This window comes from Pseudomonas sp. D1-1 (genome assembly GCF_051132225.1).
Taxonomy (GTDB): domain Bacteria; phylum Pseudomonadota; class Gammaproteobacteria; order Pseudomonadales; family Pseudomonadaceae; genus Aquipseudomonas.
This window is the reverse complement of the sequence record NZ_CP071676.1, coordinates 3527388-3642181: the sequence shown is the minus strand read 5'-3', so window position 1 is coordinate 3642181 and position 114794 is coordinate 3527388. Positions and strand designations below refer to the sequence as shown.

100 protein-coding genes and 1 pseudogene (2 of these 101 cut by a window edge) are annotated in these 114794 nt (G+C 62.0%); 48 read left to right on the top strand and 53 right to left on the bottom strand.

Annotated features, from left to right (window positions below; all coding sequences use genetic code 11):
* Positions 1-833, bottom strand: partial view of a M4 family metallopeptidase gene (locus J3P86_RS16275; RefSeq protein WP_434630158.1) — the 5' portion only. The gene continues 232 nt to the left of window position 1, outside the view; only the first 833 of its 1065 coding nucleotides appear in the window; the start codon lies at positions 831-833; its stop codon lies beyond the left edge, outside the window.
* A 141-nt stretch (positions 834-974) separates the two neighbouring features.
* Here J3P86_RS16275 and J3P86_RS16270 point away from each other — a divergent pair, with 141 nt between their 5' ends.
* On the top strand, positions 975-1316 hold the full coding sequence (locus tag J3P86_RS16270; protein WP_434698433.1) for an FKBP-type peptidyl-prolyl cis-trans isomerase: 342 nt from the start codon (positions 975-977) through the stop codon (positions 1314-1316).
* Positions 1317-1327: 11 nt separating this feature from the next.
* On the opposite strand, the gene J3P86_RS16265 is transcribed toward J3P86_RS16270, so the two are convergent.
* On the bottom strand, positions 1328-2446 hold the full coding sequence (locus tag J3P86_RS16265) for a cytochrome P450 (RefSeq protein WP_434698432.1): 1119 nt from the start codon (positions 2444-2446) through the stop codon (positions 1328-1330).
* 82 nt (positions 2447-2528) lie between these two features.
* Between J3P86_RS16265 and J3P86_RS16260 the strand changes: the two genes are divergently transcribed.
* Positions 2529-3284, top strand: a complete 756-nt coding sequence (locus tag J3P86_RS16260) for an ArsR/SmtB family transcription factor (protein ID WP_434698431.1) — start codon at positions 2529-2531, stop codon at positions 3282-3284.
* Positions 3285-3740: 456 nt separating this feature from the next.
* On the opposite strand, the gene J3P86_RS16255 is transcribed toward J3P86_RS16260, so the two are convergent.
* The 5 genes from J3P86_RS16255 to J3P86_RS16235 all read right to left on the bottom strand — a co-directional run bounded on the left by J3P86_RS16255 (position 3741) and on the right by J3P86_RS16235 (position 9968).
* Entirely contained in the window at positions 3741-4760 is a 1020-nt protein-coding gene (locus J3P86_RS16255; protein WP_305500317.1) for a branched-chain amino acid aminotransferase, read from the bottom strand.
* 230 nt (positions 4761-4990) lie between these two features.
* Positions 4991-6373 carry a dihydrolipoyl dehydrogenase gene (gene lpdA, locus J3P86_RS16250; protein WP_434630165.1) on the bottom strand — a complete coding sequence of 461 codons (1383 nt, stop codon included), beginning with the start codon at positions 6371-6373 and terminating at the stop codon, positions 4991-4993.
* A gap of 18 nt (positions 6374-6391) precedes the next feature.
* Positions 6392-7672, bottom strand: a complete 1281-nt coding sequence (locus J3P86_RS16245; RefSeq protein ID WP_434698429.1) for a dihydrolipoamide acetyltransferase family protein — start codon at positions 7670-7672, stop codon at positions 6392-6394.
* Positions 7673-8731 carry an alpha-ketoacid dehydrogenase subunit beta gene (locus tag J3P86_RS16240; RefSeq protein ID WP_305500321.1) on the bottom strand — a complete coding sequence of 353 codons (1059 nt, stop codon included), beginning with the start codon at positions 8729-8731 and terminating at the stop codon, positions 7673-7675.
* 1 nt (position 8732) lies between these two features.
* Positions 8733-9968, bottom strand: a complete 1236-nt coding sequence (locus J3P86_RS16235; protein WP_305500323.1) for a 3-methyl-2-oxobutanoate dehydrogenase (2-methylpropanoyl-transferring) subunit alpha — start codon at positions 9966-9968, stop codon at positions 8733-8735.
* A 194-nt stretch (positions 9969-10162) separates the two neighbouring features.
* Between J3P86_RS16235 and bkdR the strand changes: the two genes are divergently transcribed.
* Complete coding sequence (gene bkdR, locus J3P86_RS16230; protein ID WP_003202929.1) at positions 10163-10651, top strand: Bkd operon transcriptional regulator BkdR; 489 nt, start codon at positions 10163-10165, stop codon at positions 10649-10651.
* Between the two features lie 182 nt (positions 10652-10833).
* Here bkdR and J3P86_RS16225 read toward each other — a convergent pair whose 3' ends face one another.
* Positions 10834-11697 (bottom strand): MBL fold metallo-hydrolase, encoded by an 864-nt coding sequence (locus tag J3P86_RS16225; RefSeq protein ID WP_434630169.1) that lies wholly within the window; start codon positions 11695-11697, stop codon positions 10834-10836.
* Between the two features lie 207 nt (positions 11698-11904).
* On the opposite strand from J3P86_RS16225, the gene J3P86_RS16220 reads away from it, so the two are divergent.
* Positions 11905-12705, top strand: coding sequence for a sulfite exporter TauE/SafE family protein (locus J3P86_RS16220; protein ID WP_434630171.1), 801 nt, complete (start codon positions 11905-11907; stop codon positions 12703-12705).
* A 133-nt stretch (positions 12706-12838) separates the two neighbouring features.
* On the opposite strand, the gene J3P86_RS16215 is transcribed toward J3P86_RS16220, so the two are convergent.
* The 7 genes from J3P86_RS16215 to J3P86_RS16185 all read right to left on the bottom strand — a co-directional run bounded on the left by J3P86_RS16215 (position 12839) and on the right by J3P86_RS16185 (position 20042).
* Positions 12839-13708: an aldose 1-epimerase gene (locus J3P86_RS16215; protein WP_434698427.1), complete on the bottom strand. Its 870-nt coding sequence runs from the start codon at positions 13706-13708 to the stop codon at positions 12839-12841.
* 183 nt (positions 13709-13891) lie between these two features.
* Positions 13892-15172 carry a TRAP transporter large permease gene (locus J3P86_RS16210; protein ID WP_434573451.1) on the bottom strand — a complete coding sequence of 427 codons (1281 nt, stop codon included), beginning with the start codon at positions 15170-15172 and terminating at the stop codon, positions 13892-13894.
* On the bottom strand, positions 15172-15699 hold the full coding sequence (locus tag J3P86_RS16205; protein WP_434698425.1) for a TRAP transporter small permease: 528 nt from the start codon (positions 15697-15699) through the stop codon (positions 15172-15174). Before J3P86_RS16205 ends, J3P86_RS16210 begins: the two co-directional genes overlap by 1 nt.
* Positions 15700-15776: 77 nt before the next feature.
* Positions 15777-16748, bottom strand: a complete 972-nt coding sequence (locus tag J3P86_RS16200; protein WP_434698423.1) for a TRAP transporter substrate-binding protein — start codon at positions 16746-16748, stop codon at positions 15777-15779.
* Between the two features lie 56 nt (positions 16749-16804).
* On the bottom strand, positions 16805-17710 hold the full coding sequence (locus tag J3P86_RS16195; RefSeq protein ID WP_434698421.1) for an SMP-30/gluconolactonase/LRE family protein: 906 nt from the start codon (positions 17708-17710) through the stop codon (positions 16805-16807).
* A 41-nt stretch (positions 17711-17751) separates the two neighbouring features.
* On the bottom strand, positions 17752-18573 hold the full coding sequence (locus J3P86_RS16190; RefSeq protein WP_434657055.1) for an NAD-dependent epimerase/dehydratase family protein: 822 nt from the start codon (positions 18571-18573) through the stop codon (positions 17752-17754).
* 170 nt (positions 18574-18743) lie between these two features.
* Positions 18744-20042 carry an OprD family porin gene (locus J3P86_RS16185; protein WP_434630184.1) on the bottom strand — a complete coding sequence of 433 codons (1299 nt, stop codon included), beginning with the start codon at positions 20040-20042 and terminating at the stop codon, positions 18744-18746.
* A 421-nt stretch (positions 20043-20463) separates the two neighbouring features.
* Between J3P86_RS16185 and J3P86_RS16180 the strand changes: the two genes are divergently transcribed.
* The 5 genes from J3P86_RS16180 to J3P86_RS16160 all read left to right on the top strand — a co-directional run bounded on the left by J3P86_RS16180 (position 20464) and on the right by J3P86_RS16160 (position 25828).
* Positions 20464-20742: a hypothetical protein gene (locus J3P86_RS16180; protein WP_305500342.1), complete on the top strand. Its 279-nt coding sequence runs from the start codon at positions 20464-20466 to the stop codon at positions 20740-20742.
* Between the two features lie 236 nt (positions 20743-20978).
* Positions 20979-22640: an MFS transporter gene (locus tag J3P86_RS16175; protein ID WP_434698419.1), complete on the top strand. Its 1662-nt coding sequence runs from the start codon at positions 20979-20981 to the stop codon at positions 22638-22640.
* Positions 22637-23770: an HlyD family secretion protein gene (locus J3P86_RS16170; RefSeq protein ID WP_434630188.1), complete on the top strand. Its 1134-nt coding sequence runs from the start codon at positions 22637-22639 to the stop codon at positions 23768-23770. The genes J3P86_RS16175 and J3P86_RS16170 overlap by 4 nt, the downstream gene beginning before the upstream one ends.
* A gap of 91 nt (positions 23771-23861) precedes the next feature.
* A complete protein-coding gene (locus J3P86_RS16165; protein WP_434698417.1) occupies positions 23862-25346 on the top strand; it encodes a PAS domain S-box protein in 1485 nt (494 codons plus the stop codon).
* Positions 25347-25579: 233 nt separating this feature from the next.
* Positions 25580-25828, top strand: a complete 249-nt coding sequence (locus J3P86_RS16160) for a DUF1652 domain-containing protein (RefSeq protein ID WP_305500349.1) — start codon at positions 25580-25582, stop codon at positions 25826-25828.
* Positions 25829-26013: 185 nt separating this feature from the next.
* On the opposite strand, the gene J3P86_RS16155 is transcribed toward J3P86_RS16160, so the two are convergent.
* Together J3P86_RS16155 and J3P86_RS16150 are read right to left on the bottom strand one after the other, a co-directional pair.
* Positions 26014-27399, bottom strand: a complete 1386-nt coding sequence (locus J3P86_RS16155; protein ID WP_434698415.1) for a sensor histidine kinase — start codon at positions 27397-27399, stop codon at positions 26014-26016.
* Positions 27377-28060: a response regulator transcription factor gene (locus J3P86_RS16150; protein ID WP_305500352.1), complete on the bottom strand. Its 684-nt coding sequence runs from the start codon at positions 28058-28060 to the stop codon at positions 27377-27379. The genes J3P86_RS16155 and J3P86_RS16150 overlap by 23 nt, the downstream gene beginning before the upstream one ends.
* Before the next feature lie 273 nt (positions 28061-28333).
* On the opposite strand from J3P86_RS16150, the gene hcnA reads away from it, so the two are divergent.
* The 3 genes from hcnA to hcnC are packed head-to-tail and all read left to right on the top strand — an operon-like array spanning position 28334 to position 31318.
* Entirely contained in the window at positions 28334-28660 is a 327-nt protein-coding gene (hcnA, locus tag J3P86_RS16145; protein ID WP_434630195.1) for a cyanide-forming glycine dehydrogenase subunit HcnA, read from the top strand.
* Positions 28657-30075 (top strand): cyanide-forming glycine dehydrogenase subunit HcnB, encoded by a 1419-nt coding sequence (gene hcnB / locus J3P86_RS16140; RefSeq protein ID WP_434698413.1) that lies wholly within the window; start codon positions 28657-28659, stop codon positions 30073-30075. Before hcnA ends, hcnB begins: the two co-directional genes overlap by 4 nt.
* Positions 30059-31318, top strand: a complete 1260-nt coding sequence (gene hcnC, locus J3P86_RS16135) for a cyanide-forming glycine dehydrogenase subunit HcnC (protein WP_434698411.1) — start codon at positions 30059-30061, stop codon at positions 31316-31318. Before hcnB ends, hcnC begins: the two co-directional genes overlap by 17 nt.
* 440 nt (positions 31319-31758) lie before the next feature.
* Here the strand turns inward: hcnC and J3P86_RS16130 are convergent, their stop codons facing one another.
* Together J3P86_RS16130 and J3P86_RS16125 are read right to left on the bottom strand one after the other, a co-directional pair.
* On the bottom strand, positions 31759-32370 hold the full coding sequence (locus tag J3P86_RS16130) for a glutathione S-transferase N-terminal domain-containing protein (protein WP_434698409.1): 612 nt from the start codon (positions 32368-32370) through the stop codon (positions 31759-31761).
* Between the two features lie 34 nt (positions 32371-32404).
* Positions 32405-33325, bottom strand: a complete 921-nt coding sequence (locus J3P86_RS16125) for a MurR/RpiR family transcriptional regulator (protein WP_305500359.1) — start codon at positions 33323-33325, stop codon at positions 32405-32407.
* A gap of 312 nt (positions 33326-33637) precedes the next feature.
* Here J3P86_RS16125 and J3P86_RS16120 point away from each other — a divergent pair, with 312 nt between their 5' ends.
* The 14 genes from J3P86_RS16120 to J3P86_RS16055 all read left to right on the top strand — a co-directional run bounded on the left by J3P86_RS16120 (position 33638) and on the right by J3P86_RS16055 (position 50780).
* Positions 33638-35575: a bifunctional 5-dehydro-2-deoxygluconokinase/5-dehydro-2-deoxyphosphogluconate aldolase gene (locus J3P86_RS16120; protein WP_434698408.1), complete on the top strand. Its 1938-nt coding sequence runs from the start codon at positions 33638-33640 to the stop codon at positions 35573-35575.
* A gap of 161 nt (positions 35576-35736) precedes the next feature.
* Positions 35737-36630 (top strand): myo-inosose-2 dehydratase, encoded by an 894-nt coding sequence (iolE, locus tag J3P86_RS16115; RefSeq protein ID WP_434601148.1) that lies wholly within the window; start codon positions 35737-35739, stop codon positions 36628-36630.
* Positions 36627-37436, top strand: coding sequence for a 5-deoxy-glucuronate isomerase (iolB, locus tag J3P86_RS16110; RefSeq protein WP_434630206.1), 810 nt, complete (start codon positions 36627-36629; stop codon positions 37434-37436). The genes iolE and iolB overlap by 4 nt, the downstream gene beginning before the upstream one ends.
* Positions 37437-37465: 29 nt before the next feature.
* On the top strand, positions 37466-38968 hold the full coding sequence (locus J3P86_RS16105) for a CoA-acylating methylmalonate-semialdehyde dehydrogenase (RefSeq protein ID WP_434698407.1): 1503 nt from the start codon (positions 37466-37468) through the stop codon (positions 38966-38968).
* A gap of 33 nt (positions 38969-39001) precedes the next feature.
* Positions 39002-39823: a TIM barrel protein gene (locus tag J3P86_RS16100; protein WP_434630210.1), complete on the top strand. Its 822-nt coding sequence runs from the start codon at positions 39002-39004 to the stop codon at positions 39821-39823.
* A gap of 150 nt (positions 39824-39973) precedes the next feature.
* Positions 39974-41905, top strand: coding sequence for a 3D-(3,5/4)-trihydroxycyclohexane-1,2-dione acylhydrolase (decyclizing) (iolD, locus tag J3P86_RS16095; RefSeq protein WP_434698406.1), 1932 nt, complete (start codon positions 39974-39976; stop codon positions 41903-41905).
* 29 nt (positions 41906-41934) lie between these two features.
* Entirely contained in the window at positions 41935-42945 is a 1011-nt protein-coding gene (locus J3P86_RS16090; RefSeq protein ID WP_434698405.1) for a Gfo/Idh/MocA family protein, read from the top strand.
* A 260-nt stretch (positions 42946-43205) separates the two neighbouring features.
* On the top strand, positions 43206-44258 hold the full coding sequence (locus J3P86_RS16085) for a Gfo/Idh/MocA family protein (protein WP_434698404.1): 1053 nt from the start codon (positions 43206-43208) through the stop codon (positions 44256-44258).
* Between the two features lie 94 nt (positions 44259-44352).
* Positions 44353-44553: a hypothetical protein gene (locus J3P86_RS16080; protein WP_434631590.1), complete on the top strand. Its 201-nt coding sequence runs from the start codon at positions 44353-44355 to the stop codon at positions 44551-44553.
* A gap of 53 nt (positions 44554-44606) precedes the next feature.
* Complete coding sequence (locus J3P86_RS16075) at positions 44607-45530, top strand: sugar ABC transporter substrate-binding protein (protein WP_434698403.1); 924 nt, start codon at positions 44607-44609, stop codon at positions 45528-45530.
* Positions 45531-45603: 73 nt separating this feature from the next.
* A complete protein-coding gene (locus J3P86_RS16070; protein ID WP_434630219.1) occupies positions 45604-47157 on the top strand; it encodes a sugar ABC transporter ATP-binding protein in 1554 nt (517 codons plus the stop codon).
* Positions 47158-47192: 35 nt separating this feature from the next.
* Positions 47193-48215 carry an ABC transporter permease gene (locus J3P86_RS16065; protein ID WP_003180516.1) on the top strand — a complete coding sequence of 341 codons (1023 nt, stop codon included), beginning with the start codon at positions 47193-47195 and terminating at the stop codon, positions 48213-48215.
* Between the two features lie 370 nt (positions 48216-48585).
* On the top strand, positions 48586-48990 hold the full coding sequence (locus tag J3P86_RS16060) for a TraR/DksA family transcriptional regulator (protein ID WP_434557518.1): 405 nt from the start codon (positions 48586-48588) through the stop codon (positions 48988-48990).
* A gap of 173 nt (positions 48991-49163) precedes the next feature.
* Entirely contained in the window at positions 49164-50780 is a 1617-nt protein-coding gene (locus tag J3P86_RS16055) for a methyl-accepting chemotaxis protein (RefSeq protein ID WP_434698402.1), read from the top strand.
* 78 nt (positions 50781-50858) lie between these two features.
* Here J3P86_RS16055 and J3P86_RS16050 read toward each other — a convergent pair whose 3' ends face one another.
* A complete protein-coding gene (locus J3P86_RS16050; RefSeq protein WP_434630223.1) occupies positions 50859-51095 on the bottom strand; it encodes a DUF2789 family protein in 237 nt (78 codons plus the stop codon).
* Positions 51096-51185: 90 nt separating this feature from the next.
* Positions 51186-51416, bottom strand: coding sequence for a hypothetical protein (locus J3P86_RS16045; RefSeq protein WP_434630225.1), 231 nt, complete (start codon positions 51414-51416; stop codon positions 51186-51188).
* A 778-nt stretch (positions 51417-52194) separates the two neighbouring features.
* Between J3P86_RS16045 and J3P86_RS16040 the strand changes: the two genes are divergently transcribed.
* The 3 genes from J3P86_RS16040 (at position 52195) to J3P86_RS16030 (ending at position 54425) form a co-directional block, all read left to right on the top strand.
* A complete protein-coding gene (locus J3P86_RS16040) occupies positions 52195-52644 on the top strand; it encodes a hypothetical protein (RefSeq protein WP_305500385.1) in 450 nt (149 codons plus the stop codon).
* Positions 52645-52832: 188 nt separating this feature from the next.
* Positions 52833-53849 carry an ABC transporter substrate-binding protein gene (locus tag J3P86_RS16035; protein WP_434630227.1) on the top strand — a complete coding sequence of 339 codons (1017 nt, stop codon included), beginning with the start codon at positions 52833-52835 and terminating at the stop codon, positions 53847-53849.
* A 138-nt stretch (positions 53850-53987) separates the two neighbouring features.
* Positions 53988-54425 (top strand): DUF3995 domain-containing protein, encoded by a 438-nt coding sequence (locus tag J3P86_RS16030; RefSeq protein ID WP_305500389.1) that lies wholly within the window; start codon positions 53988-53990, stop codon positions 54423-54425.
* Positions 54426-54601: 176 nt separating this feature from the next.
* Here the strand turns inward: J3P86_RS16030 and J3P86_RS16025 are convergent, their stop codons facing one another.
* From J3P86_RS16025 to J3P86_RS16000, 6 genes are read right to left on the bottom strand one after another with little or no spacing between them, the layout of a single operon-like run.
* Positions 54602-54961, bottom strand: coding sequence for a Na+/H+ antiporter subunit G (locus J3P86_RS16025; RefSeq protein WP_434698400.1), 360 nt, complete (start codon positions 54959-54961; stop codon positions 54602-54604).
* Positions 54958-55236, bottom strand: coding sequence for a K+/H+ antiporter subunit F (locus tag J3P86_RS16020; RefSeq protein ID WP_434698399.1), 279 nt, complete (start codon positions 55234-55236; stop codon positions 54958-54960). The genes J3P86_RS16025 and J3P86_RS16020 overlap by 4 nt, the downstream gene beginning before the upstream one ends.
* Positions 55233-55721, bottom strand: coding sequence for a Na+/H+ antiporter subunit E (locus J3P86_RS16015; RefSeq protein WP_434601137.1), 489 nt, complete (start codon positions 55719-55721; stop codon positions 55233-55235). The genes J3P86_RS16020 and J3P86_RS16015 overlap by 4 nt, the downstream gene beginning before the upstream one ends.
* On the bottom strand, positions 55718-57403 hold the full coding sequence (locus tag J3P86_RS16010; protein ID WP_434630232.1) for a monovalent cation/H+ antiporter subunit D: 1686 nt from the start codon (positions 57401-57403) through the stop codon (positions 55718-55720). The genes J3P86_RS16015 and J3P86_RS16010 overlap by 4 nt, the downstream gene beginning before the upstream one ends.
* Positions 57400-57744, bottom strand: coding sequence for a Na+/H+ antiporter subunit C (locus J3P86_RS16005; protein ID WP_003202835.1), 345 nt, complete (start codon positions 57742-57744; stop codon positions 57400-57402). The genes J3P86_RS16010 and J3P86_RS16005 overlap by 4 nt, the downstream gene beginning before the upstream one ends.
* Positions 57744-60668, bottom strand: a complete 2925-nt coding sequence (locus J3P86_RS16000) for a monovalent cation/H+ antiporter subunit A (RefSeq protein WP_434698398.1) — start codon at positions 60666-60668, stop codon at positions 57744-57746. Before J3P86_RS16000 ends, J3P86_RS16005 begins: the two co-directional genes overlap by 1 nt.
* 255 nt (positions 60669-60923) lie before the next feature.
* Here J3P86_RS16000 and J3P86_RS15995 point away from each other — a divergent pair, with 255 nt between their 5' ends.
* The 3 genes from J3P86_RS15995 to J3P86_RS15985 all read left to right on the top strand — a co-directional run bounded on the left by J3P86_RS15995 (position 60924) and on the right by J3P86_RS15985 (position 65362).
* The gene (locus tag J3P86_RS15995; protein ID WP_434698397.1) at positions 60924-63500 is read left to right on the top strand and encodes an S-type pyocin domain-containing protein; all 2577 of its coding nucleotides are present in this window, start codon (positions 60924-60926) and stop codon (positions 63498-63500) included.
* 5 nt (positions 63501-63505) lie between these two features.
* A complete protein-coding gene (locus J3P86_RS15990) occupies positions 63506-63781 on the top strand; it encodes a bacteriocin immunity protein (protein ID WP_434630238.1) in 276 nt (91 codons plus the stop codon).
* Positions 63782-63862: 81 nt separating this feature from the next.
* Complete coding sequence (locus J3P86_RS15985; RefSeq protein WP_434698396.1) at positions 63863-65362, top strand: bacteriocin immunity protein; 1500 nt, start codon at positions 63863-63865, stop codon at positions 65360-65362.
* 249 nt (positions 65363-65611) lie between these two features.
* Here J3P86_RS15985 and J3P86_RS15980 read toward each other — a convergent pair whose 3' ends face one another.
* Positions 65612-66544, bottom strand: a complete 933-nt coding sequence (locus J3P86_RS15980; protein WP_434630242.1) for a DMT family transporter — start codon at positions 66542-66544, stop codon at positions 65612-65614.
* Positions 66545-66635: 91 nt separating this feature from the next.
* On the opposite strand from J3P86_RS15980, the gene J3P86_RS15975 reads away from it, so the two are divergent.
* Together J3P86_RS15975 and J3P86_RS15970 are read left to right on the top strand one after the other, a co-directional pair.
* Positions 66636-67199 (top strand): helix-turn-helix domain-containing protein, encoded by a 564-nt coding sequence (locus J3P86_RS15975; RefSeq protein WP_434630244.1) that lies wholly within the window; start codon positions 66636-66638, stop codon positions 67197-67199.
* Between the two features lie 151 nt (positions 67200-67350).
* Positions 67351-68790, top strand: coding sequence for an FAD/NAD(P)-binding protein (locus J3P86_RS15970; protein ID WP_434630246.1), 1440 nt, complete (start codon positions 67351-67353; stop codon positions 68788-68790).
* 159 nt (positions 68791-68949) lie between these two features.
* Here the strand turns inward: J3P86_RS15970 and J3P86_RS15965 are convergent, their stop codons facing one another.
* The 3 genes from J3P86_RS15965 to J3P86_RS15955 all read right to left on the bottom strand — a co-directional run bounded on the left by J3P86_RS15965 (position 68950) and on the right by J3P86_RS15955 (position 72136).
* On the bottom strand, positions 68950-70065 hold the full coding sequence (locus J3P86_RS15965; protein WP_434630248.1) for a Gfo/Idh/MocA family protein: 1116 nt from the start codon (positions 70063-70065) through the stop codon (positions 68950-68952).
* Positions 70066-70276: 211 nt separating this feature from the next.
* A complete protein-coding gene (locus J3P86_RS15960) occupies positions 70277-71044 on the bottom strand; it encodes an SDR family oxidoreductase (RefSeq protein WP_003180553.1) in 768 nt (255 codons plus the stop codon).
* Positions 71045-71068: 24 nt separating this feature from the next.
* Positions 71069-72136 (bottom strand): phosphotransferase family protein, encoded by a 1068-nt coding sequence (locus J3P86_RS15955; protein WP_434630250.1) that lies wholly within the window; start codon positions 72134-72136, stop codon positions 71069-71071.
* A 197-nt stretch (positions 72137-72333) separates the two neighbouring features.
* Here J3P86_RS15955 and J3P86_RS15950 point away from each other — a divergent pair, with 197 nt between their 5' ends.
* Positions 72334-72729: a DUF4280 domain-containing protein gene (locus tag J3P86_RS15950; RefSeq protein WP_434698394.1), complete on the top strand. Its 396-nt coding sequence runs from the start codon at positions 72334-72336 to the stop codon at positions 72727-72729.
* 143 nt (positions 72730-72872) lie between these two features.
* On the opposite strand, the gene J3P86_RS15945 is transcribed toward J3P86_RS15950, so the two are convergent.
* The 10 genes from J3P86_RS15945 to tssB all read right to left on the bottom strand — a co-directional run bounded on the left by J3P86_RS15945 (position 72873) and on the right by tssB (position 85130).
* Positions 72873-73415, bottom strand: a complete 543-nt coding sequence (locus J3P86_RS15945) for a toxin-antitoxin system YwqK family antitoxin (protein ID WP_434630252.1) — start codon at positions 73413-73415, stop codon at positions 72873-72875.
* Between the two features lie 10 nt (positions 73416-73425).
* The gene (gene tssI / locus J3P86_RS15940; protein ID WP_434698393.1) at positions 73426-75435 is read right to left on the bottom strand and encodes a type VI secretion system tip protein TssI/VgrG; all 2010 of its coding nucleotides are present in this window, start codon (positions 75433-75435) and stop codon (positions 73426-73428) included.
* A 43-nt stretch (positions 75436-75478) separates the two neighbouring features.
* Positions 75479-76525, bottom strand: coding sequence for a hypothetical protein (locus tag J3P86_RS15935; protein ID WP_434630256.1), 1047 nt, complete (start codon positions 76523-76525; stop codon positions 75479-75481).
* A 51-nt stretch (positions 76526-76576) separates the two neighbouring features.
* Positions 76577-79120: a type VI secretion system ATPase TssH gene (tssH, locus tag J3P86_RS15930; protein WP_434630258.1), complete on the bottom strand. Its 2544-nt coding sequence runs from the start codon at positions 79118-79120 to the stop codon at positions 76577-76579.
* 1 nt (position 79121) lies between these two features.
* Positions 79122-80147: a type VI secretion system baseplate subunit TssG gene (tssG, locus tag J3P86_RS15925; protein ID WP_434630260.1), complete on the bottom strand. Its 1026-nt coding sequence runs from the start codon at positions 80145-80147 to the stop codon at positions 79122-79124.
* Positions 80111-81901 (bottom strand): type VI secretion system baseplate subunit TssF, encoded by a 1791-nt coding sequence (tssF, locus tag J3P86_RS15920; RefSeq protein ID WP_434630262.1) that lies wholly within the window; start codon positions 81899-81901, stop codon positions 80111-80113. The genes tssG and tssF overlap by 37 nt, the downstream gene beginning before the upstream one ends.
* The gene (tssE, locus tag J3P86_RS15915) at positions 81885-82328 is read right to left on the bottom strand and encodes a type VI secretion system baseplate subunit TssE (protein ID WP_434601125.1); all 444 of its coding nucleotides are present in this window, start codon (positions 82326-82328) and stop codon (positions 81885-81887) included. The genes tssF and tssE overlap by 17 nt, the downstream gene beginning before the upstream one ends.
* Positions 82329-82340: 12 nt before the next feature.
* Positions 82341-82838: an Hcp family type VI secretion system effector gene (locus tag J3P86_RS15910; RefSeq protein ID WP_186704839.1), complete on the bottom strand. Its 498-nt coding sequence runs from the start codon at positions 82836-82838 to the stop codon at positions 82341-82343.
* Between the two features lie 219 nt (positions 82839-83057).
* A complete protein-coding gene (tssC, locus tag J3P86_RS15905) occupies positions 83058-84539 on the bottom strand; it encodes a type VI secretion system contractile sheath large subunit (protein WP_434573555.1) in 1482 nt (493 codons plus the stop codon).
* Between the two features lie 30 nt (positions 84540-84569).
* Positions 84570-85130, bottom strand: a complete 561-nt coding sequence (gene tssB / locus J3P86_RS15900) for a type VI secretion system contractile sheath small subunit (protein ID WP_030142659.1) — start codon at positions 85128-85130, stop codon at positions 84570-84572.
* Positions 85131-85354: 224 nt separating this feature from the next.
* Between tssB and J3P86_RS15895 the strand changes: the two genes are divergently transcribed.
* The 5 genes from J3P86_RS15895 to tssA are packed head-to-tail and all read left to right on the top strand — an operon-like array spanning position 85355 to position 92875.
* A complete protein-coding gene (locus J3P86_RS15895; RefSeq protein WP_434630267.1) occupies positions 85355-85813 on the top strand; it encodes a type VI secretion protein in 459 nt (152 codons plus the stop codon).
* 50 nt (positions 85814-85863) lie between these two features.
* On the top strand, positions 85864-87195 hold the full coding sequence (tssK, locus tag J3P86_RS15890) for a type VI secretion system baseplate subunit TssK (protein ID WP_434698392.1): 1332 nt from the start codon (positions 85864-85866) through the stop codon (positions 87193-87195).
* 18 nt (positions 87196-87213) lie between these two features.
* Positions 87214-87975, top strand: coding sequence for a DotU family type IV/VI secretion system protein (locus tag J3P86_RS15885; protein ID WP_434630271.1), 762 nt, complete (start codon positions 87214-87216; stop codon positions 87973-87975).
* On the top strand, positions 87972-91796 hold the full coding sequence (locus tag J3P86_RS15880) for a type VI secretion system protein (protein WP_434698391.1): 3825 nt from the start codon (positions 87972-87974) through the stop codon (positions 91794-91796). The genes J3P86_RS15885 and J3P86_RS15880 overlap by 4 nt, the downstream gene beginning before the upstream one ends.
* Positions 91793-92875, top strand: coding sequence for a type VI secretion system protein TssA (gene tssA / locus J3P86_RS15875; protein WP_434698390.1), 1083 nt, complete (start codon positions 91793-91795; stop codon positions 92873-92875). Before J3P86_RS15880 ends, tssA begins: the two co-directional genes overlap by 4 nt.
* Here the strand turns inward: tssA and J3P86_RS15870 are convergent.
* Positions 92872-93826, bottom strand: a pseudogene (locus J3P86_RS15870) (2-hydroxyacid dehydrogenase). The gene tssA and the pseudogene J3P86_RS15870 overlap by 4 nt on opposite strands.
* 374 nt (positions 93827-94200) lie before the next feature.
* Between J3P86_RS15870 and J3P86_RS15865 the strand changes: the two are divergent.
* Positions 94201-95481, top strand: coding sequence for a serine/threonine transporter (locus tag J3P86_RS15865; RefSeq protein ID WP_434698389.1), 1281 nt, complete (start codon positions 94201-94203; stop codon positions 95479-95481).
* 262 nt (positions 95482-95743) lie between these two features.
* Here J3P86_RS15865 and acnB read toward each other — a convergent pair whose 3' ends face one another.
* Positions 95744-98344, bottom strand: coding sequence for a bifunctional aconitate hydratase 2/2-methylisocitrate dehydratase (gene acnB, locus J3P86_RS15860; RefSeq protein WP_305501222.1), 2601 nt, complete (start codon positions 98342-98344; stop codon positions 95744-95746).
* A gap of 407 nt (positions 98345-98751) precedes the next feature.
* Between acnB and J3P86_RS15855 the strand changes: the two genes are divergently transcribed.
* The gene (locus J3P86_RS15855) at positions 98752-99222 is read left to right on the top strand and encodes a DUF1289 domain-containing protein (protein ID WP_434573568.1); all 471 of its coding nucleotides are present in this window, start codon (positions 98752-98754) and stop codon (positions 99220-99222) included.
* A gap of 73 nt (positions 99223-99295) precedes the next feature.
* Here the strand turns inward: J3P86_RS15855 and J3P86_RS15850 are convergent, their stop codons facing one another.
* Positions 99296-100159, bottom strand: a complete 864-nt coding sequence (locus J3P86_RS15850; RefSeq protein WP_434573569.1) for a universal stress protein — start codon at positions 100157-100159, stop codon at positions 99296-99298.
* Between the two features lie 159 nt (positions 100160-100318).
* On the opposite strand from J3P86_RS15850, the gene J3P86_RS15845 reads away from it, so the two are divergent.
* Positions 100319-100924, top strand: coding sequence for a tRNA-(ms[2]io[6]A)-hydroxylase (locus tag J3P86_RS15845; RefSeq protein WP_434630281.1), 606 nt, complete (start codon positions 100319-100321; stop codon positions 100922-100924).
* A gap of 139 nt (positions 100925-101063) precedes the next feature.
* Here the strand turns inward: J3P86_RS15845 and J3P86_RS15840 are convergent, their stop codons facing one another.
* From J3P86_RS15840 to J3P86_RS15830, 3 genes are all read right to left on the bottom strand, one after another.
* Positions 101064-101552: a GFA family protein gene (locus tag J3P86_RS15840; protein WP_434698388.1), complete on the bottom strand. Its 489-nt coding sequence runs from the start codon at positions 101550-101552 to the stop codon at positions 101064-101066.
* A gap of 184 nt (positions 101553-101736) precedes the next feature.
* Positions 101737-102351 (bottom strand): DNA-3-methyladenine glycosylase family protein, encoded by a 615-nt coding sequence (locus J3P86_RS15835; protein WP_434698386.1) that lies wholly within the window; start codon positions 102349-102351, stop codon positions 101737-101739.
* Between the two features lie 3 nt (positions 102352-102354).
* A complete protein-coding gene (locus J3P86_RS15830) occupies positions 102355-103437 on the bottom strand; it encodes a bifunctional transcriptional activator/DNA repair enzyme AdaA (RefSeq protein WP_434698385.1) in 1083 nt (360 codons plus the stop codon).
* Between the two features lie 144 nt (positions 103438-103581).
* Here J3P86_RS15830 and J3P86_RS15825 point away from each other — a divergent pair, with 144 nt between their 5' ends.
* On the top strand, positions 103582-104073 hold the full coding sequence (locus J3P86_RS15825) for a hypothetical protein (protein WP_434698384.1): 492 nt from the start codon (positions 103582-103584) through the stop codon (positions 104071-104073).
* Positions 104074-104151: 78 nt separating this feature from the next.
* On the opposite strand, the gene J3P86_RS15820 is transcribed toward J3P86_RS15825, so the two are convergent.
* Positions 104152-105606: a TrkH family potassium uptake protein gene (locus J3P86_RS15820; protein ID WP_434630291.1), complete on the bottom strand. Its 1455-nt coding sequence runs from the start codon at positions 105604-105606 to the stop codon at positions 104152-104154.
* Between the two features lie 176 nt (positions 105607-105782).
* Here J3P86_RS15820 and J3P86_RS15815 point away from each other — a divergent pair, with 176 nt between their 5' ends.
* Positions 105783-106370 (top strand): LysE family translocator, encoded by a 588-nt coding sequence (locus tag J3P86_RS15815; RefSeq protein ID WP_434601113.1) that lies wholly within the window; start codon positions 105783-105785, stop codon positions 106368-106370.
* Between the two features lie 164 nt (positions 106371-106534).
* On the opposite strand, the gene J3P86_RS15810 is transcribed toward J3P86_RS15815, so the two are convergent.
* On the bottom strand, positions 106535-107359 hold the full coding sequence (locus tag J3P86_RS15810) for an AraC family transcriptional regulator (protein ID WP_434630293.1): 825 nt from the start codon (positions 107357-107359) through the stop codon (positions 106535-106537).
* Positions 107360-107478: 119 nt separating this feature from the next.
* Here J3P86_RS15810 and J3P86_RS15805 point away from each other — a divergent pair, with 119 nt between their 5' ends.
* The 3 genes from J3P86_RS15805 to J3P86_RS15795 all read left to right on the top strand — a co-directional run bounded on the left by J3P86_RS15805 (position 107479) and on the right by J3P86_RS15795 (position 110244).
* Complete coding sequence (locus J3P86_RS15805) at positions 107479-108450, top strand: sensor domain-containing diguanylate cyclase (protein ID WP_434601111.1); 972 nt, start codon at positions 107479-107481, stop codon at positions 108448-108450.
* A 549-nt stretch (positions 108451-108999) separates the two neighbouring features.
* The gene (locus J3P86_RS15800) at positions 109000-109824 is read left to right on the top strand and encodes a lipid II-degrading bacteriocin (RefSeq protein ID WP_434698383.1); all 825 of its coding nucleotides are present in this window, start codon (positions 109000-109002) and stop codon (positions 109822-109824) included.
* Positions 109825-109830: 6 nt separating this feature from the next.
* A complete protein-coding gene (locus J3P86_RS15795; RefSeq protein WP_434698382.1) occupies positions 109831-110244 on the top strand; it encodes a hypothetical protein in 414 nt (137 codons plus the stop codon).
* Positions 110245-110298: 54 nt separating this feature from the next.
* Here the strand turns inward: J3P86_RS15795 and fabI are convergent, their stop codons facing one another.
* The 4 genes in view from fabI to J3P86_RS15775 are tightly spaced (at most 19 nt apart) and all read right to left on the bottom strand, a layout consistent with a single transcriptional unit that may run on beyond the window.
* Positions 110299-111093, bottom strand: coding sequence for an enoyl-ACP reductase FabI (gene fabI / locus J3P86_RS15790; protein WP_003202751.1), 795 nt, complete (start codon positions 111091-111093; stop codon positions 110299-110301).
* A 19-nt stretch (positions 111094-111112) separates the two neighbouring features.
* Complete coding sequence (locus tag J3P86_RS15785) at positions 111113-112723, bottom strand: ABC transporter ATP-binding protein (protein ID WP_434630296.1); 1611 nt, start codon at positions 112721-112723, stop codon at positions 111113-111115.
* 1 nt (position 112724) lies between these two features.
* The gene (locus J3P86_RS15780) at positions 112725-113744 is read right to left on the bottom strand and encodes an ABC transporter permease (RefSeq protein ID WP_434630298.1); all 1020 of its coding nucleotides are present in this window, start codon (positions 113742-113744) and stop codon (positions 112725-112727) included.
* Position 113745: 1 nt separating this feature from the next.
* On the bottom strand, positions 113746-114794 hold the 3' portion of the coding sequence (locus J3P86_RS15775) for a microcin C ABC transporter permease YejB (protein WP_434601108.1). The gene runs 25 nt beyond the window's last position; the window shows 1049 of its 1074 coding nt (coding positions 26-1074); the start codon falls outside the window, past its right edge — the gene reads right to left on this strand; the stop codon is at positions 113746-113748.

Sequence of the window (114794 nt, the reverse complement as noted above, 5' to 3'; positions counted from 1 at the left end):
TTGGGAATGCCGGAATTGATGTGCACGCCGCCGTTGTCTTCACGGGTGATGACGAATTCGCGCATATGCCCGGGTTGCGGGTCCTTGCCCAGCAGCGGGTCATCGTAGGCGGTGCCAGGGTTGGACATGCTGCGCAGGCCGTCACCGTTGATCCTGTCGGTGAGCAGGTCGGCGCCGATCAGCCAGTCGGCCTGGTCGGCGGTCTGGCCCAATACGAATTGCTTGACCAACACGCCGAACACGTCGGAGATCGACTCGTTCAACGCCCCGGACTGGTTGGCATAGATCAGGCCGGCTTCGCTTTCGGTGACGCCATGGGCCAGTTCATGGGCCACCACGTCCAGGGAGCGGGTGAAACGCTGGAAGATCTCGCCATCACCGTCACCGAACACCATCTGCGCGCCGTTCCAGAAGGCATTCTCATAACCTTGGCCGTAATGCACGCTGCCGACCAATGCAAAACCCTTGTTATCGATGGAATCGCGCCCGAGCACTTTCCAGAAAAACTCATAAGTGGCGCCGAGGGCGTCATACGCTTCGTCCACCGCCGGGTCGCCGCTGGCCGCCTGGCCTTCCAGGCGTACCGGCTGGCCGGGCAACTCCATGGTGTTCTGCGCGTCGTGCACGCTGCGCTGTGGATGACCGGCCTTGCCGGGTCTGGGCAGTTTCGCCGTGGCGGGTGGGTTGCTCGGCGGGCCAGGGTTGTGGCGCAGATTCTTGACGTGGGTCAGGGTGCCGAGGGCGCTGGAGCGTTGCTGTTCGGAGCCATGGGCAATGATGCGATTGAGGATATAAGGCGGAATGAAACCGTGGAGCGGACGAGAGTCGATCATCAGAAGGTCCTTATCTGAAAATGCAGGGTCGATACCCATGTGAACCGAAGTGGCGGTTGCGGTTCCCCTGTGCCGCAAAAGGTTGCCTGTCACGCGGATTTCTGCGAAAACCCCGCGCCTGGATCACACGGGAATAACGCCATGAATGAAGAGCTGCAAATCATCGACCTGGAACCGGGCGACGGCAAAAGCGTAGTCAAAGGAGCGCTGATTACCACTCAATATCGCGGCACCCTCGAGGACGGCACCGAGTTCGATTCGTCCTACAGTCGTGGCAAGCCCTTTCAATGCGTGATCGGCACCGGTCGCGTGATCAAGGGCTGGGATATCGGCCTGACGGGGATGAAAGTCGGCGGCAAGCGCAAGCTGCTGGTGCCGGCCCATCTGGCCTATGGTGAGCGCTCCATGGGCGCTCACATCAAGCCCAACAGCAACCTGGTTTTTGAAATCGAGCTGCTGGAAGTGCTGACCCGCGATGATTGATGGCGCCGTGTTTAGCGGTCGCTGAACAGCGGGGTGCGTCCGTTGATCGAGGGGCGATAGCTCCAGGCCAACCGGTCCAGGCGTGGATTGCGCTCAAGGATTGTTTCCACGGTGGCCCGAGCGATATTCATGGCCAAATCTTGGCCAGGGCATTCATGGCGGGCGCTGCCAAAGCTGAAACTGCGGCGGTTGGCGCGAGCCAGCAGCAAGGCGTCCGGTTGCGGGTTGAGCTGCGGGTCGCGGTTGGCTGAAGCCAGCAGGACCAGTACCACATCTCCCGGTTCTAGCGCAGTGCCAAGGATTTCGCAGGGCATGGCGATGAAGCGTCGAGTGTTCTGCACCGCCGGGTCGAAGCGCTGCACTTCAGCCAGCAACGCGCCGATCTGTTTGGGATCGTCCCGAACTTGCTGATGTAAAGCGGGGTCGCGAGCTAACGCCAATAGTCCATTGCCGATCAAGCCCGCCGTGGCTTCGTAGGTTTGCGAGAGCAGGCCGATCAGGTTGGCGATCCGGCTGTTCGGGTCGGCGCCTTCAAAACCCTGGCACATGAGGCTCAGCAACGGAGCGTCCTGTGCCTCGATCCGCTCCTGGAAAAGGCTCATCAGTTGCTCGCTGGCCCGGTGCGCGGCTTCAAGCTGCTTCACCTGGCTCAGGGGGGACAGGCAGGCGACGAAGTCTGCGGTCAATTCGCTGATCAGGCGGCTCTCCGCCGGGTTGAAACCCAGCAATGCCGCCACCACGCTGGCCGGCCCGACGAACTGCGCCTGGTGCAGACCTGCGGCGCCCTCCCTGAGCAAGCGTGCCCTGACCAATGCCTCGACCTGGCGCGGATCGATGTCCTGCAACCGCGGGGCAATCGCCGCCCTCGGACAGCGCTGCCGTTCGCCTTCGTTCATGCGCATCAGGTGTGCGAACACTTGGCCGGCGGGGCCATCGGCAATTGCCTTGGGCACCGGCTCGTCAGCAGGGCGCACATGGCAATCGGGATGATGCAGTACCGCGCACACCGCCTCGGCGCTGCTGGCGACCCAGAGTTTCAGATGCGCGTCGAAACCGAATCCTCCGTTGGCTCGCAGGCTGGCGTAGTAAGGGTAGGGATCAGCGTGAGTCGCGGCAGTGATCGGGTCCATGAAGCGCAGCCTCGTTCGTGGTGGAGAAAGTGTTGCTACTATCTCCAGTCGATGCATGGCTTGATTCGTCCGGGAGCGAAATATGAACGCAGAACACCATGACATGGGCGTGTCCCAGGTGGCCGCAGCGATTGCCGAACCGGCCCGTACCCGAATGCTCTGCGCGCTGATGGACGGCCACGCTCGCACCAGCACGGAGTTGGCGGCGATTGCCGAGGTCAGCGCTTCCACCGCGAGTGCGCACTTGGCGAAGCTCAAGGACCTCGCCTTGGTGCGTTTGCACGTCCAGGGGCGCCATCGTTACTACAGCCTCGCCGACCAGCGCGTAGCCGAGGCTCTGGAGGCGTTGATGATGATTGGCCAGGGCGCCAGGCCGACCTTCACGCCGCGCACGCCGGATCGCCTGCAGTTCGCCCGCACTTGCTACGACCATATGGCCGGTACGCTGGCGGTGCGGCTGCATGATCGCTTGCTGGAGGCCGGGTGGCTGGTGGAAGTGGAGGGGTGGGGCTATCGGCTCAGTGAATCCGGCGAAGCGCTGTTTGAAGGGCTAGGCATGGACGTTTCTACGCTGATGATTCAACGACGCCGGTTCGCCTGCCCGTGCCTGGACTGGAGCATGCGCCGACCGCATCTGGGCGGTGCCTTGGGCGCGGCGTTGCTGCAACTGGCGATCAAGCGCAAATGGGTACGGCAGGACCTGGACAGCCGGGCCCTGACATTGACGGTCTGCGGACGCAGGGAAATGGCGGGGCGGTTCGGGGTCAATGCAGAAGTCGATGTCGTACCCACAGGCGCCATCGCGAGCAAGCTCGCTCCCACAGTGGATTTGAGGTGAATCCAGGATTTCTGGGCACCGGCAATCCTTGTGGGAGCGAGCCTGCTCGCGAAGGGGCCCGCACGTTCAACATATCTGCAAGCTGACCCACCGCTTTCGCGAGCAGGCTCGCTCCCACAGTGGATTTGAGGTGAATCCAGGATTTCTGGACACCGGCAATCCCTGTGGGAGCGAGCCTGCTCGCGAAGGGGCCTTCACATCCATCATATCTGCAAGCTGACCCACCGCTTTCGCGAGCAGGCTCGCTCCCACAGTGGACCTGAGGTGAATCCAGGGTTTCTGGACACCGGCAATCCTTGTGGGAGCGAGCTTGCTCGCGAAGGGGCCTGCACATTCAACATATCTGCAAGCTGACCCACCGCTTTCGCGAGCAGGCTCGCTCCCACAGTGGATTTGAGGTGAATCCAGGATTTCTGGACATCGGCAATCCCGTGGGAGCGAGCCTTTGCTACCGGGTCAGACTTTGACGATCCAGCCCGCGGGTGCTTCCACGTCGCCGGTCTGTACGCCGGTCAGCTCTTTGTAGAGCTTCTGGGTGATCGGGCCGACTTCGGTTTCGCTGTGGAACACATGCAGCTTGTCCTTGTAGCTGATACCACCGATCGGCGTGATCACGGCTGCGGTACCGCAGGCGCCGGCTTCCTTGAACTCCGACAGCTTGTCGATGAACACGTCGCCTTCGATCACTTCCAGGCCCAGGCGCGATTTGGCCAGTTCGATCAGCGACAGGCGGGTGATGCCCGGCAATACCGAAGGGGAGTTGGGGGTGATGAATTTGTTGTCGTGGGTGATGCCGAAGAAGTTGGCCGAGCCGACTTCCTCGATTTTCGAATGGGTCAGCGGGTCCAGGTAGATGCAGTCGGCGAAACTGGCCTTCTTGGCCTGCGAGCCGGGCATCAGGCTGGCGGCGTAGTTGCCACCGACCTTGGCCGCGCCGGTGCCTTGCGGGGCCGCGCGGTCGAAGCTGGAGATCAGGAAGTTGTGCGGGGTCAGGCCGCCCTTGAAATAAGCGCCGACCGGGATGCAGAAGATCGAGAAGATAAACTCGGGCGCGGTGCGCACGCCGATGTTGTCACCCACGCCGATCACGAACGGGCGCAGGTACAGCGCACCGCCGGTGCCATACGGCGGGATGAAGCGCTCGTTGGCGCGGACCACTTGCTTGCAGGCTTCGACGAACTGCTCGGTGTCGACATGTGGCATCAGCAGGCGGGCGCAGCTGCGTTGCATGCGGGCGGCGTTCTGGTCCGGGCGGAACAGGTTGATCGAACCGTCCTTGCAACGATAGGCCTTCAGGCCTTCGAAGCATTGCTGGCCGTAGTGCAGGGCAGTGGAGCCCTCGCTGATGTGCAGCACATTGTCGTCGGTCAGGGTGCCCGCGTCCCAGGCGCCGTCGCGCCAGTGCGACAGATAGCGCTTGTCGGTCTTGATGTAGTCAAAGCCCAGTTTGTCCCAATTGATGCTCTCGTTACCCATGACACCCTCTATTTCCTGACAACCGTCGAAACGGTTCAAGGCTTCTGACGTTTTTTAATGGGGACAACAATACTTCATTCCGGGGGTGTTTCGCAGCTTGTGGCGAGGGGATTTATCCCCGCTGGGCTGCGAAGCGGCCCCAAATACCTGGGCGAGCCGCAGAATCATGCGAGTGCTTCGCACTCGAGCGGGGATAAATCCCCTCGCCACAAGGCCAATCACTTAAACAATTACAGATGCAACGCATGCCCCAATGCCCGCAGCGCCGCTTCCTGCACCGCTTCGCCCAGCGTCGGATGGGCGTGGATGGTGCCGGCGATGTCTTCCAGCCGTGCGCCCATCTCCAGGGATTGGCCAAACGCGGTGGACAGCTCCGACACGCCGACACCGACCGCTTGCCAACCGATAATCAGATGATTGTCCCGGCGCGCCACGACCCGGACAAAGCCGCTTTTCGATTCCAGGGTCATGGCCCGGCCATTGGCGGCGAACGGGAAGCTCGACACGATGCAATCGACTTCGGCGGCCTTGGCCTCGTCCGGCGTCTTGCCGACCACGACCACCTCCGGATCGGTGAAGCACACTGCCGCGATGGCCATCGGGTTGAATTCCCGATGCTCGCCAGCAATCAGCTCGGCGACCATTTCGCCCTGGGCCATGGCCCGGTGAGCGAGCATCGGTTCGCCGCTCAGGTCACCGATGGCCCAGACATTGCGCATGCTGGTCTGGCACCGGTTATCGATTTTCAGCGCCGAGCCATTCATCGCCAGGTCCAGCGCTTCGAGGTTCCAGCCCTGGGTGTTGGGCTTGCGTCCGACCGCCACCAGCACGCGGTCGGTCTCCAGGTTCAGCGTGTCGCCGTTGGGATCGCGCACTTGCAAGGTGCTGGCCTGGGCATCGAAGCCTTCGACGCTGTGCTTGAGGTACAGCTTCACGCCCAGTTGCTTGAGCGCCTCGTGCACCGGTTGCGTCAGCTCGCCGTCGTAGGCCGGCAGGATCCGCTCCTGGGCCTCGACCACGCTCACTTCGGCGCCGAGCTTGCGATAGGCGGTGCCCAGTTCCAGCCCGATGTAGCCGCCGCCGACCACCACCAGATGCTTGGGCACCGAGGTGGGGGCGAGGGCTTCGGTGGACGAGATGACCGGCCCGCCAATCGGCAGCATCGGCAGCTCGACACTTTTCGAACCGGTGGCCAGCAGCAGGTGTTCGCACTGGATGCGGGTGTCACCAACTTCAACGGTCTTGCCATCGATCACCTTGGCCCAGCCGTGAACGACCTGGACCTTGTGCTTTTTCAGCAACGCAGCGACGCCGGTGGTCAGGCGATCGACGATGCCATCCTTCCATTCCACACTCTTGCCGATGTCCAGGCTCGGCGCCGCCACGGTGATGCCCAAGGCCGAGCCCTGGCTGTGATGGCGGGTCTGGTGGAACTGCTCGGCGACATGGATCAACGCTTTGGACGGAATGCAGCCGATGTTCAGGCAAGTCCCGCCCAACGCCTGGCCTTCCACCAGGATCGTTTCAATGCCCAGTTGGCCGGCGCGGATCGCCGCCACGTAACCGCCAGGACCGCCGCCGATGATCAGCAGCTTGGTGTTCAGAGTCTGCATGGCCTGCTCCATTGATGATTAGTCCACAAACAAAGTGGCGGGTTGTTCGAGCAGGCCACGCAGGGCCTGGATGAATTGCGCCGCATCCATGCCGTCGACCACTCGGTGATCGAAGGAGCTGGAAAGGTTCATCATCTTGCGGATCACGATCTGGCCCTTGATCACCACGGGCCGCTCGACGATTTTGTTGACGCCGACGATCGCTACTTCAGGCAGGTTCAGCACCGGCGTGCTGACGATGCCGCCCAACGCGCCGAGGCTGGTCAGGGTTATGGTCGAACCGGACAGTTCGTCGCGACTGGCCTTGCCGTTGCGGGCCGCTGTCGCCAGGCGCGAGATTTCCGCCGCGCTGTCCCACAGGCTGCGGGCCTCGGCGTGGCGCACCACCGGCACCATCAGGCCGACGTCGCTCTGAGTGGCGACGCCGACATGCACGGCGCCGGAGCGGTGAATGACCTGGGCTTCATCATCGTAACGGGCGTTCATTTGCGGGAAATCCCGCAGCGCCACGACCAGGGCGCGCACGAGGAACGGCAGCAACGTCAACTTGCCGCGACTGGCACCGTGTTTCTCATTCAGATGAACACGCAGTTCTTCCAGGGCGGTGACGTCGATTTCCTCGACGTAGCTGAAATGGGCGGCGCGCTGGGTGGCTTCCTGCATGCGCTGGGCGATCTTGCGGCGCATGCCGATCACCGGGATCTGCTGCTCGTCGTGACGTTCGGCATAACCCGAACCGCTCTTGGCCTGGGACGATGGGCCCTGGGCCAGATAAGCCTCCAGGTCTTCGTGCAGAATCCGCCCGGCGGGGCCGCTGCCCTGGACCAGACGCAGCTGGATACCCAGGTCTAGCGCGTGTTTGCGCACGGCCGGCGAGGCTAGCGGGCGCTCGTCGGGATCGCGGGCCACCGGCGCCTGTTCCGCTTGGGCCGGGCGAGGCGCGGCGACGGGTTTTTCCGTCACAGGCTCGGGTCTGGAAGCCTGTTCAGGCTTCGCGACGGGCTCAGGCTTGGCCACCGGTGCCGCCGATTGCGCCGATTCCTTCAGGTTGCCGGCGCCTTCCACTTCAATGCGGATCAGCTCGCTGCCCACTGCCATGACCTCACCCGGCTCACCACCGAGGGCAATGACCCGGCCATGCACCGGCGAAGGGATATCCACCATCGCCTTGTCAGTCATGACATCGGCCAACACCTGGTCCTCGACCACCATGTCGCCAACCTTGACGTGCCACACCGACAATTCAACTTCCGCGATGCCTTCGCCGATGTCCGGCATCTTGATAACGTGCGTGCCCATTCAGACCTCCATGACCCGTTTCAACGCCGCGCCCACACGGGACGGCCCAGGGAAATACGCCCACTCCTGCGCGTGCGGGTAGGGGGTGTCCCAACCGGTGACACGCTCGATGGGCGCTTCCAGATGGTGGAAGCAATGTTCTTGCACCAGCGACACCAGCTCGGCGCCGAAACCGCAGGTGCGGGTGGCTTCGTGGACCACCACGCAACGGCCGGTCTTCTTCACGGATTTGACGATGGTGTCCAGGTCCAGCGGCCACAGGCTGCGCAGGTCGATGACTTCGGCGTCGATCCCGGTTTCTTCGGCTGCTACCTGGGAGACGTAGACCGTGGTGCCGTAGGTGAGCACCGTCACGTCCTTGCCCGGACGGGTGATGGCGGCGACGTCCAGCGGCACGGTGTAGTAGCCGTCGGGTACTTGCGCCTGCGGGTGTTTGGACCACGGCGTTACCGGGCGGTCATGGTGACCGTCGAACGGGCCGTTATACAGGCGCTTGGGTTCAAGGAAGATCACCGGGTCATCGTTTTCGATGGAGGCGATCAGCAGGCCCTTGGCGTCGTAGGGGTTGGACGGCATGACGGTGCGCAGCCCGCAGACCTGGGTAAACATCGCCTCGATGCTCTGGCTGTGGGTCTGGCCGCCATAGATGCCGCCGCCGCAGGGCATGCGCAGGGTCATCGGCGCGGTGAACTCGCCGGCCGAGCGATAGCGCAGGCGCGCGGCTTCGGAAATGATCTGGTCCGACGCCGGGTAGACGTAGTCGGCGAACTGGATCTCGGCCACCGGCCGCAGCCCATAGGCGCCCATGCCCACGGCCACGCCGACGATGCCGCTTTCGGAAATCGGCGCGTCGAATACCCGCGAGGTGCCGTACTTGTTCTGCAGGCCTTCGGTGCAGCGGAACACGCCGCCGAAATAACCGACGTCCTGGCCGAACACCACGACGTTGTCGTCGCGCTCGAGCATCACGTCCATGGCCGAGCGCAGCGCCTGGATCATGGTCATGGTGGTAGTGGTCATGGCGGTGTCCAACGCAATATTGTTGTTGTGATCGTTCATGTCAGATCCCCAACTGCTGACGCTGGCGCTTCAAGTGCTCCGGCATCTCTTTGTAGACGTCCTCGAACATGGTCGCGGCGCTCGGAATCTGCCCGCCGGCGAGGGTGCCGTACTGCTCGGCTTCTTTCTGCGCGGCGATCACCTCGGCTTCGAGTTCGGCGGTGACGGCGGCGTGTTCCTCTTCGGACCACTGGCCGATCTTCACCAGGTGCTGCTTGAGGCGCGCAATCGGGTCGCCCAACGGGAAGTGGCTCCAGTCATCGGCGGGGCGGTATTTCGAAGGATCGTCAGATGTGGAGTGCGGGCCGGCGCGGTAGGTGACCCATTCGATCAGGGCCGGACCGAGGTTGCGGCGAGCCCGTTCGGCGGCCCAGCGCGACGCGGCGTAGACGGCGATGAAATCGTTGCCATCGACCCGCAGCGAGGCGATGCCGCAGCCGACGCCGCGTCCGGCGAAAGTAGTCGCTTCACCGCCGGCAATCGCCTGGAAAGTGGAAATCGCCCACTGGTTGTTGACCACGTTGAGGATCACCGGGGCGCGGTAGACGTGGGCGAAGGTAAGGGCGGTGTGGAAGTCCGATTCGGCGGTGGCGCCGTCGCCGATCCAGGCCGAGGCGATCTTGGTGTCGCCCTTGATCGCCGAGGCCATGCCCCAGCCCACGCCCTGGATGAACTGGGTGGCGAGGTTGCCGGAAATGGTGAAGAAACCGGCGTCCTTGACCGAATACATGATCGGCAACTGCCGGCCCTTGAGCGGATCGCGCTCGTTGGACAACAGTTGGCAGATCAGGTCCACCAGCGGCACGTCGCGGGCCATGAGGATGCTTTGCTGGCGGTAGGTCGGGAAGCACATGTCGTCGATGTTCAGGGCCAGGGCCTGGGCGCTGCCGATGGCTTCCTCGCCAAGGCTCTGCATGTAGAACGACATTTTTTTCTGGCGCTGGGCGACGACCATGCGGTTGTCGTAGATGCGTGTCTTGAGCATGGCGCGCATGCCCTTGCGCAGAATCTCGACAGGGACATTCTCGGCCCACTCGCCCAAGGCGTTGCCTTGGTCGTCGAGCACGCGGATCAGGCTGCGCGCCAGGTCGGCGGTGTCGGCGGGTTCGACGTCGATGGGAGGTTTGCGCACCGTGCCGGCATCGGTCAGATGCAGGTAGGAGAAGTCGGTCTTGCAGCCGGGACGGCCCGAAGGTTCGGGGACGTGCAGGCGTAGCGGTTCGTACGCTGGGTTCATGGCTTTCTACGCTCGATCTTGTGAATTTCTTGTAGTGGGCGCGCTAGCTGACGAATTTCCCTGGGTAGGTGGGAAATTGTCCTACAACAATCATAGGCTCGACGTAGAAGAATTTTTTTCTCTGTTGGCTTGCTGTTTAGATGATTTGCAGATAAAAAATCTGCACAACGATAAGAAACAGGAAATTTTGTCTCATGCGCAAATTGGATCGCACCGACATCGGCATTCTCAACAGCCTTCAGGAAAACGCCCGCATCACCAATGCCGACCTTGCCCGTTCGGTCAACCTGTCGCCGACGCCGTGCTTCAATCGGGTCCGGGCGATGGAGGAGCTGGGAGTGATTCGCGAGCAGGTCACCCTGCTGGATGCCGACCTGCTGGGCCTGCACGTCAACGTGTTTATCCATGTCAGCCTGGAGAAACAGGTGGAAGAGGCGCTGCAGCATTTCGAAGAGGCGATCTCCGACCGGCCGGAAGTGATGGAGTGCTACCTGATGGCGGGCGACCCGGATTACCTGATCCGTGTGCTGGTGCCGACCATCCAGTCGCTGGAGCGGTTCATGATGGATTTCCTGACCAAAGTCCCCGGGGTGGCAAACATCCGCTCAAGCTTCGCCCTCAAGCAGGTGCGCTACAAGACCGCGTTGCCGCTGCCAGCCAATGGCTTGACCTTGGGCACCTGAAAGGCTGCGCCCCTACATTGGATTTATGGTGTGACCGGGCAATATGACCGCCGCCGATCCCTGTGGGAGCGAGCTTGCTCGCGATGAGGCCATTACATCCGACATCAATGCAAGCTGACCCACCGCCTTCGTCGGATCGCCGCCCGGAGCAAGCTCGCTCCCACATTGGGTATGGGGTGATCTTAGAGCTGATTGATCGGAATCTTCAGATAGGTCACGCCATTCCCCTCCGCCGGCGGCAGGTGGCCCGCCCGCACATTCACCTGGATCGCCGGCAACAGCAGCGTCGGCATGCCCAGGGTCTTGTCGCGCTGGGTGCGCATGGCCACGAATGCGGTCTCGTCGATGCCGTCGCGAACATGGATGTTGTGCTGGCGCTGCTCGCCCACGGTGCTCATGCACTGGGGCTCGCGGCCCTCCGGCGGGTAATCGTGGCAAACGTAGAGTCGAACGCCGGCAGGAAAGGCCAGCAGCTTGCGGATCGAAGCGTAGAGTTGACAGGCATTGCCGCCAGGGAAGTCGCAGCGGGCAGTGCCCACATCAGGCATGAACAGCGTGTCACCCACCAGGATCACATCGCCATCGATCAGGTAGGCCATGTCCGCCGGGGTGTGGCCGGGAACGTGCAGCGCGGTGGCCTTGAGGTTGCCGATAAAAAAAGATTCGTCGGCCGCGAACAGGTGATCGAACTGTGAACCATCCACGGCAAATTGCGCTTCGAGATTGAACAGCGTCTTGAAGACACTCTGTACCTGATGGATGGATTCGCCGATAGCGATCTTGCCGCCCAGTTTTCCCCTCAGGTAAGGAGCGGCGGACAAGTGATCGGCATGGGCGTGGGTTTCCAGCAGCCATTGCACCGTCAACTGGTGTTCAGCCACGAAAGCGATCACCCGATCGGCCTGCTCCGTGCCGCTGCGGCCTGACGCCGGGTCGTAGTCGAGCACCGGGTCGACCACCGCACAGGACCCGCCAGCGTGTTCATACACGACGTAGGTATAGGTCTTTGAAGCGGGGTCGAGGAAGCTTTGGATCTGCGCGGGCATGACAACGAACCTGTGCGGGAAGAACTCATGAAAGGGGCTGCTACGCGGCCCAGCGGGAGCAAGCTCCCTCGTCATAGACCAATCTATGAATAGCTGGTTGCAACGCTTGGGACTTACAACATATGGTCCGCAGCTTAAGTGAGGGCCACCGCGTCCTGCAAATGCGATCACGCCTGATAACAGGCGTGCGCGGCTTGAGAGACGGTTATGTTACTGGCAAGTTTTTTTGGTGTGATCATGGGCCTGATCCTTGGCCTGACAGGGGCGGGCGGCGGAATTCTGGCCGTGCCGGCGTTGGTGTTGGGCCTGGGTTGGAGCATGACCCAGGCCGCGCCGGTGGCGTTGTTTGCGGTGGGCAGCGCCGCAGCTGTCGGCGCCATCGATGGGTTGCGCCATGGGCTGGTGCGTTACCGCGCGGCCTTGCTCATCGCGCTGCTGGGCGCGGTGTTCTCGCCGGTGGGTGTCTATTTCGCCCACCAGCTTTCAGAAAAAATCCTGATGATTCTGTTCAGCCTGCTGATGGTGCTGGTGGCGGCGCGCATGCTGCGCCGAGAAACCCCGCAGCCGGGACCCAGCGACCACGGCGCGGCCAGTTGGGGCCAGAAGAACTGCATGCTGGATCAGCAGACCGGGCGCCTGGCCTGGACCGCCCGCTGCACCGCCACGCTGTCGGCGTTGGGCGCGGTCACGGGCATGGTTTCGGGCCTGCTGGGGGTGGGTGGCGGTTTCCTGATCGTCCCGGCGTTCAAGCAACTGACCGACGTGCAGATGCGCGGCATTGTCGCCACCTCCTTGATGGTCATCAGCCTGATTTCGTTGATCGGCGTGGTGGGCGCGTTTCATGCCGGGGTCAGCATCGACCGGGTAGGGGCGGCGTTCATTGCGGCGAGCATCGTCGGGATGATTTTGGGGCGACGCTTCTCGGCGAAGGTTCCAGCGCGGGCGTTGCAGGTGGGGTTTGCCGGGGTGTGTCTGGCGGTGGCGGGGTTCATGTTGTTGCGGGCTTAGCGATCCGGACAGGGCTCCTGTGGCGAGGGGATTTATCCCCGCTGGCCTGCGAAGCAGGCCTGATCGTTATCAAACGTGGCGACTGCTTCGCAGCCGAACGGGGATAAATCCCCTCGCCACAAGGGCATGCGCTCTACGACTCCCGGCACTGCATCGAAAACCCCAACGCCACCGACTGCCCTTGCTCCAGCAAGCGCAACCCCGGCCGTCCTGGCAGGTGATGCGCGTTGACCGGATGGCTGACCGGTTCGATGCAGAAGAAATCCAGACCGACGGGGCAGTACAACAGGAAATATTCGCTGCCGCTGGCGCGACATTCCAGTTCGTAGCCCAAGTCAGGTTGCTGGATCAGGCACTGCCCATCCCAACCGCCGAAACCGTTATCGACGAGAGTGTCGGGCAGTAGTCGAGGTTGCTGGAAATCCCACGCTGGGGGTACGCCCGTCAGTTCCGTTGGCAGTTTCGAGGCGTCGCACATCCAGACTTCGCTGGCGCGGGTTTGCAGGCGAGTGCCGGGGGTGCGTGGCAAATATGGATGCAAGCCCAACCCGTGCCAGGCGGCCTGTTCGGCCATGTGGGTGACGTGCAGGGCGATTTGCAGTTGGCCGCCGCTCAAGCGGATCCGCAGGCTGGCGCAATAGGCGAACGGGGTTTGGCTGTCCAGCTGCAGCAAGACTTCCTGATCAGTTCGTTCGGTAATCTGCCAGGGCTGCTGCCAGGCACTGCCATGGATCGGAAAGGGATCGTTGGGGCTGTTGGCTTCCAGGGCGAGCCAGCCGCCCGGGCAATCGAAACCGCCTTGGGCGATCCTGTTCGACCAGGGGATCAACGGAAAGCAGCCGAGCTTTCCCGGCAGGCGGTTTTCCAGTGCTTGCGGTGCGGGCGGGCGCAGCAGCGGAGCTCCGCTGCTGCGCAATGTCCATTCAACGAGGCTGGCGCCCAGGTGCGGAGCCAGGGTGAGGCGGGTGAGTTCGTCTTCGAGGTGGAGAAGGGGCGGTGTCATGGCGGCCTTGTTCAACAAGGTGAAATTGCTGTTGTGGCGAGGGGATTTATCCCCGCTGGGCTGCGACGCAGCCCTAAAGGTCCGGTCTCGGTATATAAGGCAAATCGAGATGGTTTTATGGGGGCTGTTGCGCAGCCCAGCGGGGATAAATCCCCTCGCCACAAGGGGATTTATCGTTGTGTCTTACAACACCAGATTCGGCAGCCACAGCGAAATGGCAGGAACGTAGGTCACCAACAGCAGGACCAGGAACAGCATGGCGTAGAACGGCAGCAGGGCCTTGACGGTGCTTTCGATGCTCACCTTGCCGATGGCGGAACCGACGAACAGTACCGCGCCCACCGGAGGTGTGATCAGGCCGATACCCAGGTTCACCAGCATGATCATGCCGAACTGCACCGGGTCCACACCGATGCCCACGATCACTGGCATCAGGATCGGCGTCAGGATCAGGATCAGCGGCGCCATGTCCATCACGGTGCCCAGCAGCAGCAACATCACGTTGATGCACATCAGGATCACGTAGCGGTTGTCCGAAAGGGTCAGGAACGCGGTGGTGATCTTCGCCGGGATTTCCATCAGCGTCATGATGTAGCCGAAGCTGGCGGCGAAGCCGATCAGGATCATCACGATGGAGATGGTGCGTACCGTACGGTGCATCAGTTTCGGCAACTCGCTCCACTTGTAGTCGCGATAGATGCACATGGTCACGAAGAATGCCCACACCACGGCAATGGCGGCCGATTCGGTGGCGGTGAACACACCCGAGAGAATGCCGCCAAGGATGATGAACAGGGTCATCATGCCCCACATGGCTTCCTTGCAGATCTTTAACGCTTGCTTGAGCGGAATCACTTCGCCCTTGGGGTAATTGCGCTTTTTCGCAAAAACCAGGCACAGCGCCATCAGGCACAGGTTCATCATGATGCCGGGGACGATGCCGGCCATGAACAGCGAACCAATGGAGACGGTGCCGCCAGCGGCGAGGGAGTACAGCACCGCGTTGTGGCTGGGCGGTGTCAGCAGCGCTTGTACCGAACCACTGACAGTGACGGCGGTGGCGTATTCACGCGGATAGCCCCGGCGTGTCATTTCCGGGATCAGCACCGAGCCGACCGAGGCGGTATCGGCCACCGAGGAGCCGGAGATCGCGCCAAAAAAACTCGAGGCCACGAGGTTGACCAAAGACAGGCCACCGCGCACGAAGCCTACCAACACACTGGCGAATGCCACCAAGCGGCGGGACATGCCGCCCTCGGCCATGATCGCGCCGGCCAGGACGAAGAACGGAATGGCCAGCAACGAGAATTTATTCACCCCGCCCGTCACCTGAATCATCATGGCCTGGAACGGAATATCGATCCACCATGCCCCGATCAGGGCGGCAGCGCCCAGCGCGTAGGCGACCGGCATGCCGATCAGGATCAACAACAAAAAACTGCCCAGCAGAATCAGAGCGTCCATTAAACGGCACCTTCGTTTTCTTCAACCAGGTCGAACTGCACGACCCGACGCTTGCTTTGATCACCCAGCAAGAGTTTTTCCAGGACAAAAATAAGGGTCAGGAACCCACCGATCGGGATCGGCATGTAAGTGATGCCAACGCGCAGGGTAGGGATGGCGCTCATGAACTGGTTCCAGGTGGTCATGCACAGCTTGGCGCCCCAGACAGTCATGAAAATGCACACCGCCGCCATCAACAGTTGCGTGAAAACCGAAGCCAAGGTTTGCAAGTGCGGGGGCAGGCGGCTTGTGACCATATCCACGGCCATGTGCGAGCCGGAGCGGTAGCTGGCAGCTGCACCGATGAAAGTGAACACGATCATCAGCAAGATGGCGGTGGGCTCCGGCCAGCTTGAGCCGGTGCCGAGGACGTAGCGGGCGAACACGCCCCAAGGGATCATCAGCGCAACGGCGAGGACAGACAGGCCGGCGACCCAGATGCAAGTCATGTAAATCGTGTCGTTGATACGCAGCAGCAAATTCTTCATCGGGTTCCACCGTAACTGGGCGCGCCTGTGAACCGCAGGCGCGCCCAGCCTTTTCATGAGTACAGATTAAGAGGGTCTTACTGGACAGCCTCGATGCGCTTGATCAGGTCGGCGTACGGAGCACCGTATTTGGCCCGGATCGGCGCGGTGGCGTCATAGAAGGGTTTTTTATCGACGGTGATGAACTCGACGCCGGCGGCCTTGAGTTTTTCTTCACTGGCGGCGGACTTCTTGTCCCACAGCACGCGCTCTTCAGCCTGGGCTGCCTTGGCGGCTTTCTTCACCATGTCCTGTTGCTCCGGCGTGAGCTTGTTCCAGGTGATTTTCGACATCACGATCGGCTCAGGCAGGATCAGGTGGCCGGTCAGGCTGTAGAACTTGGCGTTCTGGTAGTGGTTGTGCTCAAGCATGGTCGGCGGGTTGTTTTCCGCGCCGTCGATCACGCCGGTCTGCAGGGCGCTGAAGATCTCGCCGGTGTCCATGGCGATACCGTTGGCGCCCATGGCGTTGAAGGTCTCGATGAACATCGGGTTGCCTTGGACGCGAATCTTCATGCCCTTCAGATCTTCGAGCTTGCGCACCGGTTTCTTGGTGTAGAGGTTGCGGGTGCCGCCGTCCATCCAGGCCAGGGCCACCAGGCCGAATTCGGATTTGGTGATCCGGTCGAGGATCGCGTCGCCCACGTCGCCGTCGATGACGGCGCGCATGTGGGCCTGGTCGCGGAAGATGAACGGCATGTTGAAGACGTTCACGTCCGGCACCACAGGGCCGACAATGCCCAGGCTGACGCGAGACATCTGGATCGCGCCGGCTTGCATCTGCTCGATGACTTCCTTTTCAGAACCCAGTACGCCACCCGGGAAGTACTTGAACTTCAGTTCGCCCTTGCTCTGCGCTTCCAGGGCTTTACCCATGGACTCCTCGGCGACTACGGTCGGGTAGCCCTTGGGGTGGATGTCGGCGATTTTCAGGGTGAGTTCAGCGTGTGCCGCCTGGGCCAGGAAGGCCAGGGGCAGGGCCGCGATCAGAAGCGTGCGTTTGAAATTCATGGTCAATCTCCAGTGTTGTTGTTTTTATATCTATCGATGTGAAGCGGCAAAGCAGATCAGTTCGCGGAGTGTTTCCGTCCTCCGAAAGCAGGTTCAGCCAGACCCTTGACGCCGGGTTTGAGAGCGAACACGCCACCGGCCAGGGATTGCGGATCATTGTCGTCACCCGGACGGATCGAGGTGACGAAGAGGGTATCGAGCTGGCTTCCGCCGAAGGCGCACATGGTCGGTTTTTTCACCGGCACTTCAAGCGAACGGTCGAGGCGTCCGTCCGGGGTGAAGCGGTGAATCAGCCCGGCGTCGTTGGCGCAGATCCAGTAGCAACCGTCGGCGTCCACCGCTGCGCCGTCCGGGCGACCGGCCAGGGGCATCATGTCGACGAACAGGCGCCGGTTGGACGGGGTGCCACTGTCGATGTCGTAGTCGAAGGCCCAGATCTGCTGGCTCAACGGGTGCGAATCGGAGAGATACATCGTCCTTCCGTCGGGGCTGAAGCCCAGGCCGTTGGGTACGATGAAACCGCTGAGCTGTGCCTCGACCGGGCTGCGTTGCCCGGCGTCATATCGGTACATCCGGCCTTCGTCGGCGTTGGCGCCCATGTTCAGCACCATGCTGCCGGCCCAGAAACGGCCCTGGCGATCGCAGCGGCCATCGTTGAGGCGCATGTCGGTACGGCTGTGCTCCACGCTGGCGCACAGCTCGCTGTCCAGGCTGCCATCGTCATTGGGCTGCAGACGGAAGAAACCGCTTTCCATGCCCGCGACCCAGCCGCCGTCCTGGTGACGGGCAATGCAGGCGAGCATTTCCGGTGCTTCCCAGCCCTGGATTTTTCCAGTGCTGGCGTTCCAGCGTTGCAGGCCGCCGCTGGGGATGTTCACCCAGTACAAGGCGTTCTCCTCGGGGACCCACACCGGGCTTTCCCCGACGGCGTTGCGTGCATCGACAATCAATTCGGCTTGCATGGCGATTCCTTGGTTCGTGTGTATCCCATGAAACAGGCGAATCAGTTGTCGAACGGGCCGGCAGCAACAAAGGCGCCGCCCTGGTAGATCCTGGCCGGGTCATCCTCGGCCGGCATCGGCTGGGCTTCGACTTTGGCGCGGAAGATTTCCGACGTGTCCTTGGGCTGGTAGCCCAGGTGCGCGGCGTGGCTGTTGTCCCACCAGACGTCGCGGTTGGCGGACATGCCGTAGACCACGGTGTGGCCGACCTTCGGGGTGTAGAGCGAGCATTCGATCAGTTGGGTGAGGTCGTCGAAGCTCAGCCAGGTGCTCATCATCCGGCGGTTCTGTGGTTCCGGGAATGACGAGCCGATGCGGATGCTAACGGTCTCGATGCCGTAGCGATCGAAGTAGAAACTGGCCATGTCTTCGCCGTAGGACTTGGACAGGCCGTAGTAGCCATCCGGACGGCGAGGGGAGAGGGCGTCGAGGGCCTGGTCCTGCTTGTAGAAGCCGATGACGTGGTTGGAACTGGCGAAGATCACGCGCTTGACGCCGTGCTTGCGCGCGGCTTCATAAATATGGAACACGCCGCTGATGTTGGCGCCGAGGATCTCTTCGAACGGACGCTCGACCGACACACCGCCAAAATGCAGGATGGCGTCGACGCCTTCCACCAATTGGTGCACGGCCTGTTTATCCGACAGGTCGCAGGGCACCACTTCTTCGCTTTCGTCGATGGCCGGTGCCATGTTGGCGATGTCCGACAGGCGAATATGGCGGGCGTAAGGCTTGAGGCGTTCGCGCAAGACTTTGCCAAGGCCGCCGGCGGCGCCGGTCAACAGCAAGCGATTGAAAGGGTGGCGAATCTGTGTCGTGGTCATGGCATTACCTGAGCAAACAGTGAGAGGTACAGTTGTTATAAGTTGTCGTACGACCGAGGGCGAATATCCTTATCCTTCTGCTGCCTTGTCAACGTTTGATCGACGAACCGCTCTGGAACGGCGTCCTTGCCGTAGATTGCCATGGGATGCGCCCAGGCTGAATCCTTCCGTTACAGCAGCGAAATCGGGTAGCTGATGAAGATCCGGTTCTCGTCGAATTCGTTGGTGCTGAAGTCGCGACGAATCGATGCGTTACGCCATTTTACGTTAAGGCTCTTCAGCGCACCGCTCTGCACGGTATAAGCCAGCTCGGTCTCGCGGCCCCATTCCTTGCCGTCATCGACGGTGGCGGTGTGCACGTTGTCACCGCTGATATAGCGGTTCATCAGGGTCAGGCCCGGCACGCCGACGGCGGCGAAGTTGAAGTCATGGCGCAGTTGCCAGGATTTTTCCTTGGCGTTGTCGTAGCTGGAGTTGTAGCTGTCGTTCGCCAGGGTCCCGCCGCTGGTGCCGTTGACGCGCATCCAGGCGTCATCGCCGCCGACTTTCTGCAGGCCGACATAGAAGGTGTTGCCGCCGTACTTGGCGGAGAGCATGGCGAACGCGGTCTTGTTGTCGAGATCGCCGGCCAGGGCGCTGCCGTCTTCCTTGCCGGTGAAGTAGCCCAGGTTGGCGCCCAGGGTCCAGTCGCCCATGGGTTGGCTGTGGGTCAGGTTGAAATATTGCTGCTGGTAGATGTCGGACAGTTCCGCGTACCAGACGCCGACCTGGGTGCGTTTTTCGTTGAAGGCGTATTCGCCGCCGCCGAAGTTGAAACGGTCCGAAGTGAAGGCACCGCGGCCGTTCATCGACATGTCTTCCATGCTCGCGTCGTTGCGCGGGCTGTTGCCACGGAACTGACCGCCATAGAGGCTCAGGCCGTTGATCTCGGTGGAAGTGACCTGGCCGCCCTGGAAGGTTTGCGGCAGGGAGCGGCCGTCGTCGGAACGCAGGATCGGCAGCACCGGCATCCACTCGCCGACTTTCAATTCAGTCTTCGAGACTTTGGCCTTGAGGGCCACGCCCAAACGGCCGAAGTCATCGGCCGGACGACCGTCGTCGTGCACCGGCAGCAACTGGGTACCGGCGGTGCCGCGACCGCCGTCGAGCTTGACCGAGTACAGGCCGAGCACGTCCACGCCGAAACCGACCGTGCCCTGGGTGAAACCGGACTTGGCGTCGAGGATGAAGCTTTGAGTCCATTCCTCGGCTTTGCCTTGGGCGGCGGCGTCGTTGACGAAGTTGCGGTTGAAATAGGCGTTGCGCAGATTCAGCGTGGCTTTGGCGTCATCGACAAAACCTGCGGCGCTGGCAGTCATGGGCAGGAACATGGCCAGGCTGCTGCAACTGATCAGGCCCAGGGCGACATTCGATGGGGAAAAAGGACGGGTTGGACGGTTCTTGGGCGAAAAACGGACACGTGTGCTCACTCTGACGCTCCCTTGCTTTTTTGTTGTTTTTATCTGTTATACGTCGTCGTACAACATGGCAGGGATTATTTGGTGGCGGGTGATTCTTGTCAACTGGCCATTACTGCGAATTTTGCTTCCCGATAGCCGCTGATGGGTGGGCATCTCGTGGGGTTATGGGCGCACCTTAGGCTGGAAGGGCTTCGCTGTGAGGCATGCTGCGGTCTGAAGAATAGCTGCGAGCAGATCGGGTTGTGCGATGACTGGTCTAAGACATTAGTCGAATGGGCCAGCCTATAAAGCTTTGTGGCGAGGGAGCAAGCTCCCTCGCCACAAAGCATCGGCGGCGTTTCCAGTCATCGAACAGGCACAAACACAGGCTGCCAGCGCAAAAAGGAGTAACCTGCCGCCCTGCTTTGATTCCCTTCCATGGACCCTCCTCATGTTTCCCAATGCCGAGCGCTACAACCACTCCACCGAATACGCCAACAAACTCGTCGACCGCATCGGCCAGACGCCGGCCTGGATTGCCTTGCGCATCGGCGTCACTGAAAAACGCATGCGCTACATTCTTGCGGGCTCGCGTACGATCAAGGGCGATACTACCGAAATCCTGATGTCTTACGCCGAGCAGTTCTGCCTGGAGTGCCTCGCCGCCGAGGCCAAGGCCGCCAAGGATCGCGCCCGCTCGAAAGCGGCAGGCCCTGCCAGCGACGCCTGAACCATCTCGATCCGTGGCGAGGGAGCTTGCTCCCGCTGGCTGCGTAGCAGCCCCTCTTGAAGATTCCGCATCAGCGGCACCGAGTTCTCAGTGATGGGGCTGCTGCGCAGCCCAGCGGGAGCAAGCTCCCTCGCCACGAAAGCGTCTGCGGCACTTCTTGACGCTCCTTGTCGTCGAACAGGCATCTGGAAAGTTTCCAGCGACCTATTGTCGCTATGTTCCCGCAAGGTTTTTGAATGGATCATTACACCCCGCGCGCCTGGCAGCCGCACGAACGGCCGACGCTGCCCGGTTCGCCCTCGACGCCGTTGCATCCCACGCCCAAGCGGCTTGCCTACGCGCTGGTTGGCGTGCTGGTGGCGTTGACCGGGGGGTTGGGCAATTCGCTGGTGATCGCCAATCTGCCTTATCTGCAGGGGTCCCTGGGCGCCACCACGGCGGAGATGGCCTGGTTGCCCGCGGCCTACGTCATGACCAACGTCTCGATGAACCTGCTGCTGGTGAAATTTCGCCAGCAGTTCGGCTTGCGCGCGTTCACCGAAGTGTTCCTGGCGCTCTACGCCCTGGTGACCTTCGGCCATCTGTTCGTCAACGACCTGAACTCGGCGATCGCCGTGCGTGCGGCCCATGGCATGGTGGGTGCGGCCCTCAGCTCCCTGGGCCTGTATTATATGGTCCAGGCTTTCCCGGCCAAGTGGCGGCTAAAGGCGCTGGTGTTGGGCCTGGGCACTTCGCAATTGGCCTTGCCAATGGCCCGGCTGTTCTCTGAAGACCTGCTGCAAATCGCCGAATGGCGCGGCTTGTACCTGTTCGAACTGGGCATGGCGCTGCTGTCGCTGGGCTGCGTGCTGCTGCTCAAGTTGCCGCCGGGTGATCGCTTCAAGACCTTTGAAAAACTCGACTTCCTGACCTTCACCGTGCTCGCCAGCGGCGTCGCCTTGCTGTGCGCGGTGTTGTCGCTGGGGCGCATTGACTGGTGGTTGGAAGCGCCATGGATCGGCGTGGCCTCGGCGGCTTCCATCGTGCTGATCATGGCGGGCCTGGCGATCGAACATAACCGCAGCAATCCGATGCTGATGACGCGTTGGCTCGGCAGCGGGGTAATGATCCGTCTGGCCCTGGCGGTGATTCTGATCCGCATGGTGACTTCGGAACAATCCACTGGGGCGGTGGGTTTCCTGCAAGCGCTGAACATGAGCAGCCAGCAGATGCACAGCCTTTACGTGGTGATGCTGATCGGCAGTATTGCCGGGCTGGTGACCAGCGCGCTGACCATCAACCCGGCGCACCTGTTCATGCCGCTGATCATTTCCCTGGCGTTGATGGCCACGGGGTCGGTGATGGACAGTTATTCGAACAACCTGAGCCGTCCGCAAAACATGTACTTCAGCCAGTTCCTGCTGGCATTCGGCAGCACGTTCTTCCTCGGGCCGACGATGATCCTGGGGGTGCGCAATGTGCTGACCAACCCGCGAAACCTGGTGAGTTTTTCCGTGCTGTTCGGGATCTGCCAGAGCCTCGGCGGCCTGGTGGGGGCTGCGGTGCTCGGCACGTTCCAGGTAGTACGCGAGAAATTCCATTCCAGCCATCTGGTGGAGAACCTGAGTCAGTTCGACCCTCGCGTCGCCGCGCGGGTGGACAGCGGCGGCTCGGCGGTGGGTTCGCTGATTGCCGATCCGGGCCTGCGTCACCTGCAAGGCCTTCGCAGCCTCGCCACGGCCGCTACCCGCGAAGCCAACATACTTGCCTATAACGATGTGTTCATGCTGATCGCGGTGATCGCCGTGCTGACCATGATCTGGATTTCCATTCGTGCCCTGTGGCTGATGAGCACCACCCAGCCCGCCGCCGCAGCGCCTGCCCCTTCGACACAACCCAGCGGTGCCACCTCTTCATGACCGAGCCGACCACCACGACCACCAATGCCATCGCCGATACGCCGGAAGACCAGGCGCCTCCTGCCGCTCCGGCGACAAAACCGCGCTCCCTGCGAGTGCGGATGCTTTCATCCCTCGGATTCGCCGCAGTGGCGATCGTCGGCGTGCTGGTGGTGCTTTATGCCTGGCAATTGCCGCCGTTCAGCAGCGCCGTGGAAACCACCGAGAATGCTCTGGTGCGCGGGCAGGTGACGATCATCGGGCCGCAGCTCAGTGGTTATGTCCATGAAGTCCCGGTGCAGGACTTCCAGTTCGTCAAGGCCGGCGATCTGCTGGTGCGCCTGGATGACCGCATCTACCGGCAACGGCTCGACCAGGCGCTGGCGCAACTGGCGGTGCAACAGGCGGCCCTGGCCAACGTCGTACAGCAGCGCAACAGCGCCGAGGCGAGCATCAAGCTGCGCCAGGCCGCGCTGGCCGACAGCCAGGCCCAGGCCCACAAAGCCGCCGCCGACCTGCGCCGCAACGAGGCGTTGATAAAGGACGGTTCGGTGTCCAGGCGTGAACTGGATATCAGTCGCGCCGCCAGCGCCCAAGCCACCGCGGCCGTCGCCCAGGCCCAGGCCAGCCTGGAAATTGCCCGTCAGGACCGGCAAACCGTCATCGTCAACCGCGGCTCCCTGGAAGCGGCTGTCGCCAGCGCCGAGGCGGCGGTGCAACTGGCGCGCATCGACCTGTCCAACACGCGCGTGTTGGCGCCACGGGACGGTCAGCTGGGGCAGATCGGCGTGCGCCTGGGCGCCTACGTCAATTCCGGAGCGCAGTTGATGGCGCTGGTGCCGAACCAGAAGTGGGTGATCGCCAACCTCAAGGAAACCCAGATGGACAAGGTACGGGTCGGTCAGCCGGCAAGCTTCACCGTGGATGCCCTCGGCCATCGCCGCTTCCAGGGGCATGTCGAACGCATTTCCCCGGCCACCGGTTCCGAGTTCAGCCTGCTGCAGGCCGACAACGCCACCGGCAATTTCGTCAAGATTGCCCAGCGCGTTCCGGTTCGCATCACCGTGGATCCGGACCAGCCCGAAAGTGAACGCCTGCGGCCAGGGATGTCGGTGGTGGTGAGCATCGACACGGCCGCCGAACAGCAATGACCCGCAGAAGAAAGCCGTTTCCTGCACAGGGAACGCGTCACGCGTGCAGGAGTCGTAACCTCCATGCGTTTCTGACCCCCACGGAGATCCAATGAATCTGGAAGTCCCGAGCACCGATACCAATCGCCGCCAACTGCTGCAGATCATCGCCGGGCTATCGGATGGCGTGATGCTGATCGAAGTCGACCAGACGATTGCCTGGGCCAACGAAGCGGCCTTGACCATGCACGGAGTCGAGGAGCTTGGCGAGTTGGGCACCAACGCCAAGGAGTACGCCCGGCGTTTCAATTTGCGTTATCGCAACAACCATTCGCTCCCCGAAGACAACTATCCCATCGCCCGCGTGGCCCGCGGCGACGAATTCAGCGATGTGCTGGTGGAGGTGACGCCGGTGGCCGATCCGGACCGCACCTGGGTGCACCGCATCCGCAGCATGGTGCTGACCGACCGCAACGACGAGCCGGAATACCTGGTGCTGATTCTCAGCGATGCCACGGAATGGGCCAGCGCCGAACAGCGCTTCGAGAAAACCTTTGGCGCCAACCCGGCACCAGCGGTGATCTGCCGTCTCAGCGATTTGCGCTATATCAAGGTCAACGCGGGTTTCCTGGAAATGACCGGCTACAGCCGCGAAGAGGTGATCGGGCGTTCGGTTTATGAACTGGATGTGCTCGAGGCTGCCGAAAAGCGCGACCTAGCCGTCGAGCGCCTGGGGCAGGGCGCGACCATCCCGCAGATGCAGGCCGAACTGCGCTTGCCCGATGGCACCAACAAACAGGTGATCGTCGCTGGCCAGCCGCTGGACCTCCACGATGAAGACTGCATGCTGTTTTCGTTCATGGACATGGAGCCGCGGCGCAAGGCCGAAACGGCGCTGCGCCAGAGCGAGGAGCGTTTTGCCAAGTCGTTCCGGCTGTCACCGGTGCCGACGCTGATCTGTAGCGCCGAGCTGCAACTGGCGGAAATCAACGAGGCCTTCCTCCAGGCGACGGGTTATGCCAGCCAAGAGCTGTTGGGCAAGACCGTGGAGGAGATCGGCTTCCTCGAGAAGGAAGCGGCGGCGACGTTGTTCGGGCGCCTGGAAAAGACTGCCACCGTGTCCAGGGTCGACGTCAAGGTGCACAAGAAAGGCGGGGAGCAGATCGACTGCGAAGTGGCGGCCGATACCGTCATCATCCAGGACAAGCCATGTTTCCTGCTGGTGCTGATGAATATCACCGAACGCAAGCGCTCGGAGCTGGAGCTGGTAGCAGCCATCGAAGAGGTGATGAAGGACGCGTCGTGGTTCAGCCGCACCCTGATCGAAAAGCTGGCCAATGTGAAGAGCATCAATGCGCAGACCCCGACGACTTCTTTCACCGAGCTGACCGCCCGCGAACGTGACGTACTGGGGCTGATTTGCGAGGGTCTGGCGGACAAGGAAATCGCCGCGCGCTTGAAACTGGCCCCCAACACCGTGCGCAATCACGTGGCGACGCTGTATTCGAAACTCGACGTCCATAGTCGTAGCGAGGCGATTGTCTGGGCGCGGGAGCGGGGCTTGTTCGCGAACGAATGGCGGATAAAGGCACCATGATAGCCAGTGCAAATGCACCTGGTATTCTGGTGCAAATTCAGGTTTTGCGCGGGCTATAACCTCCCTAGGCTGGAGGGGTGCGGCATTGCTGTTGAACGCCGCGTCCCCACGAAACAGTCAAGGAATACGCCCCGATGTGCAGCAAACCCTTCAAGTGTGAGATCGACAGGACGTCTATGGGAGCCAGGAGGCCGGCCACCGGTCATTTGCGACTTCGAAGCTGAGGTACACAGATGACCCATCTGGCTCCGTTACGTACCCGTCTCGAGCAAAGCTTTGCGCCACTGGCCTGTGAATGCAGCCTCAACGGCGACGGCACCCTGACCATTCGCCTGTACCGCCAGGAAAGCGGCGAGGTCGACCTGGTGGTGAGCGGCATGAGCGTCGACAGCATCCGCTCCGAAGAAGGCTTGAACAAGCTGATCGATGAACTGCGTTATGAGCTGTACAACACGCCGCTGCATCGCAGCGATCCAGCCTGATCCATAAGACCGACGCGATCCCCCGTGGCGAGGGAGCTTGCTCCCGCTGGATCGCGCAGCGATCCCAAACCTGTAGAATCGACAGTCCCCAGGCACATCGCGTTTAACAGCTTGCGGCTGCTGCGCAGCCGAGCGGGAGCAAGCTCCCTCGCCACGGAGACCGCGTCATCAATGGGACTGCGTAATCAAAGCAACGTCGCCCGACAATCCAGCGCCAACCGCGCCCCGCCCAGCTCGCTGCGATCCACCTCCAGCGTAAACCCGTGCAGCGTGACAATCGCCGCGACGATCGACAGGCCCAGGCCGAAGCCGCCGTGCTGGCTGCTGCCCTCGGCGCGGTAGAAGCGCCGGAACACCGCCTTGCGTTCCGCCTCGGGAATGCCAGGGCCTGAGTCGAGCACTTCGATGCGGCTGCTGTCGCCCTGGTCGACGCCCCGCAAGATCACCTCGCCGCCCGATGGGGTGAATTTGATCGAGTTGCTCAACAGGTTCGACACCGCCTCGAACAACAATGCCCGGTCACCGTTGAGCAAGGGCAGGGTGTCGGGCACTTCCAGCTTGAACACCAGCTCGCGTTCTTCGGCCAGCGGCAGATAGAAGTCATGCAGTTCCTGCAACAACTGCAACGGATCCAGACGCACGAAACCGGAGCGGCGCTGCTGGTCCTCCAGTTCCGAAATCCGCAGCAGACCGCGAAACCGCGCCATCAGCGTATCGGTCTCGGCGATCACCTGATCCATCTGCAACGCTTCCGGGGAGCTGTCCGCCGCTTCTTGCTGGATGCGATAAAGCTGGGCACGCAGGCGCGTCAGCGGGGTGCGCAAGTCATGGGCAATGTTGTCGCAGACGCCCTTGACCTCATTCATCAGCCGTTCGATGCGATCGAGCATGGCATTGACGATGGCTGCCAGCATGTCCAGTTCATCGCGACGGCTCGACAGCGGCAGGCGATGGGTCAGGTCGCCGGCGACGATGGCTTCCGCGCTGGCCTGCAAGGCGCGGATACGCCGCAGCGGTCGACGTCGCAACAGGTGCCAGCCGGCGATGCCCGGCAGGATAGTCAACGAGACCCCCCAGAGCAGCGCGTGCAGGATGATGCGGGTCACGGCGAACAGCGAGCCGTTGTCCCGCGCCAATACCAGCCAGCGGCCGTCCTGGGTCCGGGTCGCGACCGCGTCGCAACTGTCGGAGGGGATCATCGGGTCGTCGGAGTCGACGCAGCCACCGAGCATATGGATCTTGCCGTCCAGCGGCAGATCGGCGGGGATGCGCTGGATCGGTCCGCTCAGATGGCGCAGTTGCGGATCGAACAGGCCGTAGGCGTCGACGCCGCGTTCATCCAGCGACAGGCTGGCCATGAGCGCGTCTTCCAGTTGTTCGCCATGGATGCGCGCGAACAGGTGCTGGCGCTGCATCAGGGAATGCTTGGCGAGGCTGTCAAGGTAGCCGAACACCTCGTAATACATGACCCCCATCAGGATCGCGCTCCAGATCACGAACAGCGAACTGTACAGCGCCAGCAGGCGGCTGCTGGAGGAGCGCCAGCCCTTAGCGGGGTTCAGCAATGACATAGCCGGAGCCTCGTACCGTGCGAATCAGCGGTTCCAGGCCCGGCGGATCGATCTTCTTGCGCAGGCGACCGATGTGGACGTCGATCAGGTTGGTGCCCGGATCGAAGTGATAACCCCAGACTTCTTCGAAAATCATCATGCGCGAGAGGATTTGGCCACTGTTGCGCATCAGAAATTCCAGCAACTTGTATTCGGTGGGCAGCAGGCTCAGCAACTGGCCGTTGCGGCTGGCCTCGCGGCTGATCAGGTTCAGCTCCAGGTCCGCCACCCGCAGCACGGTTTCCGGCTCGCGGGCGCCGTTGTTGCGGCGCAGCAGCACTTCGACCCGGGCGGCCATTTCGTCGGTGGCGAACGGCTTGGTCAGGTAATCGTCGCCGCCGGCCCGCAAGCCACGCACCCGCTCGTCGACATCGGAGAGGGCGCTGATCATCAGGATCGGCGTGGCCACGCCCATGCTGCGCAGCTGGGTGACGATCACCAGGCCGTCGAGTTCGGGCAGCATCCGGTCGAGAGTGATCAGGTCATAGTCACCGCTGACAGCCCGTTCCAGGCCCTCGCGGCCGTTGTCGACCCAGTCGACGTCCAGGCCGTTGCGGGTCAGTTCGGCGACGATTTCACGGGCGGTCACGGCGTCGTCTTCGATGGTCAGGATACGGTTCATGGGCGTTACCGGTTGGGAAGTGGAGCTATTGCGCAGCATTCTGCCAAAGATTACCTGTCGGCTTTCTGAAAAAAAGTTCATGGGCGCCGGCAAATGCATTCCCTGGCCTGGATCAATACTTCGTCACAAATAATCCCTAACATATTCCGGCACGCACCATCATGCTGCGTCCCTCGCTGTGTTCCGCCGCGCTGACGCTGGCGGGGACTGACGAGAAGCTGGTGGCAAGTGGCGCAAGGAGCCGAGACCTACTGAACCTTAAGGATGAGTCGCATGATCAACTCCCAGAATGTTCTACGCCGTAAATTCGATATTCAACCGCTGAAACGGGCCGACATGAGCGTTCGCCTGGACGGCCAGACTGTCGACGCCGCCGAGGGTGAGACCGTACTCACCGTCATCCAGGCCATGGGCCAACGCCAGGTGGCCCGCAACGACCACGGCCAGGTCAGCGGTGCCTACTGCGGCATGGGCATTTGCCAATGCTGCCTCGTCAGGATCGATGGCCGCCACAAGCGACGGGCCTGCCAGACGCTGGTGCGACCGGGCATGCAGATCGAAACCCGGGCCAATCGCATCGCCGCAACGGAGGCGCCATGAACCTCGATCCGGTGATTGTAGGCGGCGGGCCGGCGGGTATGGCGGCGGCCATCGAGCTGGCCGCCAATGGCCTGCGTTGCACGCTGCTCGAAGAAGCGCCACGCCTGGGCGGCGTGGTGTACCGCGGGCCGTTGCGCGATGGCGTGAGCCTGGACTACCTGGGGGCGCGCTACAGTGAGACCCTGGCAAAGCTCCATGGGGAATTCCAGCGCAACGCCGGCCTGATTGATGTGCGACTGGGTAGTCGGGTCATCGGTGCCGAGGGGTTCCGGGCCCTGATGCTGCTGGACGGCGACGAGCGCTTGCGGGAAGTGGCCTATTCCCAGTTGATCCTGGCAGCCGGTTGTCATGAACGCAGTGTGCCGTTCCCCGGCTGGACACTGCCGGGGGTGATGATGCTCGGTGGCCTGCAATTGCAGATCAAGAGTGGCGTGGTTAAGCCGCCGAGCCCGGTGGTGATTGCCGGCACCGGCCCGTTGCTGCCCTTGGTGGCCTGCCAGCTGCACGCCTCGGGCGTCACCGTGGCGGGCGTCTACGAAGCCTGTGCCTTCGGCAGGATCGCCAAGGAAAGCCTGGCGTTATTGAACAAACCGCAATTGTTTCTCGATGGCCTGGGCATGCTGGCGTACCTCAAGCGGCACCGCATCCGGGTGCGCTATGGTTGGGGCGTGGTGCGCGCCGAGGGCGAGGGTGAACTGAGCAGCGTGACCGTTGCGCCTTACTCCGCCGACTGGAAACCGGACCTTGGACAGGCCGAACAGCTGCCGGCCGAGACGCTGGCGGTCGGCTACGGGTTTATCCCGCGCACGCAGTTGAGCCAGCAGATGGGGCTTGACCATGGCTTCAGCGAGGACGGCTACCTGCGCGCCGTGTCCGATGCCTGGCAGCGCAGCAGCGAGGCGCATATCCACCTGGCGGGCGATATGGGCGGGATCCGCGGCGGTGAAGCGGCCATGTTGAGCGGGCGCATCGCGGCATTGTCGGTCCTGCTGCAGCGTAATGTCCTGGATGAGGCCACGGCGCTGGAGCGCCGCAGGCGCTATCAGGCCCAATTGGACCGGATCATTCGTTTTCGCGCCGCCGTTGATCGCTACACCCGGCGCGGCGCCGGGCAAACCGCGCTGCCAGCCGCCGATACAGTGATCTGCCGTTGCGAACACGCCACCCGCGCGGACATCGACCGCGCCCTTGAACAGGGCGTGCAAGACATGGCCAGCCTGAAAATGCGCACCCGGGTGAGCATGGGCGATTGCCAGGGTCGCCTGTGTGTCGGCTACTGCAGCGACCGCCTGCGCGAAGCTACCGGACGGACCGATGTGGGCTGGCTACGGCCACGTTTTCCGATCGATCCGATTCCTTTCTCTGCGTTCCAGAACGACGACCCGGAGGCGCTATCCCATGATCAGGCACTATGACGTAGTGATCGCCGGTGGTGGGGTGATCGGGGCGTCCTGCGCCTATCAACTGTCCAAGCGCAAGCACCTGAAGATCGCCCTGATCGATGCCAAGCGTCCAGGCAACGCCACCCGCGCGTCGGCCGGCGGCCTGTGGGCCATCGGCGAATCGGTGGGGCTGGGCTGTGGGGTGATTTTTTTTCGCATGATGTCGGCCAATCGCAAGCGCCAGGCCCAAGGCGCCGCCGTGGCGGTGGATGCCAGCACTCCGCATATCCTGCCCGACTCGTTTTTCGATTTCGCCTTGCAGTCCAACGCGATGTATCCGCAGTTGCACAGGGAACTGATCGAGCGTCACGGCATGGATTTCAAGTTTGAAGAGACCGGGCTCAAGTTCGTGATCTATGACGATGAGGACCGCTCCTACGCCGAACACATCGTCGCCTGCATTCCCCACCTGGCTGATCAGGTGCGCTGGCTCGACCAGGCGGCGTTGCGCGAGGCCGAGCCGAGTGTCAGCCATGAGGCCTTGGGCGTGCTGGAGTTTCTCTGCGACCACCAGGTCAGCCCGTTCCGCCTGGCCGACGCCTACACCGAGGGCGCGCGGCAGAATGGCGTTGATCTGTTTTTCAATACCAACGTGACTGACGTATTACGTGACGGCAGTCGGGTGACAGGGGTGAAAACCGCCGAAGTCGGCACGTTCAACTGCCGGACGTTGATCAATGCTGCCGGCGCCTGGGCGGCGGACTTGAGCGAGCAGGCGACGGGCGTGCGGATTCCGGTCAAGCCGGTCAAGGGGCAGATCCTGCTGACCGAGCGCATGCCGAAAATCCTCAGGGGATGCCTGACCACCAGCGATTGTTATGTGGCGCAGAAGGACAACGGCGAGATCCTGATCGGCAGCACCACGGAAGACAAAGGGTTCGACGTGACCACCACCTACCCTGAAATCGAGGGGTTGGTGCAAGGCGCGGTGCGGTGTATCCCGCAACTGGCCGACATCAACCTGAAACGCACCTGGGCCGGCCTGCGTCCCGGCTCACCGGATGAATTGCCGATCCTCGGGCCGATGCGCGGCGTGGAGGGCTACCTCAACGCCTGCGGGCATTTTCGCACCGGCATCCTGACCTCGGCCATCACCGGGGTGCTGCTGGACAAACTGGTGAACGACGAGCCGTTGCCGCTGGACATCACACCGTTCCTGGCGGACCGGTTTGGACTGGCGGCGGTTGCAGAGCCGAGGAAAATGCAACCGGCCTGAGAGCCGGGTCGAACCCACATTGTTTTTTGGTCGGTCGCAGGTTTTTCGTCAAGCACGATTCCTGTGTGGGAGCGAGCCTGCTCGCGAAAGCGGTGTGTCAGTCAACGCCAATGTCGATGCACTGGCGCCTTCGCGAGCAGGCTCGCTCCCACAGTGTTTTTTGGTTGAGCAGGATTTTTTTGTTCACCACAATCCCTTGTGGGAGCGAGCTTGCTCGCGATAGCGTCAGGACAGTCGACATCGATGGTGACTGGTGTGCCGTCATCGCGAGCAAGCTCGCTCCCACATTGTTTTTTGGTCGGTCGCAGGTTTTTCGTCAAGCACGATTCCTGTGTGGGAGCGAGCCTGCTCGCGAAAGCGGCGTGTCAGTCGACATCAATGTTGATGCGCTGGCGCCTTCGCGAGCAGGCTCGCTCCCACAGGTTTTGTGCTGTGGGAGGTTATTCCACCGGTGTACTGACAAACGCTTCCAGGCCTTCGGCATAAGCGGTAAACGCGCTGATCTGTGGGAAGGCCTTGCCTTGCACCTGATCGGCCACCAACAGGTTGGTGAAAGTCCATGCCACCGCGACGCTGATGCCGGCCTGGTCGAGCGAGCCATCGGTGGGCAATGGTTGTTTCACCAATGCCTTTTCCAACTCGCCATATGCCGCCAGCAACTGGCCCGACACCCGCGCGAGCCACGGCTCATGCTGGATTTCCGCTGGGCGCAAAGTGCGTTCGTAATAGATCTGCACCGATTTTTCGCACGCCGCCAATGCCAACCCGATCAGTTGCAACGATTGCAACCGTTGCCCCGGATCGCTCGGCATCAGGCTCTTCCCGGGCCCGGCCAAGGTTTCCAGGTAATCGATGATCAAGGTCGAGTCCATCAACACCGAGCCATCATCCAGCACCAGGGTCGGGGCCTTGACCACCGGGTTGATGCGCTGGAATTGGTCGAAATGCCTGAACACCGAAACTGATTGGTGTTCCAGGGCGATGCCCAGGCGCTTGGCGGTAATGGCGACGCGTCGCACATAGGGCGAGTCCAGCATGCCGATCAGTTTCATGGCTTCTCCTTCAGCGGTTTGTTTCAGGCCGGGCTCAATCTTCGAATCCGACCTGTTCATGGATTTCATCAACCTTGAGTTCAAGCCGGTAGGCCACGGCGATGAACAGCGCCTGGCACAGGCACAGGGTGGCGCTCAACGAGCGAAAGGCGAACGAGCTGCCTTCGTTCACCAGCAGCACCGCATTGGCCCGCTTGGCCAGGGGCGACAGGTTGCTGTCGGTGATGATCAGCGTCTTGGCCTGGTGATGCTGGGCGATGCGCAGGCAGTGCTGGGTTTCCTTGCCGTACGGGGTAAAGCTGATGGCGATGACCAGATCATTGGCCCGGACGCTGCGCATCTGCTCGCGATAACTGCCGCCCAGGCCCGACACAAGGTGGATGCGCTTGTTGGTGTGCTGAAGGTTATAGACCAGGTAATCGGCCACCGCGAACGAGCGCCGCACACCAACGACGTAGATGTTATCGGCGTTGACCACCAGGTCGACGGCTTTTTCGAACGCCTCGTCGTCGAGTTCCAACCCCAGGCGCTCGATGCCCGACAGGGTGGCGTTGACGCATTCGCGCGCGAGATCGCCGGCGCTGGCCTTCTGCGACTTGTTGGCGATCATGCTGCGAATGCGTTGCTGGTAGTTCTGCACCGGCGTGGTCTTGTGGGTGTAGGCCTCGCGAAACAGCGCCTGCATTTCGCTGAACCCGCTGAAGCCGAAGCGCTGGGAAAAACGCACGATGGCCGAGGGGTGCACTTCGCACTCCCGGGCAATGTCGCTGATGCGATCGACCATGATCCGGTCGCTTTGCTGGCTCATGTAGCTGGCGATGCGTTTGAGCTGGCGCGGCAGGCCTTCGTACTCCTCGGTAATCAATTGCAGCAGCCGCTCGGCGTTGATCGGTGGGCTGGGGAGGGCGGGTTCGGACGCGCTCTCGGACGGCACCGGCAGATCGGGGCGGGTCATAGAAAATCCTTCTGGCTTGTTCTTATAGGACGCCCTGGGAAACGGGTTGGTCCTCGACAATAGGTTGGCTGGTCGCAGTCTACAGCGTAGCCGCGGGGAAAATCATGAGCGCGCGCAGTTGTGAGCCGTGCTGAAACGATGCACCGCGTCTGGTCCGGCCAAGTAACAGTCTATTGGAAAAAATATTCCACTATAAAAATTTATGGAAAAAATATTGATTATTGCCGTTCGCTCGTTTTAGTCTGCATTCACCAAAGCGTTGGCGTCGGTTCCGGCGTCAAGCGCAGGCTGATAAAAATAACAGGAGCCAGCATGGGCCAGACTCGTTTTGCCAGTGGACGTCAATTGGATGTGATCTGCCTGGGGCGCCTGGGCGTCGATCTCTACGCGCAGCAAGTCGGTGCGCGGCTTGAGGATGTCTCGAGCTTCGCCAAGTACCTGGGTGGCTCATCTGCCAACATCGCCTTTGGCACGGCCCGTCTCGGGCTTCGGTCGGCGATGCTGAGCCGGGTGGGCGATGATCATATGGGGCGCTTCCTGGTGGAATCCCTGATGCGCGAAGGCTGCGACGTCAGCGGCATCAAGGTCGACCCCGAGCGACTGACAGCCATGGTGTTGCTCGGCATCAAGGACCGCGAGACCTTTCCCCTGGTGTTCTACCGTGAAAATTGCGCGGACATGGCGCTACGGTCCGAGGACATCGACGAAGCCTTCATCGCGTCCAGCAAGGCGCTGTTGATCACCGGCACGCACTTCTCCACCGACAGCGTCTACCAGGCCAGCATCCAGGCGCTGGACTATGCGCAGACGCACCAGGTCAAACGTATCCTCGATATCGACTACCGCCCGGTACTCTGGGGCCTGGCGCCCAAGGCCGATGGCGAAACCCGTTTTGTCGCCGACCGCAAGGTCAGCCAGCACGTACAAGGCATCCTGGCGCGTTTCGACCTGATCGTCGGCACCGAAGAAGAGTTTTTGATCGCCGGTGGCAGCGAAGATCTGCTGGCCGCGCTGCGTACCGTGCGCTCGCTGACGGCGGCGACCCTGGTGGTGAAGCTTGGCCCGCAAGGTTGCACGGTGATCCACGGCGATATCCCGAACCGCCTGGAAGACGGCGCCATCTACCCCGGCGTGCGGGTCGAGGTGTTGAATGTGCTGGGCGCGGGCGATGCGTTCATGTCGGGTTTCCTCGCCGGTTGGCTGGAGGACGCCAGCGATGAGCGCTGCTGCCAGTTGGCCAACGCCTGTGGCGGGTTGGTGGTGTCGCGTCATGCCTGCGCCCCGGCGATGCCGACCCGGGCCGAGCTGGATTACCTGTTTGCCAGCCCGGTGCCGATCACCCGCCCTGACCAGGATGTCGTGCTGCAACGGCTGCATCAGGTCAGCGTGCCGCGCAGGGTCTGGAAACAGCTGTTCATCTTTGCCTTTGACCATCGCTGGCAGTTGGTGGAACTGGCCCAGCGGGGCGGTCGTGGCCTCGACAGCATCGGCGAGCTCAAGCAACTGTTCATCCAGGCCGTGGAGCGGGTCGAGGCTGACCTGCAACGCCAGGGCATCGAGGCGGATGTCGGTCTGCTGGCCGACCAGCGTTTCGGCCAGGATTCCCTGAATGCGGCCACCGGGCGCGGCTGGTGGGTCGCGCGGCCGGTGGAGGTGCAGGGCTCGCGGCCGCTGGCGTTCGAACACGGCCGTTCCATCGGCAGCAACCTGATTGCCTGGCCACAAGAGCAGATCATCAAATGCCTGGTGCAATTTCATCCTGACGACGAACCGCTGCTGCGCCTGGAGCAAGAGGCGCAATTGATGGGGTTGTACAAGGCGTCCCAGGCCAGCGGCCATGAATTGCTGCTGGAGGTCATTCCGCCCAAGGATCATCCATCGGCCCATCCGGACGTGCTGTATCGGGCGCTCAAGCGGCTCTACAACCTGGGTATTTTCCCGGCGTGGTGGAAAATCGAGGCGCAGACCTGCGATGAGTGGAAACAACTTGATGAGCTGATCCAGCAGCGCGATCCGTATTGCCGTGGCGTGGTGCTGCTGGGCCTCAACGCCCCTGCGGCCGCGTTGGCCGAAGGCTTTCGCCAGGCCAGCCAGAGCAGCACTTGCAGAGGGTTTGCCGTGGGCCGGACGATCTTCCAGGAACCGAGCCGCGCCTGGCTGGCCGGGGAGATCGATGATGAAACGCTGATCCGGGATGTGCAGGGCCGGTTTGTGGAATTGATCGAGGCCTGGCGCGCTGCGCGCAGTTAAAGGAAGTCAAAGATTGTGAACACTGAGCCTGTGGGAGCGAGCCTGCTCGCGAAGGCGTCGGGTCTGCAGCGTTGATGTGACTGACCCACCGCTTTCGCGAGCAGGCTCGCTCCCACAGGGGTTCGCCGCCCTGGTTATGTAAAACAACAAAAGGTGCAGCCATGCCCGCTATTCGAATTGGCATCAACCCGATTTCCTGGAGCAACGACGACTTGCCATCGTTGGGCGGCGAGACGCCGTTGAGCACGGCGTTGAGCGAAGGCAAGGAAATCGGCTATGAAGGTTTCGAGCTCAATGGCAAGTTTCCCAAGGACGCCAAGGGCGTCGGCGACGTGTTGCGCCCTTACGATCTGGCGCTGGTCTCCGGCTGGTATTCCAGTCGACTGGCGCGGCGTTCGGCGGCCGAGGAGATCGACGCCATCGCCAGCCATGTCGAGCTGCTGGCGCAGAACGGCGCAACGGTGCTGGTCTATGGCGAAGTGGCCGATTCGATCCAGGGCCAGCGCATTCCGTTGATCGAGCGGCCACGCTTTCACACTGACGAGGCCTGGCAGGCCTATGCCGACAAGCTCACCGAGCTGGCCCGCTTCACCTTGTCACAAGGCGTGCGCCTGGCCTACCACCACCACATGGGCGCCTACGTTGAATCGCCTTCGGACATCGACAAGCTGATGGCGCTGACCGGCAGCGAGGTCGGCCTGTTGTTCGATTCGGGCCATTGCTACATGGGCGGCGGCGAACCGCTGCAGGTGCTGCGCAAACACATCGAGCGCATCTGCCATGTGCACTTCAAGGACGTGCGCAAACCCGTGGTGCAGTTGGCGCGCAACAACCTCTGGAGCTTTCCGGACTGCATCATCAACGGCACGTTCACCGTGCCTGGAGATGGCGATATCGACTTCGCTGCGTTGCTCGATGTCCTGCTGGCTGCCGATTATCAGGGCTGGCTGGTGGTGGAAGCCGAGCAGGACCCGGCGGTGGCGCCGAGTTATATCTATGCCAAGAAGGGCTACGACACCTTGCGTGCCCTGTTGCAGGAGAGAACTGCGCCATGAGCCTGCTGATCAAGAGCAATCCCAGCGACCGGACCATGGTTGAACTGCCACGCGACGCGCTGGAATACGTCGGTTTTGCCGCCTACCGCTTGAGCCTTGGCGAAAGCCTGCCGGTGGCCGCCGCAGACCGGGAATTGTGCGTGGTACTGCTCAGCGGCCGCATCAACCTCAAGGGCGAAGCACCGGGGCAGGGCGCCTTCGATTGGGACAACCTCGGCGATCGCCAGTCGGTATTCGAGGACAAATCCCCTTACGCCGCGTATCTGCCGCCCGGCAGCCAGGCCCAGATCACCGCGTTGAGCGATGTGCAAGTGGCGGTGTGCGCCGCGCCGGGCGGCGCGCCGAATGCGTACGGCCCACGGCTGATCCGTCCCGAGAGCATGAAGCGCAGCGTGCGCGGCAAGGGCGCCAATACCCGCTACGTCTGCGACATCCTGCCGGACAGCGAGCCGGCCCATTCGCTGCTGGTGGTGGAAGTGCGCACGCCGTCGGGGCATTCGTCCAGCTATCCGCCGCACAAGCACGACACCGACGACTTGCCGCACCAGAGCTTTCTCGAAGAGACCTATTACCACCAGGTCAACCCTTCCCAGGGCTTCGTGTTCCAACGGGTCTACACCGACGATCGCAGCATCGACCAGGCCATGGCCGTGGAAAACAGCGATCTGGTCGTGGTGCCCAAGGGTTACCACCCGGTCAGCGTGCCCTACGGGTACGAGTCGTATTACCTGAACGTCATGGCCGGTCCGAAGCGGGTCTGGCAATTCCATAACGATCCGCAGCATAGCTGGCTGCTCGACCTCTGAATTCGAACATTCCAACGGAGACCAGGACAATGAGCGACACCCCGGTAATAGGCCATTACATCAACGGTCAGGTGCACAGCAACGACTCCGCGCGGTTCAGCAACGTCTTCAATCCCGCTACCGGCACGGTACAGGCCCGGGTGGCGCTGGCCGAACCGGGTACCGTCGAGGCAGCGGTGGCTTCGGCGCTGGCGGCCTTTCCCGGCTGGTCCGAGCAGTCGTCGTTGCGCCGTTCCCGGGTGATGTTCAAGTTCAAGGAACTGCTTGACCGCCACCACGACGAGTTGGCGCAGATCATCAGCCGCGAGCACGGCAAGGTACTCTCCGACGCCCACGGCGAAGTCACCCGGGGCATCGAGATCGTCGAGTACGCCTGCGGTGCGCCGAGCCTGCTCAAGACCGATTTCAGCGACAACATCGGCGGTGGCATCGACAACTGGAACCTGCGCCAGCCCCTGGGCGTCTGTGCCGGGGTCACGCCATTCAACTTCCCGGTGATGGTGCCGCTGTGGATGATTCCCCTGGCGCTGGTGGCGGGCAACTGCTTCATCCTCAAGCCTTCGGAGCGCGACCCGTCCGCCAGTCTGCTGATGGCTCGGTTATTGACCGAGGCCGGGTTGCCGGATGGCGTGTTCAACGTGGTCCAGGGCGACAAGACGGCGGTGGATGCGCTGTTGCAGCACCCGGACATCGAGGCGATCTCCTTTGTCGGCTCCACGCCCATCGCCGAATACATCCACCAGCAGGGCACCGCGAACGGCAAGCGCGTGCAGGCCCTGGGCGGGGCGAAAAACCACATGATCGTCATGCCCGACGCCGACCTCGACCAGGCGGCGGATGCGCTGATCGGAGCGGCTTACGGCTCGGCCGGTGAGCGCTGCATGGCGATCTCTATCGCCGTGGCGGTGGGTGACGTCGGCGATGAGCTGATCGCGCGATTGTTGCCACGCATCGACCAGTTGAAGGTCGGCAATGGCCAGCAGCCCGGCACCGACATGGGGCCGCTGGTGACTGCCGAGCACAAGGCCAAGGTTGAAGGTTTCATCGATTCCGGCGTAGCCGAGGGCGCGCGGCTGATCGTCGACGGGAGGGGCTTCAAGGTGCCCGGGGCCGATCAGGGGTTCTTTGTCGGGGCGACGCTGTTCGACCAGGTCACTGCCGAAATGAGCATCTACCAGCAGGAGATTTTCGGCCCGGTGCTGGGGATCGTTCGTGTGCCGGATTTCGCCACGGCGGTCGCGCTGATCAACGCCCATGAATTCGGCAACGGCGTGTCGTGTTTTACCCGTGACGGCGGCATCGCCCGGGCATTCGCCCGCAGCATCAAGGTCGGCATGGTCGGTATCAACGTACCGATTCCGGTGCCCATGGCCTGGCACTCCTTTGGCGGCTGGAAGCGCTCGCTGTTCGGTGATCACCACGCTTATGGCGAGGAAGGCCTGCGCTTCTACAGTCGCTACAAGAGCGTGATGCAGCGCTGGCCGGACAGCATCGCCAAGGGTCCCGAATTCAGCATGCCCACTGCTCAATAACCCATTTCCATGAATGCCGGAGGGAGAACAACAATGAACAAGCCCCTGCGTTTTGCCTTGAACCGAATGGTTGCCCCACGCCTGTCGCTGCCCGCTTTCATCGACCTGGCGCTGGCGTTGAAAACCGATGCCATCGAAATCCGCAATGACCTCAAGGGTGTCGAAATCGAAGACGGCATGCCGCCCGCCCGGGTCCGTGAGCTGTGCGACGAACGCGGCGTCAAGGTGCTGTCGATCAACGCCCTGTACCCGTTCGACGTATGGAATGAAGAGCGCCGCGCCCAGGCCGTGCGCCTGGCCGATTACGCCCGCGAGTGTGGCGCCGAGGGCCTGGTGATGTGCCCGCTCAACGACCGCGCCGACCCGCGCAACGCCGCCGAACGCGCGGCGGGGCTACGCACCGCGCTCAGTGAGCTGGCGCCGATCCTGCGCGCCTTCGGCATCTACGGTTTTATCGAACCCCTGGGGTTCGAGGAGTGCTCGTTGCGGCGCAAACGCGCGGCGGTGGAGGCGATCAAGGCCATCGGCGGGCTGGATGTGTTCCGCCTGGTGCATGACACCTTTCACCATCACCTGGCCGGCGAGGAGGAATTTTTTCCCGAGCTGACCGGGCTGGTGCACATCTCCGGCGTCGAGGATGCGCAGGCACCGTTGGCGAGTATTCGCGACGGCCACCGGGTGCTGGTGGGCGACGCCGACATCCTTGGCAATGCCGCGCAGATCGAGGCGCTGCGCGCGGGCGGTTATGAAGGCTACCTGTCCTTCGAGCCGTTTGCCGAAAGCGTCCATGAACTGGCCGATATCCGCCAGGCGCTGGGGGCGAGTATGAGCCACCTGCAAAGCTCGCAGGCCTGACCTGATCTCAAAACGATGGAGAACCCCTGTGGGAGCGAGCTTGCTCGCGATGACGGTAACCCATTCAACACATCAGTTGCCTGATACACCGCTATCGCGAGCAAGCTCGCTCCCACACTTGACCGAGTTGCGTTTGAAAAGGGTGCAAGCATGACCACAACACGACTGACCATGGCCCAGGCCCTGGTGAAATTCCTCGATAACCAGTACATCGAGGTCGATGGCGTCCAGAGCAAGTTCGTCGCCGGGGTGTTTACCATTTTCGGCCACGGCAACGTGCTGGGCCTCGGCCAGGCACTGGAGCAGGACAGCGGCGACCTGGTGGTCCATCAGGGCCGCAACGAGCAGGGAATGGCCCATGCCGCCATCGGCTTTGCCAAGCAGCACCTGCGGCGCAGGATCTACGCCTGTAGCTCGTCGGTCGGCCCCGGTGCGGCGAACATGCTGACCGCCGCCGCCACCGCGACGGCCAACCGCATTCCTTTGCTGCTGTTGCCCGGCGATGTCTACGCCAGCCGCCAACCCGACCCGGTGCTGCAGCAGATCGAGCAGTTCCATGACCTGAGCATCAGCACCAACGATGCGTTCAAGGCCGTGAGCAAATACTGGGATCGGATCAACCGCCCCGAGCAACTGATGACCGCCGCGATCCAGGCGATGCGCGTGCTCACCGATCCGGCCGAAACCGGCGCGGTGACGCTGGCGCTACCCCAGGATGTACAGGCCGAGGCCTACGATTACCCGGATTATTTCCTGCAAAAACGTGTCCACCGCATCGACCGTCGCCCGGCCACCGAGGCGATGCTCGGCGATGCCTTGGCGCTGCTCAAGGGCAAGCGCCGGCCGTTGATCATCTGCGGTGGTGGCGTCAGATATTCAGGAGCCAACGCCGCGTTGCAGGCCTTAGCCGAGCGTTTCGACATCCCCTTCGCCGAAACCCAGGCGGGCAAAAGCGCCGTGGTCTCCAGTCATCCATTGAACGTCGGCGGCGTCGGCGAAACCGGTTGCCTGGCGGCGAACCTGCTGGCCAAGGAAGCGGACCTGATCATCGGCGTTGGCACCCGCTACAGCGATTTCACCACGGCCTCGAAATGGCTGTTCCAGCATCCCGAGGTGCAGTTTCTCAACCTCAACATCAGCCCGTGCGATGCCTTGAAGCTCGACGGTGTGCAACTGCTCGCCGATGCGCGTTCCGGGCTTGAGGCTTTGTCCGCCGCGATGGGCGCCTATCGCGCCGAATGGGGCGGGCAGATCGCCGATGCCAAGGCGCAGTTGCAGGCGGAAGTGGACCGGGTCTACCAGGCCGATTTCCAGGCTGATGACTTCGTCCCCGAGATCAACGACCACATGGACCCAGCGGTGTTTCGCGAGTTCATCGAGCTCACCGGATCCTGCCTGACCCAGAGCCGCGTGCTCGGCACCCTCAACGAAACCCTGGCCGATGATGCCGTCATCGTCGCCGCCGCCGGCAGCCTGCCGGGTGATTTGCAGCGCAGCTGGCGCAGCAAGGGCGTGAATACCTACCACGTCGAATATGGCTATTCGTGCATGGGCTACGAGGTCAATGCCGCCCTGGGCGTGAAGCTCGCCGAGCCGGACAAAGAGGTCTACGCGCTGGTGGGCGATGGCTCCTACATGATGCTGCACTCCGAACTTGCCACCTCGATCCAGGAGCGCCGCAAGATCAATGTGGTGCTGCTGGACAACATGACGTTCGGATGCATCAACAACCTGCAGATGGAACACGGCATGGACAGCTTCGGCACCGAGTTCCGCTTTCGCAACCCCGAGACGGGCAAGCTCGACGGCGCCTTCGTGCCGGTGGATTTCGCCATGAGCGCGGCGGCCTACGGTTGCAAGACCTACAAGGTCAAGACACTGGAGGAACTGCACGCCGCGCTGGCCGACGCCCGACTCCAGACGGTCTCGACGCTGATCGACATCAAGGTCCTGCCCAAGACCATGATCCACAAGTACCTGTCGTGGTGGCGGGTCGGCGTGGCGCAAGTCTCTACCAGCGCCCGTACCGATGCCGTCGCCAAGACCCTCAACGAACGACTGGCCAAGGCCCGTCAATACTGATTGCCCCAACCCTACGAAAGGAGTTCCACATGTCTTTGAAGCTGGGCGTCATCGGCACCGGGGCCATCGGCCAGGACCATATCCGTCGTTGCAGCCAGACGTTGCTCAACAGCCAGGTCGTCGCGGTGACCGACATCAACCTGGTGCAAGCGGCGAAAGTGGTGGCCGACCTGAAGTTGACCGCCGAGGTCTATCCCGACGGCCATGCACTGATCAAGGCGCCGGACGTCGAGGCGATCCTCGTCACGTCCTGGGGCCCGAGTCATGAAGAATTCGTGCTGGCGGCCATCGCCGCCGGCAAGCCGGTGTTCTGTGAGAAGCCGTTGGCCGTTACCGCCGAAGGTTGCCGCCGGATCGTCGAAGCCGAAGTGGCCCACGGCAAGCGCCTGGTACAGGTCGGGTTCATGCGCCCCTACGATGAAGGTTATCGGGCGCTCAAGTCGGTGATCGACAGCGGACAGATCGGCGAGCCGTTGATGCTGCACTGTGCCCACCGCAACCCCAGCGTGGGCGAAAACTACAAGACCGACATGGCCATCACCGACACCTTGATTCACGAGCTGGATGTGTTGCGCTGGTTGCTGGCCGACGACTACGTCTCGGTGCAGGTGGTGTTTCCACGCAAGACCAGCAAGGCCCTGGCGCACTTGCGCGATCCACAGATCGTCCTGCTGGAAACCGCCAAGGGCACGCGCATCGACGTTGAAGTGTTCGTCAATTGCCAGTACGGCTACGACATCCAGTGCGAAGTGGTGGGGGAGACCGGCATCGCCAGGCTGCCAGAACCGTCCCAGGTGCAACTGCGCAGCGGCGCCAAGCTTTCCAATGCGATCCTGATGGACTGGAAAGATCGGTTCATCGGCGCTTACGACGTCGAACTGCAGGCCTTCATCGACGGCGTGCGCGCCGGCCAGGTGGGCGGCCCCTCGGCCTGGGATGGGTTCGCCGCGGCGGTGGCGGCGGACGCGTGTATCGAAGCGCAGCAGAGCGGGCAGATCGTCAAGGTCGAGCTGCCCGAACGGCCACCATTCTACGGCTGAGCACCATTTTCCCGTGGGAGCGGGCTTGCTCGCGAAGGCGTAGTGTCAGTCGACATCAATGTTGAAATTACCGCCGCCTTCGCGTGCAAGCCCGCTCCCACAGTCGACCTCGTTTACCCTGAAGGTACTCGGTCAAATTGTGGGAGCGAGCCTGCTCGCGAAGGCGTCGGGTCTGCCTGCATTAATATGTCTGATCCACCGCTTTCGCGAGCAGGCTCGCTCCCACAGGTGCCGGCGCCCTATACAGATAAGGAGCTTTCATGCGAATCGGATTAGTAGGCTACGGCAAGGGCGGGCGTTTTTTCCATGCGCCGCTGATCAGCAGCCTGCCGGGGGCTACTTTCGTCGGCGTGGTAACCCGCTCCGCCGAGCGGCGCCAGCAGTTGGCAAGCGAGCATCCGCAGGCCCAAGCGTTCGACAGCCTTGCGCAACTGGTGGCGGCCGGCGTCGATGCGGTGGTGGTGTCCACGCCGCTGGAAGCGCGTCCGGCGCTGGTACTGGAAGCCATCGAGCACGGCGTGGGGGTGGTCAGCGATAAGCCTTTTGCCCTAGACGCCGCACAGGCCGAAACGATGGTGCTGGCCGCCGAACGGCGCAATGTGCCGTTGAGCGTGTACCAGAACCGGCGCTGGGATTCGGATTTCCTGACCGTGCGCAAGTTGCTCGGATCCGGCGCACTGGGGCAGGTGACTCGCTTTGAATCCAGCGTCGAACGTTACTCACCGACCTCGGTGGGAAAAGGCAGCGGCGGCGGATTCCTGCGGGACCTGGGCAGCCATCTGGTGGACCAGGCATTGCAATTGTTTGGTCCGGTGCTGCGGGTTTACGCCGAGCTGGATTATCGACAGCCGGACCAGGCCTACGACAACGGCTTCTTCATGTCGCTGGCCCACGCCAATGGCGTCGTGTCGCACTTGCGCGGCAGTTGCCTGCAGGACGCGCCGCGCCCACGCTTTCGGGTCAGTGGCAGCGAAGGCTGCTATACCGTCGAAGGCCTCGATGGGCAGGAAGCCCAGGCGTTGGCGGGATTGAGCCCGGCCACCGCAGGCGAGCGCTGGGGCGCCGAGGAGCACCGGCGCTGGGGCTGGTTCGAACACGGTGCCGAGCGCGAGCGCGTGGCCTCGGAACGCGGTTGCTGGCTGGCGTTCTACCAGAGTCTCCAGGCCGCCTTGCAGGGCGACGGGCCGCTGCCGGTCGCCGCTCGCGACGCCTTGGCCACGACCCGTGTCCTGGACGCTGCAAGGCAAAGCGCGGAGCAGGGCAACGTGGTGTATTTATCCACGCCCGTTGGTCATGGAACAAAAAACGAATAAAATTCTAAAATCAGTTGATATGGAAAATATTTTCCAATAAAGTCGATTCCAGGTGACCGACAACCCTGTTCGCGTTTATCCAGGCCCGGCTTGAATGAACGACGAACTAAACAAAAACAAGAAACACAGCCAGGTACCGTCGATGAAAACCTTCAACCGCTCTGCGTTTCACCTGCCACTGCCCTTGCGCCTGTCCGCAATCCTTCCTTTTTTCGAATCCCTGTGCATCCAGCGCAAGGGCGCCTTGGTGTGCTGCATGCCCGGCGCACCGATCGTGCGTTTGCCGCGTTCCTGAAGTCCGTCACGCCTTATCCATAAGACCAACAAAAATGTGGAGAAAGACCGTTCATGAAGACCAAGACCCGTATTGCCTCGCTGGCCCTGTCGTTGATGTTCGCCAGCGGCGTTGCCCTGGCGGACCTGAAGATCGGCGTCAGCATGTCCCAGTTCGATGACACCTGGTTGACCTACCTGCGCGAATCCATGGACAAGAAAGCCAAGTCCCTGCCGGACGGCGTCACCCTGCAATTCGAAGATGCGCGCAGTGACGTGGTCAAGCAGCTCAGCCAGGTGGAAAGCTTCATCAGCCAGAAGGTCGACGCGCTCATCGTCAACCCCGTTGACACCGCCGCGACCCAGCGCATCACCAAGGCCGCGGTGGCCGCGGGCATCCCGCTGGTGTACGTCAACCGCCGCCCGGACGATCTGAAGTTGCCGGAAGGGGTGGTCACCGTGGCCTCCGATGACCTGGAAGCCGGGCGCATGCAGATGCAATACCTGGCCGACAAGATGGGCGGCAAGGGCGACATCGTGATCCTGCTGGGCGACCTGGCCAACAACTCCACCACCAACCGCACCAAGGGCGTCAAGGAAGTGCTGGCCAAGTACCCGGGCATCAAGATCGAACAGGAACAGACCGGCATCTGGTCGCGGGACAAGGGCATGACCCTGGTCAATGACTGGCTGACCCAGGGCCGCGAGTTCCAGGCTGTGGTGTCCAACAACGACGAGATGGCCATCGGCGCCGCCATGGCCCTCAAGCAAGCGGGCACCAAGAAGGGCAGTGTCCTGATAGCTGGAGTCGACGGTACGCCGGACGGCTTGAACGCCATCAAGAAAGGCGACATGGCGGTCTCGGTGTTCCAGGACGCCAAGGGCCAGGCCGATGGCTCCATCGACACGGCGGTGAAAATGGCCAAGGGCGAGAAGATGCAATCCGTCGTGGTGCCGTATCGCCTGATCACGCCGGAGAACGTCGATCAGTTCAAGTGACGTCCCACCCGTTCCATCACAACAATAAACAGGCAAGGTCGCCGCGCCGATCTTGCCGAGGGAGTACCTGACCATGTTCGCATCAGCGACTGCTACGAGCGCCCCGGCGGCGACTTTCCAGCCGGGCGCATTACCTGACGAACCGTACCTGCTGGAAGTCGTCAACGTCAGCAAGGGTTTTCCCGGCGTGGTGGCCCTGTCCGACGTGCAACTGCGGGTGCGCCCCGGCTCGGTGCTGGCCTTGATGGGCGAAAACGGCGCAGGCAAATCCACGCTGATGAAAATCATCGCCGGCATCTACCAGCCGGATGCCGGTGAACTGCGCCTGCGCGGCAAGCCGATCACGTTCGACACCCCGCTGGCGGCCTTGCAGGCCGGGATCGCGATGATCCACCAGGAACTGAACCTGATGCCGCACATGAGCATCGCCGAGAACATCTGGATCGGCCGTGAGCAGCTCAACGGCCTGCACATGATCGACCACGGTGAGATGCACCGCTGCACCGCGCGCTTGCTGGAGCGCCTGCGAATCAAGCTCGACCCCGAGGAGCAGGTGGGCAACCTGAGCATCGCCGAGCGGCAGATGGTGGAGATCGCCAAGGCCGTTTCGTATGACTCGGACATCCTGATCATGGACGAACCGACCTCGGCCATCACCGAGACGGAAGTCGCGCATCTGTTTTCGATCATCGCCGACCTCAAGGCCCAGGGTAAGGGCATCATCTATATCACCCACAAGATGAATGAAGTGTTCGCCATCGCCGATGAGGTGGCGGTGTTCCGTGACGGTGCCTACATCGGTCTGCAACGGGCCGACAGCATGGACGGCGACAGCCTGATCTCGATGATGGTCGGGCGCGAGTTGAGCCAGTTGTTTCCCGAGCGGGACAAGCCCATCGGCGATCAGGTGCTGTCGGTACGCGACCTGAGCCTGGACGGTATATTCAAAGGCGTGTCGTTCGACCTGCATGCTGGCGAGATCCTCGGCATCGCCGGGTTGATGGGCTCGGGCCGGACCAATGTCGCCGAGGCGATCTTTGGCGTGACCCCGGCCACCGGCGGCGAGATCCTGCTGGACGGCGAGCCGGTGCGCATCACTGATCCGCACATGGCGATCGAGAAGGGCTTCGCCCTGTTGACCGAAGACCGCAAGCTCAGCGGCCTGTTTCCCTGCCTGTCGGTGCTGGAAAACATGGAGATGGCGGTGTTGCCCCATTACGTCGGCAACGGCTTCATCCAGCAAAAAGCCCTGCGCGCGCTGTGCGAAGAAATGTGCAAGAAACTGCGGGTCAAGACGCCGTCCCTCGAGCAGTGCATCGACACCTTGTCCGGCGGCAACCAGCAGAAAGCGTTGCTGGCCCGCTGGCTGATGACCAACCCGCGCATCCTGATCCTCGACGAGCCGACCCGCGGTATCGATGTTGGCGCCAAGGCGGAAATCTACCGACTCATTTCCTACCTCGCCAGCGAAGGCATGGCGGTCATCATGATTTCCTCGGAGCTGCCCGAAGTGCTCGGCATGAGCGACCGGGTCATGGTGATGCACGAAGGTGACCTGATGGGCACCCTCGACCGTAGCGAAGCGACCCAGGAACGAGTCATGCAACTGGCGTCGGGCCTGTCCTGATTGCCCGTCCGCCCAGATAACAAAGGTAAATGGCTATGAACGCGATACTGGAAAACAAACCCGCGGCCGCACCGGCCAGGACGCGTCGACGGTTGCCGACGGAACTGAGCATTTTCCTGGTGCTGATCGGCATCGGGCTGGTGTTCGAGATGTTCGGCTGGATCATGCGCGACCAGAGCTTCCTGATGAATTCGCAGCGCCTGGTGCTGATGATCCTGCAGGTGTCGATCATCGGCCTGCTGGCCATCGGCGTGACCCAGGTGATCATCACCACTGGCATCGACCTGTCATCCGGCTCGGTACTGGCGCTGTCGGCGATGATTGCCGCCAGCCTGGCCCAGACTTCGGATTTCGCCCGGGCGGTGTTTCCCTCGCTGACCGACTTGCCGGTGTGGATCCCGGTGGTGGCGGGGCTGGGGGTCGGTTTGCTGGCCGGCGCAATCAACGGCAGCATCATCGCCCTTACCGGCATCCCGCCGTTCATCGCCACCCTCGGCATGATGGTCTCGGCGCGAGGCCTGGCGCGGTACTACACTGAAGGCCAGCCGGTGAGCATGCTGTCTGATTCCTATACGGCCATCGGTCATGGCGCGATGCCGGTGATCATCTTCCTGGTGGTGGCGGTGATCTTTCACATTGCCTTGCGCTACACCAAGTACGGCAAATACACCTACGCCATCGGCGGCAACATGCAGGCGGCGCGGACCTCGGGCATCAACGTCAAGCGTCATCTGGTGATCGTCTACAGCATCGCCGGGCTGCTGGCGGGACTCGCCGGCGTGGTGGCTTCGGCGCGTGCGGCGACCGGGCAGGCGGGCATGGGCATGTCCTATGAGCTGGACGCGATTGCCGCGGCGGTGATCGGCGGCACCAGCCTGGCCGGCGGGGTGGGGCGCATCACCGGGACGGTGATCGGCGCGCTGATCCTCGGGGTGATGGCCAGCGGCTTCACCTTTGTCGGTGTCGACGCCTATATCCAAGACATCATCAAGGGGCTGATCATCGTGGTCGCTGTGGTCATCGACCAATACCGCAACAAGCGCAAACTCAAGCGCTAGGTCACTGCCGATGCGACAAAGCGCCACGCCTGACCGCGTGGCGTTGCCATTTGTCTTCTAAATACAGCCATTGCAGCGAATTTCTTGTTATAAACGCACTCCGATGGCCGGTAGAAGCCTGTCGAGGCAGCATTTGAAGCGGTTGTCGGACATTTTCCCCATGTTTTCGGTTGCTGACACCCCAACTCGGCCTTAGACTGCCGCCCCTCGTAAATTGAGTGCCGGGTGGCGCTTGGAATAAACGGCGCCTTCCCGATGAGCGTGGCGGCTCAGGACGGGTACGAGAAGTCACGCAGGCGCCTTTCGTACCAAGTCCGGTGCGGGACGCTCCATAATTCGCCTTAATGCACGTTTTTTTATAGAGATATCAATGACAAAGGAAAAGTTGCTGGCCATGCCGGCGGATGACTACATGAATGCCGAGCAACTGGCTTACTTCACCAAGCTGTTGCAGAACATGAAGGTCGAAACCCACGAGCGCATCGAACAGAACCGAATCGCCATTGAGAGCCTGGACACCCCGGCCGACCCGGCGGACGCCGCTTCCGTGGAAGAAGAGCGCACCTGGCTGGTCAACGCCATCGATCGCGACCAACGCATGCTGCCGCAACTGGAGCAGGCCCTGGACCGCATCAACGACCAAAGCTTCGGCTGGTGCGACGACAGCGGCGAGCCGATCGGCCTCAAGCGCCTGCTGATCAGCCCGACCACCAAGTACTGCATCGAAGCCCAGGAACGTCACGAACAGATCGACAAGCACCAGCGTCAGGCCTGATTCCGTTCCAGAAAAAGATCGCAGCCTTCTTTCGGAGGCTGCGATCTTTTTGCTTTCGCCTGTTCGCCTATGCTCATTGAGCTGATGCAAAAAACACGACTAATGGACCATGGATAATGGCCTTGTAGTGGCGTTTAATGCGTGCATAACAATGAGAAATGTGGGTGACAAACATGGCGACAGACGGATCTCTGGCGGCGGCAGCGTCGGCCTCGGTGCCCGCGGCGGGTGGCACGGCGCGCTGGGTTGCGCCGACCTTGCAAAGCGTCGCGCTGGTTTTGCTGCTTTGCGGCATGACATTGGGCGGTTGGTCGTTGTACCTGGGCCTGCCGCTGGCGCTGCTCATCGTCTGGTTGCCACGTCTGCGCTCGCGCCTGGCCAGTACTCCCGCGCCGGCGGCGAGCGACAGCCTGGCCGAGCTGACCCGCGATCTTTCCTACACCACCAGCCATAACGCTCTGTCGGCGGCGGGGGTGGCCTATTCGGTCAAGCAATTGGCCGGCAAGGTCCAGTCGCAGCTGGGCGCCGCGGCGCAGATCGTCAGCAATGCCGAGGCGATGATCGCGACCGAGCAGGCCACCTCGCAGCTCAGCCAGCAGGCGCTGGGCGCGGCCAGCGAGGCCCATCGCAGCAGTGTCGCCGGGCGCAGCGAACTGGTGGAATCCATCAGCCGCATGCATCAGCTCAGCCAACGCGCCAATGACAGCCGTGAGTTGATCGAAGCGCTGAGCGTGCGCAGCGACGAAATCCAGCGCGTGAGCCTGGTGATTCAATCGATCGCCAGCCAGACCAACCTGTTGGCGCTCAATGCCGCCATCGAAGCGGCCCGGGCCGGTGAGCATGGCCGCGGATTCGCGGTAGTGGCAGACGAGGTCCGCGGCCTGGCCGGGCGCACGGCCGCGGCAACCGGCGAGGTCGGGGTGATGGTGGCGGACATCCAGCAGCGCACTGCGCAGGTGGTTGAACAGATCCGACAACTGGCCGGCGACCTGGACAGCGGCGTGCAGCAGGTCGAGCACACCGGCCAACACCTGGAGAACATTGCCCGGCTCGCGGCCGGTGTCGAAACCCAGGTCAGCGCCATCGCCCAAGGCACCGATACCAACCGCGAGCAGCTCGACAGTCTGTTCCATGCCATCGAGCAGATGCGCAGCGACCTGGCGATCAGCGATCAACAGACCCAGCGCCTGGCCGAGGCGGCCGTACAGATGGAAGGCCAGGCCGAAACCATCAGCGAGCGTTTGGCCGAGGTGGGCCTCGATGATTACCACCAGCGGGTCTATGACCTGGCCCGCGAAGGCGCGAGCCGGATTGCCGCGCAGTTCGAAGCGGATGTCGATCAGGGGCGTATCAGCCTCGAAGACCTGTTCGACCGCAACTACCAGCCCATCCCCAATACCCACCCGGCCAAGTTCCAGACCCGTTTTGACCGCTACACCGATCAGGTACTGCCGGCTATACAGGAACCGCTACTCGCCCGGCATGAAGGCCTGGTGTTTGCGATTGCCTGTACCCAGCAAGGCTATGTGCCGACCCACAACAACGCCTTCTGCCAGCCGCTGACCGGTGATCCTCAGGTGGACACGCTGAGCAACCGCACCAAGCGCAAGTTTTCCGATCGAACCGGGATTCGCTGCGGCAGCCACCAACAGCCGGTGTTGCTGCAAACCTATACGCGTGACACCGGGGAACTGATGCATGACCTGTCGGTGCCGATCATGCTCAAGGGGCGTCACTGGGGAGGATTGCGGTTGGGTTACAAACCCGAGAAGCCGCGCCAGGGGCGTTGATCACGATCAAACACCGACCTGTGGCGAGGGGATTTATCCCCTCGCCACAAGAGCGACCGCATGCATCTGGCTCCTGGTTTACTTGCCGTCGTGCAAGCGCACATTCAGTTGATCCACCAGCACTGCTTCCTCACCGTCGGCGACTAGCCATTCGCGCAGCAGGTCTCTTTGCTGGTCCGACCAGAAAGGCGCATCGACCAATTTGGTGTTCGGATCCAGCGGGTGTGCCATGATGAAGTCGTCGATGGCACTGCCTTCCGAAGGCAGGCCCAATTGATCAAACAGGGTTTTGAGCTCGTGTGATGGTTGTTCCATGTTGCAGGACTCCTCTGGACTGCCGCCGTCATGGCGCCTCGGTTGCTTCCCTTATCTGAGGCCAGGCAGTCGTCAGGAGTTCGATCGATTTCAAGCTTTCAACGCACCTTCATCCACGGCGAGCTTCAATGCCTTTGCCGCATCCCTGGCGGCTTCGGCAGCAATTTCCGTAGTCTTGAACCAGCGATCCTTCTCCACCTGGTGGTAAGTGACAGCGTTGGAAGGTGATTTGGCGCGCATCACAATGACGGCCTGGAACTCGCCTTCGACCTCTCTGGCTTCGCCCCGGATGAAAAATTCGCCGATATCCAATTCCGTCACGTCGCGCCTTCCCTTCAAAGTCATTTTATTGTGCGAAGACCGCCAATGGATGGCGGCCTGCGCTGGGCGGCCAGTATGGCAGCAGTTGCCGGTCGGCGGCTGAGTTAAGTCATGGACGGGGTGCGGATAAAACGCAAGCGTTCTGTTCGAGGCGCCTGGCCAGGTAGCAGGCTTCGTTATGATCGGCGCGGAAACCTCTTACGCGTCCAGTCGCCGTTTCTTCGATATGGAAAAAACACGTCCCGGCCAGGACGACTCGGTATCGCGGCAGGATCAGGGCCGTTGCGAGGTGGTTCTCGGCACCAGGGCGCTCATATGCTTGGGCAATACGCGAATCAAGGGGGCGGAGCAACGTTGGGGAAGTACCCATGGGAATTCCTTTTCATGGTTTACCGACGAATTGCCGGTTGTTTCGAGTAGTCTGCGCGCCATCGGCTGCTCTAGAATCGACGGCGCCGTGTGGACGGCTGTGCCTATCTAAAGCAATTTTTTTTGCCCTCGATGTCAGAAAAATGCTTTTTTAACTGAGAAATTTCCCTAAAGTTAGTAGTCCCACCTTTTCCGATGCGCAGAGTGGCGTTTTCCTTCAGCCTCTGACGATCGCGGGGAAAGGCAGCGAGAGTGGCAATCCATTAGTCTTCTCTCGCTCGGGTCTGGGCGCGTCGTTCAATTCGAATTCAACTACAGGTCATTGCGACCTTGCGGGTTCTCGTGGTCCGTCTTTCAGGGCGGGTCATTCAAAGATGGGGATGTTTCCTTGGCAGTAAGTAATCTCGACATGCACGCGTTATTTGTACTGGGTGACCTTCGGGCAAAGCTGGTCAAGCAATTCCAGTCACGTTTTGTCTACATCACCGAACAAACCGCCGAGGGCATCTATGTTGCCGAACTCGATACGGAATCGGCGCTGGTGGTTGATGACAAGCCTCGGCTTGAACTCAAGGTCGGTGATCATTTTCGCGCGGCGGTATTGCCAAGTCGCGAGGGTGGCAAGTTTGAAATCCGTTTTCGTGAAATCAAGTTGACGGTCTATGGCCTCGGTGACTATGCCTTCGTCACGACTGCCGATGGCCATGCGATTCTGTTCAAGGAAGGCCACAGCGTGTTGACCGTCTTCGCGGCCCACGAACAGTTGCAGGAAGGTTTGACCAAGACGCTGAAAGCGGTCACCGCCAAGGCCGCCAAATGGCGCAAGGGCGAACTCGTGACGTTCAAGGCCAGCGAATAGTCAGTCCGCGCCCATTGGGAAATGGCGCATGGGTCTGAATCTTTTTCGGCCTCCTCATACCTTTGACAGTTTTTTAAAAGGCTGTTGCTGGAACCTTGGCTACAGTCAAATGACTGAACTATTCACAGGCTTGCGTTCGCTTCGCAACGCCGTTCGGTTATTGCTGTGTCCGGCATGAGGTATCAAGCATGAAACGAGTTCGACAGTGGCTGGCTGCGTGCGCCACCACCCTCGCTGTGTTGGTTTCGCCACTTCCGGCATCCGCTGCTGCTTCGGCGCCGATCCACTTTGCCGACCTGAACTGGGAAAGTGGCAGCCTGATCACCGACATCCTGCGGATCATCGTCGAAAAAGGCTACGGGTTATCGACCGACACGTTACCGGGCACCACCATTACCCTGGAAACCGCCCTGGCCAACAACGATATCCAGGTGATCGGTGAAGAGTGGGCGGGGCGCAGCCCGGTGTGGGTCAAGGCCGAGGCCGAGGGCAAGGTGGTTGCCCTGGGCGATACGGTCAAGGGCGCGACCGAAGGTTGGTGGGTGCCGGAATACGTCATCAAGGGCGACCCGGCCAAGGGGATCAAGCCGCTCGCGCCGGACCTGCGCAGCGTCGAGGACCTGGCGCGCTACAAACATGTGTTCAAGGATCCTGAAAGCCCCGACAAGGGGCGCTTCCTCAACAGCCCCATCGGCTGGACGTCCGAAGTCGTCAACAAGCAGAAACTCAAGGCTTATGGTCTTTCCGACAGCTACGTGAATTTCCGCAGCGGTTCCGGGGCCGCGCTTGATGCGGAAATTACTTCTTCGATCCGCCGTGGCAAGCCGATCCTGTTTTACTACTGGTCGCCCACGCCGTTGCTGGGGCGTTTCAAACTGGTGCAACTGCAAGAACCACCATTCGATGCCGAGGCCTGGAAGACTCTGACCGACGCCGACAATCCGAATCCGAAACCGACTCGCTCCCTGGCCTCGAAGCTGTCGATCGGTGTGTCCGTGCCGTTCCAGAAGCAGCATCCGGACATCGCCGAGTTCTTCGGCAAGGTCGACCTGCCCATCGAGCCGCTGAACAAGGCCCTGGCCGACATGAGCGAGAAACGCACGCCGCCCCGCGAAGCCGCCGAGGCGTTCCTCAAGGCCCACCCACAGGTCTGGCAGGCCTGGTTGCCCAAGGACGTCGCCGACAAAGTCGCGGCGGGGCTGTAGAACTTTGTGATGCCAGCCTGTTGAACAGTTGATCCCGGGCAAATCGTCATTCGCTGGAACCTGGCAACCTGAGCCCGTCCAGCGAAATGTCAGATTCAAGCTAGGATGATTGTTCAACCTTTTTCAGGAGGCTGGCGAATGACGCTTTTATTGGCTCGGTCGCTGGTCGCAGTGTTTGCGACCATCAGCTTGTTTCATTTGTATTGGGCCCTGGGTGGGCGCTGGGCAGCCCTGGCGGTGGTACCGCAGGTTCCGGTGAAGCAGGGCGACACGCTGCGACCGGCGTTCAACCCGTCGGGATGGCTGACGCTGCTGGTGGCCCTTGCGCTGTTGATGATTGCGCTGCTGGTGTGCCTGCGGGTCGGGCTGATTTCGCCGCCCGTCACTCATCGCGCCTTGCAATGGCTGATCAGTGCCATTGCCTTGCTGATGTTCGCCCGGGCCATTGGCGAGTCGAACCTGGTGGGCTTCTTCAAGGAGGTCAAGGGCTCGACGTTTGCCCGGCTCGACACCTGGGTCTATTCGCCGTTGTGTGTCGTGCTGGGCGCGGGGTTGCTGACGGTGGCGTGGGCTTGATTCACTCCGTTATAGGCCGAACCCACTGTGGCGAGGGGATTCATCCCCGTTGGGCTGCGCAGCAGCCCCAAACTCTGTCACTTCGGTGTGTCAGGCTCATGGTGATCAGGCTTTTGGGGCTGCCGTGCAGCCCAGCGGGGATAAATCCCCTCGCCACAACAATGTCCGACTCAAGCCTAATTGGGCTCATTCCCGCGACTACTTACCTCCGCCGGTACGTCATCGCCGGCCATACGCTTGCGGAACAATGCCGCCCGGGCCAGCAGCAGGGTGGTCACCGGCACCGTGATGGACAGCAGGATCGGTATCAACCACGCATGCAGCACCGGCCCGGACTTGATCGCGGAAAAGTAGATGATCGAGGCAAGGGCAACGCACCAGGCACCCAGCGTCGACGCCAGGGCAGGGGGGTGCATGCGCTGGAAATAATCCTTCAACCGCACCAGGCCGATTGCCCCGAGCAGGGCGAACACGCTGCTGGCCACCAGCAGGATCGCCACCGAAATTTCCACCCACATCGACAGCTCGACATTCATTCGATCACCTCGCCACGCAAGAGGAACTTGGCCAGGGCAAACGAGCCGACAAAGCCGAACAGGGCGATCAGCAGCGCGGCCTCGAAGTAGGTGTCACTGGCATAACGGATGCCCAGCACCAGCATCATCAGCATCGCGACGATGTACAGGTAGTCGAGGGCCAGGACCCGGTCCTGCGCCGAGGGGCCTTTGAACAGGCGCACCAGGGTCAGGACCATGGTCAGGGAGAACAGGAACAGGCCCAGCAGGATGGCATTGGACAGCAACGGGCTCATTCGAAAATCTCCATCAACGGGCGCTCGTAGGTGGCCTTGAAGTGCGCTATGAATGCGCCTTCGTCCTCCAGATCGAACACGTGCATCAACAGGATGCTGCGGTCCAGCGCCAGCTCCGACCAGACCGTCCCGGGAATCACCGTGGTGATCATTGAAAGCACCGCCAGGCCATTGGCGTCGTGCAGGTCCAGCGGCACCTTGACGAAACGCGAGCGAGGCGGGCGGCGTCCGGCATTCAGTACGCCCCAGGCGACGGCCAGGTTGGATACCAGCACATCGCGCCCCACCAGCAGGAACAGCCGCAGCATGACCCAGGGCCGGCGGATGCGAATGGGCCGCGGCCGCAGCGGACGCATCATCAATGGCGCCAGGAAGCCCAGCGCCGCGCCCAGCAGCAGATGGCCGGCGCTGACGGACAGGTTCAACAGCAGCCAGAGCAGCCACAACGCCAGCGACAACCAGGGTGCGGGAAACAGCCGCTTCATGGTTGCACCGCCTGCACTTCGGTGTCGGCTTGTGGGTTGGGGACGGCGCGGGTGGCAAGCACCGCCATCACATAATGTTCAGGTGTGTTCAGCGCGTCGGCGGCGGACTGGGTGTAGCGCAGCAGCGGCTCGGCCTTGAAGGTCAGGGCGATTCCGAGGCCGAGCAGCGCGATGATCGGCACGCATTCGAACGGCCGCAACAGTGGCGACGGCCGCTCCTGTGGCGTCCAGAAGCGCTGGATGCCCAGGCGCGAGAAGGCGATCAGCGCGGCGAGCCCGGACAGGATCAACAGCGCCAACAGGCCCCAGGCGGCGGCAGAGACGGGCGTGTCGGTACTTGCTCCGAGCCCTTGGGGGTTGAGCAACGCGTTGAGCAGCCCGAGTTTTGCGATGAAGCCCGAAAGCGGTGGCATGCCGATAATCAGCAGCGCACAGGCGATGAAGCTCAGGCCGAGGAAGGCCATGGTCCAGGGGATCACTTGGCCGACTACGGCTTTCTGTTCGTCGTCGAGGTTGATGCCTTTGGGCGGCTGCAGCGATTCCAGTGGGCGCGGCAGGCTGTCGAGATCGTCTTCCAGCGGCAGATCATTGGCCGAGCGTGAACGCTCGATCAACTCGGCCAGCAAGAACAGCGCGCACAGCGCCAGGGTCGAGCTCACCAGGTAAAACAGTGCCGCCCCCACCAGGTTTGGCTGGGCAAAACCGATGGCTGAGAGCAGGATGCCGGCCGAGACCAGGATGCTCAGGCTGGCCATGCGCTCCAGGCGCTGGGCCGCGAGGATGGCGATGGCCGCGCAGGCGATAGTTGCCAGGCCGCCGTAGACCAGCCAGTCAGCGCCAAAATAGGCCGAGGCGCCGGCCTGCCCGGAAAACAGCAAGGTCCACAGCCGCAGGATGGTGTAGACGCCGACCTTGGTCATGATCGCAAACAGTGCCGCCACCGGCGCACTGGCTGCACTGTAGGCCGGCACCAGCCAGAAATTCAGCGGCCACATGCCGGCCTTGGCCAGGAACGCCACCGCAAGGATCGCCGCGCCGGCGTGCAGCAGGCCGCGGTCGGCTTCCGGCACGAGGGGCACCTTCAGGGCCAGGTCGGCCATGTTCAGGGTCCCGGTGACGCCGTAGATCAGGGCTGCGCCAATCAGGAACAGCGACGAGGCCAGCAGGTTGATGGAAATGTAGTGCAGCCCGGACGACACCCGCGCCCGGCCCGATCCATGCAACATCAAGCCGTAGGACGCCGCCAGCAGCACCTCGAAAAATACGAACAGATTGAACAGGTCCGCCGTGAGGAAGGCCCCATAAAGCCCCATCAGCTGGATCTGGAACAACGCATGGAAACTCGCCCCGGCCCGGTCCCAACGGGCCATGGCGAACAGCAGCGCGCAGACGCCGATGATGCCGGTCAGCACCAGCATCAGCGCTGACAGGCGATCGACCACCAGCACGATGCCGAACGGCGCCTGCCAGTTACCGGGCAGATAGACGCCAATGGAAGCGGGCAGCGCCTGCTCCTGGGTCCAGTGCAACAACAGCACGGCGATGCCCAGGCCCAGCAGGCTGGAGAACAGATTGATCCGCGCCTTGAGCGGGCGGTGCTTCTCGCCGAGCATCAGCATCACCGCGGCGGTCAGCAACGGAAGCAGGATGGGCGCGGCGATCAAGTGTGGCGTCAACGTCATTCCTTCGGCTCCCGGCCGTCCACATGGTCGGTGCCGGTCAGGCCCCGGGACGCGAGCAGGACTACCAGGAACAAGGCAGTCATGGCGAAGCTGATCACGATGGCGGTCAGTACCAGGGCCTGGGGCAACGGATCGGTGTAGTGCAGCAGGTCCTGGGGTACGCCGTCCTTGATGATCGGCTCCTTGCCGATGAACAGGCTGCCCATGCTGAAGATGAACAGGTTGACGCCATACGACAGCAGGCACAGGCCCATGACCACTTGAAAGGTCCGCGGCCGTAGCACCAGCCAGACGCCGGAGGCGGCCAGTACGCCGATTGCGATTGCGATGACTTCTTCCATCAGGCGTTGGCTCCTTTGAGAGGGGCGACGGGTTTGGCGTGCAGGCCCGGCTTGTGGGCGCGCACTGACTGGTGGGCCAGGGCAGTGAGAATCAGCAGGGTCGAACCGACCACCACGGCATAGACGCCGATGTCGAAGAACAGCGCGCTGGCCAGGTGAATATCCCCCAGCAGCGGCAATTCGAAATGCCAGGTGTGCGTGGTCAGGAACGGATAACCCGCCGCCAGCGCCCCCAACCCCGTGGCGCTGGCGAACAGCAGCCCGGTGCCCATCCAGCGCAGCGGTCGCAGGCTCATCTGCGCTTCGACCCACTGGGTGCCGGCGACCATGTATTGCAGGATGAACGCCACCGACATCACCAGCCCGGCCACGAAACCGCCGCCGGGTTGATTGTGGCCGCGCATGAACAGATAGAACGACACCACCAGGGCAATCGGCAGCAACAGGCGAACCAGCACCGACGGCACCATCATGAAGCCCAGCGCGGTATCGCTGGCGTGGCGCGGGTTGACCAGGTCGGTGACCACGTCCGGCGCCAGCAGGCGTTGTTGCGCCGGCAGTTGCATGCTTTCCTTCGGTGGACGGAAGCGCCGCAGCAGGGCGAACACCGCCAGGGCCACAGCCGCCAGCACGGTGATTTCCCCCAGGGTGTCGAAGCCGCGGAAGTCCACCAGCATGACGTTCACCACATTGCTGCCGCCGCCCTCAGGCAGCGCGCGGCTGAGGTAGAACGAGGAAATGTCGTTGGGGGTCTGGCGCGTCAGCATGGCATAGGACAGCAGCGCCATGCCGCCGCCCACCGCGCCGGACAGCAGCAGGTCCCGCAGGCGCCGGATGCGCGCGCGCCGTTCGCTGTTGGGCCGGGGCGATACGTCCTCGATCCGTCGGGGCAACCAGCGCAGCCCCAGCAGGATCAGCACCGTGGTGACCACCTCCACCACCAGTTGCGTCAAGGCCAGGTCCGGTGCCGAGAACCAGACGAAGGTCACGCAGGTCATCAGGCCGCAGACGCTGACCATCGTCAGCGCCGCGAGACGGTGATACTTGGCTTGCCAGGCCGCGCCCAGGGCGCAGGTGATCGCCAGTACCCACAGGGTGACGAACACCACGGAGCCGGGAATCTTCGGCCGGTCGCCCCAGACCAGCGTGCTGTGCAGCATCGGGATCAACCCGGCCAGGAGCGCCGCCAGTACCAGCAGGAACAGTTGCGCCTGCAGGCGCCGAGTGCTGATCTTGCGCTCCAGCCGGCGGCCGTGGCGCATCATCAGCACCAGGCAGCGTTCGAACAAGCGCTTGCCGCTGAGGCGGCCGATCAGCGGCGGATGCTTGATTTGGCCTTGCTTGAATTGCTTGCGCAGCAGCAGGTACAGGACGATGCCCGCGGCCATCGCCACCAGGCTCATGAGCATGGGCGCGTTCAGCCCATGCCAGATCGCCAGGCTGTATTCGGGCAGCGGGCCGCCCACCACGGGGAGTGCGGCGGCAGCCAGCAACGAGCCGACCACCTGGGCCGGGAAAATCCCCACCAGCAGGCAGGTGAATACCAGCACCTCGACCGGCGCGCGCATCCAGCGTGGCGGTTCATGGGGCGTATGAGGCAGGTCGCTGGCGGTGGGGCCGAAGAACACGTCCACGGTAAAGCGCAGGGAGTAGGCGACGCTGAAGGTGCCGGCGATGGTGGCGATGATCGGCAACGCCAGTTCGACCCAGGCGGTGGCCGAGATAAATACCGTCTCGGCGAAGAACATCTCCTTGGACAGGAAACCATTGAGCAACGGCACCCCGGCCATCGCCGCGCTGGCGACCATCGCCAGGGTGGCGGTGAACGGAATCAGTCGCACCAGGCCGCTGAGCCTGCGGATATCCCGCGTGCCACTTTCGTGGTCGATGATTCCGGCGGCCATGAACAGCGAGGCCTTGAACGTGGCGTGGTTGAGGATATGAAACACCGCCGCCACCGCCGCCAGCGGACTGTTGAGACCCAGCAGCAGGGTGATCAGCCCGAGGTGGCTGATGGTCGAATAGGCGAGCAGGCCCTTGAGGTCGTTCTGGAACATCGCGCAGTAGGCGCCCAGCACCAGGGTGCAGGCCCCCGCGCCGCCGACGATATAGAACCATTGCTCGCTGCCCGATAATGACGGCCACAGCCGCGCCAACAGGAAGACACCGGCCTTGACCATGGTTGCCGAGTGCAGGTACGCCGACACCGGTGTGGGTGCGGCCATGGCGTGGGGAAGCCAGAAGTGGAAGGGGAACTGAGCACTTTTGCTCAAGGCGCCGATCAGGATCAGCGGCAGCAGGACGGGGTAGAGGGCGTGGTCACGAATCAGGTTGCCGGCGGCCAGGACCCTGTCCAGGTCATAGCTGCCCACCACATGGCCGAGCAGCATCACACCGGCCAACAGGCACAGCCCGCCGGCACCGGTCACCATCAACGCCATGTAGGCGCCGCGTCGGGCGTCGGCGCGGTGATGCCAATAGCCGATCAGCAAGAACGAGAACAGACTGGTCAGTTCCCAGAAGAACACCATCTGGATCAGGTTGCCGGAGATCACCAGCCCGAGCATCGCGCCCATGAACGCGAGGAAAAACGCGAAGAAACGCGGCACCGGATCTTCCGGCGACATGTAATAGCGGGCATACAACGACACCAGCGTGCCGATGCCCAGCACCAGCAACGAGAACAGCCAGGCAAAACCGTCCAGGCGCAGCACGAAATTCAGGCCGAGGCTTGGCAGCCAATCATATTGTTCACGGATTACGCCGCCATCGGCGATCTGCGGGTACCACAAGGCCACCTGAACAGCGCCGGCCAGGGCTACGAGGCCGGCCAGCAGCGATTCGGCGTTACGGGCGTTATGCGGTAACAGCGCCGCGACACAGCTGCCGATAAAGGGCAAAAGCAATAGAACTATCAGTGACATAGGCTTCTATTCGGCAAGGGATGTCCGGGATCATACGTGGCGTATTCCGGATCACCAACCGCCAGGGTGTCGCAGAATCCTACAGGGTAGGTGGAGTTTCCTGACTTTGCGTTGTTTGGGCGAGGGGACGCCGCGTCCGAATCCGCCACGAGTACAGCAACCACGCAACTAAAAAATATCCGGGCGCTGTACATATGTACCGCACCCGAACGCGGTTCCATCGCCACTGTGCGCCATACAGAAAAGGAGAACTGTATGGCAAAGCGAACATTCAGCGATGGATCAGATGGAACGGTAGTCATCAGACCGGGGCGCCCCTCATCGGGCGGCGGTTCCGGCGGAGGGTATGGCGGCGGCTTCGGAGGAAACCGCGTCGGAGCAACAGGCGGTCCCAAGCGTTCAGCCAGGGGGATGAAAAAGCGGCGGCAAGCGACGCTCAAGCGCCAGGCCGAGGAAGCGAATGCCGCTGCAAAAGTGAAAGCAGACTCTGTGAAAGCCAAGGCTGCGGCTGCCGCAAACGCCAATGAGCAGGCACGCCAACAAGCACTGGCGACCATGGTGCAACGCCACACCTCCACCCGGGCCGAGGTGGATCGAAACTTCGCGAATAAAAAGCAACAACTCGAGACGTCGCTTCAAAAGGAAATTTCGGCAGCAAAACGGCCACCCGCCTCGAACTCGACCGAGCGTTGGCAGCTTTACACCATCACCAGAGAAAAAAGCGAAATCGACGGGCTGATCGCCCGCAAGACCCAGGAACTCAACGCCAGGAAACTCGCTGCCCGCGTCTTTGATGGACAGGATCCGCTCATACGTTCGGTGAACGACTACCGCACGCGACTGGATCAGTTCGGCGCCGCGCTCGATGACGGTCATCGACTCTGGGAGCAGAGTTACACCGCGGCCCAAGAGGCGCGGCTGCTGTCCGAGCTGATCAGGGCCTTGAGCGAAAAATCCGGCACGCTGGCCCGATACCATGCCGAACAGACGGTGGTGTGGCGTGAACGGGAAGCTGTCTGGGAGCGCCAGCGTCAATACGCCGAACAACGGGCGGCGCGGATCCGCTTCAAACAGCAAGTTGATGAAAGCACGCGGCTGGAGAGGTTCCGGCAAGTCCATACCCTGAGCATACCTGCGCCTTCGTTGACTGCGGGCGGCATGGTACTGACCCGTGACGCCGTGTTCGTCGGCCAGCAAGCCGCAGCGGTGTTGGAACAGGCTGTCGCCACTTCCGTCGAAACGCTCAAGGACTACGGGCGGATCCTCGCCAGAACGGGGCCGGTCTTCGTCACGGCGATGGTTTACTCACCAACGCTGGGCGACGGCGAACTGACTTCAGAACAACGCAGCCGCCTGTTCCAAGGCGTCGGCGTACCGGCGCAAGCGCTCGGTCTCACCGACGGACCCGCGCTGCAATCGATTGCTGATGCAGGCGGTTCGGTTGAGTTGGCGTACCGGCTCAAGCCGCAAGTTGTGGCTGAAGGCACAGCGCTTAACATTGCCAGCACCGGCGACACCATCGGCGCTCATGTTCCCGTCATCAACGCGCAATTTGATCCGCTGACCGGCCTCTACAACGCAGAAGTCCCCGGCTCACCGACCCGACACCTGCAATTTACCGCCGATGCCGCCAGCCAGGCGATGCCTGCAAGCCAACCGGTTCTGACGGCGATGGCGCCTCAGGTGGAGACCTTGCCAGCGGGCGTGGACCTGCGCATTCAAGACTGCATCGTCTGCGTTCCCGGTTTGCCACCGACCTATTTCTCATTCGATTTGCCGCCGCTGGGCTCGGGCATCGTCACGGGCGCCGGCAAGCCGGCTGCGAATGATTGGTGGAGCACGGCCAGCCAGCCCCAAGGCGCGGCCATTCCCGAGCAAGTCGGTCATCAGATGCGGGCGCAGCCAATAAAGTCCTTCAGTGCCTTCGACCAGGCACTGTGGCGCGCCCTCGCCGAGCACCCAACGCTGTCGGTGTCGGGCAACGCCGACGAAATCAACAAAAAACGCATCGAACGCGGCTTTGCCCCCTATGCGCCGAAAAGCACGTGGGTCGGCGAGCGTCGCGAATTCGAACTGCGTTATCAGAACCGGGCCGAGCTGGGTGAAAACCCTTTCAATCTCGACCGCATCAGCATCGCCACGCCAAACAGCCTGCTGGGCAGGCCGGGCATCGTACCGGCTGTCATCCCCTGGCCCGCGCCTCCAATCGGCAAAGGGACCCGGACACCCCTGGTCCCGCCGGGCATCGAACAGCTTGGTCCGACCACCTCACCGATTACACCGCCACTCTCGTCGGTATATCCCGGCAATCCTGTCATCCCGGTCCTACCGGAAAACGAGACGTTTCCGGCTGTTGATCCGGGGCAAGTCGGTGCCAATATTCCTGGGTATCCGGGCGATATGGAGCTGCCTTCGCCGGATGCGCTGTTTTATGACCGGCGGGATGATCGTGGCGTGGCGCTCGGGTTTGGGCAGCCAGTCTCAGGCATTTGGTTGGGGGAGGCGGCGAGGACAACCGGCGCACCTATTCCTGATCGGATTGCGGATCAGTTGAGGGGGAGGGAGTTTGCGAACTTTCATCGGTTCAGGGAGGCAGTTTGGAAGGCCGTGGCGGCGGATGTGGAGCTGGGTCAGCAATTTACCGGCATCAATTTGGATAGGATGCGAAATGGCCAGTCACCATACTCCATAAGAAAGGACCAAGTAGGAGGACGAAAAGTATTTGAACTCCATCATGAGATTGAAATTTCAAAAGGTGGTGATGTGTATAACGTGGACAACATTCGTGTACTTACGCCCAAGCGTCACATCCAACACCACAGGGAGGGTTAAGGATAATGATCTTTAAAGAAGCGCTGGAAGATTATACCGAGCTGGAATTTTTATCCTTTCTCGGGGAGCTATTCCATCATACGAGTGATCTTAAAGGGCAGGAGCTGGGGAAGTATCTGGATAAACTGGTTGATCATTTCGAACTTATTACAGAACACCCCGACGGTTCAGATGTTCTCTTCTACCCAAAGGAGGGCCAGGAAGACAGCCCCGAAGGCATCCTGAAAGAAGTCAAGGAATGGCGCGCCCGCAATAACAGACCCGGCTTCAAACCGGAATAGACCAAGCCCCGTGTACGCATCTGCTCGACCAGTCGAGCAGGTGCGTTACCGAGCATGCACGCTAAACAAGGAAAGCCATAGATGGAACTTAAACCCAAGCTCCAGGATTACACTGAAACCGAGTTTCAGGCGCTCGTAGGAAAAATCTGGAATGTCGACATGGGCAAAGAAGAGCATGACCGACTGATCAACCACTTCGACCGAATCGTCGGGCACCCCAAAGGTGCGGACCTGTTGTTTTACCCCGAAGACACCGAGAATACGAACGCCCCGGAAACGATTGTCCACTTCGTAAAACAGTGGCATTTCAAAAAGAACGTTATTCCCTTCAAGGGCGGGGTACTGCCTGCCCCGGCCAAGCCCGCACCCCGCTTGAGCATGGCGCAACACGCGACGGCAAGGGCCAAGCGCGAGCTTGCCAATGCACAGCGGTTGGCCTCGGACATCACCGCCGCAGAGCAGACGGTTGAAAAGGCCTTTACCCAGCTGCAGCTTATTACCCAGCAACGACAAAACCAACCCGATGCAGAGCAGACGCTGGACGCACTCAAGCAGGCGATGCGGCGACTGGAGCAGGCACAACACGAAGTGGTCATCGCCGTTCACACGTTTGAGCGCTATAAAATGCGTGTCGAGTTCGCCTTGAGTGGCGCCCAGCGTGATCTCACCTATAACAAAGCCGACCAAGCGCTCTGGCAAGCGAATGCACGGCAGGCCACCGCCAATCATGACCGTTATCTTGCGCGTTTGTCCTCTATCGCTCAGCGCAATGCCGTTCTTCATGCCGCCGCTGAAGCGGTACTGGAGCGTTCCTCGCAGCAACTCATGCGGTTACGCGGGCAGGACAACGGCTCGGTGTTGTTTCGTATGTCCGCGATCCAGGATATGAGGCGTCCGAATCTGCTGCTAAGCGACGCGCCGCCGCTAAGAACCAGTCAACAGGTGGACTTGCAAAAATCCATTCGTTCAGCTGTCGCCGAGTTCAATTGGCTGATGACGCATCCAGAACAGGCACACACCGGGCAATATGCCGGAGTCCTTAGTTTTGATCTTGTCAGTCGAACCAAAGAAGTGCGTTTTGGCCTGTGTGTTGCGCTGGCCGAGATGTCTGCAATCGAACAAGACTGGCAGGCTCTCGCCGCACGGAAGGGCGAGGTGGAGTTGCCGTTGCGAATGGGCACGGCAATGATCGCGACAAAACCCGGCAGCCATTTCAGGGGCCTGAAAGAAATACGTGAGCTTTTTCAGATATACATCACGCCTGCCACCGGTGTGTTGCCGTCCAAGGTGCGCGTGAGGTTGGCGGTTTGGGATGGAGCTGGACGGTTTTTTCGCTTGACCACGGACGGCCCGCAACCACGAGTGCTCGAATGGACCTTCGCAGACTCCATGGAGGCGTCGATGGCATCCGAGCAAAATCGACTCGATTCTGCCGGTTTTATTCACTCATCGCCGGTACCGACGTTGGAATCCTTCGACTCCATTGGAGAGGTTGGATTTGATGACTACGTCGTGGTATTTCCCCAAGACTCGGGATTGGAGCCGCTCTATGCTGTGTTCAACGAGCGTCGCGACTCGTGATCGAAGGCGCTCGGGTAGGAGATAGCGCTCAATAGCGCGGCATACACATAACCCGTGGCGAGGGAGCTTGCTCCCGCTGGGGCGCGCAGCGGCCCTGAAACCTGGCGACGCGATATTCCAGGTTGATTGGGTGGTCTGCGGGGGGCTGCCGCGCAGCCCAGCGGGAGCAAGCCCCCTCGCCACAGGTTCAACAGGTTCAATCCACCACCACAGGGAATTTTTTCGCGGCTATTCGCTGATTGATCGGTATTACTGCTCGCGCTCAAGCACCTTGTCCACTTCGACACCGGCTTTGCTTCGAGTCTTCAGCTCACTGACGATCACCGCCGCCACAATCAACCCGGCGCCCACCAGGGCGATCGCCGGCAACCGTTCGCCGGCCAGGCGCCCGGCAATACCCGCCCACACCGGTTCGCCGGCATAGATCAGCGTGGCGCGGGTCGGCGAGACGCTTTTCTGGGCCCAGTTCATTGCCACCTGGATCGCCGCGCTGGCGGCGCCCAGGCCTACGGCGCTGATCAGCAGCAGCCAGGAAAAACCGGGAATCACTTCCCGGGTCGGCACCACCATCAGAAACGCCAGCACGGCGGTACTGGCCAGTTGCACGACCGTGACCCGGCGCACATCCACCTGGCCGGCATAAGCGCTGATCAGTATGATCTCGGCGGCGATCGCGATGGCGCTGATCAGGGTGGCGATTTCCCCCGGACTGAAATTCAGCGACGCGCCGGCCGGGCCGGACACCAGCATCAGCCCGGTGAACGCGAGCATGATCCCGATGCTCGGCATCAACCCTGGTCGGCGGCCCAGCACCAGCCATTGCAACAACGGCACGAAGGGTACGTAGAGGGCGGTGATGAAGGCCGATTGGCTGCTGGGGATGGTTTGCAGGCCGACCGTCTGCAGGCCATAGCCGAGCATGATCGCCACACCGATGAAGGCTCCGGCCTTGAGTTCGAACCAGGTCAGGTCGCGCAGGTGCCGCCAGGAGAACAGCGCAACGAATGCCGCCGCAGCGGCAAAGCGCAAGCCTACGAAGAACATCGGTCCGCTGACGGTCATCGCGTGCTGGACCAGCAGGAATGTCCCGCCCCAGATCATCGTGATCAGCACCAGCACGCATTCGGCCTTGCTGAACCGTGAGAAACGGGAGGAAGCTTGCGGGGAGTTCACCAATGCCATGATCTTGCGCGCCACTTGAGGTGGACGCACAATGCGCCCGAACGAATAAGTTGGGCAGTATAATGCGCAACCCCGGCAGATGAGCAATATAGTGCACAAAGATAATGGCCAGCGGGCATCGGTCCTGCAACACGTCAGCCAGAACGTCCGTCGCCTGAGGCATGCCGCGCAGCTCAGCCAGACGGCGCTGGCCGAGCTGTCCGGGGTCAGCCGGCGGATGCTGGTCGCCATCGAAGCTGGCGAAAAAAATGTCAGCCTGACCACTCTGGACCGTGTCGCCGAAGCGTTGGATGTGGCCTTCAGCGATTTGATCCAGGCTCCGGATGCCCGCGACCCGAGCCGTATCAATGAGCTGGCCTGGGCCGGCGTGATTCCAGGCAGCAAAGCCGTATTGTTGGCCAAGGCCACCGCCAACCGCGAAGTGGAACTTTGGGAATGGCGCCTGGAGCCCGGCGAGCATTATGTCTCGGAGCCTGACGCGGACGGCTGGAGCGAGCAGCTTTATGTATTCGAAGGTTGTTTGACGCTACTGCTGGGCAGCGAGGAGCGTCGAATCGAGGCCGGTGAATTTTTCATGTTTGCCAGCAACCAGCCCCATGCCTATCGCAACAACGATTTGGTGGCGGCGCGGTTTGTGCGCAATGTGGTGATCTGAACTTCCATTGCATCGCGAGTGCTACCAAAGAACGCTTCCGGAGCATCAGGCGATGGCAGTAAGGTAGCGTCTCGTCGTTCCGTTGCTTCGGCGCCCCGTCAGGGCCTTGAGCTGCGAATGATAACCGCTGTTTTCATGACGGAAGCGTTCGATGACTGACGTGCCAACCTCGATTCCCCGTTCCGCCGATGTCCTGATCATCGGCGGTGGCCTGAGCGGTGCCATGTTGGCGGCGCAACTGCTGCGCCTGCCAGGCCAACGCGAAGTGTTGATTGTCGAGCCGCGCAGCGAGTTGGGCCGGGGCGAGGCCTACAGCGCGGTGGAGCTGGGCCACACCTTGAACGGTAACGCGGCGCGCATGAGTGTCGACCCGGACAACGCCGACGATTTGACCCAATGGCTCACCACGTTCATCGAAGCCGGCGGCTGGCCCGAGTCGGATCAGCAACACGTGCCGATCAGCGAGCTGTTTCCGCCCCGAGGAATGTTTGGCCTCTACGTACAGCAACGTCTAGCCGAAGCTCGCGAATCGGGCGCACAGAACGGTTCGACCGCCGAGCATGTGCGCGGGGAAGCCGTGGACCTGCGGCTTGCCGACGGTGGCGTGATGGTGACGCTGGGCGACGGCCAGGTCTTGCATGGCCGTTTTGCGGTGCTGGCCACCGGCATGTTCCCGGCGGCGCGCACCCCGCAGACCGAGTCCAGCGGCTTGAACGCCGCAGCCCTCGATCCTTGGGATGTGGCCGTGATGCGCCATCTCGATCCGCAGTCCACGGTACTGATCATTGGCTCGGGACTGACCATGGTCGATGCCGTGGTGTCTTTGGAGCAGGCCGGGCACCGTGGGCCGATCGAAGTGTTTTCCCGCCATGGCCTGTTGCCTCACGTGCGTCGCCAGCCACCGGCCTGGGTGGATTTCCTCGCCGAAGATCACAACTTGCGTTCGCCATTGCAGTTGATGCGTGCGCTGCGCGAGCAGTGCCGTAAAGCCGAGGCCGAGGGGATCGATTGGCAGGCGCCGCTGGATACCGTGCGCGCGCACATCGGGCGTTTGTGGAACCAGGCCAGCGACGTGCAACGTCGACAGTTCGTCCGGCATGTGCGGCCGTGGTGGGAAAGCCACCACCATCGCTCGCCGCCGTTGAGCGCGGAACTGGTGGCGCGTCTGCATGGGGAAGGGCGGTTGCGGATTCAGGCGGCGTCGTACAAGGGGCTGGTATCGGCTGGCGAAGGATCAGTGGCAATCAACATTCGCCGACGGGGCGAGGCTGGACTGGAAGTGGTGCAGGGCGCCGCGTTGATCAACTCCAGTGGTATCGAATACGATTGGCGCCGGGTTGCGCGACCGTTGCCGCAGCAGTTGCTGGCACGAGGTCTGGTCCTGCCCGGTCCCTTGGCACTGGGCATCGCCGCGCGTGCAGATGGCGCGGTGTTGGACGCCCTTGGCGAGCCGGCCAGTCGCCTGTTTGCCATGGGCCCGCCATTGCGCGGGGTGTGGTGGGAAAGCACCGCCGTGACGGATGTCGCGAGCCAGGCCAAGACGCTGGCCGCGCGCTTGATTGAGTTACAAACCCAAAAAAATTCAGACTGAACATGCCCCCTGTGGCGAGGGGATTCATCCCCGTTGGGCCGCGTAGCGGCCCCAAAGGATCTACTGACACACCGAGGCGTCAGTTTCAGGGGCGCTTCGCACCCCAGCGGGGATGAATCCCCTCGCCACAGAGTATTTCCAAGGTGTGAAAGTCGGTGATTAGAGCTCCCTGACCTTCACCCAGCGCTCCTCCCGCGCCGCTGTGCGAATCGCCGCCGCCAGGCGCTCGACTTCCCAGGCTTCTTCGAAATCCGTCCCGTTGCCGCCATCGCCCGCGAGGGCCATGACCAGCTCCTGGACTTCCAATGTCTTCAGTTCGTTGTACCCCAGCTGGTGCCCGGCCGCCGGGCTGAAGGCGGCGTAGCCCGGCAGGTCGGGGCCGGCCAATAGTCGCTGGAAACCTGCCTGGCCGGCGCGGCACAGGCGCAATTCATTCAGTCGTTCCTGATCGAAGGCCAGCGTCCCGAGGGTGCCGCTGATCTCGAAGCTCAAGTGGTTCTTGTAGCCGTGCTTGAGCCAACTGCTGCTCACCGAGCCCCGGGCGCCGCTGGTGAAGCGCAGCAGCGCCTGGACCTGGTCGTCAACTGCAATGACCCGCTGTTCGATCGCGCCGGCGCTGGCCGGACGTCGGTTGTGGACGGTCTGGCTGTCGGCACACACCGAATCGACAGCGCCCAGCAGGTAACGAGCCATGGCCAGCAAATGACTGCCCAGGTCAGCCAGGGCGCCGCCGGCATGCTCGGCTTCGCAGCGCCAGGACCATGGGGAGGTCGGGTCGGCCATGAAGTCCTCGCTGAATTCGCCCTGGAAGCTGACGATCTGCCCCAGCTCGCCGCGCTGGATCATTTCCCGCGCCAACCTGATGATCGGGTTGTGCTGATAGTTGTAGCCGACGCGTGTCACCACCCCGGCCGCCTTGGCGGCCTGGCGCATCCGCTCGGCCTGTTCCAGGGAGACCGCCAGTGGTTTTTCGCAATAGACCGGCTTGCCCGCCGCCAACGCGGCCATGGCCATCGGAAAGTGCAGATGGTTGGGCGTGGTAATGGCGATCAACTGGACGTTCGGGTCGTCGATCAGTTGTTGCCAGTCGCTGTGAGCCGTCTCGAAGCCCCAACTCTGTGCACATTGGCGCGCACGTAGCGGATCGGCGTCGGCCAGGGCCGCCAGTTTCAAATTCAGGGGAAGGTCGAACACCGCCTTGGCGTTATGGAATGCCAAAGCATGGGCACGGCCCATGAAGCCGGTGCCAATCAGACCGATGCCGAGTTCGCGCATGAGAAAGAGCCCTTTGAATTGTTATTTTCAGAAGGCTCTTTATGGAATAAATATTCTCTAATTGCAAATGGTGGAATAAATATTCATTACCCTGCCCTTGAGAATTCCCTGTGGGAGCGAGCCTGCTCGCGAAGACGATAGTTCAGTCAACATTGAGGCCGACTGACCTGACGCCTTCGCGAGCAGGCTCGCTCCCACAAGGGAAATATCCTCAGGACAAGAACCCACCATCCACATTCAACGCCACGCCCGTGGTGTAGCTCGACGCATCGCTGGCCAAGTACAACACCGCGCCGGCCATTTCGCTCGGGTCGGCCACGCGCTTGAGGGGGATCTGCGCCAGGGCGGTCTTCAGGATGGCGTCGTTCTTGACCAGCGCCGAGGCGAACTTGGTGTCGGTCAGGCCCGGCAGCAGGGCATTGCAACGGATGCCGAACTGCGCGCACTCCTTGGCAAAGACCTTGGTCATGTTGATCACCGCAGCCTTGGTCACCGAATAGATGCCCTGGAAAATGCCCGGCGAGATGCCATTGATCGACGCGACATTGATGATGCTGCCGCCGCCGTTCTCGCGCATCAGCTTGCCGGCTTCCACCGACATGAAGAAGTAGCCGCGGATGTTCACATCGACGGTTTTCTGGAACGCGCCCAGGTCGGTGTCCAGCACGTTGCAGAATTGCGGGTTGGTGGCGGCGTTGTTCACCAGGATGTCCAGGCGCCCGAATTGCTCGCGGATGCCGGCGAATACCTGGCTGATCTGCTCCATTTCGCCGATGTGGCAAGCGATCGCGGTGGCCTTGCCGCCAGCGGCGATGATCGCATCGGCGACATGCTGGCAGCCGTCGAGCTTGCGGCTCGAAACGATCACGTGGGCGCCTTGCTGGGCCAGCAGTTTGGCGATGGCTTCGCCGATGCCGCGGCTGGCGCCGGAAACGAAAGCGATCTTACCGTCGAGGTCGAACAACTGGGTCTTGGACATGCTGTTTCCTTGTTATAGGTGCGCTCAGAGCGTGGATTTGCTGATGACCTGCAGGCTCATCTGCTCCAGCAGTTTGTTCATCTGAACGAACTGCGCGAAGCGTTTGTCCTGGGTCTGGCCATGGAAGAAGCGGTAGTAGATCTGCTGGACAATGCCGGCCAGGCGGAACAGCCCGTAGGTGTAGTAGAAGTCGAAGTTGTCGATGCGGATCCCGGCGCGCTCGGCGTAGTGATCGACGAATTCGCGGCGAGTCAGCATGCCCGGCGCGTGGCTTGGCTGACGGCGCATCAATTGCACCGGTGCCGGATCGCCGGCCTCGATCCAGTAGGCGAGGCTGTTGCCCAAATCCATCAACGGGTCGCCAAGGGTGGTCAGCTCCCAGTCCAGCACCCCGATGATCTGCATCGGGTTGTCCGGGTCGAGGATCACGTTGTCGAAGCGGTAGTCGTTGTGGACGATGCTCGACGTTGGATGGTCGGCAGGCATCTTGTCGTTGAGCCATGCCTTGACCGTCTCCCACTTGGGCGCATCCGGGGTCAGGGCTTTTTCGTAGCGCTCGCTCCAGCCACGGATCTGCCGGGCCACGTAGCCTTCGGGCTTGCCCAGGTCGGCCAGGCCGCAGGCGGTGTAGTCAACACGGTGCAGTTCGACGAGCCGGTCGATGAAACTCTTGCACAGGGCTTCGGTGCGGGCTGCATCGAAACCCAGTTCCGGCGGCAATTCGGAGCGCAGGATGATGCCCTTGACCCGTTCCATCACGTAGAACTCGGCGCCCATCACCGATTCGTCAGTGCAGTGGACGTAGGCTTTGGGGCAGTACGGGAAACCTTCGCGCAACTGATTGAGGATGCGGAACTCACGGCCCATGTCGTGGGCCGACTTGGCCTTGTGGCCGAACGGCGGACGCCGCAGGACGAACTCCTGCTCGGGATATTCCAGCAGGTACGTCAGGTTCGACGCGCCACCGGGAAACTGGCTGATCACCGGCGTGCCGGTCAAGCCAGGAATGTGGGCCTTGAGGTACGGGTCGATCAGGTTGGCATCGAGTTCTTCACCGTCGCGCACGCGGGTGGACTGATCAGTCACTGCCATGCTTATCCCTTCTGCTTATTTTGGAGGCCATTGATCATTGGCTAATCTAATGGCGCGTGGGAGGCGTCACAAGCACGCCGGGGTCTTATAGGTTAGCGTGTTGCTGGATAATCAGCGGCCTTGATGCATGGCGTCCGTGCGCAGCGGGCGCTTGCGAGCTAAGGTTTGGAGACTGTCGCCTCCAAGGAGCAACCGCGATGGGATGTCCGCAAGTCTGTGGCACCGCGACCCTGCAATGCAGCTTCGGCGTGGCGCCGGCGGTGCTCAATGTGCTGCCGGCCAATCGCCTGCTGACCGGCGGGATGCCGGCGGCCAATATCATGGATCATATTCCCTTGGTGAACATCACCACGTTCGGCATGTGCCAGAGCCTGGCGAATCCGACAGTGGCCGCGGCCACTGCGGCGGCGTTGGGCGTGCTGACGCCCATGCCATGCATTCCGGCCACCGCGACCCCGTGGATCCCCGGCGGCGCACCGACCCTGTTGCTCGGCAACATGCCGGCTATCGACGCCAACAGCACGTTGATGTGTACCTGGGCCGGGGTGATCAAGATCGTCGTGCCGGGGCAGGTGCAGATGTTGATTCCTTGATGGCGCGAACCGACAGGCAGGAATGAATCCTGTGGGAGCGAGCCTGCTCGCGAAGGCGCCAGTCCAGTCCGGCTCGATGTTGACTGAACTGTTGTCTTCGCGAGCAGGCTCGCTCCCACAAGGGAAAGGGTAAGGCAGAAAATTCAGGCCTGCGCCGGATCATTCCAGCGCCTGAACCACCAGCGCACCCGGGAGATCGGCTTGCCCTCGGCGTCCAGTGGCCGGCCGTCTTCGGCGTAGGCCTGGGCCGGTTCCAGCAGTTGGCCGTTGAGGTAGCGGGCCTCGACTGCCGGGCTGCCGTTGGGGTGCAGGCGCCGATAATGGCCGTCACGCACGCCGTCGCGATAGAACTCGGCTTCGGCCAGTTTCCCGTCGGGAAAATAATTGTTCGCCTCACCGTGCAACAACCCGCGGCAGTAACTGGCCTGGCGTTGCAAGCCGCCTTCGGCCGCGTAGAAGCTTGCCATTCCCTGGAGTTTGCCTTTGACGAACGGCAACACGGCCGAGACCTTGCCATTGGGGTGATACAACGTGCTGGTGCCTTCCAGTTCACCCTGGCTGTAGTTGAGTTTCGCTTGTGGGCGCTGCGCTTCTTCAATCTGCAAGGGGCCGTCGAGCTTGCCATCGATCAGTCGCCCATTCAGTTGACTGTCACCACGCTCGACGTCCAGTTTTTTCGAGGCCATGGCCGCTTCCTCAGTTGACCTTCACCAGGCCGCCCTTGATGGTCAGCATGCCGCCGCCGTCCACGGTCTGTTCGGCGGCCGCCTTGTTCACCAGGCTGATGCCAGCATCGTTGGTCAGGGTGGTGCCGGCCTTGTTTTCCAGCGAAGTACCCGCCTGATTGCTCAAGGCGGTGCCGGCCTTCTGGCTGATGGACGTGCTGGCCTGGGCGGCCAGGTCCGCGCCGCTCTTGATGGCGAAGCTGCCGCCGCTTTGCAGGGTCAGGGTGCCGCTGACCTTGATGGTCAGGTTGCCGTCCACCGTCAGGCTGTAATTGCCGGTGACCTTGTGATCGTAATTGCCGCCGGTGCTGTGGGTCTGGTCCGAGCCCACGGTGACGGTGCGGGTGTCCTTCACGTCGAGACTGTCGCTGCCGGTCTGGATGGTCACGCTGCGCCTGCCTTTCTCAAGGGTGACGGTTTCGTCGCCGTCCTTCACCGTGCGCGTGCGGGCGTTCTGCACCGTGAGGGTTTCATCGTGGCCGACGGTGGCGGTGGTGTCGTTGAGCACGTTGATGTTGAAGTCCTTTTGCGCCTGGAGAAACATCTCCTCGGCGTCTTTCTTGTCTTCGAAGCGCAACTCGTTGAAACCGCCGCCGCCCTTGGACGAGTTGGTCTTGATCCCGGACTGGGTCTGGTTCGCTGGCAGCGCATAGGGCAGGGCATTGTCGCCGTTGTAGACGCAACCGGTGACCAACGGCCGATCCGGGTCGCCGTCGATGAAGGTGACGATGACTTCCTGGCCGATGCGCGGCACAAACTGCATGCCAAAGCCCTTGCCGCTCCAGGGCAGGACCACGCGCACCCAGCAGGAGGAGGTCTCGTCGTTCTTGCCGGTGCGGTCCCAGGGGAACTGCAATTTGATCCGGCCGTATTCATCGGTCCAGATTTCTTCGCCGGCCTTGCCCACCACCACGGCCGTCTGGGTGTGCATGCGCGGTTTTGGCGTGATGCGAGCCGGTCGGTAGGCGGTGGTCTTGGGGATCGCTTCGAAGCGGTTGCGGTAACTGTCGTGGCTGGCTTCATGGCTGACCGACGTCACTACCCAATCGATATTCAGCGTCGTGTCTTCATGGCCGGCGAGGGTGAACCAATAGCCCGGGATCAGCCAGCGGCAGTCGCTTTCGCCGACAAAGCGTTTCTCCTGGCTGCGCAGGCCGTCCACCCGCTGTTTGGTCAGCGCATCGCCCTGGGCCTTGGCGGTATAGCCGCCGGGATGTGCGTACATCAAACTCGGCCCGGCCACGGCTTCAGCCTGGCTGAAGAGTGAGGTGGTCGGCGTGGTGAACTCATAATCGGTGGCCTGGTAAACGCCGGCCACCGCTTGCAGGCATACCTGCCCTGAGCGGATGCCGTGCAGTTCGCGCTCGCCCAGTTTCTGCCCGAGATAATTCACCGTCGGCCCATTGGGTATGGGTGCGAAGGCGTCGTTGCTGTCGGCCAGTATCAGCGTGTGCTTGCCTTGTTCGTGGCTGAAGAACCAGAAGATCCCGTCTTCTTCCAGCAGGCGGGAAATGAATGCCAGGTCGGTTTCGCCGTATTGCACGCAGTACTCGCGCGGCGTGTAGCTGCCGCTGAGCTTGAGCTGGAAATCGGTGAAACCGTGGGCCTTGAAAATCGTGGTGACGATGTCCGAGGTGGCGAGGTTCTGGAACACCCGGTTGTTGCTGGCAAGGCTCAACCACCAAAGCCACGGTCTCAGTAAAAGTTGATAGCGCTCGGCGGTGGCGTCGGCTGGTAATTGGCGAATCTCGGCCACCAATCCATCCTGCGGGCGCAGCAGGGCGTCCTTATGCAGCGTTGTGGTTACATGGCTGGCGACGGCCGTGGTGAGGTCCAGCGAGGCGCCGTCGTTGATGCCGTTGAGGATGTGCGAGCCCAAGGCATTGAGGCGTTCTTCGCCGGACAGTGAGTCAGGGTACAGCGCCGACAGCGAGGTGGAGGTGAGGGAGAGGGTGGTGTTGATGTCGACGGTACGGGGCATGGAGCAGCCTCAAGGCATAGACTAGATTCTGGCTTGACGATATTTAACTACCAAACCAGAGCTTTCCCGGCTTCCCATGAAAAAAACTATTGATGGCCTGTGGCTTTTTTTCTTTTAATTTGTCTATTTCCGCTGCGGCATTACGAACTAGGCGCGCGTCATTTTTGTAGGCTGGCCCCCACCGATGAGCCGGTGCGCTAGCTTTGGCATCAGTCTGTATGGAACCGGTAAACCACTTCGTGATGACTGTCTCGTTTTCTCCGCTGGCGGCGTTGAACTGTTCCTTGGTCTGCAGCCATTCCCGATTTCTATAACGGTGAAATAAGTAATTGGAAACAAAATGCCCTGGAATCGGCTGTTCGGTCCTGGGATGTTTCCCGAACAAGTAATCACTGATGACTTGCGGCGCCCGGTAGCTTTGCGATTCGAGGGTTTCATCGTTAATGAACTTCTCGGTGGCATATCCATTCAAGTCAGTTGGAAAGCAATCAGCCAGCCATTGCCAGAGAAACAGGGACGGCTTACCCGGCTTATCGTTTTGCGAAGGTGCTCGATAATCGGCGGTGTAGCTATACAGGCGTGGGATCTCCGCCACTGTGCCCAATAGACCGTTGGCAATGGCCAGCCATTGCAGGCTGTGGGTATGTTCGCCATGTCGGCCATCCATACTGTCTTTCCAGAACAGACTGGCGCGTAGCAGTTGGCCAAGGAAGCGATCGCCCCCGATCAGGCGCACGGCGATGGGCAGCCCTCGCTCCGAGGTATCGTTACGTAAACCTTCGTGGTACTGAAATCCATACTGGGCGGCGACCAGCCCCATTGCCCGGGTAAACTTGTTCGGCGTCATCGGGGTTAGTCTTCGATAATGTTCCCAGATCTTTGCAGAGACCTCGGTCAGACTGGTTTGGAAATGAAGGTCATTGCAAAGGAAAGCCGCGATATTTGAGTAGGCAGTATAGAAAAGAGCATCATCCAGCGGCGCCGGAGCCGTTTTACGCTCGCCGTTTGCGAATTTGGTAAAGCGAAAGTTGTTGGCTCTTAAACTGACTTCGGCTTCTGCCGCGTTAGCAAATACTGTGTTGGCCATCATGCGTTCCCTCTATGCCCTTTGGGTTATGTGCAAACCGTTTTTTGTCGATCCTTACTCCAACACCCACTCCGCCAACTTCCCCGTCACCTGCGTCATCAACACATTCTCGACATCCCGTGCCCCCGCCGCGCTGCACTTGGCCAACACAGCCTTGACGATTCCCGCATCGAATTCGAATTGCTTGCCAGTCGCGGCCTTGTAGCGCCCGCGCAATTTCTCCAACTTCGCCAACACAATCCCTTCCAGCGTCGCTTCATCCAGCGGCCGGTACGCCACCACCGTCATGCGCGCCAGAAACGCCGGGCGGAACGCTTGCAGCAGGACGTTATGCAAGGCTTCGTTGAAGGCGTCGCTGCCCAATTGCGCGGTCGGTGTGTCCAGCAGCAGTTCGGCGCCAACGTTGCTGGTGGCCAGCATCACGGTGTTCTTGAAGTCCACCACCAGGCCGGTACCGTCTTCCATCAGGCCTTTGTCGAAGACGTTGTAGAAGGCTTCGAGCACGTCCGGGTGGGCCTTTTCAATTTCATCCAGCAACACCACGGAATAGGGTTTTCGGCGGACTGCTTCGGTGAGCACGCCGCCGCTGCCGTAGCCGACGTAGCCGGGCGGGGCGCCCTTGAGTTGGCTGACGGTGTGGGCTTCCTGGTATTCGGAGAGGTTGATGCTGATCAGGTTGCGTTCGCCGCCGTACAAGGCGTCGGCCAAGGCGTAGGCGGTTTCGGTCTTGCCCACGCCCGTGGGGCCCACCAGCAGGAACACGCCGACCGGTTTCTGCGGGTCGGTGAGACCGGCGCGGTAGGCTTGCAGGCGTTGGGCGATGGTATTCAGTGCGGTGCCCTGGCCCATGACTCGCTGCCCCATGCGTTGGCCGAGGGTGCGCACGGCGTGGGCTTCATCGGCGAGCATCTTGCCAACCGGGATGCCAGTCCAACCGGCAATCACCGCGGCGACGGTCTTGCTGTCGACCTGTTCGGGCACCAGCGGATCGTCCTGGCGAATGGCATCGAGGCCGGCTTCCAGGCGCAGCAGTTCGGCGGCGAGGTGGTCGATGCGGTTATCGATTTCGGTGTCGGCTTTTTCGCTGTCGGCACGTTCGCTCAAGGCGAGCAGTTCGCGGCGGGTGTCGAGCAGTTCGCGCACGGCTTCGCGCTCTTCGCCCCAGCGGGTTTCCAGCTCGCGGATGGCCTGCACGTTGCTGCTCGATTCGCTTTCCAGCAAGGTGATGCGCTCGCGATGATCCAGCCCGGTGGCTTGTTCCCGGCGTAGCCGTTCGACTTCATCCTTGAGGCTGTTCTCGCGATGGCGCAGGCTTTCCAGCGGCGGTGGTACGTCGTGCTGGCCGAGGGCGACCCGGGCGCAGGCGGTGTCGAGCACACTGATGGCTTTGTCCGGCAACTGTCGTCCGGAGATGTAGCGGTGGGACAGCTTCACCGCCTCGTGGATGGCCGCGTCCAACACTTGCACGCCGTGGTGCTGCTCCAGTTTGCTCGCCACGCCCCGGAGCATTTCCACGGCGGTGAGCTCGTCCGGCTCCTCGACCTGCACCAACTGGAACCGCCGAGCCAGGGCCGGGTCCTTCTCGAAGTATTTCTTGTATTCCAGCCAGGTGGTGGCGGCCAGGGTACGCAATTCGCCCCGGGCCAGGGCTGGCTTGAGCAGGTTGGCCGCGTCGCTGCCGCCTTCCGCACCACCGGCGCCGATCAACGTATGGGCTTCGTCGATGAACAGGATGATCGGTTTTTCCGCGCTGCGTACCGCGTCGATCACGCCCTTGAGGCGCTGTTCGAACTCGCCCTTGACGCCCGCGCCGGCCTGCAACAGGCCCAGGTCAAGCACGCGCAGGGTGACTTCCTGCAAGGACGGCGGCACATCCCCGGCGGCGATGCGCAGGGCGAGGCCTTCCACTACAGCAGTCTTGCCGACGCCCGGTGCGCCCACCAGGATCGGGTTGTTCTGCCGGCGTCGGAGCAGGATATCGATGCACTGGCGGATCTCGCCGTCACGGCCGACGATAGGGTCGATGCGGCCGTCCCGGGCATCGGCGGTCAGGTCCTGGGTGTACTGGTCCAGCACCGGGTCCTGTTTCGGTGGTGCTTCGCCGGGTTTGGCCGGGCGCACGCCGCCGACATGCTCGCGGGAGCTTTCGGTCCATTCCAACAGATGGGCGCGCAGGGCATCGCGGGGAATGCGCAGCAGGGACGAGGCGCTGTTGAGCAGCAGGCTGCGACGTTCGTCACGGTCCAACAACGCCAGCAACAATAGCCCGGAGCGAATGCTGTCCAGGCCCAACACGCTGGCCTGGACCACGGCGTCCTCCAGCAGGCCGATGGTTTGTGCCGACAGGGCGGGCGTGCGGGTGCTGCCGGATTTGAACAGGTCCAGGGCCTTATTGGTTTCGGCGGCCACCGCGTCACGCTCCAGGCCGAAACGCGGCAGCAGGCAGGCGAAGTCACCGCCTTCGATGTCGAGCAGTTCCAACAGCAGGTGTTCGATTTCGACGTAGTGGTGGCTGCGTTGCAGGCAGCGTTGCGCGGCCCGTTCCAGGGCTCGGCGATTGTCCGGATTGAGGCGTCCGATCAGGCTGGCCAGTTCCATTTCAGGCGATCTCCGGCTGGCGAAGGCGGGTTTCGATGCGTTGCACGGCCAGGCTCGGCTGGCGTTGCAGGCCACCGTTCCAATTCAGCCGTGGCGCAGTCTGGCGACTCAACTGCAACGGGCCGGCGCCACGAACCAGCAGGACCAATGTGCAATCCAGGTCTGGGCCGAAATACAGCGCACAAAGGCTGGCGAGCAGCGGATGGATTTCGCCAGTGGGCAGCAAGCCGCTGGCTTGGGGCGCGCTCAGCGGTCCCAGCGTCAGGCGCACGCCGGCATGTTCGTCCCAGACCCGAGTACCGGCGACTGCGTTGCGGCCCAGGCGCAGGTTGCGTCCGTCCGGCTGCAAGCAACTGCGGCTGGCCGGCGGGATTTCACGCCAGCCACCTTCATAGGCGTTCAGCTCGACGGGCAAGCCGAACTGTTCACGGACAATCGCCGCAAACCCGGCCAGGGAACGCCGACCATCGGCATACAGCGCGGCGCAGGCCAGGACCGCCGAGTCGGGGGCGGCCTGGCGTTCCTGCAAGGCCTTGGGCAGCAGGCCGGTCAACGCGCGCAGTTGTGCGTGTACAGCGGACGCGCCAGGGGGCGTGAAACCGAGGGCGACGCGATGCTTGCGCATCACCTTGTACAGCAGGCTGAGCAGGCGGTGCTGGAACAGGTCGAGGAATTCCGCCGGGGCATGATCCTTCGCCCGCGCCCGTTGTTGCAGCCATTCCTGGTAGGCGTAGGGCAGCGGGCCGTCCGGGCCGCCGAGGCCAAAGATCGGCGTGGTCAGGGTCGGCGGCAGGCCGGGTTCCTGGCCCAGGCTTTCGACCTCGCTGGCGGCGAACAGTGGCGTCAGCGGTCCACGTAGACGCACGGCCTCGGCCTGTGGCGCGGTGCCGCTGCCCAGGGGCTCGGCCTGGGGATGTTCGCGTTCCAGCAGCAACAGGGCCTGGAGCCATTCGAAGCGTTGTGGGTCGCGCCGCAGTCGCTCGCCCAGGTTCAGAGCGCGAGGGGTTTGCCGGCTTGGGGTTGCCATGTCTTCACCTCCTTGTCGGACTGGACCAGCACGGTGCGCACAAATCGATTGGCGGTGGCATACAGAGAAAAGAATTGCGCCAGCACGCCGGAGAACAGCACGGCGCTGCTGCCGACGAAGTGATGCGGATCCAGTTGCAGGCGCACCTCCAAGCCGTTGCGCCACCCGCGCCAGGCATCCTCGCCAACATGGGCGATGACCCGTTCACAGGTCAGTCCGGATACGCCTTCGATCTGGCGGCGCGCGCTGGCCTCGTCCCGCAGGTTGTGCAATTCGAGAATCTCGCGCAATGCGTCAAGCGCCTGGGGACCTTCCACCAGTGACAGATGATTGAGGGTCAGTTGCGACACCAGTCGCCAGCGCGACTCGCCATCCAGGCGCGGCAGGCTCTGCGGGCTGGGAGGATTGCGCAGGCGCGCCCAGGCCACCGGTCCGGGGCGCTCGAAACCCAATGGCGTGCCGGCCGGCAGGCTCTGGGCCAGGTGGCGGTTGGTGCACAGCAGTTCGGCGGTGAGGCTGTAATCCCGGGATTCGGCCAGTGGGTCGAAGCGGGTGTCCACCAGGCTGACCATCACGTCAGTGCCCAGTCGGTTCGGGCTCATGCCGCTGACCCGTCGCGCATGCCAATAACAGGGCTCGTCGCTGCCATGCTGGCTGCCGTAATAGGCCGGCACTTTGCGCACTCCTTGTTCGGTCATGGCGCGCATGCCCCGGATGCTGTGGATCTCGACGCTGTTTTCCCGGTGACTGTCGGCCACCAGCCGATACTCGCTGCGAGTGCCGTCCGGGCGCAGCGGCTCGGAGGTCCGGGGAAACAGATTGATCACCGGAGCGCAGCCCAGGGCGATGTCGCTGGCCTGGAGCGGCAAGCGGCTGGTTGGTGCCCGGTCGAACGCGATGTACAGGTATAAAGAAGCGTCGTCGCTGTGGGCGCCGGCCAGCGGCAGGTCGAAAAAGCCGAATTTGTCCGGAAAGGCGAAATACTCCGCCAACAGGCGCATGCCTGGGTGCACGCCGTCCTCGTCCGGCAGCAAGGCTTGGTCGCTGGCGAAACCGACGATGCGTGGCAAACCCGCCAACGGTTCCGGCACGCTGCCCGGCGCGCCAGCCAGGACCTTGATGGCGTGAGCGCCAAGCAAATCGTACAGCCCGGCGTTGATCATCGGTGACGCCGCCAGGTGTACCCGCAGCGAATCGATGCCCAGCGTCGACCATTGGCTTTTTCCCAGGCAACGCAACTCCAGGCGCAAGGCCGAGCGGGCCTGGACTACTCCGGTCAACGCCTGGGCCTCGTCACTGCCCAGCAGCAACGCTTCGCTCACTTGCAGTGGCCATAGATGCACGGCAGCAGTGGTGCGGAAATGAATGCTCTGGCCTTTGTCCGTGGTGACGAACAATGGCGTGTCGCGGGGCAGGGGATAGCCCTCGTTCAAGTTGCCTTTGCTCGGGTCGGGCTCGAACTGCACGATGGCGCACGATGGCAAGGGTCGCATGGCCAACGGGTAAAGTTGTTCGAGCAGGGCATCACTGAATTCGGCGTAGTCGTCATCCAGCCGGCGTTGCAAGCGCGCGGCCAGCAGCGCGAAGCCTTCCAATAGTCGTTCGACGTGGGGATCGGGACATTCACCGGGGGACAATTCCAGGCGCCGGGCAACCTTGGGGTAACGCTCGGCGAAAAGGCTCCCGGCATGGCGCAGCCAAGTCAATTCGCGTTGGTAGTAATCCAACAGTTGCGGGTCAATCGAGTCGCTCATGGCGCACCTCAAGGCCGTCGCCGGCGTGCTCGATTACAAACGCCACGGGCCATGGGTGCGGGTCGCCACGCAGTTCGCCCGACAGCCGTATGCACAGTTGCTGCGGATGGCCCGGCACCGGGCAGACTTCTACCTCGCCCAGGCGCAGGCGCGGTTCGAAGTGGGTGATGGCCTGGCGAATTTCCCGGGTCAGTTGACGACGGTCATCGCTGCGCTGCTGTTGCAGCGCGGTCCAGTCGGCGATGCCGTAGTCCAGGATGCTCGGTGGTTCGGTCAGCGCCCGTAGGCCGCGCCGGGTATTGAACAGGCGTGACAGTTCGGCATGTACCGAGTCCTGCAATGCCTGTCGATCGAACACCCGCCCGGCATCGTCTGCCGGGCTTGCCAAACGTTCGAACAGGGGCGGGCGCAGCCCGAAGCCAGCCATGGCGCGGCGTCCTTACTTGGTCATTTTGTTGGCGGCCAAATCCCAGGTCGTGCCGGCCGTGCCTTCCTTGGTGCCGTCATCTTTCTGGGCGGTGAGCTCCCATTTGATCTTGGTGAAGTTCAGCGACAGGGTTTCCACCGGTTTGCCACCGGTACCACCGCTGACACTGACGTTGGACAGCACGACGTTGGTCAGGGTGTAGACGATGAACGGCATGATCTGGCCGCTGCCTTCGGCGGCGTTGCGGCCGATGGTGACGACGGCTTGCGGGATCGGCTTACCGGCGCAGCAATATTCATTGAGCGACGGAGTTGAGCTGTCGATGAATTTGGTCAGGGTGAACTCGCCGATGTGCGGGCGGCCGGAGGTGCGCTCCGAGTTGCTGACGTCGTTGGTGACCTGCATCGCCACGTTGTGGCTGTAGGACATGACCTCGATCTTGTCCGTGAAACCCTCCAGCAGGCTGTCGCCCTTGATGTCGCCGCCGAGGTCGAGAATGATTGCGTCCATTGTTTGGAACTCCTGAATTCGAGTGGGATGTTCAACGCAAAGCCTGTGGCGAGGGGATTTATCCCCGCTGGGGCGCGAAGCGGCCCTAAACCTGACAACCCGGTGTGTCAGGCAGATTGAGTTGACCGCTTAGGGGGCTGCTGCGCAGCCCAACGGGGCGGTGCGACGTTTCGCTAAATCCCCTCGCCACAACAAGCTATTCGCCACAGATTTCAACCGTCAGGCAGCTACCGGCGGCGGCAGCGTCGCCACCAGGCGGATCGAGGCGGTCAGTTCCTCCAGTTGGAAGTGCGGCCGCAGGAACACCGTCGCTTTATAGGCCCCGGGCTTGCCAGCCACCTCGGTCACGTCCACCCGGGCCTCGCGCAACGGGTACTGCGCCTTGATCTCCTGCGGCGCGTTGTCGTTGATCAGCACGTAGTCGGCGATCCAGTTGTTGAGGTAGGTCTGCACGTTGTCGCGGGTCATGAAGCTGCCGACCTTGTCGCGCATGATCACCTTCAGGTAATGGGCGAAACGCGAGGCCGCCAGCACATACGGCAACATCGCCGAGATCCGTGCGTTGGCGTTGGCCTCGTTGGTGTTGTAGACCTTGGCCTTGTTGGTGCTCTGGCCACCGAAGAACACCGCCACGTCACTGTTTTTCTTGTGGCACAGGGCGATGAAGCCGAGGTCATTGAGTTCTTTCTCGCGACGGTCGGTGATCGCCACCTCGGTCGGGCATTTGAGCGACAGGTCCCCGGAGCTGGTGCGGAAGGTATGGGCCGGCAGGCCTTCGACCGCACCACCGCCCTCGGCCCCGCGAATCGCCGCGCACCAACCGTATTTGGCAAAGGCCTCGGTGATGCGTTGCGACAGTGCCCAGGCGGCGTTACCCCACAGGTATTTGCTGTGGTCGGTGCCGTTGACGTCCTCGACGTAATTGATGCCTTCCACCGGCAGGGTGTCCGGGCCGTACGGCAGGCGCAGCAGGAACTGCGGCAACACCAGGGACACATAACGCGAATCTTCGCTTTCGCGGAAGGCGCGCCACTTGATCAGCTCCTGGCTTTCGAAAATTTTCGACAGGTCCCGGGGGATCGCCAGTTCGGTGAAGCTGGTCATGTCGAACAGCCGCGGGCTGGCGGCGGCAATGAACGGCGCGTGCGCGGCGGCGGCGACGTTCGAGAGTTTTTCCAGCAGGCCGATGTCCTGCGGATGCCGGCCAAAGGTGTAGTCGCCCACCAGGAGGCTGAACGGGTGCCCGCCGAAGGTGCCGTACTCTTCCTCGTAGATCTTCTTGAACAACGCGCTCTGGTCGAATTCGACGGCTTTCTCCAGGTCGTTCTGCAGTTCTTTCTGGGTGACGTTGAGCAGGCGCAACTTGAGCCGGGTACTGGTTTCGGTGTTTTGCACCAGCAGGTGCAGGCCGCGCCAGGAGGCCTCGAGTTTTTGCAGGTCGGGATGGTGCAGGACTTCGTTGAGCTGGGCGCTGATCAGCTCGTCGATCTGGCTGATGCGGTCGTTGATCATGGCCACGGTGTCCTTGTCGATGGCCATGCCTTCGTCGAGGACCTGGGTGGCGAACTCCGCCAGCATGTCGCGGGCGTAGTCTTGCTGGCTGTCGTCGTGGGCCATGCGGCCTTCGGCGATGATCTTGTCCAGCAAGGACAGGGTCTGGGTCGTGCTCTCGCTGGTTTGAGCGCTGGATGAAGCAGGCATGGCTTTATCTCCCTTGAATGAGGCGCGCGATCAGGCCTGTGGTTCGGCCGGGGCAGGGTCATCGTTGGCGGCTACGGTGGGCAGTTCTTGCGTCGCGTCCTGGGGCCGGGCCGACTTGATCTCCTGCAGGCCTTCGGTGTTGGCGATCACGTCACGCAGCAGCTTGTCCAGGTCATCGTTGCCGTCGAGCTTGGTCAACAGGTCCCGCAGGCGCTGCCGGGCTTCGAACAAGCGGCGCAGCGGCGTGACCTGCTCGACGACCTTTACCGGGTCGAAATCGTCGATGTGCCGGAAGTTGAGTTCGATATTGAGCTTGCTGTCGTCGCCGCTGAGGGTGTTGTTCACCTGCAGCGTGGCGCGGGGGGAGATGGAGGCGAGCACCTCGTTGAAATTATCCCGATCGATCTCGGTGAAGCGCCGCTCGTTGAGCTTGGGCAGCGGCTCCAGTGGCTTGCCCGAGAGGTCGGCCAGAATGCCGACGACCAGTGGCAGTTCTTTTTTCTCGATGGCGTTGCCGATTTCCACGTCATAGGTGATCTGGACGCGGGGAGGACGGACTCTGTCGAGCTTGTGCTGGGTACTTTCTGCCATGGTGGCCGACTCCGATGCAGGTGTGGAAGCAATGCATCGGGAGTCCCGCTCATCGCATTCCCTTGCTGATCCGCAGGTTGCAAATGGACGGCAGAAAACCTGTCATTCCCTTGACGAACCTGGTCCATTCGACTGTGTGGGTCGAACTATCCAAGACGCTAGAACAGGTCTATAAAAAAGCAAGCAAAAACAATTTTTGACCGCTGAGAAAAGGAAGATTCATTTTGCGTGCGTTTTTTCATGGATTTTTTTTCAGCCTGGCGCTCAGCGGGTGCTCGTTGTTTGCCCCCAGCGTCGACCTCGACAGCCTGACCCTGGACGTCGCGCCCCGGGCCAACGACGACACGCCGATCGCCGTGGATTTCATTGCGGTAAACGACCCGGACCTGCTCAAGCAACTCTCGGGCATCACCGCTAGCCAGTGGTTTGCCGAGCGCGAACAGTTCCAGCGCGACTATCGTCAGCTCATGTCGGTGTGGGGGCTGGAGCTGGTCCCGGGGCAATTCATCGACCGCCAACCCTTCCCGCTGGAGGGCCGGCGCGCCGCTGGACTTTTGGTCTTCGCCAGCTATAACACTCCGGGAGCCCACCGGCTTCGGCTGGACGATCAGCACGAGGCCTGGCTGAAGTTCGAAAGTCGCGAGATGACCCTCGTGAATGATGATCGGCACAAGCAGCCTTGAGTGACCGCGGGCCGCCTCGCGCGGCAATTTGGGATGTCGAAGGGAGTCGTATGAGCCTGTTACCTGACGCGGTGTGCTGGCACGAGGGCATGCAACTGTTGCCCCAGCATTTTCAGTTGCAAGGACTGCGCGCCGAGGCCCTCGCCGCGCATTTTGCCGGGGCTTGCAACCCTTGGTTCTGGGGCGTCAGCCAGTTGGAAGTCGATCCTTCGGCCCTGAGTGCCGGCCAGGTACGCCTGTTGCAATTGCAAGGCACCTTGCCGGACGGCTTGCCGGTCAATCTGCTGGCCGGTGTCGGGCCAGCCCTGGAACTGGACGTCAGCGAGGCGATCGACAAGACCGACGACGCCACCGTGACCGTGTACCTGGCGGTCAGCCCGCTGTGGCGTGCCGGGCAGTTGCTGCCGCTCAAGGGACGTTTGCAATCGGTGGTCGGCGAGGCTTTGCCAGACCTCACCAGCGGCGAGTTTCCCGAGTCGATCACCGTCTGGCGACCCAACCCGAGGTTGTGCACGCAATTGAGCAAGGCTGATTCGATCTGCTTGCCATTGCTGCGCATCCGCAAGGAAGGCGGCGGTTTCTGGCGCGTGCCGTATACGCCGCCAACGCCGATCCTGCTGCCGGAGTCGGCCCTTGGTCGGCGGGTGGCCGGGGTGTGCGCGAGGGCCAGGGAAAAGTGCATGTTTCTCGCCGGTCGCTTGCGTCAGGCCCAGGCGGCTGGCAACCAGGACGATGCCATGGAGATCCGTCGGCAATTGACGGCCCTGTGGGCGCGCTTGCCGGAACTTGAAGGGATGCTGAATACCCGGGTGGCGACGCCCCAGGCGCTCTACGGTTTGCTGCTGGGGCTGGCCGGGAGCTGGTCGGCGCTGGACCCGTTGGCGGGCGTCCCGGCTTTTGCGCCGTTGGATTTTCTCGAGTTGCAGCGCGGCTACGAGCCGCTGCTCGACTGGCTGGAAACCACCCTGGAATTGGTCCGCGCCGGCTACCGCAGCCTGGCATTCGAGCGCAACGAGCAGGTCTTCTCGATCCAGTTGCCTGACGACCAGCCCAATCAACGCCTGGTGATCGGTTTGCGCATGCCCAACGGCGCCGGCGAACAAGCGGCGGCCGAATGGTTGCGCGGCGCGATCATCGCGTCGGCGCCCCACATTGCGCTGCTGAGCCGCCAGCGCATGAGTGGTTTGCCGCACCAGGCCATGAGCCGCAACGAGCAGGTGGCCTACAGCGTCGGTGACGACACCCGTTTGTTTGTGGTGGCCGCGAGCGGGCAATGGTTCGACGGGCAATTGCCGCTGCACATCGTGGCGCCGGCCTCAGCCCAGGCCAGCAGCCCGTGGCAAGTGGTGTTGTTCGTGGCGCAAGCCAGTGAAAATGCCTGATCGCAAAAGGGGAGTCGTATGCCTGACGGAAGTGGCGGGGTGGTTCGGAGTCTGCACGAGGCGCCGCTGAGCAGTGCGTTTCGTCAAGCCTGGTTGAAGTGGTCCCAGGAATGGCAAGACTTGCCCAAGGACAGCGACCCTGCGGTGCTGGTCAATCGGGTCGTGGAGTTTTCCGGTCGCGGCGCCCAGCGTCTCTGGCGGGTGGCCTATGCCACCGTCGGCGATGCCGCTTCCGAGCAGGTCAAGGCGCTGGTCTATGCATTCGTCGCGCTGGTGGACGAGACCTTGCTGTTCAGCACCTGGCCCGGCCAACTGGCTTGGCAGCAGCATCCCCTGGAGTCACGCATGTACGCCAGCCGCCAGGCCGGCGAGCGCTTGCCCGCGGCGATCAAGAAACTGCTGGATGAGCAGATGCCGGGCACTCGGGACCTGGCGAATGTCTACCTGCAATGCCTGATCCTGGGATTCCAAGGGCGCTTGCGCGGCGAGCCTGGCCAGATCCAGCACGAAAAATGGCGCGTGGCGTTGTTCACCTTTGCCTGGCAGCACGAACCCGATTACGTCGACGTCAGCCAGCGCCTGGCGATGTCTGCGGCGGCGACGCCCGCGCGTATGCCCGCGCAGCAATCCTTGCCGGACGGCTTTCGCCTGGGGTTGGCGATCGTGGCGATGGTGCTGTTGTTGACTGGCCTGGGGCAGGTCTTCTGGCGTGACATCCGCCTGGAGCTCGAACCGGTGTTGCAATTGAACGAGTCGTCAGTCCAGGAGCAGGATTCATGAACACCCTGAGCATCGTCGCCTTGGTGCTGCTCGCCATTGTCGTGGTGCTGGTGATCGCGGCAGCGGTCTGGTGGTTGCGAACCCAGGGCGGCGCGGCGGTTCGCAATTTCTACGGGGCGGTGCGCCAGATGGAGCAGGAGCAGGGCACCCGCGACCGCTATCAGACGCCTTGGCTGATGATGCTCGGCAACGAAACCGACGGCGCCCAGCTGTGCAGCCAATGGCGTTTGCAACCCACGGACAAGGCGGGCTGGTTCGGGCGCTGGTTTTGCGATGCCGAAGGCGCCGTACTGGTAGTGCCCCAGGCGTTGTTCCTGCCCGATGAAGGCATGAACCGGCAACGGGGCAACTGGTGGCGACTGCTGGGCCTGCTGTTGCGGCTGCGCAGCAAGCGGCCATTGGACGGGGTGATCTGGACAGTACCGTTCAGCAAGTTCGATGACATCGAGCACACCACTGAGCTGAGCCTCAAGGTCCGACGGGTTTTTATCGATTTGCTGCAACGGTTTGGCCTGAGCCTGCCGGTTTACGTGGTGATAACCGGGATGGAAGAGTTGCCCGGGTTCCAGGAATTGGTCAGCGCGCTGCCTGCCAAGGCGCGGGACTCGATGCTGGGTTGGTCGTCGCCTTATTTGCCGGATGCGGCGTGGCAGTCGCACTGGAGTGACCAGGCGCTGGATGAGATCAACGCCGCGCTGGCGCAATCGATCATCGAGATCGGTGCGTTGTCGGGACAGCTGAGCACCGATCTTTATGGCCTGCCGGAACGCTTCGAAGGCTTGCGACGAACCTTGCAGATCTTGTTGGAGCCGGTATTCCAGGGCAACGCCCAAGGCGAAGCGCCGCGATTTCGCGGCGTGTACTTCACCGCCAGTCAGGCACCGGCCGTCAGCGGCGACAGTTTGGCCGCCCATCACAATGGCCAGCGGCAAACGGTGTTTGCCCGGCAATTGTGGTCGCGACGTCTTATGGCCGAACGCGGCCTGGCCCAGCCGGTGCCTCGCTTGCTGCGCGTGCGCCAACGCGGTCATCGGCTGGCCGGCGCGGTGGCGTTGGTGGTGGGCCTGGTCTGGTTGGGAGGCATGGTCTGGGTCTGGCGCGATTCGGTGGAAAACGCCGAGGGACTGTCGCGGTTGGTCCTCAGTGCCCACAAGAACCACATTGTCATTGACCCGGACCAGCCGCAACTGGAGCCGACCCGGCATAACGTGCAGAACTACTGGAACGTCTTGGAGAAAGCCCCGCGCTGGCGTTATGTCTCGGTCGTCTTCCCCACCTCCTGGTTTTCCTCCGTGGACACGCAGCTGGAGGATGGCTTGCGCCTGACCGCCCGGCACCATTGGATACTACCGCTGCGAGACTTGCTCGATTCCGACCTGGAACAGCTCAAGTCCATCCGCAACACCGAGCGCCGGGGCAACGTCGAGAACGACGATCCGGCGCAGTGGCAAAGCTACCTGAAGGCCAAGGCGCTGGTGGATCTGGCGGCACGCCTCGAGCAGCACAACCAGATGTTCAGCCAAGTGGTGAACGACCCCAAGGCGCCACTGGACGAACTGGTGCAGTTGAGCAACGCCGCGTTGTCCTTGGGCCTGAACACCGGGACTTTGAGTCGCCCACAGTTTTACAACCGGGTCCTGTTCGATGCGCGAAACAGTGATTTGCAAGGGCTGGACCTGAACGCCGCGCGCCCTGTGATTACCGATAATTTCACCGGCCTGATGCAACGCTGGCTGGACCATTACTTCCTGGCGGACAACTTCGTTCGCCAGGCCGGTTATCTCAAGTTGCACCTGCAAGGACTGGAGGCAGGCAGCGGCAACTCCTTGAGTGAGCTGGAAGACCTGATGGCGCTGATCGATGACCTGCAGACGCTGGTCAGCCTGACTAACTCCGCCTGGGGGCGGGGCAAGGGCCAGGACCTCGTGCCTGGCTACACCCAGATGCTGGACAAGGTCAGCCACAGCACTTTGCTTGGCCCGGATATCACACAGGACTTGGAGAGCCAGGCGGCGAAGTTGCAGCAAAGTTTTCGCGACCAGTGGATCGTCCAGAGTGGTTCCCGGGACAATCTGCTGGTGCAGCAGGGCAGTGGCTTGCTGGTGTTGCAGGACCATGTCACGGCGTTGGACGGCGCGGTGCAAGCGCTGTTCAAACGGGATTTCGTGGCGCTGGCGATGCAGAAGGATCCGTCGCCCGGCAATCCGGATTCAATAGGCCAGGGCGGTGGCAGTGATGATTTCAGCGTCGCCCTGAATTATTTCGCCAGCTACAAGAGCTATGCCAGCGAAGAGCTGTCGCGGATCCCGCCGGATTACCGTGACGCGCTGATGCAGGCCGCCGAAAACGCCGCGGCACGGGCCATGTGGTTGAGCCTGGATGAAAGCGACGAGCCGTCGCCGGGCCTGGGCTTCAACGTACAGACCGCCCAAGCCGTGGCGCTGCAGAAAGCCTTCATGGTCGTGCACCGGGGCGACCTGGCGATACGTTTCCAGCGCCTGCTCAATCGCCGGGCATTGGCGCAGATCAACAATGGCCTGGCCGAAATCGATGCCCAGCCGTTATTCAGCCAGCGCGCCGATATCGAGCGTTGGGACGGTTCGAAGAACTTCGGCTTGCAGCTGTATGGCGCCAACGATCCACAGGAACTGAAGCTGAACCTGAACCAGCAATTCAGTGCCATGCTGCAGATCGCCGAACAGCGCATGCCTGCCCTGGAATGGCTGATCGTCCAGCAGGACGACCTGTCCGCCCTGGAGCATGACCAGGTGGCGCGGTTCATGGCCCTCAACGACGAACTGCTCAAGTACAAGAATCAGAACCCGGCCAGTTCGGCTGCCCAGTTGGAGCAATTGGTAAGTCGGGATTTCAATGCGATGGACACCGCGTCCTGCGCGCAGATCTTGCAGACCTCCAGCCTGTCCGGTGGGCGCGGCGACCTGGCTCGGCGCACCGTCGCATTGCAGCAGGGGGCGCTGCAGCGTTGCCTGTACCTGCAACAGAACCAGGCGGCAATGGCCTGGAATGACCTGGCCAATTATTTCAACCAGTACCTGGCGGGACGCTTCCCGTTTTCCCAGGACGTGCGGGCCAGTGATGCCGACCCGGCACGGGTCCGGCACCTGTTGGAATTGATCGAGACACGCGTGCCCCTGGCCCAGGCCGGGCTGACGCTGAGCCAGACGCCGGAGCGGTTGGCGGCCGAGGATTTCCTCAACCGCTTGAAGCAGGCCGGTGTCTGGCTCGGGCCGCTGTTCGTGCGGGACAAGAGCGGCATCCTGGGCGTGGAGATGGACGTGCGCTGGCGCACCGACCGCGAGGAAGAGCGCGGCGCCGACCAGGTCATCGCCTGGAGCCTGGACGCCGGCAACCAGCAGATCAACTACCCCGGTGAGGGCCAGCAGAACCTGCGCTGGATGGTCGGCCAGCCCGTGCGCCTGACCTTGCGTTGGGCCCGCAACGGCTACCAGCGCCCGGCCAACGATCCGTTGCAACCGAACCTGGTGGTGCGCGACCTCGAAGCCGGCTGGGAATACCAAGGGCCATGGTCGTTGCTGCGCCTGATGCGTTCGCTGGGCTCGGCCCAACGCCAGCCGAATGTCGACTACACCGATTTTCCCCTGGCCCTGCAACTGCCGGTGACCGCCCAGACCCAAGCCCGCACGGCGCAACAGACCTTGATGTTCGTGCGCCTGTCGTTGATGAGCCAGGGTTCCAAATTGCCGCTGTCGATCCCGCCGCTGCCGACACAGGCGCCGCGGTCACCTTTCCTCGCGCCTGCGTCGAGGCCTGCCATTGCCACCCGTGAGGAGGGCCTGTGAGTTTGCCGATAACACCGTTGCCCGAATTGGTCAGCCAACTGCTCGAACCGATCAGCGCCGAGTCGCCCTGTGGTCAGGATCTGCGTTACGAAACGGAGTACGACCAGCTACGCGAATTGCGTCGGGAAGACGACACCAGCCTGCCCACCGGCGTGTGGCAGTCCTCCATCAAGCGCGCGCTTTGGCCGGACCTGGAGCGGCTCGCGACCACGTTGCTGCTTGAGCGCAGCAAGGACCTGATGGTCAGCGCCTGGCTGGGGGAGGCCTGGCTGCACCTGGCCGGGCTGGAAGGTTTGCCCGGCAGCCTGGCACTGGTGGCGGGGCTGTGCGAGCGCTATCCGGAACATCTGCACCCCCTTGCCGAGGATGGCGATCAATCGTGGCGGGTGATTCCGCTGGAATGGCTGGCCCGTCGCTACAGCGAAGTGCTGCTGACGCGGGTGCCGTTGCTTGATGGCCGTGACCCAGCCTTCGCGGGTTTCAGCCTGGACGATTGGCAGCGCCTGCAGCGCCAGCAAGTGCTGGGCAACGACAGCAAGAACGCCAAGGCCTCGGCGGAGGCGGCGCGCAACGAACAAAAGAAACTCAGCGAACTGATTCGCAACACCCCGTTGTCCTTCTGGTTGCACCGCCAGGGCAGCCTGATGTTAAGCCTGCAACACTTGCAACGGCTCGAAGCCTGGAGCGACGCCTACCTGGGTCATCTGGCGCCGGGCTACAAATCCTTGCAGGACGTGATGCAAGCCATGTTGGCATTGGTAGAGGAGTTCATCGCGATGCATCCACAGCAACCCGCCGTCGTGCCCGCGCAGACGCCCAAGGTGACAACGACGCCGACCTCCCAGCCGACGGCGGCACCTGCCCAGGACTTCCAGGAACCGGCCAATCGTGAAGAGGCGTATCGACAGCTGCTGGTCATCGCTGGTTACCTGGCGCGCACCGAGCCCCACAGTCCCGTGCCTTATCTGATCCGGCGCGGTGTGGAGTGGGGCAACAAGCCGCTGAGCGAGCTGCTGGGAGAACTGATCAGTGCCGATGCCGAGTCCCGACGGCTGTGGACGTTACTCGGGGTCCTCTAATGCTGCGCGTCGGGTAGCTCCACTGGCGTCAGCACCGGTTTGCCGGAAAAAAAACGCGTTCAGGTTATCGCCGACCAACTCCACCATGGCGCGTGTCGCTTCCGGCGACAGGCCAGCCACGTGAGGTGTCAGCACGACGTTGGACAAATGCTTCAGGGCGTCGGGTACTTCGGGTTCATGGTCGAATACATCCAGCGCAGCCCCGGCAATTCGCCGATGTTCGAGGGCGTAGATGAGCTCGGTCGTGGCGACCACGCTGCCCCGGGCAATGTTGACCAGGAATCCGTTGGGACCCAGGGCGTCGAGGGCTTGCTTGTTTATCAACTGGCGGGTGTCCAGCCCTCCGGGCGTGGCGATAATCAGAAAATCCGAGACCCGGGCCAGTTCGGTGGGCGTTGCGCAGAAGGCGTAGGGCACGTCGCTGCGTACGCGGCGATTGTGGTAGCTGATGTTCATGTCGAAACCGAGGGCGGCCCGCTTGGCAATCGCCATGCCCACGGCGCCGAGTCCCAGCACGCCCAAGTGCTTGCCAGCGAGGGAAGGGCGCGTGCTTCGCGGCCATTCGCCCCGGCGCAGGGCTGCGTCGGATCGAGGCACATCGCGCACCAAGGCCAATAACAGCGCCATGGCATGGTCGGCCACCGATGAAGCGTTGACCCCGGCACCGTTGGTGACAACGATGCCTCGGTCGCTGGCGGCTTGCAGGTCCACTTGTTCATAACCGGCGCCGATCACGCAGATGATCTTCAGGTTGGGCAGGGCGGCCATTTCCTCGGCAGTCAAGCCCAAGGGGCCGCGGGTCAACACCGCGCTGAACCGTTCACCGTGTTCGAAAACCGCTGCCTTGCGTTCGGCGGGCGTGGGCGCGAGTTCCAGGTGATAGCCCTGGCGTTCGAGAATCGGCAAGTATTCGTTGACGGTTTCAACCAGTACCAGAACGGTTGCGGTCATGCTGTGCTCCTGTGGGCGCGGGCGATTTTGATATTCAACCTGATTGTAGGGGCCGCAGGGAGGTGTAGCTTGGGCTTTTTGTATTTCATTTTCGGACCCTTGTGGGAGCGAGCTTGCTCGCGATGGCGATGGCACGTCCAATATGAATGTCGACTGACCCACCGCCATCGCGAGCAAGCTCGCTCCCACAGGAATGCAGGTCAATGTTCAGTGCAATGACCCTGCTCCGGATAACCATTCCTCAGCTAAGTCTTTGCTTCTGTTCATGAATCCCGGACAATCGCGCCCCTGTTTCGGCCAGGGGCGCTGCCTGTCGGATTTTTCCGACTCGTCCCGGCCGGGTGCATATGACCGGAATGCGGAGATCCGACCGGATGAATGATCAGGCCAACAGCGTTGAAGAGCGCTTTGAAACGACAGCCCCCGCCACCCTCGGCGAATGGAGCCGCCATGACACGACCTGGATGCTGGGCCTGTTTGGCACCGCCATCGGTGCCGGCACATTGTTCCTGCCGATCAATGCCGGCCTCGGTGGTTTCTGGCCGCTGCTGATCCTGGCTGTGCTGGCGTTTCCCATGACCTTCTACGCCCATCGTGGACTGACCCGCTTCGTGTTGTCCGGCCGCGACGGCGCGGACATCACCGAGGTCGTGGAAGAGCATTTCGGTATCAAGGCCGGCGCGTTGATCACGCTGTTGTACTTCTTCGCCATTTTCCCGATCCTGCTGATCTACAGCGTGGCGTTGACCAATACGGTGGGCAGTTTCCTGGAGCATCAGGTGCAGATCCAGCCGCCGCCCCGGGCCGTGTTGTCACTGGTGCTGATCCTCGGTCTGCTGGCAGTGGTGCGCTGCGGCGAACAAGCGATCGTCAAGGCCATGAGCCTGATGGTCTACCCGTTCATCGTGGCGCTGCTGTTCCTGGCGGTGTTCCTGATCCCGCACTGGAACGGCGGCATCCTCACCACGGCGTCCACGGTGCCTGAACCTTCGGCCCTGCTGCACACCTTGTGGCTGGCGATTCCGGTGATGGTCTTCTCGTTCAACCATTCGCCGATCATCTCGGCATTCGCGGTGGACCAGAAGCGTCGCTACGGTGCCAACGCCGAGGAACGCAGTGCACAGATCCTGTCGCGTGCCCATGTGCTGATGGTGGTGATGGTGCTGTTCTTCGTGTTCAGTTGCGTGCTGACCTTGTCCCCGGCGCAACTGGCCGAGGCCAAGGCGCAGAACCTGTCGATCCTGTCGTACCTGGCGAACCATTTCAGCAACCCGACCATCGCCTTCGCGGCACCGTTGATTGCCTTCGTGGCGATCTCCAAGTCGTTCCTGGGGCACTACATCGGCGCCAGCGAGGGCCTCAAGGGCCTGGTCGTCAAGAGCGGCCGCCGCCCGGCACCCAATACCCTCGATCGGCTGACCGCAGCGTTCATGTTGGTGGTGTGCTGGATTGTCGCCACCCTCAATCCGAGCATCCTTGGCATGATCGAAACCCTGGGCGGCCCGGTCATCGCGGCCATCCCGTTCCTGATGCCGATGTACGCCATCCGCAAAGTCCCGGCCATGGCCCGCTATCGTGGCCAGGCGTCGAATGTCTTTGTGGTGTCGGTGGGCTTGGTGGCGATCACTGCGTTGGTCTATTCCCTCATGGCCTGACCTGCGTTTATGTGGGAGCGAGCCTGCTCGCGAAAGCGGTGGTTCAGTCGGTAGGGATGTTGGCTGTGCCGCCGCCTTCGCGAGCAGGCTCGCTCCCACATGGGTTCCGGGTTGTCTGCCAAAATTGCAGCGGCCACAAAAATCCCTGTGGGAGCGAGCCTGCTCGCGAAAGCGGTCCGCCAGCTTGCATCAAGATCCCAGGCATAAAAAAAACGCCGCCCCTCGCAAGAAGGGCGGCGTTTTTTGTCGGGCGTTTTAAGCTTTACGCTTGAACGACCGGGATGTTGGCGTTGGCAGCCGCTTCACGGAACTCGGCGATCTGGTCGAAGCTCAGGTAGCGGTATACGTCCGCTGCCATGCTGTCGATCTTGCCGGCGTATTCCATGTACTCCTCGACGGTCGGCAGGCGACCCAGGATCGACGCCACGGATGCCAGCTCAGCCGAAGCCAGGTAGACATTCGCGCCGTCACCCAGACGGTTCGGGAAGTTACGGGTCGAAGTGGAGACCACGGTGGAGTTCGGTTCCACGCGTGCCTGGTTACCCATGCACAGCGAGCAGCCCGGCATTTCCATCCGTGCACCGGCCTTGCCGTAGATGCCGTAGTAGCCTTCTTCGGTGAGCTGGTGAGCGTCCATCTTGGTCGGCGGCGACAGCCACAGACGGGTTGGCAGCTGACCCTTGACCTGATCGAGCAACTTGCCGGCAGCGCGGAAGTGACCGATGTTGGTCATGCAGGAACCGATGAACACTTCGTCGATCTTCTCGCCAGCAACGCTGGAAAGCAGGCGGGCGTCGTCCGGGTCGTTCGGCGCGCAGAGCACAGGCTCCTTGACGTCGGCCAGGTCGATTTCGATGATTTCCGCGTACTCGGCGTCCTTGTCGGCTTCCAGCAGTTCCGGGTTGGCCAGCCAGGCTTCCATCGCCTGGGCACGACGCTCCAGGGTGCGGGCATCGCCGTAGCCTTCGCCGATCATCCAGCGCAGCAGGGTGATGTTCGACTTCAGGTACTCGGCAATCGATTCCTTGGACAGCTTGATGGTGCAACCTGCGGCCGAACGTTCTGCCGAGGCATCGGACAGTTCGAAAGCCTGCTCGACGGTCAGGGTTTCCAGGCCTTCGATTTCCAGGATGCGGCCGGAGAAGGCGTTTTTCTTGCCTTTCTTCTCGACAGTCAACAAGCCTTTCTGGATCGCGTAGTAAGGGATCGCATGGACCAGGTCACGCAGGGTGACGCCCGGTTGCAGCTTGCCCTTGAAACGCACCAGGATCGACTCGGGCATGTCCAGCGGCATCACGCCGGTGGCGGCGGCGAAGGCGACCAGGCCGGAACCGGCCGGGAACGAGATGCCGATCGGGAAACGGGTGTGGGAGTCACCACCGGTGCCGACGGTGTCCGGCAGCAGCATGCGGTTCAGCCAGCTGTGGATGATGCCGTCGCCCGGACGCAGGGACACGCCGCCACGGGTCATGATGAAGTCTGGCAGGGTGTGGTGGGTGGTCACGTCGATCGGCTTCGGATACGCCGCGGTGTGGCAGAAGGACTGCATCACCAGGTCGGTCGAGAAGCCCAGGCACGCCAGGTCTTTCAGTTCGTCACGGGTCATCGGACCGGTGGTGTCCTGGGAGCCGACGGTGGTCATCTTCGGCTCGCAGTAGGTGCCCGGGCGAACGCCGGTCACGCCGCAAGCCTTGCCGACCATTTTCTGCGCCAGGGTGAAGCCCTTGGTGCTTTCGGCCGGCGCTTCAGGCTTCTTGAACAGGTCCGAAGGCGGCAGGCCCAGCTCGGCGCGGGCTTTTTCGGTCAGGCCACGGCCGATGATCAGCGGAATACGACCGCCGGCACGGACTTCGTCAAGCAGGACCGGGGTCTTCATTTCGAAGGTGGTCAGGACTTCATCGGTGCCGTGCTTGCAGACTTTGCCGGCATGCGGGTACAGGTCGATCACGTCGCCCATGTGCATGTTCGACACATCGAATTCGATCGGCAGGGCGCCGGCGTCTTCCATGGTGTTGTAGAAAATCGGCGCGATCTTGCTGCCGAAGCAGAAACCACCGGCGCGCTTGTTCGGCACATACGGGACGTCGTCGCCGAAGAACCACAGCACCGAGTTGGTGGCGGATTTACGCGAGGAGCCGGTACCGACCACGTCACCGACGTAGGCGATCGGGAAACCTTGGCCACGCATCTCTTCGATCTGCTTCATCGGGCCGGTCTTGCCTTGCTCATCGGGCACGATGCCGTCGCGAGCCATTTTCAGCATGGCCAGGGCGTGCAGCGGGATGTCCGGGCGGGACCAGGCGTCAGGGGCAGGGGACAGGTCGTCGGTGTTGGTTTCGCCGGTGACCTTGAAGACCCGCAGGCTGATCTTGTCGGCCAGCACCGGGCGGTTCTTGAACCACTCGCCGTCGGCCCAGGATTGCAGTACGGCCTTGGCGTGGACGTTGCCGTTCTTGGCTTTTTCCGCCACATCGTGGAAGGCATCGAACATCAGCAGCGTGTGCTTGAGTTCTTCGGCGGCGACCGGGGCCAGTTCGGCGTCGTCCAGCAGGTCTACCAGGGTCACGATGTTGTAGCCGCCCTGCATGGTGCCGAGCAGTTCTACAGCGCGCTTCTTGTCGATCAGAGGGGATTGGGCTTCGCCCTTGGCCAGGGCGGACAGGAAACCGGCCTTGACGTAGGCGGCTTCGTCGACTCCAGGCGGAACGCGATTGGTGATCAGGTCAACGAGGAAAGCTTCTTCGCCAGCCGGGGGATTCTTCAGCAGCTCGATCAGGCCTGCGGTTTGTTCGGCGTTAAGCGGCTGGGGAACGATACCCAGTGCTGCGCGCTCTTCGATATGTTTGCGGTAGGCTTCAAGCACAGTTATTACCCTCATCAGTGGTCCCAAATGGGTGTCCGGGACGCTCATCCAGAAACTCACGGCACTCATGCGCGTCAGGGGGCTTTTTGGGCCTCCACGCCAGAATTGCCGGAGTTCCTCACAGAAGCTGCTTTCAAAGTTTTACGCCTGCAGAACGGGAGCTGATGAGGGTTGGCGTTGGGCTTTCCCCGCTGGAAAGACCATTCGCCAACACCGCTCTGAAGGAACGACTGTGCTCGTGACGCTTTGAAAACAGCTTCTAACGGACATTGGCGCCTTAAAAGGCTGGCTGATTCTACGGGAAAAAAAAATTAAAGGTAAGTTGAGCCTGGAAGTTTGAGGGGTGATCAATCTTAGACAAAGGGCTAACATGCCGGCCTGTCCTGTTTTTGCGTGTGCGTTGCCTTATGCCCAACCAGCTCATCAAGACCCCCTGCGTCGGCCTCTGTTCCACTGTCTACGGTGACCTGGTGTGCCGTGGCTGCAAGCGGTTCCACCATGAAGTGATTCACTGGAACGGCTACAACGAAGAGGAAAAGCGCGCGGTGTGGTTGCGGCTCGAGCAGCTGCTGGTGCAGGTGATGGTGGCCAAGCTGGAGGTTTTCGACCCGCAGCTGCTGCGCCAGCAACTGGAATCGCGCAAGATCCGCTTCGTGCCGCATCAGTCGGAATATTGCTGGGCCTATCAGTTGATCGCCCGGGGCGCACGGGTGATCAATAACCTGGAAGCGTACGGCATGGTGCTGCTGCCGGAATTTCGCGACTGGGAACTGCCCGACCTGCGCGATGCCATTGATCGGGAATTTTTCCTCCTGTCCGAAGCGCATTACCAGCGCTACATCGCGCCGGGGTTCTTGAAGGATGCGATTGGCGGCTGACAGGCCCTATGTGTGGCAAGTTGCTTTGTACCCAGTAGCTCCCTCGCCACAAGAGCTTGATCGCCCAAGGCTTTTATTCTTTTGCCGCCATCTCCACCAGATGATCCTCCACCTCCTGCGGCTTGAGCACCAGCACATCGCTTTCCAGCGTATCGAGCACGGCTTCGGCGGTGTTGCCGATCAGCACCCCTGACAAACCCGAGCGGGCCACGGTGCCGATCACGGTGACAGCGGCCTGGAGCTTGTGGGCCATGTATGGAATCAAGACATCCGCCGGGCCTTCCTGGATATGCAGGTGCTCGTCATCAATGTCGAATTCGGCCTGGAACGCCCGGCATTGCTCACGGTAGCGCGCCTCGATGGTTTCCTTGAGCTGGTAGGTCGGGTCGGCGGACGAGAGCATCGGCGACGGGTGGGCGCTGATGACATGCAGGTGCGCCTTGGCGAGGAGGGCGATGTCGTAGCCATGGTCGATAATCGTCGAGTGCAGGTGGCGGTGCTCGCCATCGGCATTGCCCACGTCGACCGCGGCCAGGATCACCCGGTCTTTCCAGGATCCCGATGTCTTGACCAGCAGCACCGGGGTCGGGCAATGGCGCAGCAGTTTCCAGTCGGCCGGGGTCAGCAGGGCTTTTTTCAAGGGGCTGTCGGGGAAGTGCTGCTTGATGACCAGGCCACAGCCTTCGGCCTGCTGCACGTCGATGATGGTTTCGTAGAGACTTTCGTTCCACGCCTGCTCGGTGGTCACGCTGTAGCCGTCGGCCGCCAGTGCGGCCTTCAGGACGCTGAGCATCCCGGCATGGTCATGGTGTTTGTCGCAGACCAGCAAGTGCAAATGGGCCTGGGTCACGCCGGCGATCAGTTTGGCGCGCTTGAGTGCCAGGCTTTCCGAATGTTCGGGTTCGATGACCACGAGGATGCTGCGAATGGCTTGCATGATCGGCGTCTCCAGCAATGAAAAGGCACGGCGTTGCTCAACTATAGTTGTTCTGGATGGCTCGTCGACTTGATGCATATCAACGCCGGTGGCTGGTGGTCTGGGGGCAGGCCGGTATAATCGGCGCCCTTCGCTCGACTACCTTTGCCCGTGAGTCTCATGATCCTTCCCGAAATCCACGAATTCCTCGGCTGCCGCACCCCCGATGTCTGGGTCCAGGCGGCGCTGGCCGACCAGGAAACGTTGCTGATCGACCACAAGAACTGTGAATTCAAGGCTGCCAGCACTGCCTTGAGCCTGATCGCCAAATATCACTCCCATGTCGACCTGATCAATATGATGTCGCGCCTGGCCCGGGAAGAACTGGTGCATCACGAGCAGGTCATGCGCCTGATGAAAAAACGCAAGGTCGCCCTGCGCCAGCTCTCCGCCGGGCGCTACGCTTCGGGCCTGCGTAAAGTGGTGCGCAGCCACGAACCGGTGAAACTGGTGGACACCCTGGTGGTCGGCGCTTTTATCGAAGCCCGCAGTTGTGAGCGCTTCGAGGCCCTGGTGCCGCATCTGGACGAGGAGCTGGGCAAGTTCTATTTCGGCCTGCTGAAAAGCGAGGCCCGACATTTTCAGGGTTACCTGAAACTGGCCTACCAGTATGGCGACGCCAAGGATATTGCCCAGGTCATTGAGAGGGTCCGCGAGGCGGAGCGCGAGTTGATCGAATCAGTGGACGTGGAGTTTCGGTTTCATAGTGGTGTGCCTGCGCTTTAGGAACCGTGGTGTTCATGACGGCGCCATCGCGAGCAAGCTCGCTCCCACATTGGACTCTCTTTGAACACAAATCCTGTCCATCCCGAATCCCCTGTGGGAGCGAGCTTGCTCGCGATAGGGCCCAAAGCCGCGCTGCATCTCAAAGGGTCAAACCCAGGCGTTCATGCCACTGGGCAATCGATTCTTCGGGATACACGTCGAACTGCTGGTCGCCCGAGCGCGCCTCGACCTCGACCCATGGCGCCTTGGAGCCCAGCATCAGATGGGTGCGTTCTGTCGGCACCGGCAGCGGCGTGTCGATGGCTGAGGCGAAAGGGTGGATCAATTCCGGCCATTCAGGGCTGAACAACCATAATCCCGAGCCGCACAGCGAGCAGAAATGCCGCTCGGCGCTGCTGCGATGGGCGCGTTTGTCGTCCTCGTCCTTGAGCCGCGCATGGTAGATCGAGATGTGCTTGCGACCCTGCACCTTCAGGCTCGTGGCGTCTCCCCCCAGGTTGATCGCAAAACCACCGCCGCCCTGGGTCTTGCGGCAGATCGAGCAGTAGCAACGTTGGTAAGGGTAGGGGTGACTGCTGTCCAGGCTGAACGACACGGCGCCGCAGTGGCAGGATCCTTCGAGGTGCATGGGAACCTCCGGTGGATTGGAAATGGTTCAGTACAGCCTAGACGGTCGGCGTTTTTTGCCGGTTGAATTTATGTTGAATGTGCGGACGCCTTCGCGAGCAGGCTCGCTCCCACATTGGAATCGGGAAGTCCACAAATCCGCTGTGGGAGCGAGCCTGCTCGCGAAGGCGTTGGTATAGCCAGCATCACTTGGGCACCCGCCACAGGTACCACGCCGCCACCGTCCGATAAGGGCTCCAGGCCCGGCCGATTTCGCTCATCTGTCTGGAGCTCGGTTGGGTTTCCAGCGCCTTGAGCCGCCGATAACCCTCGCGAACCCCAAAATCATCCGCAGGCAGGATATCCAGCCGTTCCAGGCTATAGATCAACAGCATCTCCACGGTCCAGCGTCCGACGCCGCGCAGGGTGACCAGGCGCTTGATCAGTGCTTCATCGTCCATGGCCTGCGCCGTGGCGTAATCCGGCACGATGCCGTCCAGCGTGGCCTGGGCGATACCCAGGAGAGTGGCGATCTTGCTGGCTGAAAATCCACAACCGCGCAATTGCGCTGCATCAGTTGCCAGTATTTGCTCAGGCCCGGGAAACGTCCCCGATGGGTACAGCCCGAGCAGCCGGCCAATGATCGCATCCCCGGCCTTGGCGTGCAGTTGCTGATAGGCAATCGCCCGCATCAGCGCCTCATACGGATCCCGGGCCGGTTTGGGTTGCAGAAGGCAAGGACCGATCGACTCGATATGGCGCCGCCAGTCTTCGTCCAGGCCTGCCAGGAAAGTGCTCGCTTGCTGATAAGGCGCCGCCATCAGTCAAAACGCCAAAGGCAACGAAACCTGCACCGCGGCTCGCTCCAACCGTAATAGAAACGCCTTGCGCGGCTGACCGCCGCCATAGCCGGTCAAAGAGCCATCCGCCCCAATCACCCGGTGACAAGGAATGACGATGGCCAGGCGGTTCTGTCCATTGGCCAGGCCCACGGCGCGGCTGGCGCCAGGGCTGCCCAGTGCGTTGGCGACGACGCCGTAGCTGCGGGTTTCGCCGTAGGGGATTTTCTGCAGCTCGGCCCAGACCCTGGCCGCGAAGGCGCTGCCAGGCATGTGCAACGGGACGTTGAAAACCGTGAGCTTGCCGGCGAAATAGTCGGCCAGCTCGCTTTCGATCTGTTGCAGATGCGCATTGTGGCCCGGCGCAACCGTGTAGCCGTAGCGTTGCTGCAGTTCCTCCAGCTCCCTGGTCAAGGCCGGGCGATCAAGAAACTCCAGCAATACCAGGCCGCGACGTTCGGCCATGGCCAGCATCGGCCCCAATGGCGTGGTCAGGCGGGTAAACAGCAAGGGTTCGCTGAGGCCGGCGCGGCCTGGTGTGATGTGGAAGGATTTGACGAAGGCATCACGAAATCCGCTCAGGGACTCATAGCCGGAGTCGAACGCGGCGTTATCGATCGAGGCGCCTTCCTTGATTCCGCCCAGGGCGATGCCCAGGCGCCGGGTGCGCAGGTAGGCGTGGAAGGTCATGCCGAAATGCTGTTTGAACCAGCGGCGCAGTTTCAGCGGTTCGATGCCTTGTTCCAGCAGCAGGGCGTCGGTCCAGCGCAGGTCTGGTTCGGCGTCGACGGCTTTGAGCGATGCCTGGATCCAGTCCGGGGCAATGGCGGCGGCATCCAGCGGCTTGCAACGCAGGCAGGCCCGATAACCGGCCGACATCGCCTCGTCGGCGTGGGCAAAGAACTCGACGTTCTCCGGCTTTGGCTTGCGTGCCGTGCAGCTGGGGCGACAGAAAATACCGGTGGTCTTGACCGCGGTGAAGAAGACCCCCTCGTAGGTGGTGTCTCGTTCAAGCATGGCGCGGACCATCTCGGCGTGAGGCGGAAGCAGCGAGTGATGTAGGTTCATGGGCAGAGCATAGAACCGTGGCCGGGACGACTCCACCGAAAAATCGACAATGAATTCATGATCATTTGGTCGGATGCCCGCGAACAAAAATTGAACCTTCAAGTCTTAGAGGTTCACCCGCTGTTTTTGTCTTTCGGAGACATCATGTCCAAACACAAGAAATCCCTCATCGCCGTAGCTGTCTGTGCCTTGGCGCTCGGCGCCTCGGCTTTGTTGCCTGCCGACCTGTCACCTATCGGTTCGAGCTATGCCGCAGGCGGTGGCAACGGCGGTGGCGGCGGTAATGGAGGCGGTGGCGGCAATGGCGGAGGGAATGGCGGCGGCCACGGTGGCGGCGTGGGCGGCGGACAAGGCAATGGCCACGGTGGCAAGTCCAGCGACTCCAGCGGCCACGGCAAAGGACTGGCCAGTGATCACGCCGGTACCCGGACTCGCGATCATGGCCTGAGCGGCAAGCACACCGGCACCACCCGCACCGGTCGCACCAGCAAGGCGTCGGCGACGTCCGCCATTGCCAAGGACCGTGATACTCGCGGCTTGACCAAGGCCTCGGCGATTTCCGCCGCTACGCCGGGCACCCATAACACCAAGGGCTTGAGCAACGCGACCCGTTCATCGATGAAGAACGACCGCTGATTGCTTGAATGAAATCGCGAGGCCTGTTTCCGGGCCTCGCGATTTTTTTTCGTCTGGCGTTCAGTCCTGTTCGACGAGTCAGTACTTCCAGAACACCGGCGTGAACAGCACCAGCACCGTCAGGATTTCCAGCCGTCCCAGCAGCATGCCGATGGTCAGCAGCCATTTTGCCGCATCCGGCAAGGTCGAGAAGTTGCCGGCCGGGCCGATGATGTTGCCCAAGCCCGGACCCACGTTGCAGACGGCAGTGGCGGCACCGGTCAAGGCGGTCGTCCAGTCCAGGCCGATCAGGGCCAGACCCAGGGCGATGGCGCCGATCGTGATGGTGAAGAAGAACGAGAACGTCAGCAGCGAGCGAACGATTTCCTCGTCGATGGGATGGTTGTTGTATTTCTTCTGGATCACCGCCCGGGGATGGATCAGCTGCTTCAAACTGCCCATCAGCAGCACCCTGGCGACTTGAAAGCGAAAAATCTTCAGGCCCCCGGCCGTGGATCCCGAACAGCCGCCGACGAACGTCAGGTAGAAGAACAGCAGCAGGGCAAAGCTGCCCCACAGCGTGTAGTCACCCAGCGCCACGCCAGTGGTCGTGACGACAGAGGTAACGTTGACCGCCACGATACGGACCGCGTCCCACCACGCGTGATCGCTGTTAAGGCTCAGCCAGGTACCCACCAGCAGCCATGTAACGACCAGGAAACCGATGAAGCCCCTGACTTGCTGGTCCTTGAGCAGGGCGCGCCGATGGCCCCGCAATGTCGCGACATACAGCGTGAAGGGCAGCGATCCGGCCATCATGACGACCACTGACACCCAATGAACCGCCGGTTGCGGCCAGTGCGCCAGGGACGCATCGGAGGTGGAAAAGCCTCCGGTGGAAATCAGCGACATCGCATGGTTGATCGCTTCGAAAGGCGTCATCCCCGCAAGCCACAGCCCCAACGTCGAGAGAGCGGTCAAGCCGATGTAGATCCACAGGATGTAATTGGCCGCGACGTGAGAGCGCGGCGTGACTTTCTCCGACCAGTCCGAAGATTCGGTCTGGAACAGCCGCATGCCGCCGACCCGCAGCAGCGGCAGGACCGCCACGGCCATGCCGATAAAGCCGATTCCGCCGAGCCAGTGCAGCATCGACCGCCAGATCAACAGGCCGGGCGATGCGCTATCCAACCCGGTCAGGATGGTCGAGCCGGTGGTGGTGATGCCTGACATGGTCTCGAAAAATGCATCGGTGTAGCTGATGTGCTGGATGAACACCATCGGCAGGGCGGCGAATGCGCAGACAATTACCCAACTGGCGGTGGTGAGCAGGTACATTTCCCTGGGGCGCATCTGGACGTGGTCCGGCCTTCCACGGGCCACCAGTGCCACACCGCACACGAAGGTGATCAGGCTCGACCATAGAAATGCCGACAAGTCATCGTTGCGCTCGTAGAACATCAGCGTAAACAGCGGAATCGCCATGCTGATCGCAAGGGTGATCAGGAAAATCCCGAGGATAAAACCGATGAGACGCAGAACCGCTATAGACATGGATGACGCCTGATTCAAAGAGCTGCCCAGTATCGATTTGGTGAATCGCTTGCCGCGTAAAATTTGCGTAAAAAAATGAAGCGGAAGTGCTCGACGACAAAGGCAGTTTTCTTCAATACCCGAGCAGGCGACCCCTTTACCTTGGGGCCTCTTTCCTGAACTGAAGAAGATATGTGATGAGCTTGATATTTTCCATGGCCACCTTTGCCCTGGTGGCTTCCATTACTCCGGGCCCGGTCAATATCGTCGCCCTCAGCTCTGGTGCCCGATATGGATTTCGCGCAACCTTGCGCCATGTCGCCGGCGCCACCCTCGGGTTCGTCCTGCTGCTGGTCTTGATGGGATTGGGGTTGCATGAAGTATTGCAACGCTGGCCTGGGCTCACGCGTGTGGTGCAACTGGCTGGCGTGGCGTTCCTCTTGTACATGGCCTGGAAACTGGCGGTGGACAACGGCGAGCTGGGTGACCGGGACGAGGGGCGCGCGCCTTCGATGTTCCATGGCGCGTTGATGCAGTGGCTCAACCCCAAGGCGTGGCTGGCTTGCGTGGCGGGGATGGGCGCCTTCGTGGCCGACGGCGAGGCGCGGCTGGTGTGGCAGTTTGCGGCGATCTACCTGGTCATCTGCTATGTCTCGGTGGGTTGCTGGGCCTATGCGGGCAGCTTTCTGCGCACGTGGCTGGGTAACCCGGCGACCATGCGCCTGTTCAATCGATTGATGGCGGCGTTGTTGGTGGCGAGCGCGGTGTATCTGTTGTTGCCTTGAGTCAACCCGTCCTTGCGGTTGGAGCGCTGTTGTGGCGAGGGGATTTATCCCCGCTGGGGCGCGAAGCGGCCCTATTGATCTGCCTGCACATCCCAACGTCTGGTTTTAGGACTGCTTCGCAGTCCAGCGGGGATAAATCCCCTCGCCACAACAGCGGGGCCTTATCAGCCGCGATACTGCCCGGGGGTAGCCGCCAGGTGTTGCTTGAACGCCCGTTGGAAGTGCGCCTGATCGGCAAACCCGCTGTCCAGCGCCACATCGGCAATCAGCTTGCCCTCGCGCAGTTGACGGCGGGCGAACTGGATGCGCCGGTTGATCAGGAAGGCGTGCGGTGTCATGCCGTAGTGGCGCTTGAAAGCCCGGCTCAAATAGGATGGCGAAAGCTGCGCGAAGGCACAGATATCCTCAAGCTTGAGGGCTTCGGTGCAATGGTCGTGAATGAACTGCGCCGCCCGCATCAGCGCCGGGTGGCTGCCACGCTCCGGGCGTCCGGCCGGGTTGAGTCGATGCTGGAGATCGGTGAAAAACACTTCGGCGGCGACTTGCTTGCCACTGGTATCGATATGTTCAGCCACCAGCGTTTCGTAGAGCCCGCACAGGCCGGAGAAAAGCGCGACATCACGGCTATGGGTTGTGCCGAATGCCTGGAAGTCCAGCGAGGGGTCAAAGCCGATACGGCGTTGTAGATCCCGCAGCCATTGGGTATCGACATACAGCATCACATAAGACCAGGGCTGATCGTCGATCGGATTGCAAGCATGGACGTCGCCGGGATTCATCAGCACTACCGTGCCGCTCTGGACCTGGAACCGCGATTGTTCGTGCAGGTAGGTGCTGCGTCCGGCGGTGATCGCGCCGATGGAAAAGTGATCATGGGAATGCCGCGAATAACAGACCTTGCGGCCATCGGCGATGGCCCGGGCCTCGATGAAAGGCAGCGCCGCGTCGCGCCAGAAGCGTGGGGCGGCGTCGTGGTTGGCGGGCTTCATCAGGCAATGTCCTGTTTTATTGGCTGTGCCTGAGTGTATGCGTCCGTGCCGGAAAATGCCCGTTCGAGTTTGCTCCGGTCTGGGCTAGACTCTGATGAGTTCCGCCAACGGAGTTACCGATGCTTGCGCCAGGCAAACCTGACAACGAAGCCGTTCGCCTCAAACAATTGCAGTCGCTCAAGCTGCTCGATACCCCTCCCGAGGAGCGGTTTGACCGCCTGACCCGTCTTGCCCGGCGTCTGTTCAACGTGCCGATCGCCCTGGTGTCGCTGGTGGACGCCAATCGGCAATGGTTCAAGTCAAGCGCCGGCCTGGAAGCCAGTGAGACCCCGCGCGAGGTGTCGTTCTGCGGGCATGCGATCTTGCAGGACGAGATCCTGGAGATTTGCGACGCGGAACAGGACGTGCGGTTCCACGATAATCCGTTGGTCAAGGGCCAACCTGGCATCCGCTTCTATGCGGGGCATCCGCTGGGGCTGGATGATGGCAGCAAGATGGGCACCCTGTGCTTGTTGGACACCCGGCCGCGCACCCTCAACGACGACGAACGCGAGCTGCTGCGCGATCTGGCGAGCATGGCCGAGCAGGAGCTGGTTGCCGTGCAGATGGCCAGCATGGATGAATTGACGCTGCTGTCCAATCGGCGCGGCTTCATGACGCTGGCCCAGCACGCGCTGAGTGTCTGCAGCCGTCTTTCGCGGCCGGCGACACTGCTGTTTTTCGATCTCAACGACTTCAAGCCGATCAACGATCGCTTCGGGCACGCGGAAGGCGACGGCGCGCTGAAGACGTTCGCCGACGTATTGCGCATTGCCTTTCGTGAAAGCGACGTGATCGGTCGCATGGGCGGAGACGAGTTCGTCGCCCTGCTCACCGGCGCCTCCCATGTCGAGACGACGGCGATCATGGCACGGCTCAGGGAAATGCTCGACGAGCGCAACATAACGTTGCAGCGCGGCTATGACATCGATTTCAGCGTGGGCCAGATCGAATACGACCCCGAGCGACATGAGTCGATCGACAGCCTGCTGGCAGAGGCGGATGCGGCGATGTATGCGCAGAAGCAGGGACGGCGCAATAGCCCAAACTGATTGAGCTGCCCCCCGACATCACCCTCAACTGACCCACCGTCTTCGCGAGCAGGCTCGCTCCCACACGGTCTCGAGTTGTGCCTGACACTCCGGATGGCGCAGAACCACTGTGGGAGCGAGCCTGCTCGCGAAGAGGCCAGCCCATTCAGCATCCCTGTCAACTGACCCACCGCCTTCGCGAGCAAGCTCGCTCCCACAGGATTTTGTGTTGTGCCTGGATGCTCCTAGTGGCGCAGCTCCACTGTGGGAGCGAGCTTGCTCGCGAAGAGGCCAGCCCATTCAGCATCCCGTCGACTGATGCACCGCTATCGCGAGCAAGCTCGCTCCCACAGGATTTTGTGTTTTTCCTGAATGCTTCGGATGGCGCAAATGCATTGTGGGATGAATGGTCCAGCTCCACTTTGGAGGCATTCAGCAGTGATGCAGGTAGCCGACGCGACGCTATATATATGTACCGCACAAGGGGGAGCGGAGGTACTCAGAATGAGCTTTGCATCATGTTTGCAGACCCATGACCGCAGCCTTACCTCCATCTGACTGGTACCCCTTATGAATAACGAATTGCCCCTGACATTTGTTTATCCCGAAGAATTTGGCACGTCACGCGGAAGTGGAAGGGGGCTCCCATTCCCTGCGCCGCTGGCGATGATTGGAAAAATGATCCAAGAGCGCAACGTGGCTTACGAACGGGGTCATTGGCCTCAGATGCTTGGACGTCATCTCGTAGCCATGCGCAATAATCGACCGGTTCGTTATGGCTTGGACGGCTTCATCATTGGTGATTTGAAGGTTGCCCATGGTTCTGATCTGTTAATGCTGAAGAGTCCCGGGCTTGGCACTGCAGACGCTTGGAAGCTGGGAGTTAAAGAAGGAACCAAGATAACTGCCATTGAACAGCTGGCGGTCGAGCAAGAGTTTTCCGGAGGCGTTTTCACGCCCTTCAAAGCTATCGGTCATTGGTTACTTGGCAAGGGCAAACCTGCAAGCGTTCGACTCGACAGAATTGGAATCAGCCCAGCACCGAACAAGATTCCCGACCTGATGGCGATTATCAATACCGCGGGAATAGGGGTAACCAGTGTCAATATGAGAGTTCCCTATTCCACGGCTCAGGATTCGAATATCGCAAGGATCTACCTTGGAAACATCACGCTTCAAATAACCGGTCAGGTGATCCGTAACACCTCAGGTAGCCTGTCGTTTACAGGGACTGCCAAGGGTTTTTCGGATCGTTATGACGCAAATGCCAGCAATCATCGTTCGGTATTTGATGAAAAAGCGACCACGGCACTGCATCAAGTGGGGCGCGTTGCCCGAGCGCAGGACTATGAAATACGAATTACCGGCGAGCTTCCGATCAATTTTTCAAGGTGACCCACCATGATACGCAGCGAGAAAAGACTGGGCGCCGCTATCCTTTGCCTATTGGCGGCCTGTGCACTGCTGTTTTTCTTTGCCGCAGACAGCGTGGTGGAGAATCCCGCAGATCTCACCGACACCCGGGGTGTTCCCGCTGTTTCGATCTACCTGGTCTTGCTGATGATATTGGCTTCGGCATCATTGGCCCTGACCGGAATAGGCAGTATCGCCCAGCGGTTTCTCAGGCGCCGGTCTTTCAGACTGCGTATCAGCGTGTATGTGCTTGCCAATATTCCCCTTGTTTTAACGTCGCTCCTGGGGGTGTTGGTCTCCTTGGCCTACCTGTATGACGCCGTGTCCGGATTAATAGCGGCGTTGTTGTTCCTGCTCGCCTTTGCCTTCGTGTTGTTGGCCATCCCCCCAAAGCCGCAATAAAAAACGCCGCTTGGCCTTTCCAGGGCAAGCGGCGTTTTATTGCAACGTGAAGATTTACTCTTCGATGTTGCCCATGGCGGTGGTGTTGAAGCCGCCGTCCACGTACATGATTTCACCGCTGATGCCCGACGCGAGGTCCGAGCACAGGAAGGCGCCGGCGTTGCCGACTTCTTCGATGGTGACGTTGCGACGCAGCGGGGTTTGCGCTTCGTTGGCGGCCAGCATCTTGCGGAAGTTCTTGATGCCGGAAGCGGCGAGGGTGCGGATCGGGCCGGCAGATACGCAGTTCACGCGGGTGCCGTCCGGGCCCAGGGAGCCGGCCAGGTAGCGAACGCCAGCTTCCAGGGAGGCCTTGGCCATGCCCATGACGTTGTAGTTCGGCATGGTGCGCTCGGCGCCCAGGTACGACAGGGTCAGCAGGCTGCCGTTGCGGCCTTTCATCATCTCGCGACCGGCCTTGGCCAGGGCCACGAAGCTGTAGGCGCTGATGTCGTGGGCAATGCGGAAACCTTCACGGGTGGTGGCTTCGGTGAAGTCGCCATCCAGTTGGTCGCCCGGGGCGAAGCCCACGGAGTGCACGATGCAGTCCAGGCCATCCCACTTCTTGCTCAGTTCTTCGAAGACCTTGGCGATTTCTTCATCGCTGGCGACGTCGCACGGGAAGCACAGCTCAGGGCTCGAACCCCAGCCTTGCGCGAACTCTTCGACACGACCCTTGAGTTTGTCGTTCTGATAAGTGAAGGCAAGCTCAGCGCCCTCGCGATGCATGGCGGCAGCGATGCCGGATGCGATGGACAGCTTGCTGGCGACACCGACGATCAGTACGCGCTTACCGGCGAGAAAACCCATGTGTTGCTCCTCTTTCAGGTTATTCGGCAGTTGTCGGGGCCAGGAAAGCGGCCTCCAGCAACTGCTGTGTATAGGGGTGTTGCGGCGCGGCGAATATGCTGCGGGCATCACCTTGTTCGACCACTTGGCCATGCTTGACCACCATCAACTGGTGGCTCAGCGCTTTGACGACAGCCAGGTCATGGCTGATAAACAGGTACGTCAGGTTGTACTTGGTTTGCAATGACCGCAACAGCTCCACCACCTGGCGTTGCACGGTACGGTCCAGGGCCGACGTTGGTTCGTCCAGCAGAATCAACGCCGGCTTGAGCACCAGGGCCCGGGCAATGGCGATGCGCTGCCGTTGCCCTCCGGAAAATTCGTGGGGGTAGCGGTTCCGGGTTTCCGGGTCCAGGCCTACCTCCTTTAATGCCGCGATTATCGCTTGTTCCTGTTCGGCTTCGGTGCCGATCTTGTGGATCCGCAGTCCTTCGCCGACGATCTGGCTCACACACATCCGCGGGCTCAGGCTGCCAAACGGGTCCTGAAACACCACTTGCATCTCCCGGCGCAACGGCCGGACTTGCTGTTGCGACAGGCTATCGAGCTGCTTGCCCTCGAAGCGGATCCCGCCCTGGCTGCCGATCAACCGCAAGATCGCCAGCCCCAGCGTGGACTTGCCGGAACCGCTCTCGCCGACGATGCCCAGGGTCTGGCCCTGGGGCAGGCTGAAGCGGATTCCGTCCACCGCCTTGATGTAATCCGTCGTGCGCTTGAACAGGCCTTTCTTGATCGGGAACCAGACTTTCAGGTCCTCGACCTCCAGCAGCGGCGGGCCGACCACGTTGGTCGCCGGGTTGCCGCTGGGCTCGGCGGCCAGCAATTCCCGAGTGTACGGATGTTGCGGCGCGCGGAACAACTCTGCGCACGATGCCTGTTCGACGATGCAACCGCGCTGCATGACACATACGCGATGCGCAATTCTTCGCACCAGGTTCAAATCGTGGCTGATCAGCAGCAGCGACATGCCCAGGCGCGCCTGCAAATCCTTGAGCAGATCGAGGATTTTCAGCTGCACGGTGACGTCCAGCGCGGTGGTCGGTTCGTCGGCTATCAGCAGTTCCGGCTCGTTGGCCAGGGCCATCGCGATCATCACCCGCTGACGCTGGCCACCGGACAGTTCGTGGGGCAACGCCTTGAGCCGTTTGTGCGGTTCGGGGATGCCGACCAGTTCCAGCAGCTCAAGGGAGCGACGGGTGGCGACCTTGCCGGTCAGGCCCTTGTGGATGCCGAGCACTTCATTGAGCTGTTTTTCAATGCAGTGCAGCGGGTTCAGGGAAGTCATCGGCTCCTGGAAAATCATCGCGATCCGATTGCCACGGATATGGCGGATGGTCTTTTCCTTGAGGCCCAGCAGATTCTGGCCGGCGTACTGGATGGTCCCGGTCGGGTGGTGGGCCAGCGGGTAGGGCAGCAAGCGCAGGATCGAATGGGCCGTCACCGACTTGCCCGAGCCGCTTTCACCCACCAGCGCGAGGGTTTCGCCGCGCTTGATGTCGAAGCTGACGCCCTCGACCACGCGCTGGCGGCGTTCGCCAACGATGAATTCCACCGCCAGGTCGCGTACTTCGATCAGATTGTCCTGGTTCATTTCACTTCCTCGGATCGAAGGCATCGCGAGCGGACTCGCCGATGAACACCAACAGGCTCAGCATGATCGCCAGCACGGCGAATGCGCTGATGCCCAGCCAGGGCGCCTGCAGATTGGACTTGCCCTGGGCCACCAGCTCGCCGAGGGATGGTGCTCCGGCCGGCAGGCCGAAACCGAGAAAATCCAGGGCGGTGAGGGTGCCGATGGCGCCGGTGAGGATGAACGGCATGAAGGTCATGGTCGAGACCATGGCGTTGGGCAGGATGTGGCGGAACATGATCGCGCCATTTTGCATGCCCAGCGCTCGCGCGGCGCGCACGTATTCGAGGTTGCGCCCGCGCAGGAACTCGGCGCGCACCACATCCACCAGGCTCATCCAGGAAAACAGCAACATGATGCCCAGCAGCCACCAGAAGTTCGGCTGGACGAAGCTGGCGAGAATGATCAGCAGATAGAGCACCGGCAGCCCGGACCAGATTTCCAGGAAACGCTGGCCGGCCAGGTCTACCCAGCCGCCATAGAAGCCCTGCAACGCACCGGCGATCACCCCGATGATCGAGCTGAGCACCGTCAGCGTGAGCGCGAACAGCACCGAGATGCGAAAGCCATAGATGACCCGCGCCAGCACGTCGCGGCCCTGGTCATCGGTGCCCAGCCAGTTCACCGACGAGGGCGGTGCCGGGGCCGGGACCTTCAAGTCGTAATTGATGCTCTGGTAGCTGAATGGAATCGGTGCCCACACGACCCAGGCGTCCTTGGCGGCGAGCAACTCGCGGATATACGGGCTCTTGTAGTTGGCCTCCAACGGGAATTCGCCGCCGAACGTCGTTTCCGGGTAACGCTTCAGGGCCGGGAAGTACCAGCCGCCGTCGTAGTGCACCACCAGTGGCTTGTCGTTGGCAATAAGCTCGGCGCCCAGGCTGAGCACGAACAAGAACAGAAACAGCCACAACGACCACCAGCCACGCTTGTTGGCCTTGAACAGTTCGAAACGGCGACGATTGAGAGGAGAGAGGTTCATCTCAATGCTCCCGGCTTTCGAAGTCGATACGCGGATCGACGAAGGTATAGGTCAGGTCGCCGATCAGTTTCACTACCAGCCCCAGCAGGGTAAAGATGAACAGTGTGCCGAAGACCACCGGGTAATCACGGTTGATGGCGGCTTCGAAGCTCATCAACCCGAGGCCGTCGAGGGAGAAGATCACTTCCACCAGCAGCGAGCCGGTAAAGAAGATCCCGATGAACGCCGAAGGGAAACCGGCAATCACCAGCAGCATGGCGTTGCGAAATACATGCCCGTAGAGCACCCGGTTGCGCGTCAGCCCCTTGGCCTTGGCGGTGACCACGTACTGCTTGTTGATTTCATCGAGGAAACTGTTCTTGGTCAGCAGCGTCATGGTGGCAAAGTTGCCGATCACCAGGGCGGTGACGGGCAAGGCCAGGTGCCAGAAATAATCGAGGATCTTGCCGCCCAGGCTCAGCTCCTCGAAATTGTTCGACGTCAGGCCCCGTAATGGAAACCAGTCGAAATAGCTGCCGCCGGCAAACACCACGATCAGCAGGATGGCGAACAGGAACGACGGGATCGCGTAGCCGATGATGATCGCCGAGCTGGTCCACACGTCGAAATGGCTGCCGTGCCGCGTGGCCTTGGCAATCCCCAGCGGGATCGACACCAGGTACATGATCAGCGTGCTCCACAGCCCGAGGGAGATCGACACCGGCATCTTTTCCTTGATCAGGTCGATGACCTTGGCGTCGCGGAAAAAGCTGTCGCCAAAGTCCAGGCGGGCGTAGTTCTTGATCATGATCCACAGGCGTTCGGGGGCCGACTTGTCGAACCCGTACATGCGCTCGATTTCCTTGACCAGTGCCGGATCCAGGCCTTGGGCGCCGCGGTAGGAGGAGCCGGCCACTGACACTTCCGCGCCGCCGCCGGCGATGCGGCTGGTAGCGCCTTCGAAACCTTCGAGCTTGGCGATCATCTGTTCCACCGGCCCACCGGGCGCGGCCTGGATGATCACGAAGTTGATCAGCAGGATGCCGAACAGGGTCGGGATGATGAGCAGCA

Coding starts and splice junctions, on each gene's coding strand:
- J3P86_RS16270 (WP_434698433.1), top strand. CDS start 975: ATGAATGAAGAGCTGCAAATCATCGACCTGGAACCGGGCGACGGCAAA.
- J3P86_RS16265 (WP_434698432.1), bottom strand. CDS start 2,446: ATGGACCCGATCACTGCCGCGACTCACGCTGATCCCTACCCTTACTAC.
- J3P86_RS16260 (WP_434698431.1), top strand. CDS start 2,529: ATGAACGCAGAACACCATGACATGGGCGTGTCCCAGGTGGCCGCAGCG.
- J3P86_RS16255 (WP_305500317.1), bottom strand. CDS start 4,760: ATGGGTAACGAGAGCATCAATTGGGACAAACTGGGCTTTGACTACATC.
- lpdA (WP_434630165.1), bottom strand. CDS start 6,373: ATGCAGACTCTGAACACCAAGCTGCTGATCATCGGCGGCGGTCCTGGC.
- J3P86_RS16245 (WP_434698429.1), bottom strand. CDS start 7,672: ATGGGCACGCACGTTATCAAGATGCCGGACATCGGCGAAGGCATCGCG.
- J3P86_RS16240 (WP_305500321.1), bottom strand. CDS start 8,731: ATGAACGATCACAACAACAATATTGCGTTGGACACCGCCATGACCACT.
- J3P86_RS16235 (WP_305500323.1), bottom strand. CDS start 9,968: ATGAACCCAGCGTACGAACCGCTACGCCTGCACGTCCCCGAACCTTCG.
- bkdR (WP_003202929.1), top strand. CDS start 10,163: ATGCGCAAATTGGATCGCACCGACATCGGCATTCTCAACAGCCTTCAG.
- J3P86_RS16225 (WP_434630169.1), bottom strand. CDS start 11,697: ATGCCCGCGCAGATCCAAAGCTTCCTCGACCCCGCTTCAAAGACCTAT.
- J3P86_RS16220 (WP_434630171.1), top strand. CDS start 11,905: ATGTTACTGGCAAGTTTTTTTGGTGTGATCATGGGCCTGATCCTTGGC.
- J3P86_RS16215 (WP_434698427.1), bottom strand. CDS start 13,708: ATGACACCGCCCCTTCTCCACCTCGAAGACGAACTCACCCGCCTCACC.
- J3P86_RS16210 (WP_434573451.1), bottom strand. CDS start 15,172: ATGGACGCTCTGATTCTGCTGGGCAGTTTTTTGTTGTTGATCCTGATC.
- J3P86_RS16205 (WP_434698425.1), bottom strand. CDS start 15,699: ATGAAGAATTTGCTGCTGCGTATCAACGACACGATTTACATGACTTGC.
- J3P86_RS16200 (WP_434698423.1), bottom strand. CDS start 16,748: ATGAATTTCAAACGCACGCTTCTGATCGCGGCCCTGCCCCTGGCCTTC.
- J3P86_RS16195 (WP_434698421.1), bottom strand. CDS start 17,710: ATGCAAGCCGAATTGATTGTCGATGCACGCAACGCCGTCGGGGAAAGC.
- J3P86_RS16190 (WP_434657055.1), bottom strand. CDS start 18,573: ATGACCACGACACAGATTCGCCACCCTTTCAATCGCTTGCTGTTGACC.
- J3P86_RS16180 (WP_305500342.1), top strand. CDS start 20,464: ATGTTTCCCAATGCCGAGCGCTACAACCACTCCACCGAATACGCCAAC.
- J3P86_RS16175 (WP_434698419.1), top strand. CDS start 20,979: ATGGATCATTACACCCCGCGCGCCTGGCAGCCGCACGAACGGCCGACG.
- J3P86_RS16170 (WP_434630188.1), top strand. CDS start 22,637: ATGACCGAGCCGACCACCACGACCACCAATGCCATCGCCGATACGCCG.
- J3P86_RS16165 (WP_434698417.1), top strand. CDS start 23,862: ATGAATCTGGAAGTCCCGAGCACCGATACCAATCGCCGCCAACTGCTG.
- J3P86_RS16160 (WP_305500349.1), top strand. CDS start 25,580: ATGACCCATCTGGCTCCGTTACGTACCCGTCTCGAGCAAAGCTTTGCG.
- J3P86_RS16155 (WP_434698415.1), bottom strand. CDS start 27,399: ATGTCATTGCTGAACCCCGCTAAGGGCTGGCGCTCCTCCAGCAGCCGC.
- J3P86_RS16150 (WP_305500352.1), bottom strand. CDS start 28,060: ATGAACCGTATCCTGACCATCGAAGACGACGCCGTGACCGCCCGTGAA.
- hcnA (WP_434630195.1), top strand. CDS start 28,334: ATGATCAACTCCCAGAATGTTCTACGCCGTAAATTCGATATTCAACCG.
- hcnB (WP_434698413.1), top strand. CDS start 28,657: ATGAACCTCGATCCGGTGATTGTAGGCGGCGGGCCGGCGGGTATGGCG.
- hcnC (WP_434698411.1), top strand. CDS start 30,059: ATGATCAGGCACTATGACGTAGTGATCGCCGGTGGTGGGGTGATCGGG.
- J3P86_RS16130 (WP_434698409.1), bottom strand. CDS start 32,370: ATGAAACTGATCGGCATGCTGGACTCGCCCTATGTGCGACGCGTCGCC.
- J3P86_RS16125 (WP_305500359.1), bottom strand. CDS start 33,325: ATGACCCGCCCCGATCTGCCGGTGCCGTCCGAGAGCGCGTCCGAACCC.
- J3P86_RS16120 (WP_434698408.1), top strand. CDS start 33,638: ATGGGCCAGACTCGTTTTGCCAGTGGACGTCAATTGGATGTGATCTGC.
- iolE (WP_434601148.1), top strand. CDS start 35,737: ATGCCCGCTATTCGAATTGGCATCAACCCGATTTCCTGGAGCAACGAC.
- iolB (WP_434630206.1), top strand. CDS start 36,627: ATGAGCCTGCTGATCAAGAGCAATCCCAGCGACCGGACCATGGTTGAA.
- J3P86_RS16105 (WP_434698407.1), top strand. CDS start 37,466: ATGAGCGACACCCCGGTAATAGGCCATTACATCAACGGTCAGGTGCAC.
- J3P86_RS16100 (WP_434630210.1), top strand. CDS start 39,002: ATGAACAAGCCCCTGCGTTTTGCCTTGAACCGAATGGTTGCCCCACGC.
- iolD (WP_434698406.1), top strand. CDS start 39,974: ATGACCACAACACGACTGACCATGGCCCAGGCCCTGGTGAAATTCCTC.
- J3P86_RS16090 (WP_434698405.1), top strand. CDS start 41,935: ATGTCTTTGAAGCTGGGCGTCATCGGCACCGGGGCCATCGGCCAGGAC.
- J3P86_RS16085 (WP_434698404.1), top strand. CDS start 43,206: ATGCGAATCGGATTAGTAGGCTACGGCAAGGGCGGGCGTTTTTTCCAT.
- J3P86_RS16080 (WP_434631590.1), top strand. CDS start 44,353: ATGAACGACGAACTAAACAAAAACAAGAAACACAGCCAGGTACCGTCG.
- J3P86_RS16075 (WP_434698403.1), top strand. CDS start 44,607: ATGAAGACCAAGACCCGTATTGCCTCGCTGGCCCTGTCGTTGATGTTC.
- J3P86_RS16070 (WP_434630219.1), top strand. CDS start 45,604: ATGTTCGCATCAGCGACTGCTACGAGCGCCCCGGCGGCGACTTTCCAG.
- J3P86_RS16065 (WP_003180516.1), top strand. CDS start 47,193: ATGAACGCGATACTGGAAAACAAACCCGCGGCCGCACCGGCCAGGACG.
- J3P86_RS16060 (WP_434557518.1), top strand. CDS start 48,586: ATGACAAAGGAAAAGTTGCTGGCCATGCCGGCGGATGACTACATGAAT.
- J3P86_RS16055 (WP_434698402.1), top strand. CDS start 49,164: ATGGCGACAGACGGATCTCTGGCGGCGGCAGCGTCGGCCTCGGTGCCC.
- J3P86_RS16050 (WP_434630223.1), bottom strand. CDS start 51,095: ATGGAACAACCATCACACGAGCTCAAAACCCTGTTTGATCAATTGGGC.
- J3P86_RS16040 (WP_305500385.1), top strand. CDS start 52,195: ATGCACGCGTTATTTGTACTGGGTGACCTTCGGGCAAAGCTGGTCAAG.
- J3P86_RS16035 (WP_434630227.1), top strand. CDS start 52,833: ATGAAACGAGTTCGACAGTGGCTGGCTGCGTGCGCCACCACCCTCGCT.
- J3P86_RS16030 (WP_305500389.1), top strand. CDS start 53,988: ATGACGCTTTTATTGGCTCGGTCGCTGGTCGCAGTGTTTGCGACCATC.
- J3P86_RS16025 (WP_434698400.1), bottom strand. CDS start 54,961: ATGAATGTCGAGCTGTCGATGTGGGTGGAAATTTCGGTGGCGATCCTG.
- J3P86_RS16020 (WP_434698399.1), bottom strand. CDS start 55,236: ATGAGCCCGTTGCTGTCCAATGCCATCCTGCTGGGCCTGTTCCTGTTC.
- J3P86_RS16015 (WP_434601137.1), bottom strand. CDS start 55,721: ATGAAGCGGCTGTTTCCCGCACCCTGGTTGTCGCTGGCGTTGTGGCTG.
- J3P86_RS16010 (WP_434630232.1), bottom strand. CDS start 57,403: ATGACGTTGACGCCACACTTGATCGCCGCGCCCATCCTGCTTCCGTTG.
- J3P86_RS16005 (WP_003202835.1), bottom strand. CDS start 57,744: ATGGAAGAAGTCATCGCAATCGCAATCGGCGTACTGGCCGCCTCCGGC.
- J3P86_RS16000 (WP_434698398.1), bottom strand. CDS start 60,668: ATGTCACTGATAGTTCTATTGCTTTTGCCCTTTATCGGCAGCTGTGTC.
- J3P86_RS15995 (WP_434698397.1), top strand. CDS start 60,924: ATGGCAAAGCGAACATTCAGCGATGGATCAGATGGAACGGTAGTCATC.
- J3P86_RS15990 (WP_434630238.1), top strand. CDS start 63,506: ATGATCTTTAAAGAAGCGCTGGAAGATTATACCGAGCTGGAATTTTTA.
- J3P86_RS15985 (WP_434698396.1), top strand. CDS start 63,863: ATGGAACTTAAACCCAAGCTCCAGGATTACACTGAAACCGAGTTTCAG.
- J3P86_RS15980 (WP_434630242.1), bottom strand. CDS start 66,544: ATGGCATTGGTGAACTCCCCGCAAGCTTCCTCCCGTTTCTCACGGTTC.
- J3P86_RS15970 (WP_434630246.1), top strand. CDS start 67,351: ATGACTGACGTGCCAACCTCGATTCCCCGTTCCGCCGATGTCCTGATC.
- J3P86_RS15965 (WP_434630248.1), bottom strand. CDS start 70,065: ATGCGCGAACTCGGCATCGGTCTGATTGGCACCGGCTTCATGGGCCGT.
- J3P86_RS15960 (WP_003180553.1), bottom strand. CDS start 71,044: ATGTCCAAGACCCAGTTGTTCGACCTCGACGGTAAGATCGCTTTCGTT.
- J3P86_RS15955 (WP_434630250.1), bottom strand. CDS start 72,136: ATGGCAGTGACTGATCAGTCCACCCGCGTGCGCGACGGTGAAGAACTC.
- J3P86_RS15950 (WP_434698394.1), top strand. CDS start 72,334: ATGGGATGTCCGCAAGTCTGTGGCACCGCGACCCTGCAATGCAGCTTC.
- J3P86_RS15945 (WP_434630252.1), bottom strand. CDS start 73,415: ATGGCCTCGAAAAAACTGGACGTCGAGCGTGGTGACAGTCAACTGAAT.
- tssI (WP_434698393.1), bottom strand. CDS start 75,435: ATGCCCCGTACCGTCGACATCAACACCACCCTCTCCCTCACCTCCACC.
- J3P86_RS15935 (WP_434630256.1), bottom strand. CDS start 76,525: ATGATGGCCAACACAGTATTTGCTAACGCGGCAGAAGCCGAAGTCAGT.
- tssH (WP_434630258.1), bottom strand. CDS start 79,120: ATGGAACTGGCCAGCCTGATCGGACGCCTCAATCCGGACAATCGCCGA.
- tssG (WP_434630260.1), bottom strand. CDS start 80,147: ATGGCAACCCCAAGCCGGCAAACCCCTCGCGCTCTGAACCTGGGCGAG.
- tssF (WP_434630262.1), bottom strand. CDS start 81,901: ATGAGCGACTCGATTGACCCGCAACTGTTGGATTACTACCAACGCGAA.
- tssE (WP_434601125.1), bottom strand. CDS start 82,328: ATGGCTGGCTTCGGGCTGCGCCCGCCCCTGTTCGAACGTTTGGCAAGC.
- J3P86_RS15910 (WP_186704839.1), bottom strand. CDS start 82,838: ATGGACGCAATCATTCTCGACCTCGGCGGCGACATCAAGGGCGACAGC.
- tssC (WP_434573555.1), bottom strand. CDS start 84,539: ATGCCTGCTTCATCCAGCGCTCAAACCAGCGAGAGCACGACCCAGACC.
- tssB (WP_030142659.1), bottom strand. CDS start 85,130: ATGGCAGAAAGTACCCAGCACAAGCTCGACAGAGTCCGTCCTCCCCGC.
- tssK (WP_434698392.1), top strand. CDS start 85,864: ATGAGCCTGTTACCTGACGCGGTGTGCTGGCACGAGGGCATGCAACTG.
- J3P86_RS15885 (WP_434630271.1), top strand. CDS start 87,214: ATGCCTGACGGAAGTGGCGGGGTGGTTCGGAGTCTGCACGAGGCGCCG.
- J3P86_RS15880 (WP_434698391.1), top strand. CDS start 87,972: ATGAACACCCTGAGCATCGTCGCCTTGGTGCTGCTCGCCATTGTCGTG.
- J3P86_RS15865 (WP_434698389.1), top strand. CDS start 94,201: ATGAATGATCAGGCCAACAGCGTTGAAGAGCGCTTTGAAACGACAGCC.
- J3P86_RS15855 (WP_434573568.1), top strand. CDS start 98,752: ATGCCCAACCAGCTCATCAAGACCCCCTGCGTCGGCCTCTGTTCCACT.
- J3P86_RS15850 (WP_434573569.1), bottom strand. CDS start 100,159: ATGCAAGCCATTCGCAGCATCCTCGTGGTCATCGAACCCGAACATTCG.
- J3P86_RS15845 (WP_434630281.1), top strand. CDS start 100,319: ATGATCCTTCCCGAAATCCACGAATTCCTCGGCTGCCGCACCCCCGAT.
- J3P86_RS15840 (WP_434698388.1), bottom strand. CDS start 101,552: ATGCACCTCGAAGGATCCTGCCACTGCGGCGCCGTGTCGTTCAGCCTG.
- J3P86_RS15835 (WP_434698386.1), bottom strand. CDS start 102,351: ATGGCGGCGCCTTATCAGCAAGCGAGCACTTTCCTGGCAGGCCTGGAC.
- J3P86_RS15830 (WP_434698385.1), bottom strand. CDS start 103,437: ATGAACCTACATCACTCGCTGCTTCCGCCTCACGCCGAGATGGTCCGC.
- J3P86_RS15825 (WP_434698384.1), top strand. CDS start 103,582: ATGTCCAAACACAAGAAATCCCTCATCGCCGTAGCTGTCTGTGCCTTG.
- J3P86_RS15820 (WP_434630291.1), bottom strand. CDS start 105,606: ATGTCTATAGCGGTTCTGCGTCTCATCGGTTTTATCCTCGGGATTTTC.
- J3P86_RS15815 (WP_434601113.1), top strand. CDS start 105,783: ATGAGCTTGATATTTTCCATGGCCACCTTTGCCCTGGTGGCTTCCATT.
- J3P86_RS15810 (WP_434630293.1), bottom strand. CDS start 107,359: ATGAAGCCCGCCAACCACGACGCCGCCCCACGCTTCTGGCGCGACGCG.
- J3P86_RS15805 (WP_434601111.1), top strand. CDS start 107,479: ATGCTTGCGCCAGGCAAACCTGACAACGAAGCCGTTCGCCTCAAACAA.
- J3P86_RS15800 (WP_434698383.1), top strand. CDS start 109,000: ATGAATAACGAATTGCCCCTGACATTTGTTTATCCCGAAGAATTTGGC.
- J3P86_RS15795 (WP_434698382.1), top strand. CDS start 109,831: ATGATACGCAGCGAGAAAAGACTGGGCGCCGCTATCCTTTGCCTATTG.
- fabI (WP_003202751.1), bottom strand. CDS start 111,093: ATGGGTTTTCTCGCCGGTAAGCGCGTACTGATCGTCGGTGTCGCCAGC.
- J3P86_RS15785 (WP_434630296.1), bottom strand. CDS start 112,723: ATGAACCAGGACAATCTGATCGAAGTACGCGACCTGGCGGTGGAATTC.
- J3P86_RS15780 (WP_434630298.1), bottom strand. CDS start 113,744: ATGAACCTCTCTCCTCTCAATCGTCGCCGTTTCGAACTGTTCAAGGCC.